Origin of the sequence: Acinetobacter sp. YH12068_T (assembly GCF_024606005.1) — a bacterium.
GTDB classification, from domain to species: Bacteria; Pseudomonadota; Gammaproteobacteria; order Pseudomonadales; family Moraxellaceae; genus Acinetobacter; species Acinetobacter amyesii.
Window position 1 is genome coordinate 1727195 of sequence record NZ_CP094555.1, and the last position, 115343, is coordinate 1842537.

The 115343-nt window shown below is 39.7% G+C and carries 110 protein-coding genes, 1 other RNA gene, 2 pseudogenes and 1 other annotated feature (2 of these 114 running past the window's edge); of the genes and pseudogenes, 47 read left to right on the forward strand and 66 right to left on the reverse strand.

What is annotated here, in order from left to right:
• A protein-coding gene (locus MST18_RS08350; protein ID WP_180134041.1) for an IS3 family transposase occupies positions 1–794 on the reverse strand; the annotation gives its coding sequence in 2 pieces (ribosomal slippage) (positions 1–518 and positions 518–794; 1221 coding nt in all) (it extends 426 nt beyond the left edge of the window).
• Positions 403–519: a sequence feature (AL1L pseudoknot), on the reverse strand. Its footprint overlaps the gene before it by 117 nt.
• A gap of 1485 nt (positions 795–2279) precedes the next feature.
• Entirely contained in the window at positions 2280–2510 is a 231-nt protein-coding gene (locus tag MST18_RS08355) for a hypothetical protein (RefSeq protein WP_078190858.1), read from the reverse strand.
• Positions 2511–2746: 236 nt separating this feature from the next.
• Here MST18_RS08355 and MST18_RS08360 point away from each other — a divergent pair, with 236 nt between their 5' ends.
• Together MST18_RS08360 and MST18_RS08365 are read left to right on the forward strand one after the other, a co-directional pair.
• Complete coding sequence (locus MST18_RS08360) at positions 2747–3223, forward strand: CinA family protein (RefSeq protein WP_180041411.1); 477 nt, start codon at positions 2747–2749, stop codon at positions 3221–3223.
• A 78-nt stretch (positions 3224–3301) separates the two neighbouring features.
• A complete protein-coding gene (locus MST18_RS08365; protein ID WP_180133716.1) occupies positions 3302–3919 on the forward strand; it encodes an aminotransferase in 618 nt (205 codons plus the stop codon).
• A 65-nt stretch (positions 3920–3984) separates the two neighbouring features.
• Here MST18_RS08365 and prpC read toward each other — a convergent pair whose 3' ends face one another.
• Together prpC and prpB are read right to left on the reverse strand one after the other, a co-directional pair.
• A complete protein-coding gene (gene prpC, locus MST18_RS08370; protein ID WP_078193462.1) occupies positions 3985–5121 on the reverse strand; it encodes a 2-methylcitrate synthase in 1137 nt (378 codons plus the stop codon).
• Positions 5122–5124: 3 nt separating this feature from the next.
• On the reverse strand, positions 5125–6009 hold the full coding sequence (prpB, locus tag MST18_RS08375; RefSeq protein ID WP_180133717.1) for a methylisocitrate lyase: 885 nt from the start codon (positions 6007–6009) through the stop codon (positions 5125–5127).
• Positions 6010–6248: 239 nt separating this feature from the next.
• Here prpB and MST18_RS08380 point away from each other — a divergent pair, with 239 nt between their 5' ends.
• The 3 genes from MST18_RS08380 (at position 6249) to MST18_RS08390 (ending at position 8503) form a co-directional block, all read left to right on the forward strand.
• Positions 6249–6902, forward strand: coding sequence for a TetR/AcrR family transcriptional regulator (locus tag MST18_RS08380; protein WP_078188637.1), 654 nt, complete (start codon positions 6249–6251; stop codon positions 6900–6902).
• 112 nt (positions 6903–7014) lie between these two features.
• Positions 7015–7935: an ornithine carbamoyltransferase gene (argF, locus tag MST18_RS08385; protein WP_078193464.1), complete on the forward strand. Its 921-nt coding sequence runs from the start codon at positions 7015–7017 to the stop codon at positions 7933–7935.
• Positions 7936–8026: 91 nt separating this feature from the next.
• The gene (locus tag MST18_RS08390; protein WP_180133718.1) at positions 8027–8503 is read left to right on the forward strand and encodes a hypothetical protein; all 477 of its coding nucleotides are present in this window, start codon (positions 8027–8029) and stop codon (positions 8501–8503) included.
• Positions 8504–8550: 47 nt separating this feature from the next.
• On the opposite strand, the gene MST18_RS08395 is transcribed toward MST18_RS08390, so the two are convergent.
• The 8 genes from MST18_RS08395 to rpiA form a co-directional block, all read right to left on the reverse strand.
• Positions 8551–8904 (reverse strand): YnfA family protein, encoded by a 354-nt coding sequence (locus MST18_RS08395; protein ID WP_180133741.1) that lies wholly within the window; start codon positions 8902–8904, stop codon positions 8551–8553.
• A gap of 76 nt (positions 8905–8980) precedes the next feature.
• On the reverse strand, positions 8981–11257 hold the full coding sequence (clpA, locus tag MST18_RS08400; protein WP_078188640.1) for an ATP-dependent Clp protease ATP-binding subunit ClpA: 2277 nt from the start codon (positions 11255–11257) through the stop codon (positions 8981–8983).
• Positions 11258–11269: 12 nt separating this feature from the next.
• Positions 11270–11683 (reverse strand): ATP-dependent Clp protease adapter ClpS, encoded by a 414-nt coding sequence (gene clpS, locus MST18_RS08405; RefSeq protein WP_078188641.1) that lies wholly within the window; start codon positions 11681–11683, stop codon positions 11270–11272.
• An 18-nt stretch (positions 11684–11701) separates the two neighbouring features.
• On the reverse strand, positions 11702–12451 hold the full coding sequence (locus MST18_RS08410; RefSeq protein ID WP_111883706.1) for a hypothetical protein: 750 nt from the start codon (positions 12449–12451) through the stop codon (positions 11702–11704).
• A gap of 79 nt (positions 12452–12530) precedes the next feature.
• Positions 12531–13577 (reverse strand): N-acetyl-gamma-glutamyl-phosphate reductase, encoded by a 1047-nt coding sequence (gene argC / locus MST18_RS08415; protein ID WP_180133719.1) that lies wholly within the window; start codon positions 13575–13577, stop codon positions 12531–12533.
• Positions 13578–13769: 192 nt separating this feature from the next.
• On the reverse strand, positions 13770–14504 hold the full coding sequence (locus MST18_RS08420; RefSeq protein ID WP_180133720.1) for a PDZ domain-containing protein: 735 nt from the start codon (positions 14502–14504) through the stop codon (positions 13770–13772).
• 40 nt (positions 14505–14544) lie between these two features.
• A complete protein-coding gene (locus MST18_RS08425) occupies positions 14545–15219 on the reverse strand; it encodes a SprT family zinc-dependent metalloprotease (RefSeq protein WP_180133721.1) in 675 nt (224 codons plus the stop codon).
• Positions 15220–15431: 212 nt separating this feature from the next.
• Positions 15432–16103 carry a ribose-5-phosphate isomerase RpiA gene (gene rpiA, locus MST18_RS08430; RefSeq protein ID WP_078188646.1) on the reverse strand — a complete coding sequence of 224 codons (672 nt, stop codon included), beginning with the start codon at positions 16101–16103 and terminating at the stop codon, positions 15432–15434.
• Between the two features lie 107 nt (positions 16104–16210).
• On the opposite strand from rpiA, the gene ilvA reads away from it, so the two are divergent.
• The 3 genes from ilvA to MST18_RS08445 all read left to right on the forward strand — a co-directional run bounded on the left by ilvA (position 16211) and on the right by MST18_RS08445 (position 20560).
• Complete coding sequence (gene ilvA / locus MST18_RS08435; RefSeq protein WP_180023764.1) at positions 16211–17749, forward strand: threonine ammonia-lyase, biosynthetic; 1539 nt, start codon at positions 16211–16213, stop codon at positions 17747–17749.
• 761 nt (positions 17750–18510) lie between these two features.
• Positions 18511–19170, forward strand: a complete 660-nt coding sequence (locus MST18_RS08440; protein ID WP_078188649.1) for a TrkA family potassium uptake protein — start codon at positions 18511–18513, stop codon at positions 19168–19170.
• Positions 19171–19222: 52 nt separating this feature from the next.
• Entirely contained in the window at positions 19223–20560 is a 1338-nt protein-coding gene (locus MST18_RS08445) for a TrkH family potassium uptake protein (protein ID WP_180133722.1), read from the forward strand.
• 64 nt (positions 20561–20624) lie between these two features.
• Here MST18_RS08445 and MST18_RS08450 read toward each other — a convergent pair whose 3' ends face one another.
• The 4 genes from MST18_RS08450 to MST18_RS08465 form a co-directional block, all read right to left on the reverse strand.
• Positions 20625–21782: a phospholipase A gene (locus tag MST18_RS08450; protein WP_180094543.1), complete on the reverse strand. Its 1158-nt coding sequence runs from the start codon at positions 21780–21782 to the stop codon at positions 20625–20627.
• Positions 21783–21800: 18 nt separating this feature from the next.
• Entirely contained in the window at positions 21801–24740 is a 2940-nt protein-coding gene (locus MST18_RS08455) for an insulinase family protein (protein ID WP_180133723.1), read from the reverse strand.
• Between the two features lie 141 nt (positions 24741–24881).
• Positions 24882–25649 (reverse strand): hypothetical protein, encoded by a 768-nt coding sequence (locus MST18_RS08460; RefSeq protein WP_373686680.1) that lies wholly within the window; start codon positions 25647–25649, stop codon positions 24882–24884.
• A gap of 173 nt (positions 25650–25822) precedes the next feature.
• Positions 25823–26272 (reverse strand): GNAT family N-acetyltransferase, encoded by a 450-nt coding sequence (locus tag MST18_RS08465; protein WP_078188654.1) that lies wholly within the window; start codon positions 26270–26272, stop codon positions 25823–25825.
• A 277-nt stretch (positions 26273–26549) separates the two neighbouring features.
• On the opposite strand from MST18_RS08465, the gene MST18_RS08470 reads away from it, so the two are divergent.
• From MST18_RS08470 to MST18_RS08480, 3 genes are read left to right on the forward strand one after another with little or no spacing between them, the layout of a single operon-like run.
• Positions 26550–27554: an adenosine kinase gene (locus MST18_RS08470; RefSeq protein WP_180133725.1), complete on the forward strand. Its 1005-nt coding sequence runs from the start codon at positions 26550–26552 to the stop codon at positions 27552–27554.
• On the forward strand, positions 27554–27880 hold the full coding sequence (locus MST18_RS08475; RefSeq protein ID WP_078188656.1) for a Rieske (2Fe-2S) protein: 327 nt from the start codon (positions 27554–27556) through the stop codon (positions 27878–27880). Before MST18_RS08470 ends, MST18_RS08475 begins: the two co-directional genes overlap by 1 nt.
• A gap of 16 nt (positions 27881–27896) precedes the next feature.
• The gene (locus MST18_RS08480) at positions 27897–28505 is read left to right on the forward strand and encodes an OB-fold-containig protein (RefSeq protein WP_168378601.1); all 609 of its coding nucleotides are present in this window, start codon (positions 27897–27899) and stop codon (positions 28503–28505) included.
• An 86-nt stretch (positions 28506–28591) separates the two neighbouring features.
• On the opposite strand, the gene MST18_RS08485 is transcribed toward MST18_RS08480, so the two are convergent.
• On the reverse strand, positions 28592–29218 hold the full coding sequence (locus MST18_RS08485; RefSeq protein ID WP_180094533.1) for a YidB family protein: 627 nt from the start codon (positions 29216–29218) through the stop codon (positions 28592–28594).
• A 112-nt stretch (positions 29219–29330) separates the two neighbouring features.
• Positions 29331–29801 (reverse strand): DUF6231 family protein, encoded by a 471-nt coding sequence (locus tag MST18_RS08490; RefSeq protein ID WP_168378602.1) that lies wholly within the window; start codon positions 29799–29801, stop codon positions 29331–29333.
• Between the two features lie 34 nt (positions 29802–29835).
• Here MST18_RS08490 and MST18_RS08495 point away from each other — a divergent pair, with 34 nt between their 5' ends.
• Entirely contained in the window at positions 29836–30705 is an 870-nt protein-coding gene (locus MST18_RS08495; RefSeq protein WP_180023994.1) for a DUF2797 domain-containing protein, read from the forward strand.
• A gap of 76 nt (positions 30706–30781) precedes the next feature.
• On the opposite strand, the pseudogene MST18_RS08500 reads toward MST18_RS08495, so the two are convergent.
• The 4 genes and pseudogenes from MST18_RS08500 to MST18_RS08515 all read right to left on the reverse strand — a co-directional run bounded on the left by MST18_RS08500 (position 30782) and on the right by MST18_RS08515 (position 34864).
• A pseudogene (locus MST18_RS08500) lies at positions 30782–31699 on the reverse strand (alpha/beta fold hydrolase).
• A gap of 257 nt (positions 31700–31956) precedes the next feature.
• Entirely contained in the window at positions 31957–33822 is a 1866-nt protein-coding gene (locus tag MST18_RS08505; RefSeq protein ID WP_180133726.1) for a SurA N-terminal domain-containing protein, read from the reverse strand.
• A 132-nt stretch (positions 33823–33954) separates the two neighbouring features.
• On the reverse strand, positions 33955–34227 hold the full coding sequence (locus MST18_RS08510; RefSeq protein ID WP_078188662.1) for an HU family DNA-binding protein: 273 nt from the start codon (positions 34225–34227) through the stop codon (positions 33955–33957).
• Positions 34228–34393: 166 nt separating this feature from the next.
• Positions 34394–34864: a phasin family protein gene (locus tag MST18_RS08515; protein WP_111883718.1), complete on the reverse strand. Its 471-nt coding sequence runs from the start codon at positions 34862–34864 to the stop codon at positions 34394–34396.
• A gap of 206 nt (positions 34865–35070) precedes the next feature.
• On the opposite strand from MST18_RS08515, the gene MST18_RS08520 reads away from it, so the two are divergent.
• From MST18_RS08520 to fdx, 8 genes are all read left to right on the forward strand, one after another.
• On the forward strand, positions 35071–35718 hold the full coding sequence (locus MST18_RS08520; RefSeq protein ID WP_078188664.1) for a hypothetical protein: 648 nt from the start codon (positions 35071–35073) through the stop codon (positions 35716–35718).
• A 112-nt stretch (positions 35719–35830) separates the two neighbouring features.
• Positions 35831–36304 carry an Rrf2 family transcriptional regulator gene (locus MST18_RS08525; protein WP_078188665.1) on the forward strand — a complete coding sequence of 158 codons (474 nt, stop codon included), beginning with the start codon at positions 35831–35833 and terminating at the stop codon, positions 36302–36304.
• 1 nt (position 36305) lies between these two features.
• Positions 36306–37523, forward strand: coding sequence for an IscS subfamily cysteine desulfurase (locus MST18_RS08530; protein WP_078193480.1), 1218 nt, complete (start codon positions 36306–36308; stop codon positions 37521–37523).
• Positions 37524–37627: 104 nt separating this feature from the next.
• On the forward strand, positions 37628–38014 hold the full coding sequence (iscU, locus tag MST18_RS08535; RefSeq protein WP_078188667.1) for a Fe-S cluster assembly scaffold IscU: 387 nt from the start codon (positions 37628–37630) through the stop codon (positions 38012–38014).
• Positions 38015–38051: 37 nt separating this feature from the next.
• On the forward strand, positions 38052–38372 hold the full coding sequence (gene iscA, locus MST18_RS08540; protein ID WP_078188668.1) for an iron-sulfur cluster assembly protein IscA: 321 nt from the start codon (positions 38052–38054) through the stop codon (positions 38370–38372).
• A 104-nt stretch (positions 38373–38476) separates the two neighbouring features.
• A complete protein-coding gene (gene hscB / locus MST18_RS08545; RefSeq protein WP_180034816.1) occupies positions 38477–38992 on the forward strand; it encodes a Fe-S protein assembly co-chaperone HscB in 516 nt (171 codons plus the stop codon).
• A gap of 39 nt (positions 38993–39031) precedes the next feature.
• A complete protein-coding gene (hscA, locus tag MST18_RS08550; protein WP_180133727.1) occupies positions 39032–40891 on the forward strand; it encodes a Fe-S protein assembly chaperone HscA in 1860 nt (619 codons plus the stop codon).
• A 16-nt stretch (positions 40892–40907) separates the two neighbouring features.
• On the forward strand, positions 40908–41246 hold the full coding sequence (gene fdx / locus MST18_RS08555; RefSeq protein ID WP_078193483.1) for an ISC system 2Fe-2S type ferredoxin: 339 nt from the start codon (positions 40908–40910) through the stop codon (positions 41244–41246).
• 176 nt (positions 41247–41422) lie between these two features.
• Here fdx and MST18_RS08560 read toward each other — a convergent pair whose 3' ends face one another.
• From MST18_RS08560 to aspA, 5 genes are all read right to left on the reverse strand, one after another.
• Positions 41423–42889 (reverse strand): adenylate/guanylate cyclase domain-containing protein, encoded by a 1467-nt coding sequence (locus MST18_RS08560; protein ID WP_078193484.1) that lies wholly within the window; start codon positions 42887–42889, stop codon positions 41423–41425.
• Positions 42890–42950: 61 nt separating this feature from the next.
• Entirely contained in the window at positions 42951–43385 is a 435-nt protein-coding gene (locus MST18_RS08565; RefSeq protein ID WP_067762788.1) for an HIT domain-containing protein, read from the reverse strand.
• A gap of 222 nt (positions 43386–43607) precedes the next feature.
• A complete protein-coding gene (mfd, locus tag MST18_RS08570) occupies positions 43608–47075 on the reverse strand; it encodes a transcription-repair coupling factor (RefSeq protein WP_180133742.1) in 3468 nt (1155 codons plus the stop codon).
• Between the two features lie 179 nt (positions 47076–47254).
• Positions 47255–47611, reverse strand: a complete 357-nt coding sequence (locus MST18_RS08575) for a hypothetical protein (RefSeq protein ID WP_078193486.1) — start codon at positions 47609–47611, stop codon at positions 47255–47257.
• 333 nt (positions 47612–47944) lie between these two features.
• Positions 47945–49393, reverse strand: coding sequence for an aspartate ammonia-lyase (aspA, locus tag MST18_RS08580; RefSeq protein WP_257249993.1), 1449 nt, complete (start codon positions 49391–49393; stop codon positions 47945–47947).
• A gap of 423 nt (positions 49394–49816) precedes the next feature.
• Between aspA and putP the strand changes: the two genes are divergently transcribed.
• Positions 49817–51319, forward strand: a complete 1503-nt coding sequence (gene putP, locus MST18_RS08585; RefSeq protein WP_180133728.1) for a sodium/proline symporter PutP — start codon at positions 49817–49819, stop codon at positions 51317–51319.
• A 61-nt stretch (positions 51320–51380) separates the two neighbouring features.
• On the opposite strand, the gene MST18_RS08590 is transcribed toward putP, so the two are convergent.
• Positions 51381–51875: an Lrp/AsnC ligand binding domain-containing protein gene (locus MST18_RS08590; protein ID WP_180133729.1), complete on the reverse strand. Its 495-nt coding sequence runs from the start codon at positions 51873–51875 to the stop codon at positions 51381–51383.
• A gap of 133 nt (positions 51876–52008) precedes the next feature.
• On the opposite strand from MST18_RS08590, the gene putA reads away from it, so the two are divergent.
• The 4 genes from putA to MST18_RS08610 all read left to right on the forward strand — a co-directional run bounded on the left by putA (position 52009) and on the right by MST18_RS08610 (position 58042).
• Positions 52009–55740: a trifunctional transcriptional regulator/proline dehydrogenase/L-glutamate gamma-semialdehyde dehydrogenase gene (putA, locus tag MST18_RS08595; RefSeq protein WP_180133730.1), complete on the forward strand. Its 3732-nt coding sequence runs from the start codon at positions 52009–52011 to the stop codon at positions 55738–55740.
• A 230-nt stretch (positions 55741–55970) separates the two neighbouring features.
• Positions 55971–57053, forward strand: a complete 1083-nt coding sequence (gene trmA, locus MST18_RS08600; protein WP_078193491.1) for a tRNA (uridine(54)-C5)-methyltransferase TrmA — start codon at positions 55971–55973, stop codon at positions 57051–57053.
• Between the two features lie 252 nt (positions 57054–57305).
• Complete coding sequence (locus MST18_RS08605) at positions 57306–57530, forward strand: hypothetical protein (protein ID WP_078188679.1); 225 nt, start codon at positions 57306–57308, stop codon at positions 57528–57530.
• A gap of 263 nt (positions 57531–57793) precedes the next feature.
• Positions 57794–58042 (forward strand): hypothetical protein, encoded by a 249-nt coding sequence (locus tag MST18_RS08610; RefSeq protein ID WP_180133731.1) that lies wholly within the window; start codon positions 57794–57796, stop codon positions 58040–58042.
• Between the two features lie 56 nt (positions 58043–58098).
• Here MST18_RS08610 and MST18_RS08615 read toward each other — a convergent pair whose 3' ends face one another.
• Positions 58099–58875, reverse strand: a complete 777-nt coding sequence (locus MST18_RS08615) for a phosphodiester glycosidase family protein (RefSeq protein ID WP_257227537.1) — start codon at positions 58873–58875, stop codon at positions 58099–58101.
• 135 nt (positions 58876–59010) lie between these two features.
• Here MST18_RS08615 and MST18_RS08620 point away from each other — a divergent pair, with 135 nt between their 5' ends.
• Positions 59011–59547, forward strand: a complete 537-nt coding sequence (locus MST18_RS08620; RefSeq protein WP_111883727.1) for a lecithin retinol acyltransferase family protein — start codon at positions 59011–59013, stop codon at positions 59545–59547.
• A 113-nt stretch (positions 59548–59660) separates the two neighbouring features.
• On the opposite strand, the gene MST18_RS08625 is transcribed toward MST18_RS08620, so the two are convergent.
• Both MST18_RS08625 and MST18_RS08630 read right to left on the reverse strand, forming a co-directional pair.
• Positions 59661–60128 carry an SRPBCC domain-containing protein gene (locus tag MST18_RS08625; RefSeq protein ID WP_373684455.1) on the reverse strand — a complete coding sequence of 156 codons (468 nt, stop codon included), beginning with the start codon at positions 60126–60128 and terminating at the stop codon, positions 59661–59663.
• A gap of 83 nt (positions 60129–60211) precedes the next feature.
• Positions 60212–61273: an aldo/keto reductase gene (locus tag MST18_RS08630; RefSeq protein ID WP_180133733.1), complete on the reverse strand. Its 1062-nt coding sequence runs from the start codon at positions 61271–61273 to the stop codon at positions 60212–60214.
• Between the two features lie 96 nt (positions 61274–61369).
• Here MST18_RS08630 and MST18_RS08635 point away from each other — a divergent pair, with 96 nt between their 5' ends.
• Complete coding sequence (locus tag MST18_RS08635; RefSeq protein ID WP_180133734.1) at positions 61370–62293, forward strand: LysR family transcriptional regulator; 924 nt, start codon at positions 61370–61372, stop codon at positions 62291–62293.
• A 9-nt stretch (positions 62294–62302) separates the two neighbouring features.
• Here MST18_RS08635 and MST18_RS08640 read toward each other — a convergent pair whose 3' ends face one another.
• Positions 62303–63214 (reverse strand): bestrophin family protein, encoded by a 912-nt coding sequence (locus MST18_RS08640; RefSeq protein ID WP_180133735.1) that lies wholly within the window; start codon positions 63212–63214, stop codon positions 62303–62305.
• A gap of 135 nt (positions 63215–63349) precedes the next feature.
• Positions 63350–65077, reverse strand: a complete 1728-nt coding sequence (locus tag MST18_RS08645) for a glutamine--tRNA ligase/YqeY domain fusion protein (protein ID WP_078193499.1) — start codon at positions 65075–65077, stop codon at positions 63350–63352.
• A gap of 168 nt (positions 65078–65245) precedes the next feature.
• On the opposite strand from MST18_RS08645, the gene MST18_RS08650 reads away from it, so the two are divergent.
• Together MST18_RS08650 and MST18_RS08655 are read left to right on the forward strand one after the other, a co-directional pair.
• Positions 65246–65755 (forward strand): peptidylprolyl isomerase, encoded by a 510-nt coding sequence (locus tag MST18_RS08650; RefSeq protein WP_078193500.1) that lies wholly within the window; start codon positions 65246–65248, stop codon positions 65753–65755.
• Between the two features lie 138 nt (positions 65756–65893).
• Positions 65894–66613: a UDP-2,3-diacylglucosamine diphosphatase gene (locus tag MST18_RS08655; protein ID WP_180133736.1), complete on the forward strand. Its 720-nt coding sequence runs from the start codon at positions 65894–65896 to the stop codon at positions 66611–66613.
• A 234-nt stretch (positions 66614–66847) separates the two neighbouring features.
• Here the strand turns inward: MST18_RS08655 and MST18_RS08660 are convergent, their stop codons facing one another.
• Both MST18_RS08660 and MST18_RS08665 read right to left on the reverse strand, forming a co-directional pair.
• Complete coding sequence (locus tag MST18_RS08660) at positions 66848–68107, reverse strand: acyl-CoA dehydrogenase family protein (RefSeq protein WP_180133737.1); 1260 nt, start codon at positions 68105–68107, stop codon at positions 66848–66850.
• A 12-nt stretch (positions 68108–68119) separates the two neighbouring features.
• Positions 68120–69367, reverse strand: coding sequence for an SfnB family sulfur acquisition oxidoreductase (locus MST18_RS08665; RefSeq protein ID WP_180133738.1), 1248 nt, complete (start codon positions 69365–69367; stop codon positions 68120–68122).
• A gap of 305 nt (positions 69368–69672) precedes the next feature.
• On the opposite strand from MST18_RS08665, the gene MST18_RS08670 reads away from it, so the two are divergent.
• Complete coding sequence (locus MST18_RS08670) at positions 69673–71082, forward strand: LLM class flavin-dependent oxidoreductase (RefSeq protein WP_180133739.1); 1410 nt, start codon at positions 69673–69675, stop codon at positions 71080–71082.
• 52 nt (positions 71083–71134) lie between these two features.
• On the opposite strand, the gene MST18_RS08675 is transcribed toward MST18_RS08670, so the two are convergent.
• Both MST18_RS08675 and hpaI read right to left on the reverse strand, forming a co-directional pair.
• Positions 71135–71353 (reverse strand): transposase, encoded by a 219-nt coding sequence (locus MST18_RS08675; protein ID WP_111883736.1) that lies wholly within the window; start codon positions 71351–71353, stop codon positions 71135–71137.
• 327 nt (positions 71354–71680) lie between these two features.
• A complete protein-coding gene (gene hpaI / locus MST18_RS08680; RefSeq protein WP_180133740.1) occupies positions 71681–72475 on the reverse strand; it encodes a 4-hydroxy-2-oxoheptanedioate aldolase in 795 nt (264 codons plus the stop codon).
• Positions 72476–72709: 234 nt separating this feature from the next.
• On the opposite strand from hpaI, the gene MST18_RS08685 reads away from it, so the two are divergent.
• The 4 genes from MST18_RS08685 (at position 72710) to MST18_RS08700 (ending at position 74649) form a co-directional block, all read left to right on the forward strand.
• Positions 72710–73105 (forward strand): transposase family protein, encoded by a 396-nt coding sequence (locus MST18_RS08685; protein WP_067764127.1) that lies wholly within the window; start codon positions 72710–72712, stop codon positions 73103–73105.
• Positions 73053–73523: a transposase family protein gene (locus MST18_RS08690; RefSeq protein ID WP_213066213.1), complete on the forward strand. Its 471-nt coding sequence runs from the start codon at positions 73053–73055 to the stop codon at positions 73521–73523. Before MST18_RS08685 ends, MST18_RS08690 begins: the two co-directional genes overlap by 53 nt.
• A gap of 123 nt (positions 73524–73646) precedes the next feature.
• Entirely contained in the window at positions 73647–74300 is a 654-nt protein-coding gene (gene nfsB, locus MST18_RS08695) for an oxygen-insensitive NAD(P)H nitroreductase (RefSeq protein ID WP_180023792.1), read from the forward strand.
• 115 nt (positions 74301–74415) lie between these two features.
• On the forward strand, positions 74416–74649 hold the full coding sequence (locus MST18_RS08700; protein ID WP_078188692.1) for a hypothetical protein: 234 nt from the start codon (positions 74416–74418) through the stop codon (positions 74647–74649).
• Positions 74650–74987: 338 nt separating this feature from the next.
• On the opposite strand, the gene MST18_RS08705 is transcribed toward MST18_RS08700, so the two are convergent.
• The 4 genes from MST18_RS08705 to MST18_RS08720 all read right to left on the reverse strand — a co-directional run bounded on the left by MST18_RS08705 (position 74988) and on the right by MST18_RS08720 (position 78727).
• Entirely contained in the window at positions 74988–75842 is an 855-nt protein-coding gene (locus tag MST18_RS08705) for an EamA family transporter (protein WP_078193508.1), read from the reverse strand.
• 111 nt (positions 75843–75953) lie between these two features.
• The gene (gene fba, locus MST18_RS08710; protein ID WP_078193509.1) at positions 75954–76991 is read right to left on the reverse strand and encodes a class II fructose-bisphosphate aldolase; all 1038 of its coding nucleotides are present in this window, start codon (positions 76989–76991) and stop codon (positions 75954–75956) included.
• A 122-nt stretch (positions 76992–77113) separates the two neighbouring features.
• Positions 77114–77389, reverse strand: coding sequence for a hypothetical protein (locus MST18_RS08715; protein ID WP_078193510.1), 276 nt, complete (start codon positions 77387–77389; stop codon positions 77114–77116).
• A gap of 150 nt (positions 77390–77539) precedes the next feature.
• Positions 77540–78727 (reverse strand): phosphoglycerate kinase, encoded by a 1188-nt coding sequence (locus MST18_RS08720; RefSeq protein ID WP_180133083.1) that lies wholly within the window; start codon positions 78725–78727, stop codon positions 77540–77542.
• 140 nt (positions 78728–78867) lie between these two features.
• Here MST18_RS08720 and MST18_RS08725 point away from each other — a divergent pair, with 140 nt between their 5' ends.
• From MST18_RS08725 to MST18_RS08740, 4 genes are all read left to right on the forward strand, one after another.
• Positions 78868–79251 (forward strand): DUF2237 family protein, encoded by a 384-nt coding sequence (locus MST18_RS08725; protein ID WP_078188698.1) that lies wholly within the window; start codon positions 78868–78870, stop codon positions 79249–79251.
• Positions 79251–79844 carry a nucleoside triphosphate pyrophosphatase gene (locus MST18_RS08730; protein ID WP_180133082.1) on the forward strand — a complete coding sequence of 198 codons (594 nt, stop codon included), beginning with the start codon at positions 79251–79253 and terminating at the stop codon, positions 79842–79844. The genes MST18_RS08725 and MST18_RS08730 overlap by 1 nt, the downstream gene beginning before the upstream one ends.
• Positions 79845–79950: 106 nt before the next feature.
• Positions 79951–80496, forward strand: a complete 546-nt coding sequence (locus MST18_RS08735; protein ID WP_180133081.1) for a hypothetical protein — start codon at positions 79951–79953, stop codon at positions 80494–80496.
• Between the two features lie 96 nt (positions 80497–80592).
• The gene (locus MST18_RS08740) at positions 80593–81759 is read left to right on the forward strand and encodes a cupin domain-containing protein (protein WP_180027242.1); all 1167 of its coding nucleotides are present in this window, start codon (positions 80593–80595) and stop codon (positions 81757–81759) included.
• A 50-nt stretch (positions 81760–81809) separates the two neighbouring features.
• Here the strand turns inward: MST18_RS08740 and MST18_RS08745 are convergent, their stop codons facing one another.
• The 6 genes from MST18_RS08745 to MST18_RS08770 all read right to left on the reverse strand — a co-directional run bounded on the left by MST18_RS08745 (position 81810) and on the right by MST18_RS08770 (position 87442).
• Positions 81810–82505 carry a hypothetical protein gene (locus MST18_RS08745; protein WP_180133080.1) on the reverse strand — a complete coding sequence of 232 codons (696 nt, stop codon included), beginning with the start codon at positions 82503–82505 and terminating at the stop codon, positions 81810–81812.
• Between the two features lie 20 nt (positions 82506–82525).
• Positions 82526–84418 carry an ATP-binding protein gene (locus MST18_RS08750; protein ID WP_180133079.1) on the reverse strand — a complete coding sequence of 631 codons (1893 nt, stop codon included), beginning with the start codon at positions 84416–84418 and terminating at the stop codon, positions 82526–82528.
• The gene (locus MST18_RS08755) at positions 84418–85101 is read right to left on the reverse strand and encodes a response regulator transcription factor (RefSeq protein WP_078188703.1); all 684 of its coding nucleotides are present in this window, start codon (positions 85099–85101) and stop codon (positions 84418–84420) included. Before MST18_RS08755 ends, MST18_RS08750 begins: the two co-directional genes overlap by 1 nt.
• A 225-nt stretch (positions 85102–85326) precedes the next feature.
• Positions 85327–86106 (reverse strand): glutathione S-transferase N-terminal domain-containing protein, encoded by a 780-nt coding sequence (locus MST18_RS08760; protein WP_180133078.1) that lies wholly within the window; start codon positions 86104–86106, stop codon positions 85327–85329.
• Positions 86107–86253: 147 nt separating this feature from the next.
• Entirely contained in the window at positions 86254–86766 is a 513-nt protein-coding gene (rraA, locus tag MST18_RS08765) for a ribonuclease E activity regulator RraA (protein WP_180133077.1), read from the reverse strand.
• A gap of 10 nt (positions 86767–86776) precedes the next feature.
• The gene (locus tag MST18_RS08770; RefSeq protein WP_180133076.1) at positions 86777–87442 is read right to left on the reverse strand and encodes an NAD(P)H-binding protein; all 666 of its coding nucleotides are present in this window, start codon (positions 87440–87442) and stop codon (positions 86777–86779) included.
• A gap of 215 nt (positions 87443–87657) precedes the next feature.
• Here MST18_RS08770 and rpsT point away from each other — a divergent pair, with 215 nt between their 5' ends.
• A complete protein-coding gene (rpsT, locus tag MST18_RS08775; protein WP_078188707.1) occupies positions 87658–87924 on the forward strand; it encodes a 30S ribosomal protein S20 in 267 nt (88 codons plus the stop codon).
• 104 nt (positions 87925–88028) lie between these two features.
• Here rpsT and MST18_RS08780 read toward each other — a convergent pair whose 3' ends face one another.
• On the reverse strand, positions 88029–90623 hold the full coding sequence (locus tag MST18_RS08780; RefSeq protein ID WP_180133075.1) for a M66 family metalloprotease: 2595 nt from the start codon (positions 90621–90623) through the stop codon (positions 88029–88031).
• A 444-nt stretch (positions 90624–91067) separates the two neighbouring features.
• Between MST18_RS08780 and MST18_RS08785 the strand changes: the two genes are divergently transcribed.
• Positions 91068–91511: a hypothetical protein gene (locus tag MST18_RS08785; protein ID WP_180066534.1), complete on the forward strand. Its 444-nt coding sequence runs from the start codon at positions 91068–91070 to the stop codon at positions 91509–91511.
• An 88-nt stretch (positions 91512–91599) separates the two neighbouring features.
• Here the strand turns inward: MST18_RS08785 and MST18_RS08790 are convergent, their stop codons facing one another.
• Both MST18_RS08790 and MST18_RS08795 read right to left on the reverse strand, forming a co-directional pair.
• The gene (locus MST18_RS08790; RefSeq protein WP_180133074.1) at positions 91600–92343 is read right to left on the reverse strand and encodes a histidine phosphatase family protein; all 744 of its coding nucleotides are present in this window, start codon (positions 92341–92343) and stop codon (positions 91600–91602) included.
• Between the two features lie 69 nt (positions 92344–92412).
• Positions 92413–93264 (reverse strand): 3'(2'),5'-bisphosphate nucleotidase CysQ, encoded by an 852-nt coding sequence (locus tag MST18_RS08795; protein ID WP_180133073.1) that lies wholly within the window; start codon positions 93262–93264, stop codon positions 92413–92415.
• 13 nt (positions 93265–93277) lie between these two features.
• Here MST18_RS08795 and MST18_RS08800 point away from each other — a divergent pair, with 13 nt between their 5' ends.
• From MST18_RS08800 to MST18_RS08815, 4 genes are all read left to right on the forward strand, one after another.
• Positions 93278–93979 carry an HAD-IA family hydrolase gene (locus MST18_RS08800; protein WP_180133072.1) on the forward strand — a complete coding sequence of 234 codons (702 nt, stop codon included), beginning with the start codon at positions 93278–93280 and terminating at the stop codon, positions 93977–93979.
• On the forward strand, positions 93972–94412 hold the full coding sequence (locus MST18_RS08805; protein ID WP_168377604.1) for an RNA-binding S4 domain-containing protein: 441 nt from the start codon (positions 93972–93974) through the stop codon (positions 94410–94412). Before MST18_RS08800 ends, MST18_RS08805 begins: the two co-directional genes overlap by 8 nt.
• 145 nt (positions 94413–94557) lie before the next feature.
• A complete protein-coding gene (gene recA / locus MST18_RS08810; RefSeq protein WP_078193524.1) occupies positions 94558–95601 on the forward strand; it encodes a recombinase RecA in 1044 nt (347 codons plus the stop codon).
• An 80-nt stretch (positions 95602–95681) separates the two neighbouring features.
• Positions 95682–96326, forward strand: coding sequence for a regulatory protein RecX (locus tag MST18_RS08815; protein ID WP_180133071.1), 645 nt, complete (start codon positions 95682–95684; stop codon positions 96324–96326).
• 107 nt (positions 96327–96433) lie between these two features.
• On the opposite strand, the gene ffs is transcribed toward MST18_RS08815, so the two are convergent.
• Positions 96434–96530, reverse strand: an RNA gene (ffs, locus tag MST18_RS08820) — signal recognition particle sRNA small type.
• A 291-nt stretch (positions 96531–96821) separates the two neighbouring features.
• Here ffs and MST18_RS08825 point away from each other — a divergent pair.
• Positions 96822–97683, forward strand: a pseudogene (locus tag MST18_RS08825) (YbgF trimerization domain-containing protein).
• Between the two features lie 59 nt (positions 97684–97742).
• Here the strand turns inward: MST18_RS08825 and lpxA are convergent.
• The 12 genes from lpxA to rimO form a co-directional block, all read right to left on the reverse strand.
• Complete coding sequence (lpxA, locus tag MST18_RS08830) at positions 97743–98531, reverse strand: acyl-ACP--UDP-N-acetylglucosamine O-acyltransferase (RefSeq protein WP_078193526.1); 789 nt, start codon at positions 98529–98531, stop codon at positions 97743–97745.
• On the reverse strand, positions 98528–99013 hold the full coding sequence (gene fabZ / locus MST18_RS08835) for a 3-hydroxyacyl-ACP dehydratase FabZ (protein ID WP_171263789.1): 486 nt from the start codon (positions 99011–99013) through the stop codon (positions 98528–98530). Before fabZ ends, lpxA begins: the two co-directional genes overlap by 4 nt.
• Positions 99014–99018: 5 nt before the next feature.
• Positions 99019–100089 carry a UDP-3-O-(3-hydroxymyristoyl)glucosamine N-acyltransferase gene (gene lpxD / locus MST18_RS08840; protein ID WP_180133070.1) on the reverse strand — a complete coding sequence of 357 codons (1071 nt, stop codon included), beginning with the start codon at positions 100087–100089 and terminating at the stop codon, positions 99019–99021.
• A 3-nt stretch (positions 100090–100092) separates the two neighbouring features.
• Complete coding sequence (locus MST18_RS08845) at positions 100093–100593, reverse strand: OmpH family outer membrane protein (RefSeq protein ID WP_180133069.1); 501 nt, start codon at positions 100591–100593, stop codon at positions 100093–100095.
• Between the two features lie 41 nt (positions 100594–100634).
• Positions 100635–103202, reverse strand: coding sequence for an outer membrane protein assembly factor BamA (gene bamA, locus MST18_RS08850; protein ID WP_373692663.1), 2568 nt, complete (start codon positions 103200–103202; stop codon positions 100635–100637).
• The gene (gene rseP, locus MST18_RS08855; protein ID WP_180133067.1) at positions 103183–104538 is read right to left on the reverse strand and encodes an RIP metalloprotease RseP; all 1356 of its coding nucleotides are present in this window, start codon (positions 104536–104538) and stop codon (positions 103183–103185) included. Before rseP ends, bamA begins: the two co-directional genes overlap by 20 nt.
• Before the next feature lie 3 nt (positions 104539–104541).
• A complete protein-coding gene (gene ispC / locus MST18_RS08860; protein WP_180133066.1) occupies positions 104542–105738 on the reverse strand; it encodes a 1-deoxy-D-xylulose-5-phosphate reductoisomerase in 1197 nt (398 codons plus the stop codon).
• The gene (locus MST18_RS08865) at positions 105739–106563 is read right to left on the reverse strand and encodes a CDP-archaeol synthase (protein WP_078193533.1); all 825 of its coding nucleotides are present in this window, start codon (positions 106561–106563) and stop codon (positions 105739–105741) included.
• The gene (gene uppS, locus MST18_RS08870; protein WP_180133065.1) at positions 106564–107319 is read right to left on the reverse strand and encodes a polyprenyl diphosphate synthase; all 756 of its coding nucleotides are present in this window, start codon (positions 107317–107319) and stop codon (positions 106564–106566) included.
• A 6-nt stretch (positions 107320–107325) separates the two neighbouring features.
• Positions 107326–107880: a ribosome recycling factor gene (frr, locus tag MST18_RS08875; RefSeq protein WP_078188724.1), complete on the reverse strand. Its 555-nt coding sequence runs from the start codon at positions 107878–107880 to the stop codon at positions 107326–107328.
• Between the two features lie 79 nt (positions 107881–107959).
• On the reverse strand, positions 107960–108688 hold the full coding sequence (gene pyrH / locus MST18_RS08880; protein ID WP_078193535.1) for a UMP kinase: 729 nt from the start codon (positions 108686–108688) through the stop codon (positions 107960–107962).
• Positions 108689–108733: 45 nt separating this feature from the next.
• On the reverse strand, positions 108734–110077 hold the full coding sequence (gene rimO, locus MST18_RS08885; protein ID WP_111883759.1) for a 30S ribosomal protein S12 methylthiotransferase RimO: 1344 nt from the start codon (positions 110075–110077) through the stop codon (positions 108734–108736).
• 352 nt (positions 110078–110429) lie between these two features.
• Here rimO and glnL point away from each other — a divergent pair, with 352 nt between their 5' ends.
• A complete protein-coding gene (glnL, locus tag MST18_RS08890; protein WP_180133064.1) occupies positions 110430–111536 on the forward strand; it encodes a nitrogen regulation protein NR(II) in 1107 nt (368 codons plus the stop codon).
• The gene (glnG, locus tag MST18_RS08895) at positions 111526–113001 is read left to right on the forward strand and encodes a nitrogen regulation protein NR(I) (RefSeq protein WP_168377613.1); all 1476 of its coding nucleotides are present in this window, start codon (positions 111526–111528) and stop codon (positions 112999–113001) included. The genes glnL and glnG overlap by 11 nt, the downstream gene beginning before the upstream one ends.
• Positions 113002–113073: 72 nt before the next feature.
• Here glnG and MST18_RS08900 read toward each other — a convergent pair whose 3' ends face one another.
• From MST18_RS08900 to mnmG, 3 genes are all read right to left on the reverse strand, one after another.
• The gene (locus tag MST18_RS08900; RefSeq protein ID WP_078193710.1) at positions 113074–113400 is read right to left on the reverse strand and encodes a hypothetical protein; all 327 of its coding nucleotides are present in this window, start codon (positions 113398–113400) and stop codon (positions 113074–113076) included.
• 114 nt (positions 113401–113514) lie between these two features.
• Positions 113515–114720 (reverse strand): 3-(3-hydroxy-phenyl)propionate transporter MhpT, encoded by a 1206-nt coding sequence (mhpT, locus tag MST18_RS08905; RefSeq protein WP_180133063.1) that lies wholly within the window; start codon positions 114718–114720, stop codon positions 113515–113517.
• 343 nt (positions 114721–115063) lie between these two features.
• On the reverse strand, positions 115064–115343 hold the 3' end of the coding sequence (mnmG, locus tag MST18_RS08910; protein ID WP_180133062.1) for a tRNA uridine-5-carboxymethylaminomethyl(34) synthesis enzyme MnmG. It continues 1601 nt past the right edge of the window; the window shows 280 of its 1881 coding nt (coding positions 1602–1881); its start codon lies beyond the right edge, outside the window; it ends in the stop codon at positions 115064–115066.

The following is a 115343-nucleotide window of genomic DNA, read 5'->3' on the forward strand; positions in this document are numbered from 1 at the left end:
TCGTGAGAATACATCAATAATAAAGGCGGTATAGACCCAGCCTGAATGAGTTTGAATATACGTAAAGTCACTCACCCACAGTTGGTCAGGATGATCAGCATTAAAATTACGTTTCACTAAATCATCTGCTCTTTTTTGATCATCTCGGCTACGGGTGGTTTGTTTATTCTTACCACGCCAAACACCTTGTATAGCTAGCTTCTGCATCAATCGAGCAACTGTACAACGTGCGATAACATAACCTTCACGTTTCAATTGTTGCCAGACCTTACGCACACCATATCGACCTGAACTTTCTTTCCAAATTCGTTGAATTTGTTCAGCATGATGCTCATCATGTAGATCTCGTTTCGCTCGATGTTCTGGATTGTCAGCGAGATCTAAAGTTCGGTAATAGGTTGAAGCTGCGATCGGTAAAATCCTACAAATCGCATCAACACCATATCGATCTTTATTGTTATGGATAAAATCCACCATTATTTGTGTGGGCGGTCGAGCTCCGCCTGGGCGAAAAAAGCGGCTGCTTTACGTAGAATCTCATTGGCGCGTTGCAGTTCTTTATTTTCGCGTTCGAGTTGTTTGATACGTTCTTGGTCTGAAAGCTGCTGTACTTTAACTGGATTTTGTTTATCTAAATATTTTTGATACCAAACACGAAGTGTTTCAGGAGTACAACCAATCTTAGGCGCAATTGCTGTGATCGCAGCCCAATTCGATGGATAATCTTTTTCGGATTCAATCAATAATTGAACCGCTCTATCTCTGATTTCAGGGGTGTATTTTACTTTTTTCATCGGGACATTCTCTCAAGAAAAGTGGTCTCCGACAAACCCGGTACGGTTCATACCTTTAGCAGGAACATGCATTTTCAGTTGTTCAACCATTAAATCAAAGGTTGACCATGATATGCCGGTGTATCGCTTAAATTGTGTTTCAGAAAGCTTCTTTGAACCGATATATTTCATCCGCAGATTATGCATGAATATTTAAAATTCTTCGGTACAAATAATCAGCAAGAGACTGTTCGTTTTTTGATTTATGAAAGAGGCTTATTGAACCATTTCACTATACCGCTGGTATTGTTAGTCATTTTTTATTTCTAATGTTTGAGTTTGTTATTTCATACTCTTTAGTAATACTTAGTAAGTTATTTAGTTAGTTTAGTTGCTCATAAGCCCATTTTAAGAACTTATCCTTTTCTCGAAATAAGGGTACTATCTAAGATTGATTTTAGATATGCTCCCAAATTTTCCATAAAGGATATTTGGCTCCGTTTGTATGACGTCCGATTGATCTCCTTGAGAAAGTTTTTTGAAAAACTCCATAGCTTGGTTATAGGGTGTTAATTTTTCGAATCCTTCCCGTTCGACTATAAAATCATAGATCTGCCTTAAAACATGATGATCATATAGATTGGGCATTTTCATTGCTCGATTTAGAATTTTTGTTCTATAAATCTAACTAAATTGTATAAATTTAAAAAGTGCGCAATAGTTCAAAAAATAAAAATTAATGTAAATTAAACATATTAATTTTATCCATTTTAAATATCTAGCTAAACCATTGTTAAGTTTAATTAAAACACATAACCTGAAAGTCTTAAAAGTTATTTTTGTTACAATTTTAAAAAATTAAAGTTTTTATATCGTTAAAGGCTTTGTTGCACAAACCTACCGGTAAGGTCTTATTCCGCAATATAATTCCTAGATGAACAAACCTACGTCCAAAATCTTTCGTACGTGGCGCTTCTTCTTTCATAACATCTTGCATAGAAAAACTTTGCTATTGTTTTGGCTTTACCCATACACAAATGAATTAAAACTATCAGCTCTATTTTAAATTTATTCAAAAATTTATATCAATATTTTTGATAAAAAAATTAATTATATAGTTTTATTTACTAAGCTTTTTATTTAAAGCCAAAGATGTGGGTAACCAACTTCGATCAGTTTGGATTAATAAAATAGAAATACACAACTAAGCAAACTAGCGAAATCGTTGAAATTAAAAGATAAGTACCCGTTGTATTGAAGCTTTTTAGAAATTTAAATAAGTCCATCATTTCTTCCCCCATGAAAAAACAGATAAATTATACTAAATAATATTTGGGGGATTAAATAGCTGTTGGTCGAATAGCTAAATCGATATGATCAAGTGATCATTAAAAATATATATCTCCTTTAAATCTAGATTAATCTATAGTTTGAGTCTATCAAATACAAAAATACAGCTCCTAACTCAATGAGAACTGTATTTTTAATACTAAAAATTGATCGAAATTAAACGGCAAGTACTTTCACAATAATGGTTTGCATGTCTTCATTTTCTTCCGCCAAATAAACACGCTTTAACTCTTTACTTTTCACTTTGAATTGATGATTTTGATACTGAATTACAGCCGGAATTTGATCAAAATACAGGCTATCTGCGTCTAATTCTTCTTGAAAAAGTGGCGTGCCCAATTGATAGTCTAGGCTTTTTAATACTACATATTTAACAGTCGTTTTCATTGAAATAAACCTACTTTTGTTACGCTCTTTATTTTAAGTTTTAACATCGTTTTCCTTCCGAAGAAACCTTTATTTCATATTTTCGTACAGCTTCTAAACAATCACGCTATTTTTGTGAATTCATCAACATCCACAGTGCCAACTTAGACTTTTAGTGAAATTACAGGCGAGCGGAATCAATGCTAAAATTTTAAGAATACTAATGATCATTCACCATTCTACTTTGGGGTAAGCACATGCTTAAACTGTGTTGCGATGCTTTAGAACAAAAATCCATGACTATCGCGTTTATCGAGAGTGCGAGCTCTGGTTATTTATGTAGCCAATTTTCAATTTATAAGAATAGTGGTGCAGATATCTTGTTAGGTGGTCTTGTCAGCTATGATCCATCGATCAAGCGTGAAATTTTAAAAGTAGATCCTCTACTAATAGAAAAATTTACGGCCGAATCCGCAGAAGTGACTCAAGCGATGGCTGAGCAAGGACAACAACTATTTTTTCATGCGGACTTTGTGGTGGCCTGCACTGGATTACTCAAACCTGGTGGCAGTGCAACCGTAGAAAAACCCGAAGGTACATTTTATATTTCAATCTTACATGACGGTCGTATCTATAATTATCACTATTTTATTTTAGGTACGGCTTTAGAACGCCTAGATCAGTTAACTGAAAATGTTGCTCACAGTGTATTAGACATCTTAAATGCAGAATAAAACATACATAATCTTCATATTTAAATATCATTTTGCATCGCATACTGTATTAAGGAATTTACTTATCAGGACAAGAAAATGCAGCTACGTCATTTCAATGCATTCGCAATTAGCACCCTACTGTCCTGCTCTGCTTTCGCGACGGTAGGCGGCCCTCAAACCATTGAGGTTTTAGGTTTTGATAAAAAAGATCAAAAAATCTATTTAATGCGTCATTTTGAAGATGGTCGTGGTCGTTTACCACAATTATATTATTATCAATTAAATAGCCAAAAGCCGACGCAATTAATTACAGTGAAGTCTTTGTATATTAATCCAAAGACAAAACGGATTGATTACGATCAAGACAGCACCCAGTTTGATAAAGAAATCGCGAAAATAAAAAAACGTTTAGTCAAGTTAACACCTGTAAATAACAATAATGCTCGAATACAGGTATTAACAACCATGAATGGCACTGCAAAATCATGGTATGACCCGAATGAAACCATTGATAAATGGACCTATCAATATCGTGTTAAAAATTCGCAGTATAAAAGCGCTGTACAAAAGGCTGAGACCTATAAAGAAGGTTTAAAAATCTCTAAAACTTATCGTGTAGTGCAAAAGCCTTTTTATTTAGTAACTGTTAAATATCTAGGGATTCCATTTGAAACAGGATATAGCGTTGAAGATCCAGTTTTACTAACCAAATAGATTGTTAAATTAAATAACAAATAATAAAAAAGCCTCTTTTGAGGCTTTTTTATTACACTTCAAAATTATGCCGCTGAACGTTCTGCAATCGGCACAACTTTACGTAGTTCAGGACCTGTATAATCAGCACTTGGGCGAATAATACGGTTGTCTGCACGCTGTTCCATCACATGCGCTGCCCAGCCTGTTACTCGTGACATTACAAAGATTGGCGTGAATAGTTTGGTTGCAATATCCATGAAGTGATATGCAGATGCATGGAAGAAATCTGCATTACAGAATAATTTCTTCTCACGCCACATCACTTCTTCACAGCGCACTGATACAGGATAAAGTACAGTATCACCGACGTCTTTTGCTAGGCGTTCAGACCATTTCTTGATAATGCCATTACGTGGGTCATTGTCTTTATAGATCGCATGACCAAAGCCCATGATTTTTTCTTTACGCTCAAGTTTGCCCAGCATTTCACGCTCAGCTTCTTCTGGAGACGTCCAGTTTTCGATCATTTCCATCGCAGCTTCGTTTGCACCGCCATGTAATGGGCCACGAAGTGAACCAATTGCACCTGTGATGCATGAATGCATATCTGATAATGTTGATGCACATACACGCGCTGTGAATGTAGAGGCGTTAAATTCATGCTCTGCATACAGAATCAGTGATACGTTCATCACTTGCTCATGCAATTCATTTGGTTTTTCGCCACGCAGTAAATGTAGGAATTGAGCGCCGATTGAATCATCATCGGTGTTTTCTTCTACACGTACGCCATCATGACTGAAGCGATACCAGTAGCAGATGATCGCAGGTAGCGTTGCCAAAATACGGTCTGCAACATCTTGTTGTTCATCGAATGATTTTTCAGTTTCAAGGTTACCGAGCATTGAAACGCCTGTACGCATCACGTCCATTGGGTGTGAGTCAGCAGGAATACGTTCTAATACTTCTTTCAATGCTTGCGGCAATTGACGCAATGATTTGAGTTTGGCTTTGTATGCTGCAAGCTGTTCTGTTGTTGGTAATTCACCAAAGAAAATCAGGTACGCGACTTCTTCAAACTGACAGTTTTCTGCCAAGTCTTGAACGTCATAACCACGATAGGTTAAACCCGCACCACTTTTGCCTACAGTTGACAATGCAGTTTTACCAGCTACTTGTCCGCGCAGTCCTGCGCCCGTGAGTACTTTTCCTTCAGCCATTTTTTATTTTCCTTCAGTGAACAATTTATCTAAGGTGTTTTCAAAAGTGTGATAATCGAGGAATTGATAGAGTTCTTTTCGTTGTTGCATTTTATCCAGTACATTGACTTGTGTACCGTCATTGCGGATCGCATGCATTACTTCGAGTGCCGCTTTTTGCATTGCACGTGTTGGTGATAATGGGTAAAGCACCATTGCAATACCCTGTTCGCCTAGTTCTTCTTTGGTGTAGTAAGGGGTATCACCAAACTCTGTAATGTTTGCCAGTACAGGGACACCGACTGCATCGCAGACAGTTTTGTACATGGTAATATCAGTCATTGCTTCAGCAAAGATCGCATCAGCACCGGCTTCTACACATGCACATGCACGGTCAATCACTGCTTGCAGACCTTCTTTCTGCAAAGCATCTGTACGTGCCATCACTACAAAGTTTGAATCAGTTTTTGCATCAACTGCCGCTTTAATACGGTCAACCATTTCTTGTTGTGACACGATTTCTTTGTTCGGACGGTGACCACAACGCTTTTGTGCCACTTGATCTTCAATATGAACCGCCGCTGCACCTGCTGCAATCATTTGCTTCACAGTGCGGGCAATATTAAATGCACCGCCCCAACCTGTATCGATATCGACGAGTAATGGCGTATCTACACGTTCAGTAATACGACGAACATCTTCCAAAACATTGTCTAAACTGGTCATGCCTAAGTCAGGTAAACCATATGAATAGTTCGCCACACCTGCACCAGATAAATATATGGCTTTATAGCCAACTTCTTTTGCCATCATTGCTGCATAGGCATTTACTGTGCCAATGATTTGTAATGGTTTTTCGATTTCCAATGCTTGTCTAAATCTTAAGCCTGCAGACGTTTGTTGTGTCATATTCCTTTCCACGGCATTTACTTTAATTTTCGAAGTTTGAGTATATCCATATTTTTTTCCAACTCTATGGCTTTGTAGAATATTAACACTAAAACTTTAGTCAAATATTTCACTTGTCACCTATCTGTTGTTATTCTTTAGTCAAAGATCCCTTATTTATGAGCAAAGCAGAAAAGTACTGAATTTTTTGCTATAATTATCGTCAAATCAGCTCTTTTTTTGTTAAATATTATCACTTTATGCAAGATCTAATACACATTGAACCTTTAACGCATGACCAGCCACAAACGCGGCGCGGACATGAACGATGTGTTGCGCTTTTAGAAAGTGCTACGGAGCTTTTTTTAAAACGTGGTTTTGATGCAGTTTCATTAGATGACATCGTGAATCATGCAGGTGGTTCAAAAGCGTCAATCTATAAATATTTTGGTAATAAAGACGGATTATTTAAGGCCATTTGTGACTATCGTCGCTGCTTATTTTTCAAAGATATTTGCCTACCATTTACGGTGAGCCCTGACACCGATATTCGTGCTTATCTCATCAATACTTTAAGTGACTTTCATCAGCATATCGTGATGCCTGAAAATGCGGCATTTATGCGGTTAGTCTTAGAACAAACAGGACGTAATCCTGAAATAGCACGTTATATTCATGAGCAAGGTCCGAAACAAATTCAGAACACCGTTGCAGAAATTTTAAATCAAGCGCATCAACACGGTTTGCTGTATTGTGAAAACCCGTTGTTTTCGGCTCAATTTTATTTTGGAATTTTGCGTAATTTAGAATGGCGCGTTCTCATGGGCATCACCATTGATGAAAATGATCAAGAAACCATCAATTACATCAGTTATTGCGTCGATCGTTTCCTAGACGGTCACCAAAAGCGCTAGATTTTTTGCAATTTACCTCTCTTATAGTATATTAATCGATTCCTTTTTCTCTAACCAACCAACAACTAATTGTTGTTTTGTTTTTTGATTCAGCAATTATTGTGGAGTAACAATGGCTCTACGTCACTTTCTAACTTTACGCGATTTATCGACTTTAGAACTTAATCAAATTGTACAGCGCGGTATCGAACTCAAGCGCAAACAGCATAACAATGAAGTTTTCCAACCTTTCGTTGGTAAAGTCATGGGCATGATTTTTGAGAAATCGAGCACCCGTACACGTGTATCGTTTGAAGCAGGAATGAGCCAATTTGGTGGTAGTGCAATTTTCCTTTCATCTCGCGACTCTCAATTAGGGCGTGGCGAGCCAGTAGAAGATTCTGCACGTGTGATTTCAAGCATGCTTGATATTGTAATGATTCGTACTTTTGGTCATGACATTGTTGAACGCTTTGCTTCTTATTCAAAAGTTCCTGTCATCAATGCATTAACAGATGATCACCACCCTTGCCAATTACTTGCCGATGTTCAAACATTTGTTGAACACCGTGGTTCTATTGAAGGTAAAACGGTTGCTTGGATTGGTGATGGCAACAATATGTGTAACTCATATATTGAAGCTGCTCATATGTGGGGCTTTAAATTAAAAATCGCTGCACCTAAGGGCTATGAACCTAAAGCAGAATTTCTATCTGAATTTGCACACTGTGTGGAACTTGTTGATTCTGCCGAAGATGCTGCAGTTAATGCAGATTTAATCGTTACAGATGTTTGGGCAAGTATGGGCCAAGAAGAAGAGCAAAAAATTCGTGAAAAAGCGTTTGCTGATTATCAAGTGAATGAACGCCTGATGGATCTTGCTCACGCTGACTGCCTATTTATGCACTGCTTACCTGCGCATCGTGGCGAAGAAATTTCTGAAAATATGCTTGACCACAAAAATGCTGTGGTTTGGGATGAAGCTGAAAATCGCTTACATGCACAAAAAGCACTTGTTGAATTCTTAATTAACGAAAATCTTAAAAAAGACTAAGGTTTTACTTAGATAAATGAAGCACCTTCGGGTGCTTTTTTTGTTTTTGCATGCTTTAATAAAACCATAACTTTTATAAGTGATTAAGATTATGCGTTTAAGAAATATTTGCTTATTGGCTCTTGGATTGAGCTTATCTACTTTTAGCTTTGCTAGTGAACCAAGTGAATTAGATCAATACTTGGTGAAAAATCAGATTTTAGATAGCAATTTTAAAATTAAAAATAAAACAGGTTTAAACGAAATACTGGCTGCCATTAGTGATGAAGATTCACGCACTCTTCCCTATCAAGTTGATCAGAATATGTTGATGGAAAAAATGGAAATGGAAGCGGATAAGATTGAAATTGATGGTATTATCACCACCCCTGATTTTGCGCAATTTGAACAATCAGTCGGTGAACATAAGGTGAAGCAACTCATCAAGCATAATTCACTCCAAAACTGTGAATTACTATTCGAGCATCAATTTCAACGTGTTAATCCATATAAAATTGAAATGGATCTAAGCTCGGGTAGCAAACAATACGAAATTATCATTAAAAATACAGAGTGCAAATTTAAATAAATATCTAATTTCTTACAGCTCTTGGTTTAACTTTTGCATTGTTTAACTTAACGAATTAAACCTTGAGGCTGTAATACAATCACAGCTGCGCCCACCAACACAATGACGCCACCTAGCATATCCCAACGTGTTAGAACTACGTGATCGACAAAACGCAACCACAGCAATGCAGAGAAAATGTAGATTCCGCCATAGGCTGCATAGATACGACCCGAAGCTGCTGGATGCAACGTCAATAACCAAACAAATGCAGCCAATGCAAGCGCTGTTGGAGTCCATAACCACTGCGATTTTTGCTGATTTAAAATCAAATATGGGAAGTAACAGCCTAAAATTTCCATCAGTGCTGTCAGTGCAAATAAACCAAATGTGGTCAGCACTTTTGTTAATGGTATGTCCATCATTGAGAAACCCAAATCTAGCGTCGAATAAATATAAAAAACCCGTGCAAGCACGGGTTTTTGTTAAATAAATTGCTTAAGCAGGTTCAGCGGTTTGGTCTTCAAACACTTCGAGTTTTAAGCCCACAGCTTTGCCATTTTCTTTCTTCACTGAAACAGCAACATTTCCGCCATGTTCCGCAAGTTCACCAAACAAAATCATTTCAGCAAGCGGTTTTTTCAAATGCTCTTGGATTAAACGCTGCATTGGACGCGCGCCCATCAAGCGATCATATCCTTGCTCGGCCATCCATTCGCGTGCATCTTGATCAACTTCAAGAACCACTTTTTTGTCATCTAACTGTGCCTGAAGCTCTGTTAAGAACTTATCAACCACACTTTCAATAACGGTTGTTGGCAATGCTTTAAATTGAATGACACCATCTAAACGGTTACGGAACTCTGGAGAGAAGGCTTTTTTCATCGCGTCTTGGTTATCATTACTGTTATCTTGATCCATGAAACCAATGCTCACACGTGAAATTGATTCTGCACCAATATTGGTAGTCAGCACTAACACGACGTTACGGAAGTCAGACTTACGACCATTGTTGTCCGTTAATGAACCATGATCCATAATTTGAAGTAACAAATTAAAGACATCTGGATGTGCTTTCTCAATTTCGTCTAGTAAAAGTACGCAATGCGGATTTTTATGAATCGCGTCGGTCAACAAACCACCTTGATCAAAACCTACATAACCCGGAGGCGCACCAATTAAACGAGATACGGCATGACGTTCCATGTATTCCGACATATCGAAACGTACAAGTTCAACGCCTAACAATTTCGCCAATTGCTTAGTGACTTCAGTTTTACCCACACCTGTAGGACCAGCAAATACAAAATTACCCACTGGCTTATCTGGTGCTTTTAGACCTGCACGAGATAATTTAATCGCAGATGCAAGCGCTTCAATCGCTTCATCTTGACCAAACACCACACGTTTCAGATCACGTTCAAGATTTTCAAGAACGCTCTTGTCATCTTTAGAGACAGTTTTCGGTGGAATACGCGCAATTTTCGAAACGATATCTTCAATGTTTTCAACTGAAATGACTGTATCATCTTGCTCAGCTTTTAAACGACGCTGCGCACCAGCTTCATCAATCACATCAATGGCTTTATCAGGTAAGAAACGATCATTGATAAATTTCGCTGATAGTTCAACCGCAGAAACCAACGCTTGATCTTCGTATTTCACATGATGGAATTCTTCAAATTTGCCTTTTAAGCCACGCAGAATATCAATCGTTTCTGAAATAGATGGTTCATTGACATCAATTTTTTGGAAACGACGAGATAATGCATGATCTTTTTCAAAAACTTGACGGTATTCTTGGAAAGTCGTTGAACCGATACAACGTAAAGTACCATTCGCCAAAGCTGGTTTGATGAGGTTCGATGCATCCATCGTGCTACCCATACTTGAGCCTGCACCGATGATCATGTGAATTTCATCAATAAATAAAATAGCTTCGGGCTTTTTCTTCAAGGCATTTAGCAGTTGTTTTAAACGCTTTTCAAAATCACCACGGTATTTAGTTCCAGCGACTAAAGCACCAATGTCTAAACTAAACACTTCTGCATTTTCAAGCGGTTTAGGTGCTTTACCATTTACAATGAGCCAAGCCAATCCTTCAGCAATCGAAGTTTTACCTACACCCGGATCACCCACCAAAAGTGGGTTGTTTTTACGGCGACGGCATAGAATTTGAGCTGTACGTTCAATCTCTTTTTCACGACCAATCAGTGGATCTGTTTTGCCTTTTTGAGCTTCAACATTGAGATTGGTCGTATAAAGCTCTAATGGGCCAGAATTTGAAGACGTGGTGCTTTCACCATCGAGCTCTTCGATTTCTTCTTCGGCTTGGACTTCATCTTTACGTGTGCCATGTGACAAATACTGCGTTAATGTCAAACGGTTGATTTGATGGCGTTTAAGTAAATACACCGCAAATGAATCACGCTCTGAATACATCGCAACTAAAATGTCTGCACCTTCTACAGTGCGGTCATTACCACTCGATTGCACATGGAAAATTGCACGTTGCAAAATGCGATCAAAACTTTCTGTAGGATGTGGTGCTTGATCGCTATTTTCGCCAAGCTTAGGGGTATGTTGTTCTACGTATTCTTCAAGTTCTTTGCGAAGCACAATAATGTCTGCGCCACATGCTTTCAATGCATTAACAGCGGAATCATTATCCAGTAAAGCCAATAATAAATGTTCTACCGTCAAAAATTCATGTCTCTTTTGACGAGCCATGCTGACAGCCAAACGTAGTGATACTTCTAATTGACGACTGAGCATGTAATCCCCTTATTAATCTTTTGGCTCAATCTGACAAAGTAATGGATGACTTTGCGACCGAGCGTAATTATTGACCTGATTTGCTTTAGTCTCTGCGATGTCTCGCGGATAAACCCCTGCAACACCCTTTCCTTCATAATGTACAGTTAGCATTACTTGAGTGGCTTGGTCAAGATTCAAAGCAAAGTATTGTTGTAAAATTTCAATTACAAAGTCCATTGGGGTGTAATCATCGTTCATTAAAACGACAGCATACATAGGAGGACGCTTTAACTCAGGTGGCGCAGTCAATACTTGAATGTCTGAATCACCATCATCCTGCGTACCTTGGCTGAGAGTCGGGTTTAGATGCCAGTCCACTAAACCAGATTGGTAAAATGAATTTTTAATGTCAGATAAACACGTTTGACGCTTATTGGTTCGCATAGGATTTAGGTTTCACACTTAGTTTGCACTTGCTTCAGTTTGAGGAATTTCTGAAAGGAAGGCAGATTGATTTTCAACAGGCTGACCTTTCGACCAGCTAAAACGGCGAATAACGGGTTTAGAACCGCTTAAACGCACTTCAATAAAGTCTGGACTAAAGCCTTTTGGCATGGTCCAACGTCCAGTGAGTCGCTCACTTTCGCTAAAGTTAAAGTTTTTGTCTTCTAAAGGCACTACAAGTACTTCTGTACCCTTAATTAGACGCAGCTCAACACTTCCAGAAACATTACTTTTTGACGGACTTACTTGAACGAGATCAAGTTGGTATTCATACGCATTTTCAGGTAACGGTTTAATCGCTAAATGTTGTACTGCAAGCGGCATACCACCACGTTGGCGCAATACTTCACGATACAAAACACCCAAATTACCTGTTAACTCTTGATCATCACGTGCTTTTTTAACAGCCAAATATAAATCATTTGAATTACTTACAGCGACATCACGCTCTTGGATTGCCGCATTCAAACTTTTATTCAGGCCTGCTAATTCAGTTTTTTGCTTTTGCACTACATCAACAAGTTGCTCTGCATCTGCATCATATCCGACCACAGTTAAGCCCTGACGATGACCGATACTATATCCGAGAAAACCGCTGCTCAATGCAAGTACAACTGCACCAATCGCCAGTGGCATATTCGTCTTCATAAAAGGCGTTTTTTCACTGTTTTCAGGTTCTGACTTGAAATTAGATTCTGTATTCGACATCGTCATCTCTTATTTTTAGTTCACTCAAGGCACACATTTAAATCCAGTTTTAAATGTGTGTGAAGTTTTAAATCGTTTCTTATGGTAATAAACCAATGCCTTGAAGTCCTGCATTTTCAGCAAAACTAAACATCAAGTTCATATTTTGTACGGCTTGACCTGCTGCACCTTTCACCAAGTTGTCTTGAGCCACCAAAATCACTAATTTTTTCGGCTGAGGTTTGCAAATCGCAATACGTAATTGGTTCGCACCACGCACAGTACGTGTTTCAGGTGAGCTACCTGCAGGCATAACATCTACAAACTGCTCATTGGCATAGAACTGTTCATATATGCTTTGTAAATCCGCAGAAGCACCTGCGTCTGTCAAATCAATATAGATAGTGCTGAGCATGCCACGAATCATCGGTACTAAATGCGGTACGAATAAAATTTCGTTAAACACACCTTTTTGACCTGAAATATTTTCTAAGGCTTCTACTATTTCGGGATGATGACGGTGACCCGCTACACCATATGCTTTAAAGTTATCTGCATTTTCAGAATAGATCATACCCAGGCTGGCTTTACGACCTGCACCAGACACACCTGATTTTGCATCAATAATAATGCTTTCAGGTTTCACTAATCCTTCGGCTTTTAATACTGGCGCTAAACCGAGCTGAACAGTTGTTGGGTAACAACCTGGGTTACCAATCACTGAAGCCTTTTGAATTTTTTCACGGTTTAATTCAGACAAACCATAAACTGACTCTTTTAATAGCTCTGGACATGCATGGTCTAGGCCATACCATTTCTCAAATTGAGCTAAGTCTTGCAAGCGGAAGTCAGCAGCAAGGTCAATCACTTTAGTATTTGCAGCAACTAACTCTTCTGTGTGTTTCATTGCTACACCGTGAGGCGTAGCAAAGAATACAACGTCACATTGTTTTAGTTCTTCAATATTTAGATCTGAATAGCAAAGGTCTGTATGTCCACGCAAACTTGGGAACATATCATCCACACGGCGGCCATTTTCAGTACGCGAAGTTAAAACTTTCACTTCCGCATTTGGGTGTCGCAGTAAAATACGCAGTAATTCAACACCTGTGTAACCTGTACCGCCGACAATACCTACTGAAATCACGCTCTTTACCTCTATTCAAAGTATCCATTTGATGACTGCGTAGTATGACAGGAAGTTGAGGATTTCTGAACTGTTTTGCTTGGGTTTATTGCAATTCGGATCTTTTTATCAATTCAAGAAAAAACATACTTTCAGAATGCACCAAACTTAAATTGGATCAAAAGTGCAATTGTCCCACCTTCCAGCCAAATATTATTGTTTCAAACTAATTTCTAAAGGTATTTTCTGTCCATTTCTCAGAATTTCAAACTTTACAACGTTTCCTCTTAAATAGTTTGAACTTTCAACAAATGCACTGACATCATTAATATTATCATCATTCATTTTTATAATAATATCCTGCGGCAAAATAACGCCTTGGGCTGGAGAGCCAGCTTGAACTTTTTGTACAATCACTCCACCCTGAAGGCCATTATTAATTTTATCCTTAGAGGACAATATGGTGGGATAAATTCCTGTTACAGAATTATATTTATAAAAATATCGTGAGGAGTATTCTGTCCTATTCGCAAGACGATGAGGAACTGCCTCAATAGTTCCTACAGGATATCTATTTAAATCACTTTTTTGATTATCACCAACTAAAAACGGATATGTATCTGGCTTTGAATTTCTATACCTATAATAATTTCCACTCTCTACAGGCGTATTAGTGAAAATAACGATTTGTGCCCCCAATTGATTTCCTTTATTTTTCAGGTCCCACATGCTATCGCTGTAGCCCCTATTTGTAGATACACTTTTAAATGTTTCACTCATCACAGGGACATAGCCCTGCTCAATCAGCTCATCTGTTTTAAGATCAATATCATCAACCATTATTACTTCGGTTTTTTTTCGCCAGCTATCCCGATCTTGAAAACTATCTGCAAAAATTGGTGCTGAATATGCAAGTAAAATTAATCCCAGAATTTTTCTATTTTTCATAACTATACACCCAATCAGTTTAGGTTTTATGAAAAATATACTAGCACCACCACCACGGCATCACACCACTTTTTAAAGTTTTCCGATGATCTTTATAGTTTGAATCATGCTTCTCCACCTCCTCCCAAAAATTTAGACTATGATCAAAGTGCTTAGTATGCGCTAACTCATGTACAGCCACATAACGCGTGATTTCCAACGGAAAAAGTACCAGCCCACTATTCAACATAATGTCATGCTTTGCAGAACAGCTGCCCCAACGGGTTTTGGGCTGACGAATTGAGCAATCACCATATTTCAAGCCTGTTTCACTGCTCACTTGCTTTAAATAAATTGGTAAATACTCTTTGGCATAAGCAATCACAAAGCTTTTTAAATATTGCTCAGGCTGCCGAACACTGATGAAAAGCTGATGCTTTTCTTCATCTAAGATGAATGAGTTTTTTTGTACTTTATAAACAATGCTTAGAGGCTGCTCTAGATTGAATAGTTTTAATTCGGCTGGAAGCGTTTTATCAATCTGCCCTGTTTTTTCCTGCTGCTTCTGCCATGTCTCAATCATCCATTGTTCCGATTGTTTAAGAAAATCTTGAACTTGGCGCTGTGTACAAAACTGGGGAACCGTTAATTTAATTTGAGTTGGTTCTACACGCAATCTTAAGCGTGTGGCACGTAATTTTCGGGTGATTTGAATTTCAGGAAGGTTTGGTGTCATTTATTCTTTTTAAAAGCTTATTAATAATGCATAAAATTGAATTTTAAATATTTTCAAAAATATATTAGGAGTCCCTTCTCCCTTAGGGAGAAGGTTAGGATGAGGGGACTTTTAAATTGACCTCTCCCTAACCCTCTCCTCAAAGGAGAGGGAACTTCCATTAGAAATTTAATATAAATCGAAACTCAATTTACAATTAAATTTTCTATAGATTAAACCGCAGTACGCTCTTCAATACCGTTATCGGTCGCAACAACAGCAATATCCGCTTTGTTTAATGCAAAGATACCGTTACACACTACACCTGGAATGTCATTCAAAGTCTTTTCAAGTTCCAATGCATTTAGGATATTTAAGTTGTGTACGTCTAAAATTACATTACCGTTATCTGTTACTACGCCTTCACGGTATACAGGGTCACCGCCCAAAGAAACAATTTTACGCGCAACAGCAGAACGTGCCATTGGAATCACTTCTACAGGAAGCGGAAATTCACGTGCCAACTGATCAACCCATTTAGAATCATCTACGATACAAACGAATTTTTTTGCAATTGAAGCAACGATTTTTTCTCGAGTCAACGCAGCACCGCCGCCTTTAATCATGTGCATATGACGGTCGATTTCATCCGCGCCATCTACATAGGCATCTAAACCGCCAACGTGGTTCATATCAACCACTTCAATGCCTAATTTTTTCAAACGTTGTGCAGTTGCTTCAGAACTCGCAACAGCAGCTTCGAGTTGAAGCTCTGGCAATAATTCGATGAGGAAGTTCACAGTACTTCCTGTACCAACACCCAAAATACCGCCCTTTGGCAAATGCTTTAACGCAGCTTTTGCGGCAGCTTGTTTCTTTTCATCTTGGGTAGCATACAGACTCATAACTTGGCTCAACTATTTTTTGACATTAGACGCTGATTTTTCAGCCCAAATGTACAGGGGTTTGTTACAATAAACCCCTATTTTAAACTGTTAGATGGAAAATTAACATGCTGTCTCGTTTGGTTCGACAAATATTACAGGCAACAGTCTATGACGTTGCAATCGAAACCCCACTCGAAGCAGCGCCACGAATTAGTGAAAAACTAAACAATAACATTCGCTTTAAGCGCGAAGATTTACAACCTGTCTTTTCTTTCAAGCTACGCGGTGCCTACAACCGTATTAGTCAATTACCGAAATCTCAGTTGGAACGTGGCGTTATTACTGCTTCTGCAGGTAACCATGCTCAAGGCGTGGCTTTATCTGGTAAAAAGTTAGGTATCCGCGCCATTATTGTTATGCCTAAAACCACACCAGACATTAAAGTACAAGCGGTTAAACGCTTAGGCGGTGAAGTAGTTCTGCATGGTGATTCTTTTGACGTAGCCAATAAATATGCAATCCAATGTGCAAAAGATGAAGGTATGACCTTTATTCCACCTTATGACGACGAACTCGTTATGGCCGGTCAAGGAACCATTGCCAACGAAATTTTGCGTCAATGGCGTGATGTAGACTATGTCTTCGTTGCTGTGGGCGGTGGCGGTCTCATTGCCGGTGTAGCCGCTTACTTAGGTGATGTGGCACCTCACGTTAAAGTCATTCCTGTTGAATATGATGAATCAGCATGTTTAAAAGCAGCCTTTGAAGCTAATGAACGTGTCATTCTTCCATCTGTCGGTCTTTTTGCCGATGGTACAGCCGTTGCTCAAATTGGTGAAAAACCATTTGAAGTGATTCAGCTACAAAAATCAGATAACTCAGGCCCAATTGTTGAGCGTGAAGTTGTACTAGTAAATACAGATGAAATCTGTGCAGCGATTAAAGATACCTTTGATGAATGCCGCAGCATTGTAGAACCGTCAGGTGCAATGGCGCTTGCAGGTATCAAGAAGTATGTTGCAGAGCATGGTCTAGAAGGCAAAAATATGGTGTCGATTGTATGCGGCGCCAATATGAACTTTGACCGTCTGCGCTACATTGCGGAACGTACTGAACTGGGTGAACGCAAAGAAGCGATCTTTGCTGTGACCATTCCAGAAGAAAAAGGTTCATTCCTCCAATTCTGCCGCGCACTACAAGGCCGTAACATCACTGAATTTAACTACCGCGCTAGTAATTCTTCTGCTGCTCAAGTCTTTGTGGGAATCAGTCTCAAAAATGGCGAGAAAGAACGTCAGGAAATTTTTGAAACTTTAAAATTCCAATACGATGTAGATGATCTTTCTGATGATGAAGTCGCTAAGCTTCATATCCGTTATTTAATTGGCGGACATGCAGACATTGAAAATGAACGCCTATTCCGCGTGGAATTCCCAGAACGTCCGGGCGCACTACTGACTTTCTTAGAACGTCTTGGTCCGACCCATAACATCACCCTATTCCACTACCGTAACCACGGTGCTGCGGAAGGTCGTGTATTGGTGGGTATGGAAGCAACGGATGCGAAACAAAACCCTGATGGTTTGATTGAAACATTGGAAAATATTACCTACCCATATGTTGAGATTACCAATAACCTTGGTTATCAACGTTTCTTGAAATAAATAAAACTTCTATAAAAAAGCTGGGATCTAGATTCCAGCTTTTTTATTTGCATCAACTATTTTCTACATCAAAATGAATATATTCATCAATTTAATTCATCAACGCCGTCATTGTTGTTAAATTCACCACACCCTATAATCCATTGAAAATAAAATAGATATTTAAAATTGAATTTTTATGCCTTATTTATGATCGCTATTGTGGGTTTAGGTGGACATTTTTATGTATATCCGGCTTATCAACTTAAGCAAGAGGAAGATAAGATTCGTTAAAGTATGAAACAAATTCCAAATCAGTCACGCACACAAAATCTAGAAAATATTTAGGGCTATACCAAGCAGGCTGAAATGCTGAATCAATATCCAAATTACATTGTATAAATTCGCTTTGATGAGCTAAGTGATCAAACCACTCCCAAACCTGTTCAAGCCATCATCCGTGAATTTTCATGCGATGGCTTAAACCGTTTAAAGAACAATTCTGAGCTTGTTCGTAAAGCCACTCTAAATGTCATTAAAGAAGATCAACATCAATTTCAATATATTCTAAAAAACAAACTAGGCTATGAAATTTTTAAATATCAACAAGTTATGAATAATTTCCCCAATATTACTGAACTTTATGCCTATCAAAACACTGAAGAAATTAAAAATTAGAGCTTTTCGGTTTAGATGGATTATGTAAATTTTCATAGCCGCTCTAGGCTGAACAAGCTAACATCAACATATTCAATAACTTTAGAATAATTTAGGAATACGGCATGGCTCAATTCGCTGTGATTGGCTTAGGAAGTTTTGGCGCAACTGTAGCCACAGAACTCATGGGTTTAAAACACGATGTCATTGGAATCGATAGCAACAAAAAGTTTGTTGAAAGTATTTCGGACCAACTGACCCATGCAGTGATTGCTGATGCAACAGATGAGCACGTTTTACAAGAACTCAATATTCAAAATTGTGAAGCCGTCGTTGTCGCAATTGGTGAAGATATTGAAGCCAGCATCTTATGTGTGCTCCATCTTAAAAACATGGGGATCAACAAAATTTGGGCCAAAGCCAAGTCCAAAGCGCATCACATGATTTTAACCCATTTAGGCATCAGCAAAATCATCCATCCTGAAGAAGATATGGGTGTCCGTGTTGCTCAGTCACTAAGTTATCCAATGGTGAGCCGCTACATGGTGCTCGAAGATGACCATTATTTGGTGAAAGTTGAAATTAAAGAGTCACAACAAGGCACGCGTTTAAATCAAATAATGGATCATGTCCCTGAAGTGAAGACGATTTTGCATAAACGTGGCACCGAGCTTCAATATAGTTTAGATCCAAACCTGATTTTACAAACAGGCGATATTTTAGTGGTTGAAGGTTTACTCGAACATTTACGTCGACTGGCTAAACACTTTAAAGCAACTTTGTAATCAGCGTCGTGCTCTATTTGCACACAAGCGCGCAAGATGACAGTAGAAAAACATGAAACTGCACAATAAACAGCGTAATACCATTAATCTCAGCCCGCCCAGTATTTTGGCATTGGGTTTCCTTGGGCTCATTATCATTGGCACCTTGCTGTTAAAACTCCCTTATTCACATCACGGTGATTTAAGTTGGATTAATGCCCTCTTTACAGCGACCTCTGCCGTAACCATTACAGGACTTTCGGTTGTAAATGTCGGCGAAGCCTATACTGTGTTTGGTAAAGTCGTGATTATGGGTTTACTACAATGCGGCGGTCTCGGCTTTATGACCTTTGCGATATTGGCCGCTATGAGTTTGTCCCCTAAAATTGGGCTCAAACAACAAATTATGGCTCAAGAAACCATTGGACAAACCAGCCTTGCCAAAGTGACCATGACCATCAAAGGCGTACTGCTTTATTCGCTATTTTTTGAAATGGTGGGAACGGTTATTTTGACCATCGCTTGGATGCAAGAATACAATTTTAACCAGGCCGTGTTTTATGCTGCCTTTTATAGTGTTTCAGCATTTAATAATGGTGGATTTTCATTATTTCCCAATAGTTTAATGAGCTTTGCTGACCGTTATTTCATTACATTTACCATCAGTATGCTTTACATCATTGGGGGTATTGGCTTTTTGGTACTGATGGACATTAAGCGCAATAAAAGTTGGAAAAAACTCAGTACCAATAGCAAGCTGATTTTATCTACCATTGCAGGACTAAATGTCTTCGCCTTCATCACCATATGGTTATTAGAAGCCAATAATGCTGCGACCTTAGCCACGATGTCACTTGGTGACCAAGCCCTCAACGCGTGGTTCCATGCAACGGTTCCACGCTCTTCGGGTTTTAACAGCTTACCTATGGAAAGCATGAGCGATGCATCATCACTCGTAACGATGTTACTGATGTTTATTGGTGGTGGTTCTCTCAGTACAGCTGGTGGCATCAAAGTCGGGACGTTTATCATTGTTGTGCTCAGTGTAGTCAGTTTTTTAAGACGTGAAGATGAACTGCGTGTGTTTAACCACTCTGTTTCAGAAAAAACCACCTTTAAAGCATTAGCGGTGATTTTCATTACAGTAACGTTGATTTTCATTGGTTTTTTCAGTCTATTGCTACTCGAACCTGACAAACGCTTTTTAGACTTACTCTTTGAAGCAGTGTCCGCTGCCTGTACAGTAGGCCTATCTCGTGGCATTACCAGTGACTTACAACCCGCCAGTTTAGTCGCCCTGATGTTGTTGATGTTCGCAGGCCGTCTTGGCCCCTTAACACTGGCTTATCTGATTGCTACACCAAAGAAGAGTCGTTTAAAACACCCGCCTTCTGAGATCCAAATCGGTTGATTTATACATTTTCTCTCAGTCATAAAAAACCACGCCGTAGCGTGGTTTTTTTATTTGCGAATCTTTAGAACCAATTCATTAATGACACACCGACACCGACATAGGTTGCCCGATGGTTATAGTCAATCAGGCTTTCACCATAGCCATCAAACAATTGAACTGTGCCGCGCAATTTACCATTGATTGGGAAAGTCCAATCGAACTGCACAGCACCATGTGAATCATCACCACCTTTCAATGAATGACGTAACATCAAACTAAAGTCATGATCTTTATGACGATAAAATGCTGTTAAATCCCCACGTCCCACATAATCGGTAATATCTGGGTTGTTATCATCTTTGGTATCTTCTTCGAAACGATACCAAGGACGTAACATCAGTGCAAAATTGTCACGTTCAAATCCTAGATTTAACATGACACGGTTCCAACTCCGCGATAAGGGATCAGAACGCCCATTAGACTGATGGTTAAAAGTTAAGCCCAGCATACGCCAGTTCAAACCCAAGAGTTCATAGTTGGTACGAAAAACCAGACTGGCTTCAGGTTCATAGTTAGTTTCACGGAATGGTCGAGATTCATCTTCGTTGTAGACTTGCCAACGAGAAGACTGGGTATAGCCCAACCAGATATCACCATTATCACCAAATAAGTTTTCAACAGCTTTGGTTTTTAATGACAATTGGAACTTGGCTTCCATCGATTTCAGGTTTTGTTCCTGATCGGCTTGTACCGTGTTGTTTTCATTCGGGCTTGATGGACGTTCATTTTTATCTGAAGTCCAATATCCCGGCATTAAATACACAGGTTGATAGCCGCGAATATTCCACGTCCCTAATTTACTCTCTGGAGAAAGTTCCCAACGACTATCCAATAATGAAAGATTTGGATTGAGGTTCGGTGCTTCTACAGCAAATAAACGGTCCGTAAACGCATGACTGACTTTTTCTTTGAAAGTTAGCTTCTCTGTCGGTTCAGGCTTAATTTCTTGTGCGGCTTGACGCTCAGAAACCAACATTTCTTTTTCAGCAGGTTGCACTTTAAACAAAGCGTCATAACACGATAATCGCTCTGCATTTGACTCAAGTGCCACACATGCTTCAGCGGTAGCTGGTTTAACAGCCACATCCGCATTTTGTGCATTTACAGTACTGACATACATTGAACTGAGCGCAATGAGGCTCAGTTGCAATGTCGTACGCTCAAGAGATTTGAACGCCATAAAAACCCCTTTTTTGTTTTAATTCACTTGTTTTATTTCGAAACCAAGCTCAACCAAAGCATCTCGCTTAGCCACCGGTGCAACCACAGCTTTTGTCGGTTGTTGTTCAACCAAATACGCCACAGCAACACGTTTTAGATCTTCCAAAGTCACATTCAACAGACGTTCACGTAACATTTGACGGAAAGCTGGCGTGCGTTTATGCAATAAAGCATAACAAGCTGTAATGGCTTCACCCGCTGGTGACCCCGGTTTATCCATGCTGGCAATTAGACCCAAAATCGCTTCTTCTAGCTGATGAGGTTGTTGTTCAGCATTCAGTAGCCACTGCACACTTGCGTCAAAATCTTTAAACGTTTCAGCTAAACGTGGGTCACGGTAGCTATAGAAACGGAATGAACATGCATTGCCGTCATAGCTTGCACCACCACCATAAGCACCACCTTTTTCACGAATCGCGCTATGCAAGAAGCCATTACGCAAATAAGCCGCCAAAATCATTAAAGGTGCTGCATCAGGATGCGACACTTCCACCGCAGGATATGCTGAAGCGCAGAACTGAACATTGGCTTGAATGAGCCAAGCTTCGTCATTGTTGTTATCTGCAAAATTCACTTGAGTTAAAGCATGTGGGTTATCATCAATCGCCACTTTATCCCAAATGGTTTGAACTTCCTCAACCAATCGGTCTGAATGATGTTCTTCACACACCACCAAGAATTGTTTTGGTGCTTTAAGCAAACGGTTATGAATTAACTTAAGCTCATCAATCAAGGCATTATAAGCCGTGTCGTCTTGCTCAATTTTGCTGACAAGTTCTGACAACCAGTTCAGCGCGCCTAGGCCTGTATTATGATAATCACGTAGCGCCAATGCACTATGTTGACGACCTGCAATTTGCATTGCATAGCTATGACCAGAGCCAGAAACACGCGAATGCCAACGTGCTTTACGTTGTTGCAATAACTCTACGATACGGTTTTTCTCATCAAAACGTAGCTGTTCAAAAGCCAATTTCAATAAGCGAATGGCTTCAAGATTATTCACCAATGATTTAGTGGTCAACGTTAGCCAAGCACTAATTTGACCTTTATCGTCCACTTTTGAACGCAGCGATGCACCCATACCTAAACCGCCACTCACAGCTGTTTGCAACTGTTGTAGCTCTAAGTAGTCGTATTCACCTGCACCAACTTCACCCATCAAAATCGACAAGAGGTTGAAATACGGCGATTGCACCACTTCATCAGGAATCTGAATCAAAACTTGTTGGTAGTAAAGACCATTGGTGCCTGCGTGGTAAAGATTTAACGGCGTATCTAATCCATTACTGATAATTTCGCGTAATTGACCTTGTACAATCTGTAATTGTGCAGGAACGTCTTCTAAACCTACTTTAGGCAATAGGTTCAAATCATCTGGGGTATCTTGACGAATGTTCAGTGCTTCAGTCTGCGCAATAATCTCTGCTTTTTGCGCTTCAGTTAAGTTCGCAACAATTTCTTTTAAACGTGCTTTTTCTGCTGCCGCTTCCAACGCATTTTTTTCAGCATCTGGAACCAAAGTTAATTGCACACGATGTTGATTATCAAGCAAGTAAGTTTTGATTAAGTTAGATAACCACATTGGGTCTTTCAACTCTTCCTTCACTTGTTCAATGGCCGTATCCACATCCCAGACATCCACAGGGTCTGAATGGTGAATCGCACTGCTTAAACCATTCAGAATTAAGCTTAGACCATATGGTGTACCATCACCATTGATTTCACGCTGATGCAATTCAATCTGATGTAAAATCGCTTCAACTAAAGCCGGATCAACAGGCTTAGCTGCAACGTCTTCTAATACTTTAAACACGCCATTTTTAAATTGTTCTGCATGCTCAGGGTTTGAACCTTGAATTGCACAGTAGAACGTCATTTCATAGTTTGAGTCATCTACGCCCATAAATGGACCAGTCGACTGTGCATAACCACAGGTTTCTAAGTAATGACGTAATGGTGAAGCAGAATCTTCAAGCAATACCCCCTCAACCAAACGCATACCTAAACGTAATTTAATATTACTTGCTTCAGGCAATAACCAAGAAAGCACATGATATGTTTTGTCTTTGAGGTCTTCAGCATCAACTGCATACGTTTCAGTTACAGTTACAGGCGCAGTTAAGCGGCGCTCAGGTTTTGAATATAGCGTTTGACCTTTTTCAAATTTTGACAAAGCAAGCGTTTCAAACTGTTCTTGTAAATTATATGCAGGCTCATTACCAAAGGTCATGAACACGGCATTACTTGGGTGATAATGTGATTTGTAGAAACTTACCAACTCTTCATAGCTTAAGTCAGGAATGTCTTTAGGATCACCGCCTGAGTTGTAATGATAAGTTGTTTCTGGGAATAAATGATGGGCAAGTTGGTGATACAACTGATCTGAAGGTGAACTCATTGCACCTTTCATTTCATTAAATACCACGCCTTTATATACAGCTTCGCCATTTTCTAGCTCAATACGAATCCCTTCTTGCGCAAAATCAAGCGGGTTTAAATTCGCAGCAAAAGCAGCATCCATATAAACTTCTAACAAGTTTTGGAAATCTTTTTTGTTTTGCGTTGCAAATGGATAAGCCGTCCAATCCGCTGCGGTAAACGCATTCATAAACGTATTGAGTGAACGACGAATCATTAAAAAGAATGGGTCACGTACAGGGAACTTTTCTGAACCACAGAGTGCCGTATGCTCAAGAATATGCGCCTCACCTTTTGAATCCATCGGCTGCGTACGGAAGGCAACTAAAAATACGTTTTCGTCATGGTTTGTGGCTAAGTGATAATGCACTGCGCCAGTCACTTTGTGTTTATATTCAGACACTAAAATGTCTAAAGCTTCAACATGATGTTGACGAATCAACTGAAACGCGGGATGTACAGTTTGAGAAATGGTTTCAGTGACATCTACAGTCATGTGTGCTCCTAATCTATTCATTTAAATTAGGCAAAGTATACCTTAAAAAATCACAACTAGATTCACCGAAACAACATTTCCAACTGTTTTAATCAACTTGAACTTTAATTTTAAAAATCACTTGTTTTCGCACTAAAACATTTAGACTGGTTTTATGGATTGCCTATCATTTCGTGTTGACCAATAGACACAAATCACAATCGCCAACAACAATACAAAGGAAGCCATAAAGCGACTTAAATCCAATCCACCTGAACTGTTTGGCTTGTCTAAAAAATCACCGACAACAGCGCCCAATGGACGTGTCAAAACAAAAGTGGCCCAAAATATAAACGTCTTTGAGACCCGACTAAAAAAGTACAACAACGCCATCAATAGAATTAAACCACCAAATAGCCAAATGCCACCGCTATAGCCTAATCCTGCACTATCGGAAGTCCAGTCCCCCAAAGCCGTACCTAATGTTTGAGAAAATGTAATCGTCAACCAATAAAAGATCTGTGTTCGCGGAAAATTCACCACGCTTGGATTGATCGATCCTTCGACTCGATACCAACTAAATAGCGATATGAGCACCAAACTCAGCAACAGCAAACTACCACCCAAGTAGCCCATCCCTAAAGAACGATCTACAAAATCCGCTAAAGTCGTACCTACCGTTGTACTGGCAATAATCGTGGCCCAATATAAATAAGGTTTATAGGCTTTGGACTTTATTTGAAAATACAGCAAACTGATAAATATGCCTGCGAAAATAAAGGTACTGAGTAGATAGCCCAAATTTAAGGACATGGACAATGCATCACCACTGGTTTCACCAAAGGTGGTCGCAAAAATTTTGGTCAACCAAAACAGTGCGGTAATCTCAGGGACTTTTTTAACGTAGTCTTGTAGCTCATACACTTGCATATGCATCACTCTATGCAGTTATTTTGATGCTTATATCTTCGATAACTAAAATGAATTTTTGCTTAAAAATTTGCTTAAAATAAGGCGCTCTTTTTTAGAATTATCACAAGAAAAAAGCACCCGATATCGGATGCTTGATTTATAGTGTTTACTGTCTATTTTTGGATTTAAAACTAAACCAGATATTTGAAATAATTATAATTTGGATGGCTTTCAACATAGACATAATTCTGTTTTTGATAGAATTTTGCAGCATTTTTAAGTTCTGTATTTAAGCATAGTGCAGAAAAGTGTTTTTTTGCACCCTTTTCCAATTCCACCAGTAGCTGCTTACCCACGCCATGCTGACGGTACTGCGGATGCACATAGAAACGGCGAACTCGACCAATCCGTTCTTCTACACCAGTATCACCCCATTGCTGATTTAAACCGCCACAAGCAATCAATTTATCGCCATCATAAGCAAGCAATAATTGCTCACCCGTTTGGTCAAAACGATTTTTACCACTTTGATATTCTTCAATTAAACGGTGTATAAATGTATAGCCTTCATGCTGCGCCAAAGCAGCAATATTTTCGATTTGAGCAGGAAGTTGCTCTGCTGGACGAATCGTAATTTCCATATATTCACACTTTTAATCTGTTATCTATTTATGATGACCAAATCATCTTGATTCAGTCTGAACACCCTATAGCTCTATAAAAGTAAAAATTTTCGATTTGCACAATAGCAAAGCTGATTAAAACGGCAACTAATTCAAAAAAAATGTAAAAATATAATGGATTTGCCCGATTTTTATACACACCTGTCCTTTAATTGAATTTTCTTCAACAAACTACAGCATTCCTGAGCATTCGTGTAAACTTAGCACTTTCATTTTTTTGATGTGATTATACAACATGGCAACTGTTGACCTTTTTGCAATTGGTAATGCACTTATTGACCAAGAATTTAAAGTCTCTGACGAATTCCTAATTCAACACAATCTGCAAAAAGGTACGATGCAACTGACTGATGGTGATACTCAAGCAGCCCTTTATAACAATCTAAAAGCGACTCAAGAATATAAAGGTCAAGCTTCTGGTGGTTCTGCAGCAAATACTACGGTTGCTTTTAGTGCTTTAGGCGGAACTGCATTTTATGGTTGTCGTGTCGGCAATGATGACTTAGGTCAAATTTACCTAAATGGTTTAAACGACGCAGGTATCCAAACTGCAACTCAATCAATCAGTGAAGGTGTAACCGGCACATGTATGGTATTGGTCAGCCCTGATTCTGAACGTACGATGCATACTTACCTCGGTATTACTGCGGAATTGACTGATAGCCAAATTGATTTTGGCAACTTAAATACTGCGAAATGGTTATATATCGAAGGTTATCTTTCTACATCAGACAGCGCACGCCTAGCGATAAAACAAGCACGTCAAATCGCCAAAGCCAATGGTGTACAAATTGCATTGACCTTATCTGATCCAGCAATGGTGCAATATGCACGTCAAGGTCTAGATGAGTTACTCGATGATGGCGTGGACTTATTGTTCTGTAATGAACAAGAAGCGCTGATGTACACAGAAACAGATCATTTAGATGCTGCACTTGCTAAATTGCAATCACTAAGCAAACACATTGTCATTACATTAAGTGCCAAAGGCGCCTTAATCCATAATGAAGCAGCAACATTTACCGTGCCAGGTCGTAAAGTTACCGCAGTAGATACCAATGGTGCAGGTGATGCATTTGCTGGTGCTTTCCTATATGCACTGAATGCAGGTCATGACTATCAAACGGCTGCTGAACTGGCCATCTTGATTTCAAGTGAAGTTGTGGCTCAGTTTGGTCCACGCCTAGCAGTTGAAGAATATGCTCAGCTTTTACAATCATTTCAAAAGGAATGTGCTTAATGTTTAAAATTTGCATGACGGATGATGTGCCTGAACGTGAAGCACGATCATTCGAAACGCCTGAAGGTGAAACGATTTTTATCACCCAACGTGATGGCATGTTTTACGCTTATCAAAATAACTGCCCACACTTGCACGTGGAACTTGAGTTTCTAGAAAATCAATTTCTAGATCGTGACCAAGAATTTATTGAGTGCTCAACACATGGCGCACTGTTTATGGTCGAATCTGGGGAATGTATTTCTGGCCCATGCCAAGGTCAAGCCCTTGAAAAAGTGAACATTAACGTGCATTCTGATGGTGGAATCTACCTCACAGAAGAATAAACACTGGAATACAACCATGTCCGCATTTTTAACAGACTATAACTTAATACCCTTTCATTTAAGTTTATTGGCCGTACTGTTATTGGGCATGGTTGAAACCATTGGCTACTATATCAATATTAGTCCTAGCCAAGTTTTAAAAAGAATCGCTCCTCAGCGCATACAAGAGTTGGCATTATTGAATGTCAAATTTTCCAAGACTCTGATTTTGTTCTTCTTACTGATGAATTTTAGCTTTGCAGGCTATGTACTTCAGTTTTGCATCCATGCCAAAGAAGGTCAATTCGTTCCAGCTTATTATTTAATTTTACCTGCGTTGATCATTGCCATATTCTTTACGGTATTTATGATTCATTGTTTGGATCAGGTTGTCCCACCCAAATATAAAAAACAAACGGTTAATTTACTCGGTCGTCTAGCCACCATTTCAAGTGGAAATGCCCGTCCCGGCTTTTCGGCTCAAGCGCGTGTACGTGATGAGTTTGGTCAACTACATTATGTGCAAGTTGAGCCAGAGTTTGGTGAGTTAGAGTTTCAGTCGAAAATCATTTTGATTCGTCAAAAAAAATCACACTATATTGGCAAAAAAATCAGTGTGTCGAACCGTTTATTTAATCCATCTTAGCGTCACATTGTTATCATTTTTCAAATCATAAAAAAGCCAGTGTTCACTGGCTTGTATTTAATCAAATACCTAAATCGATATTTTGATTAACGCTTAAGGAAACCTGAGACCAAATTCATCACTTGTTGAATATCAGCATTCGCTTCTTGCTGATTGGTTTGTCCAGCTTGTGGCGTCAATGAGTCAATAATTTGCGGCAATACGCTTGAAATTGCGCTATATACATCTTGTTTCTGAGTTTGTGTTTCTTGTGCAACTTGCTCCACTTCGGCATCATCAAATAAATTTTGTACTTGTTGATTAGTCACAGCAGCATTATCACCAGGGCCTGTAGATACCCAATCATCAACCTGACTGCTCAAGCCCTGTCCACGTAATTTATCCAAAGCACCTTGTAGGCCACCTTGTTTTTGAATCCAAGCCAGCACCAGAGGTAACACTGCTACTAAAATGGTTGATGCATTACCACCGCTACTACGTTGCTGCGGCTGCGCTGCACCACCCAGTTGGCCCAACACAGAGCCTAAAATTCCACCCAAACCACCCGCTTGGTTTTGAGCATTGGTTTGGGTATTTTGAGTGCCTGCATTTGCGCCCAATTGACCCAGCACCGAACCTAAAATACCACCCAAACCACCTTGTTGATTTTGATTGTTTGCACCACCAAGGGCCTGCTTTGCTAAAATCTCAACAATATTATTTAAATTTGTCATTTTATTTTTCCCAGTGAAACCTAGATAAACTTAATTACAGCATACGTGGGAAAACACAGATTTATCATAAATGTTTGTTAATTTTTGCAATTTCTCGCAGGCTAAGTATTTGTTACCAACGGAATTTATCCCAGTTTTCAGGATTTGCCCAAAATTTAGAGTTAAACCAATCTGGAATATGTTTATAAGTCAAAATATTAAACTGCCATAAAGCAAAATCACTTTCATGCGTGGTTTTATCAATGAGCTGAGTAAAACCTAAAGCACGTAATAATTGTTCATCGTGTAACTTACTCACCACCACGATGCGTTTGGCAAATAGGTCACGCAATTTTACCAACATCTGAGTTTTCTGCTGCTGATCCAAACTCAACATCATTTCAGTATCAAGAATCACAAATCCAAGGTCAAAACGCTGGGTAAAAGGCAGATTTAAAAACTCAGTTACGTTAAAATGTTGCCATTGAATTGGATGAAATTGATTGTATTGCTCAAGATCCTGACCAATACAGATTGCGGTTGAAATGGGCTGCTCTTTTGACAAATCGTCTAGCATAGAAGTGATGACATTTTGTTCAGCCATTGACCGCATCCTTAATAATGAAGTGAGTATTCGTATGGAACTACAAGGCATTTGCCATAAAATGCATGCAGGTCTTAAAGATCTTAGTGTAACTGATCAACATACACACAAGGCAAATGTTGAGTATAAATTTATTCTAGATCGCTCAGAAGTTGATCTTCCGTTTAGCCTTGGCCAAGAAATTGAAATCGAAGCCACGGGAAATATCTACTGCATTTCTTGCGGTGCAAAAACACCTAAATCTTATTCACAAGGTCATTGCTTCAAATGCATGAAGACTAAGGCTTCTTGTGATATGTGCATTATGAAGCCTGAAACCTGTCATTATCATCTCGGGACTTGCCGTGAAGATGATTTTGCCCATGAAGTTTGCTTTCAACCGCATATTGTCTATTTAGCCAATTCGAGTGCCTTAAAAGTTGGGATTACTCGACTTGGTCAAATGCCTACACGTTGGCTAGACCAAGGTGCGACGCAAGCTTTGCCTATTATGAAAGTTGGTTCACGTCGTTTATCTGGTCAGCTTGAAGTCATGTTTGGTACGCAAGTGGCCGATAAAACCGATTGGCGTAAATTGCTCAAAGGCGAAGCAGAACCGATCAACCTGATCGAAATTCGAGACCAATTGGTTGAAGAATTTGCACCTAAAATTCAGACTATTCGCGAAGAATTTAGCCAAAATTTAGAGTTTAATGAAACTGTCGAACTGTTAGAAGATGAGTTACCACGCCAATTTATCTACCCGGTAGAAGAATATCCTGAAAAAATCAAATCACATAATTTGGACAAAACACCGATTATTCGAGGAAAATTACAAGGGATTAAAGGTCAGTATCTGATTTTGGATACCGGTGTGATCAATATTCGTAAATACACGGGCTATGAAATTAAAGTACGTACTTAAATCGACTCAAAATATCTAATTAAGTTTAAAAAGCGAGATATTTCTCGCTTTTTTTCACCCAATTTGCTGATCTGATTCATTGAACAGTTGAAAGAAATTTTAAATATGGCAACGCCATTAACTGCTCCGCTTCTAAGATAGGCATATGACCAACATGGTCTAAAATCAGAGGCTTTTCGGCTTTTTTAAATAAGCTTCTCAGTTCTTCTGCTACTTCAACATTGATAATCTGATCTTGCTTCCCCCAGATAATGAACACAGGTGCATCAATGCCTCGTGCAGCCAAAGCAAAGGACTCTGGCGTATACAAGGTGGCCATTTTTTGCAGTTACTCCACCATTTTATTGGTTTGCTTAGACTGAACTATCATCAGCCTTTCTTGCCCAGTTTTTAATTCTTGTGGAATAAAAGGCGGGGATTGCATCACGATCTTCATCACGCGATCAAAATCACCAGTTTTTCTGACCACTAGCTCTGCAAGCTTTGCAGTATCTTTTAAATACGCTGTATTGCTTGACTTAAAGACACCTGCCGAATCCACCAACAATAAAGATTTCACTTCTAAGGGATACTGAGCGCTATAGAGCATGGCAATTGCACCACCCATCGAATGCCCTGCGATATGTAAATTTGGATCTAACTTTGTAGCATCAATAAAACGTCGTAATTTTTCAGTTAAATTTGGAATCGATAGATCAAATTGATCTGCGACAATAGTTTCTCCATGTGCTGGCAGATCTGGAATAATGACATGATAATTGGGCGTTAAATAACGGGCAACGCGGTTCCAGTTATCACGCGTGCCTGACAAACCATGCAGCAACAACAGCGTCGGTTTTCGTGGATCTCCTCCTTCACTGTATGTCCATTCGATTTCATTATTTTTGACTTTTTTACTGGTCAAGCCCGCCCAAGCTCTTTCCTGCTCTAGAACATTTTGAAAGTTTCGTTCTGCAGCTTGAATACTACTGGCAACGCAAATCGTTAGTAGCATCTGTATCATGTGTTTAAAAAATGATCCATCGCGATAACGGATTCTTTAAAGGTTTACATTGAGGCATATACAGAGATATCATCCGCTTAATCCTTTGTCGTGATGAGTTATTTCGTCTTCATATTATTTTTTTGAAAACACCAATCTACGATGCTAGAGTCGATATTTCATTTGCCAAATCTTTTAAATAAAAATTATATCTGTCAATTTAAGCCAAAAAAACCAGCTCGGAAGCTGGTATTTTAAAGCTGCCTTAATTATTTAATTTTGGCATGATCTTTTAGATAACGTGTGTAGTCATCAAATTCTTGCTGACCACGAAGCTGTTGATAAAGTTTTTTTAACTCATCTAACTGCTCACCCGTTAATGCCTCATCAGATTGTTTGTTCACTGCAGTCACAGCAACCACAACCAACTCATTTGGTAGATTTGTGGTCGTAACAGACCAATGACCTGCTTTCGGCGCTTTTACACTAAATGCAGCACGTTGAATTTCGCGTTTCAACAAACCATCAGCACGAGTGAAGGTACCCGCATTTTCAAAGTTTAAATTGCCTTTCGCGACTGAAGCAGCAGGTTTTGCAGCAAACTCTTTCAATGTCGCTTGAATCTGGGCTTTTGCAGCATCAGACGCTTTCTTTTCAATCAGCTGAGTTTTCACATGCGCTTTCGCCTCAGCTAAAGTTTGAACACCTGCAGCGTGATAGTTACGCACTTTTACCCAAACTACATCACCGTTTTTCAACTGAATGCTCGATGAAACATTACGTTCACCATTTTTAACATCATCGTTAAACAATTTAACTTTGACGTTTGCATCACTTAAAACTGGATGTTGCGATGCTAATGTTAAGCCATTCAATGATTGTACTTTTACGCCTTTCACTTCTTGACCCACGACATCAAGGGCATCACTGCTCACAACCATATCATTGAGGCTGTTTACAGTGTCAGAAAAAACATTGGCTTTTTTCGAAGCAGCGACTTCTGCTTGCAGACGTGCTTTTTCTTGTTCAAATGAAGCCACTTTTACAGCTGGCGCCACTTTTTCGATCAAGTGATAACCACTGTCTGTTTTCACTGGAGCAGTCACTTGACCAGCTTGAGCACCTTCAACTGCTGCATCAAATGCATCACCAAATACTCCTTTTTCATAAGCAACCAGTTCACCACCTTTCGCTTTAGATTCAGAATCTTCAGAGAATTGCGCAGCAGCTTGGTTAAAGCTTAAACCCGCTTTAATTTTAGCTTGAACACTTTCAGCCAGTTTTTTAGCTTCGGCATCTGAACGATTGTCCGCAATGATCATGATGTGCTTAACGATAGGTTTAACTGACTTCTGTGCATTCTCAACAAAGCTGTTATACGCTTCTTTCAGTTCAGCATCAGTTGCAGCTTCTACAGGTGCAGTAATATTGGCAGGTGTTAATACGACAAAATCTGCATCAACACTAGTTGCTTGCTTAAATTTGTTTTTATGCTGCTCATAGTAAGCGGCAATTTCTGCATCAGATACTTTTACATTTTTCTTGTAATTTTCAAGATTAATGCTCGCCAACTGAATACTACGTTGTTCCGTTTGTAAGTTCGCAATTTGCAAGATATCAAGCTTACTCACCAATGCATATTCCATAAATGTTGTAGACAACATTTTTAAAGCATGGTCTTTACGTAAATTATCAATGAATGTGCGGTTCGTCATACCAATCGATTCGAGGTATCGCGCAAACGCTTCATCAGAAAATTGACCATTGACTTGAAAGCTTGGCTGTTGATGAATCATTTGCACAATTTGTGCATCACTCAAGCTAATGCCTAATTTATCAGCTTGTTGCAATAGCAATTGGCGTGAAACCAAAGTATCCATCGCTTTATTGCTAATGAAATTTTGATTCAATAATGTTTCATCACCCTGAGCATATGCCAGATATTGTTCTTTTAATGAGTTCGTCAGTGCTTCGAGTTCTTTTTGAGAAATTTCAGTACCGTTTACAGTCTTTGCTGCATCTTTAGATCCACCACTAAAATATCCTTCAATACCTACAAGTGCTAAAGGGGTCAAAAACAAAACGAGCAAGACCTTGCCCAGCCAACCCTTAATGACTTTACGAAACGATTCCATAAGTATTCCAATATTTTATTTGCGGTGAATTTTAACCGAAAACCCGAGATGAATGAATGCGATATATCAATTAATCACATTTACCAATAAAAAACGCGCCAATTTATGGCGCGTCTCATGTGCTTAATAAGATTAAGCTACAGAATCTTTCAAGCCTTTACCCGCTTTGAAGCTAGGAACTTTGCTTGCTTTGATTTCTAAAGTCGCACCAGTTTGTGGGTTACGACCAGTACGTGCAGCGCGTTCTTTTACGCTGAAAGTACCGAAACCAACTAAAGTAACTGTATCACCAGCTTTTAATGCATTGGTAACTGCAGCAATTGTAGCATCTAAAGCTTTACCGGCATCGGCCTTAGATAATCCCCCATTTTCGGCAATTGCATCAATTAATTCTGATTTATTCATGAAAATTACGTCCTCTTAATATCGTTTATTTAAGGTTCAAGAATTTGTATAAAACGCCATAACGCCTTTATAGCAATGCTTTAGGGTTAAACGCAATACTCCTCAACCTCTTTTTATAGAATTTTTTGACGAAAAAAACCTTGAAAATTCGATAATATTAAAAAAGTTAGTGTTTTTTTAATATTTCGGCCCTCAGTTGGGCATTCTCTTCGGCCAATTGGTCAACTTTAGTATGTAATTGAAGTATAAGCCTTTCTAAGTGCTGTAAATCCTTTACAGTCACCAATCCTAAACGGTTTAATGAATGATTAACACCATTATCTAAAATTTTTTCTACCTTATCTTTCGTATCGGTTACAGATTCCTTGGCTTTTTCTGAAACTTTTTCGACAGTTTGATCTGCAATATCAATCGTTTTGGACTCAAGCTCCTCTCCAACTTTGACTAAAGAGTCAAAAAGCTTATTTCCCTCTCCCTCAGCACGTGAAAAAGCACCTAATCCAGCCAACCAAATCTGTTTGGTATATTTACGAAAATCCATTTTAGAGCGACGATCAGAATGACTACGTACCCGAGGTTTAGCCAGCTTTTCTGATGTTTCCTGTGCATCGTCAATTATGCTTTCTGTATTTTCCATAATCCGCACTTCTCCTGATTATTTTATGTGCACATCAACATGTGATTCTTCATTTTAACAACATAATAGCAAACATATAACTTGATAGATTGATTAAACTGTTCTACAAAGCTAGTGAATTACCAAATTTTTGGTATATTCTAAGTTCCTCTAGAGCAGGACGCTCAGTTTCCAGTGCTTTCAGATTTTAACAAGGACATTTTTTTATGAGCGATACGCAACAAACACAAGCTCAACCACATTTGTTGCTTACTATGACCCTGATTGTTTTAGAAACTATTTTTACCTTCATTTTAAAACATGACCGCGTTGTAGCATTACAAGCTAAAAAATTTGTTGATCAAAAAGTCGCACTAAAAATAAATAGCTACATCCCTTATTTTGACTTTTATGTTCAGTTTACTGAGCACGGCATTCTGTTCGACACTAAATCTCCAGATAAAGCCATCGACCTTGATGTCCGCACGACACTAATGGATTTGGTGAAAATTTTTGTATTTGGTAATCGTAAGAGCATCAAAACCATGCGTATCGATGGCGATGTAGTTTTAAAAGATGAATTTCGTGATTTGGTTTCTTTATTTAGCGTGCCGAAAATTTTATCTGACTGGAAACACTGGTTGTCTGAACCTGTCGAAGAAAACGATATCGTTGCATCTAAAAAACGTATTGCCCCACTTTTAGAAAAAATTGAACAGCAACGCTCTAAAATAAACACGCTACAAGTTGAAGTTAAACAATACAAAAACCGTATTAAGCGTATCGAACGTCGTCAAAAGCGGATTAATATCGCTTTTAGTCTAATATCTGTTCTTTTAATAACGTTATTAGTGTATAATGTGTGGTTCAAATAAATACATAATTTTTCAGACAAAATAAAACAAATAAACAATCTCAAAAAAACTTGACTATTTTAGTCAGGATTCATAAAATCTGCACATCTAGACTTAACATGTGTATCGAATCATGCGCTTAACAACTCGCGGTCGCTACGCAGTGACTGCTCTACTTGATCTAGCTTTGCAGCCAACTGAACAAACGATCACTCTTGCAGAAATTGCAGCTCGTCAAACCATTTCAGTGGCCTATCTTGAGCAGTTATTTGCAAAATTAAAGCGTCACGGCTTAGTTTCCAGCATCCGTGGAGCAAACGGTGGTTACCACCTTGCTCGTAGTGCTGAAGACATCACTGTTTTGGAAATTATTGAAGCTGTAAATGAAACAGTTGATGCAACCCGTTGTGACCACAAAGGCAACTGCCAAAATGGTGCAATGTGCTTGACTCACGATTTATGGCAGGAACTCTCCCACCACATTGCCGATTATCTTGCAAAAATCACCCTTGCTGACCTTGTAGCACGCGATAACGTTCAAACCGTATCAATTCGTCAAAATTCAGCAAACTTTGATTCAGCCCTTTTATCGGTTACAGGTATTTGACATGAAGCGTCCTATTTATCTTGACTATGCAGCAACTACACCTGTAGACCCTCAAGTCGCAGAACGTATGATGGAATGTCTAACGTTTGACGGTACTTTTGGTAATGCAGCTTCTCGTTCTCATGCTTACGGCTGGCAGGCAGAAGAAAAAGTAGAATATGCACGTGAACAAGTTGCTAATCTAGTAAAAGCTGATCCACGCGAAATCGTTTGGACATCTGGTGCAACTGAATCTGACAACCTTGCGCTTAAAGGTATTGCTCAGTTCTATGCATCTAAAGGCAAGCACATTATTACAAGTAAAATTGAACATAAAGCAATTCTTGATACTTGCCGCGAGCTTGAAGAAGAAGGCTTCGAAATTACTTATCTTGAGCCAGAAGCAAAAACTGGTTTAATTACACCTGAAATGGTTCAAGCTGCCCTTCGTCCAGATACAATTCTTGTATCTTTGATGATGGTGAACAATGAAATCGGTACAACTACAGATGTAGCTGCAATCGGTGAATTGACTCGTGCAAACAAAACTTATTTCCATGTAGATGCTGCGCAAGCTGCTGGTAAAGTAGAAATTGATCTTTCAACAATGAAAGTTGATTTGATGAGTTTCTCTGGCCACAAAATCTATGGTCCTAAAGGTATTGGTGCTCTTTATGTACGTCGTCAACCACGTGTACGTATTAAAGCGCAAATGCACGGTGGCGGTCATGAACGTGGCATGCGTTCAGGTACGTTAGCGACTCACCAAATCGTGGGTATGGGCGAAGCGTTCGAACTTGCCGGCAAAAACCTGCATGCTGAACAAACTCGTATTCGTGTACTTCGTGACAAACTTTGGAATGGCTTGCAAGATCTTGAACAAGTCTTCCTCAACGGTCACCCAGAATACAACGTTGCAAACTATCTAAACGTCAGCTTTAACTTTGTTGAAGGTGAATCGTTAATGATGGCACTTAAAGATTGCGCAGTATCTTCTGGTTCTGCATGTACATCAGCAACTTTAGAACCATCTTATGTACTTCGTGCATTGGGTCTTTCAGACGAATTGGCTCACAGCTCGATTCGTTTCAGCTTTGGTAAATACACCACTGAAGCCGATATTGACCACGTACTTGAAATTACCAAAGCAGCAGTTGAAAAACTACGTGATCTTTCACCGCTTTGGGACATGTACAAAGAAGGTATCGACCTTAATTCTGTAGAATGGGCTGAACACTAATTCATCCCGGTGAGATAGCTTTTATTTTAAGGCTATCTCATTGATTAACGTAATTTCACCCCCATATTAATTTTAAGGCTGACCCCGAGGTTTGGAGAAGCATCATGGCTTATAGCGAAAAAGTAATTGATCATTACGAAAACCCTCGTAATGTTGGTGTTTTAGACAAAAATGCAGAAAACGTTGGTACAGGTATGGTCGGTGCACCAGCTTGTGGCGATGTTATGCGTCTACAGATCCAAGTTGATGACAACGGCGTAATTGAAGAAGCTCGCTTCAAAACTTACGGTTGTGGTTCAGCAATTGCATCTAGCTCATTAGTAACAGAGTGGCTAAAAGGCAAAACTCTTGATGAAGCTCAAGCAATTAAGAACATTGATATTGCAACTGAACTTGCACTTCCACCAGTAAAAGTACACTGCTCTGTACTTGCTGAAGATGCAATCAAAGCTGCTGTAGAAGACTACCGTAGCAAGAAAGTAAAAGCTTAATTGTTTACGTGTTTTAAAAAAGATTACCGGAGTTTTCATGATTCATTTAACTGAAAATGCTGCAACTCATATCAGCAATTACATCAAGAATCGCGGTAAGGGTGAAGGTATTCGCGTTGGCGTGAAAACTTCTGGCTGTTCTGGTTTAGCTTATGTACTTGAGTTTGTCGATGATATTGACACGCATGACCAAGTATTCGATCAGTTTGGCGTAAAAGTATTCGTTGATCCAAAAAGCTTAGTTTATCTTGAAGGTATGGAGATGGACTATGTGAAAAATGGTTTAAACGAAGGTTTTGAATTTAATAACCCAAATAAAAAAGGCGAATGTGGCTGCGGCGAATCGTTTACGGTTTAAGCCATTTCCACGCTCCTTTTTCGCATTAAAACAGTGTAAAATTCACTGTTTTAATTGCATTTAAAGCAACACTTTTTGCACCTCTATTGCGGACACCATCTCCCATGAATCATTTTGAGTTGTTTAACTTACCTGTAGCACTCGATATTGATTTAGCAGTTTTAAAAGCTGAATTTTTAAAGTTGCAGCAACAATATCATCCAGATAAAGCCGAAGACAAAGATCTAGCCCTGATAAAATCTAGTGAGATTAATCAAGCATTTAAAGCTTTATCCAATGTTGATAGCCGCGCTGCATATCTTTTAAGTCTCAAAAAACAAGATTATCACCTTGATCAATCGATTAGTGATTTTGAGTTCCTACAAGATGCCTTAGAAATTCGTGAACAGTTAGATGAGGCAGGCTCTGCTGATGACCTCACTTCACTTAAAACTGAAGTTCAGCAATGGATTGACGGTTTGGTTCGTGAATTTAAAATTGATTATGACGACGAAGACTGGGCTGAAGCACGTGATACCGTACGTAAATTACGCTTCTTCCAAAAAGTAATGGCTGACATCGATAAAGCTGAAGATCGCTTCTTAGACGACGATAGCTTTGATTTAGACGATGATTTTTAATTTATTTTTTATATTTGACGTTCAAAGGATGTAACACACATGGCTCTCTTGCAAATTGCAGAACCTGGTCAATCAAGTGCGCCGCATGAACACCGCATCGCAATTGGTATCGATCTTGGGACTACACACTCTTTAGTAGCCACGGTACTTTCTGGTAAAGCGAAAGTGCTTAACGATGAACATGGTCGTGTGTTACTCCCTTCTATTGCACACTATGGCGAATCCACTACGCAATATGGTGACGACGCAAAGGCATTCTTAACGACTGATCCTAAAAACACCATCGTTTCTGTAAAACGCTTTATGGGTCGCTCTAAAGCAGATATTAAATTCCAACACCCGTACAACTTAGTCGGTGAAGGGAATGAAATGCCTGCTTTTGAAACTGCACAAGGTCGCAAAACACCCGTTGAAATTTCTGCTGAAATTTTAAAACAACTCAAAGACCGTGCAGAAAGCAGCTTAAATAATCCAATAAATGGTGCTGTCATTACTGTACCTGCCTATTTTGATGAAGCACAGCGTCAAGCAACGCGTGATGCAGCTCAGCTTGCAGGCTTAAATGTACTACGTCTATTAAATGAACCGACTGCTGCTGCAGTGGCTTATGGCTTAGACCAAGACACCAATCTTGCACATGATCAAAACTATGTGATCTATGATTTAGGTGGCGGTACTTTTGACGTTTCAATTTTACGTTTCTCTCAAGGTGTTTTTGAAGTTCTAGCAACGGGTGGCCACACGGCGCTTGGTGGTGATGATTTAGACCGTCTGATTGTAAAATGGGCAAAAAAACAACTAAATATTGAAACTTTAGATGATGCGGAATATGCACATTTCATCGTTTCTGCTCGTAAAGCAAAAGAAGCTTTAACCGAGGCTGAATCTGTAGAGCTTAAAGTTCTTGATCAATCATTGACTTTAGACCGCCCTACTTTTGAATCAATCATTAAAGTTGCTTTGGATAAAACCATCAGCGTTTGTAAACGTGTCATGCGTGATGCCAAGCTTGAGCTTAGCGATATTCAAAATGTGGTATTGGTCGGTGGTTCTACTCGCTCGTATGCTGTACAAAAAGCTGTTCAAGATGTCTTCAATCAAGAACCGCTCTGCACTATTAACCCTGATGAAGTTGTGGCCATTGGCGCGTCGATTACAGCGAACCAGCTTATTGGTAACTCTAAAGATGGTTCATTGCTTTTAGACGTCACGCCGCTTTCTTTAGGTTTAGAAACCATGGGCGGTTTGGTTGAGCGCCTTATTTCGCGTAATACAGCCATTCCAGTGGCGCGTCGCCAAGAATTCACAACCTATCAAGATGGTCAAACAGCGATGTTGATTCATGTTGTACAAGGTGAACGTGATCTAGTTGAACATTGCCGTAGTCTAGGTCGTTTTGTGCTTCGTGGTATTCCACCGATGACTGCGGGTCAAGCGCGTATTGAAGTGACTTTCCAGGTCGACGCTGATGGTTTACTAACTGTGTCAGCCAAAGAAACCACTTCTGGTGTGCATGCTCAAATTGACATCAAACCATCTTATGGTTTATCTGATGCCGATACTGAACGCTTACTGATTGATGGTTATAAGTTTGCTGAAGAAGATAAAAACTTACGTCATCTTCAAGAAACCAAGGTTGAAGCAAAACGTGAACTTGAAGCACTTGATCAAGCACTTAAAGTGGATGCTCAACTTCTCAGCCAAGAGCAACACAGTTCCCTCACTGCAGCACGCACTGTTTTAGATGCTGCACTTGAAACGACAGATATTAAAGCTATTGAACATGCTGTAGAACAGCTTAAAATACATAGCGATGCATTTGCTGCAGCTCGTATGAATCAGCACATTGATGCCGCACTGAAAGGCACAAAACTCGATGACTGGTCAAACTCAAATTAATTTATAGGTCAAGATTATGCCACGTATTAAAGTACTGCCTCACGCAACAATCTGCCCAAACGGCGCTGAGTTTGAAGTCGAATCAAATGCTAACCTTTGCGAAAGCATGTTAAAAAACGGCATCAAAATTGAGCATGCATGTGATATGTCTAAAGCGTGCACCACTTGCCATGTGGTTGTACGTAAAGGTTTTGATGGTCTAGATGAAATGGATGATGTCGAAGCAGATCTTCTCGATCGTGCTTGGGGATTAGAACCAGACTCTCGCCTGTCATGCCAAGTAAAAATTGAAGATGAAGATTTGGAAATTGAAATTCCTAAATATACCATCAACCATGCTTCAGAAAATCATTAATTTATAGATAATTTTCTATAATCAAAAAGCCAGTTCATCGTAACTGGCTTTTTGATGCATAAATTTATTCAACATTTCAAAAAAGATGACGTTTTGATAAAAGAATGAATTGAGTTCTTTTTAAAATTTTACGCAATACGATTAGATCTAATTTTAATAATGCAGGTGTTAAATCATTAAGAGTGAGATTCAGTTTTTTTGACTTCTTCGATCACTTCGTCTTCTAAATTCAGTTTAACAATACCAGCAGAGTTGGTCATTTTTTGCTGTGTTTGTAGGCGCTGAATCATGCGTTCTAAAACATGTATTAGTTCAGGATATTCAAAGTTTTGTACTTCATCTAAGTTCAACAATAGATTAAAGCCTTTATATTCGTAGTCGAACCAACGCTGATAATCTGTTTTCTGTGAGGTATATTTTTCCATCACTTGCCAAGTACGTACTGGGCCTTTGATACCTTTTAAGAAGATCGGTGCTTTGGGCGCACATAAATAGTCATTTTTCACTAAATGATGCGTGTCATCTGAAATCAAAATTTCGTCGACTTCAGCAGCACTTTGCAATCGTGCAGCCAAATTCGCATCACGACCCACGATGGTATATGCCATACGGTGAGCTGCACCATAGTTCCCAACGTGGCAATACCCTGTAGAAATACCCATACGAATGTGTAGCGGCGGATAACCCATTTTAATCCAGCGTTCACGCAGCAACTTCATTTGCTGACGCATGACCATTGCCATCTCTAAACAGGTTTTTGCATCCTGCTCTACGCCTTGGCTATGTGGATCACCAAAGAAGATTAGAATTGCATCCCCCATAAATTTATCGACAGTCGCTTCATACTGTTTGGCAATCTCAGTCATATGACTCAAATAGTCATTGAGTAGAAATGCTAAATCGTCTGGGATTAATGTTTCAGAAAGTTCTGTGAACCCTTGGATATCTGAAAAGAAAATCGTGAGTTTTTTACGTTTATATTCGATTTTAGCTTCAGACTCACCTTTCATAATCGATTGCCAAAGCTGCATTGGCGCATAACGACTCAATTGATTAGCGAATTCCATATAACGATTCATCTGATCATAATAGTGGTTCTTTTTATTGCTCAAAGACTGAACTTGGGTGTGTTGATAAAATGTCCCCACACTGAAATATGTAATAAGGCACAAAAAACCTAGAACAGTTAACTCACTGCTGGTTGACTCAAAATATTCTTGAAAACCAAATACATAAATATTACATAAATAAAATACAGTGACACCAACAATCCCAGCCAAGGACATCATTAAGAAATTAATTTTGTTATAAATGGTTGTATATAGCAGCGCAAAGACCGCAAGAAAGGTTAAAACAAGGCTTAAATGTACTGCAGACATCAGTACAGCAATTACTATGATATCGATCAGAAAAAGCACATTACGCTTAACTTGATTGCTATATCGATAAATTAACCAATGAGAAAACTTAGGAACGACTAAAATCAGAAAAAATAAAAATGCAGGAATATAGATTTGATATTGCGTATCTGGCTGAGTGTAATGATAGACAACAATCACCAAAGACAGCATGATATATCCCATCAAACGATGAAAATATTCAAACTGTTTAGGCTCTTTGCTGATTAAATTGTCTAACGGCACTCGATCGCCCCCATACGGACACTCATTCTTCTACTATCCTGATATTGTCCGTAAATCGGGATTAGTCCATACGCCAATCAAAAGGCATATCACCTTGACCACGTAGTGCAAGCATTAGTGTTTGGCGCATGTGTGCCAAGACATCATTGTTATAAGGAACTGCTGGCGTACCCCAAACTGGTTTCGGCCAAGCCACATCATTTTGATAACGAACAACATGATGAAAATGTAATTGTGGAACCATATTACCCAATGCAGCTACATTCATTTTGTCTGCACGGAATACACGTGACAATTGGCTTGATAACCAGCTTGATTCACGTAAAAACTGCTCTTGGTCTGCCTGACTTAATTCATAAAGCTCTGTAATTCCCGGAACACGTGGAATCAAAATAAGCCACGGGAATTGCATATCATTCATCAAACGACATGTTGACAGAGGAAAGTCGCCTACATAAAACGTATCTTGAGCAAGTTGTGGATGTAAACTAAACATATCTTTATAAATGATGCAAAATTAGAATGATGGCTAATACTATCACATCCTTATGGGTGTGAATATTCTGTACAGAATGTTTCATTACAAATAAACCGCATTTGAATAAAACGTTGCTTGCTTATGACTCTAATAAATTTTTCAAAAAAATCAAGCGTTTCTTCTATATAAAAAACACGCATAAAATCTACTCATTCTAAACAAGCAATTTATACGCCAAATCTAGTGATTTGGCGCTAATTCCTTCAGTAAATTGTCTAATAAGTCATTAATAAATTGAATGCGTTTGTCATATTCTTCGAGCATGACCATCACTTTTAGACGCTGTCCACCTTCCATTCGGAAGAAAGTCGGATGCTTTTGCATCATTTGGATGATGGATATGGCTTGAACAGGTGTATCTGGTGAGAACTCAATACTGCCGCCATGTGAGCTGATATCAATTTTAGTAATACCCAATTGTTCTGCTTTTAAACGCAACTGATGGACAGAGAATAACTGCTTAACTGCTTGTGGTGGTAAGCCAAAACGATCGATCAACTCCATACGAATGTTATCGAGTTTCTCTTGAGTATCCGTATTACTAATGCGTTTATAGAACAATAACCGTTGATGTACATCACCCAAATAATCATCTGGAATTAAGGCTGGCATATGCATGCTAATTTCAGCCGTTAATGACAATGGTGAGTCAAAATTAGGTGTTTTGCCTTTTTGAATGGCTTTGGTGGCTTTTTCAAGCATTTCCATATATAGACTATAACCGATGGTTTGCATTGAGCCACTTTGCTGTTCACCCAGCAACTCACCTGCACCACGAATTTCTAAGTCTTCTGTAGCCAACATGAAACCCGCGCCCAAAGTTGATGCACGCGAAATGGCATCTAGGCGTTTTTCAGCATCACCCTTTAAGCCTTTGAGCGAAGGTACAAGTAAATAGGCGTATGCTTGATGGTGCGATCGGCCGACACGACCACGTAATTGGTGCAACTGCGCCAGCCCCAGTTTATCTGCACGTTCAATCAAAATGGTATTGGCGTTTGGCACATCAATCCCAGTTTCAATAATGGTTGAACACACCAGCACGTTATATTCTTTATGATAGAACTGTTGCATGATTTGCTCTAGTTCACGCTCACGCATTTGACCATGAGCTACCGCAACACGTGCTTCAGGGACCAATTCCCGTAAGGTTTCTGCCGTACGTTCAATGGTCTCGACTTCGTTGTGTAAGAAATACACTTGTCCACCACGTAGCAATTCACGCAAGATGGCTTCTTTGATCGAATCTCCAGTATGCTCTTGTACAAAGGTTTTCACAGCAAGTCGACGTGCAGGCGGCGTTGCAATAATAGATAGATCACGCATGCCACTAAAAGCCATATTCAGCGTACGTGGAATAGGCGTTGCAGTTAGCGTTAGCATATCAACATCGGCACGTAAGGCTTTAATTCGCTCTTTATCACGTACACCAAAACGGTGCTCTTCATCCACGATCATGAGGCCGAGATTTTTAAATTGCACACTTTCCTGCAAGATTTTATGTGTGCCAATCACAATATCCACTTTGCCTTCTGCGAGGTCTTCAATGGTTTTGGTATGTGATTTTGATGAACCAAAGCGTGATAGGACTTCAATACGTACAGGCCAGTCCGCAAAACGGTCTTTGAAAGACTCGTAGTGCTGCTGTGCCAACAGCGTCGTTGGAACAAGTACAGCCACTTGTTTGTTATTTTGTACTGCCACAAATGCAGCACGCATGGCCACTTCTGTTTTACCAAAACCGACATCACCACAAACCAAGCGATCCATCGGCTTCGCTTGTTGCATGTCATACAGTGTCGCTTCAATAGCATTGGCTTGGTCTAAAGTTTCTTCATAGGCGAAGCCACTTGCAAACTGCATATAGAGGCTCTGATCCAGTTCAAAACCATAACCCGGTTTCGAATGACGACGTGCTTGAATATGCAAAAGTTCTGCCGCCACATCATGGATCTGCTCTAAAGCTTTGCGTTTGGCTTTAGACCATGCATCTGTGCCTAATTTATGTAATGGTGCTAGATCAGGGTCACCACCGCTATATCGGCTAATTAAATGCAGGTTTGTTACAGGGACATACACCTTAGCTGCATCGGCATAGTCTAACTGCAAAAACTCATGGTCTTGGTCATCGATACTCAAGGTAATTAAACCTGCATATCGCCCCACACCATAATCAATATGAACCACAGGTGCGCCAATACTTAGCTCGGTTAAACTACGAACAAGAAACTCTTCTGATACTTCCTGTTGGCGTTTACGACGACGTTGAACCACACGGTGTTCATACAGCTGATTTTCAGAAATTACACTGAGTTTGTCAGTTAGCAATAAACCACGATCTAAGGGCGCATTGGTGATCGCAATCGCGTGCATAGAATGCATAAAATCATCAAAACTTTCGACCGTCGGGATATCACCCAAACTTGGACGCAATGCATCTTTTAAGGTTTCACGTCTACCTGCGCTTTCAGCCACCAATAGCACTGGATAATTTGCCGCATCTATATATTGCTTAACCGCAGAAAATGGCTTTTCACGTTTTGGATCGACAGGTAAACGGGGTGGAATCTCAGCTGCAAGATTGATCACGCCAGTGCGTTCATCAAAAGCCTCAGGTGAAGCCACTATACGACGGCAAAGATTTAATTGTTCTAACACTTGATTTGGTTGTAGGAAAATCTGCTCTGGCGGCAAAATCGGTTGGTCGACATTATGACGACGGTCTTCATAACGACGCACAATGTCTGACCAAAACTGAATCAATGTGTCATCAATAGCTTTATCTGTAATGACAATGCCATTCTCTGGTAAGTACGAAAATAGCGTACTTTGCTCTCTCATGGCTTGTTCAGAGAAGAACAACGGAAAATAAAACTCAATACCCGGTGAAGCTATGCCATCTTGTACATCCTGATAAATTGGATTTTTCTTTGGATTTGCCGTCGGAAAATTTTCCGCATATCGATCACGAAACAGTGAGCGCGCTTCTTTTAATGGAAATTCTTTTGCAGGTAAAACCGTAAAATGATCTAAGTTTTGGGTGGTTCGCTGAGTTTCAGGATCAAAGAATTTGAGGGTATCGATTTCATCATCAAATAAGTCAATACGAATCGGTGAACTTTGCCCCGAAGCGTAAATATCCATGATGCTGCCGCGTACTGCAAATTCACCATGATCATAAACGGTATCCACCAAGTGATAGCCCGCTTGTACTAATCTTAATTTTTGTTGTTCTATATCAAATTTTTGACCTACTTTAATATCAAAGTGTTCACCTAATACCCAAGATGCAGGCGCAACTCGCTGCGCTAAAGTTGTTGCTGAAACCAACAACACACCTTGCTGTGGCATATTGGACAAAATCGCCAAGCGCTCAGAAACGATGTCTTGATGTGGCGACAGCCGGTCATAAGGTAAAATTTCCCAATCTGGGAAAATAGTCGGCTTAATTCCGTAAAATTCCAGCTCACTTTCTAACTGCCCGAGATGCTGATTATTACGTGCTACAATCACAAACAACTGTTTCGATTGTTTGCTAATTTCTTTAAATAATAATGCAGCAGATGAGCCTTGTAAGTTTCCGACCCACCGCTTTTCGCCAGCTTTGAGCTGTTTAAGATTGAGTTGTGAAATTTCTTGCTGGAACATGATGTAAATAGCTTTTAATGTTTTAATCACTTAGTGATCATATTAACACGATGCTTTTTACATTCCGAGATTTAAGCAACTATATACAGTGTTTTAACCAATATAGATTTGCGATTGAATTTTCTATTGATGAGTACCATTAACGCACCCATCAAACTCAAACACTGCAGTCCATTCACTTACTTACGATCACGGATGAATTGACGATAATAATCATTCAATAGTTTGACATAGAGTTTAAACTGCAACAGATTTTCTTCAGTATTGCCTAATCGTGCAACAAAGCGTTGACTTGCAATTTCCAAGTCTATTTTTTCATTGATAATCATTGCAGTGGCATAGAGCTGTTTTAAATCATCGAAATTTGTCATTTTTCTATTCGACAGATATTCCATACGTTCAGACAATGTATTTAAAACTACGCCTTCAATGATATAGCCCTGTGTTTCATCATATTGAATGTGGTGTTGTTCTAAGTAAAGTTGCTCAGGCGACTCTTTAGCGCCTTTGAATAAATCGACTAACTTATTAAACATCTGACTATCTACAACATGATAAAAAACCTATTGTACTTCGATTACATCCTTTTTTGGGCAAGTTAAAGTATTTCTGACTTTATCTATGCGCTAAATTTTTCATCCAAACCTTCATGACTATATATAGAACTATAATTACGATCTTAAGCAAATATAGTGTCCTATTCTCAACCAATACTTACTTTTAGAATTTAAGTATCTAATAGATACTTAATACATCACTGCCATCAGATTAGTCTTCAAGATTTACCACTGATCATTTTCAAATAAAAAACGAAGGATTAACCTTCGTCATTTACTCATCATTGGGCTATTTAAAAGTCTAAAAAGAACTTAACTCACTTGAGCCAGTGGCATACTAAATGGTGTCACTTCAGAAACTAAATTTTCAATAGAGAAAATTTCATCTAATTGACTTTCAGTTAACAGCTCTTGCTCTAAAACCACTTGGCGAATGGTTTTATTTTCGGCAATACATTGCTTACCGATTTCATCACATTTTGCATGACCTAAATATGGATCGAGTAAGGTCACGATTCCTACACTACGCATCACAGCATCTAAACATGCTTGCTCATTTGCCTGAATGCCTTGAATACATTTACTATCTAATGTTTTCACTGCATTCACCAAAAGCTCAATCGATTCGTTCATGGACAATGCAATCACCGGCTCCATGACATTTAATTGTAATTGCCCTGCTTCCGCAGCCAAAGTAATGGTTAAATCATTACCCATCACTCGAAATGCAATTTGGTTGACCACTTCAGGGATCACAGGATTAACCTTTGCAGGCATGATCGACGAACCAGCTTGTAACTCAGGTAATCGAATTTCTGCTAGACCTGTACGTGGCCCCGAACTTAAAAGACGTAAGTCATTACAAATTTTAGAAAGTTTGACAGCTAAACGTTTTAAGCAGCTGGATAATAAAATGAACACGCCACAATCGCTGGTTGCTTCGACATAGTCTTCTGCACCTTGCAATTTTAAACCAGTCAAATGAGCCAGATTTTCTACAGCCTTGGCCGCATAACCTGCAGGAGAATTCACGCCAGTGCCAATTGCCGTCGCACCTAAATTAATTTCCAATAGAAGCTGTCGATTTTGCTCAATCAACTTCAAATCTTCTTTTAATAATGTTGCAAATGCTCGGAACTCTTGCCCCAAAGTCATCGGAACAGCATCTTGTAACTGTGTACGCCCCATTTTGATGACATGTTTAAACTCATCGGCTTTAATATGTAAGCTTCCAATTAGCTGATTTAAAACCACAAATAAAGCATCAAAAGCGCTAAATGTTGCTAGACGCAGCGCTGTTGGATAGACATCATTGGTGGATTGTGACTTATTAACATGATCGTTTGGATGAATCCGTTGATAACTGCCTTTAGCATCTCCGAGCAACTCAAGGGCAATATTGGCAATGACTTCATTGGCATTCATGTTAATAGAAGTGCCTGCTCCACCTTGATAAATATCAATTGGAAATGAATCTGCCCATTGTTCAGGATGATCAATCAATGCATCACACGCCTGCTGAATCGCTTGGCGAATATCATCTTGTATTAAGTTAAATTGGTAATTGGTTTCTGCTGACGCTTTTTTTACCTGAGCAATAGCGCGCAAAAAGTTTAAATTTTGTCCGACATGCTGCTTTGATATTTGAAAGTTTTCGATGGCACGCAATGTATGTATGCCGTAATAACATGATTGCGGGACTGATTTATGCCCCAATAAATCATGCTCTATTCTCGTTTTTTCCATTTGAACCGTTGTCACTGCGCATTCCCTCTAATTACGCACCAAGACTGTGCATACCTCATATTCGACCTGTTCAAATCATCTCACTACAGATGATGTGATGCACATTTGCAACCAAATATTTCAAATGCACATTTCTTGTTCAATATGTAACATTGTGTAATTTTTACCTATTTTCATTAGTTCTCTTTTTGTGATGAGAAGTCTTAGGTAGAGTTGCTTACCAAAATTTAAATTCCCGTCTGGACAACATTTCAGCAGTACAATAAAAAATTCGATTTGTAATAAGAAAAAATGGTATTTACACAAAATATACATAAAATATGCTTAAAGGTTACAGAGTGTAATTTTTAAATCGTGCTTGAATCTGCGACTTACGACAGAAGTACAAATTTTCATCTAGGACAGAGATGATTTGCTTTCATTAAGGATGAACCGCCTATGAGCCATTTAAACCCGACATTAGTCACCTTTATTTTTTATATTCTTGCAATGCTTGCCATTGGTTTGTATGCCTACAGAGCTACGCATAACTTTGACGAATACATTTTAGGTGGACGAAGTTTAGGAAGTGTTGTGACTGCACTTTCAGCAGGTGCATCCGACATGAGTGGTTGGCTACTCATGGGTCTCCCTGGTGCAATTTATCTATCTGGTCTTTCCGAAGCTTGGATTGCAATCGGCTTAATTATCGGTGCTTGGTTGAACTGGCTGATCGTTGCTGGTCGCTTGCGTGTTCATACCGAATATCAAAATAATGCGCTGACCCTGCCCGATTATTTCACAAGCCGTTTTGCAGACCGTAAAAAGATTTTACGTATCATTTCAGCTGTAGTGATTTTAGTTTTCTTTGCGATTTACTGTGCTTCTGGCATGGTGGCTGGCGCACGACTTTTCGAAAGTTTATTCGGTTGGAACTACACAACCGCACTGTGGATTGGTGCCATTGCAACCATCAGCTATGACTGTATAGGTGGATTCTTAGCGATCAGTTGGACCGATACTTTCCAAGCCGGTCTAATGATCTTTGCACTGCTGATCACACCGATCATCGCCTACCTTGCTTTAGGTGATAACAGTCAAAATCTTGCTGCTATTTTGGAAACAGCTCGCCCGCAAGCTTCCAATTTATTTGAAGGCTTAAGTACAGTTGCGATTTTATCCAGCATGGCGTGGGGCTTAGGCTATTTTGGTCAGCCGCATATTTTGGTTCGCTTTATGGCAGCCGATTCTGTTAAATCCATTCCGAATGCACGACGCATTGGTATGACATGGATGATCCTGTGTCTAGGCGGTGCTGTAGCAGTGGGTTATATCGGTATTGCTTACTTCCAAGTCCACCCAGAACTAGCAAGCGTCGTTAATGCTAACCCTGAAACGGTATTTATGGAATTGACTAAAATTCTATTCAATCCGTGGATTGCAGGGATTATTTTAGCCGCAATTTTAGCTGCGGTGATGAGCACACTTAGCTGTCAGTTATTGGTGTGTTCAACAACCTTGACGGAAGATTTGTACAAAGGATTTATTCGTAAAAACGCATCGCAAAAAGAATTGGTTTGGATTGGACGTGCGATGGTTTTGGCAATTGCCGTATTTGCAATCACCTTTGCAATGAACCCTGCAAGTAAAGTTTTAGGCTTAGTGGCTTATGCATGGGCAGGTTTCGGTGCTGCATTTGGCCCACTGATTATTCTTTCATTGCTGTGGAAACGTATGACGCTTAACGGAGCAATCATTGGCATGATCGTGGGTGCTGTGACTGTCATCGTGTGGAAAAACTACTTAGGCCACCTTGGTTTATACGAAATCATTCCAGGCTTTATTTTCTCTGCGATCAGTATCGTTGTGGTGAGCTTATTGGGCAAAGCACCAGAGGCGGATGTGGTTGAACGCTTTGAAAAAGCCGAAGCGCAATATCAAAAAGAAATGTCTGAAATCTAAAATTTTTGACACTAAAAAGGGGCTAAATGCCCCTTTTTAGTACTCAATTATTGATGATTAGCTACTTCGGCCGAGCCGCAGGTTTCAGTTTAATTTGCATACTTTCTTTAATTACTTCCATTACAGGATAACTACGCGTTTCCTTGATACCAGGTAATTGCCAAAGCACCTGCCCTGAAATTTTTCTAAATTCTTCCATATTTGCACAGCGTATTTTCACTACAAAATCAAAACCGCCGCTGATCATATGACATTCTACAATTTCTGGAATTTGACGCACTGCATCCGAAAAATCTTCCAATACATTGGGCGTAGTTTTATCTAGTAAAATCTCCACAAAAACCACAAATTCATTATTTAGTAAGACCGGATTTAAACGTGCTTCATAGCCTAAAATAAAGCCTTCTTTCGATAATTTTTGCACACGTGCCAACGCCGCAGTGGGTGATAAATTCACCATTTCTGCAAGCTTAATATTGGACAATTTTCCATCTTCTTGCAGCAGCTCTAAAATTCGAATATCTATACGGTCTAAGCTCAAATATGGGCTACTCATCTGAATTTTTCTCTAAATATTATTAAAACTATAGTGAGTTATTTGCTAAATATTCTGTGATGATAAATTAAATAAAGGATCAAGCTCAAGATTTATTTGCTCGTCATAGAACTTTGACACGGAAAATTGAAACATGAATGGAAAAGTATTTGAAGTCACGGGAAGCGATGACTACATCACTGAATTTAAAGACAAGAATAGCTTTGAACAATCGATTAATACAGCATGGCGTCGTGCTGAAACTGAGTGCATTGAAAACTTATTAGCACACAGTGAAATCCCTTCCCCGATCAGCGATCAAATTCAACAATTGGCTTTTGACTTAGCCCATTCATTACGTGAACGTAAAAGCGGTACAGGTAAAGCAGGCATTGTGCAAGGCTTGCTACAAGAGTTTTCATTGTCTTCTCAGGAAGGCATCGCGCTCATGTGTTTAGCTGAAGCGCTACTCCGTATTCCAGACAAAGCAACACGTGATTTACTGATCAAAGATAAAATCAACCAAGGTAACTGGAAAGATCATGTTGGCCAAAGTAGCCTCATGTTCGTAAATGCTGCTGCTTGGGGCTTAATGCTGACGGGCAAACTGATGGAAACCCCTCAACAAAAAAGTCTGTCTAGCCTACTGACCGGTATTTTAGCACGCAGTGGACGTGGCATTATCCGTAAAGCTGTAGACGTGGCTATGCGTATGATGGGCGAACAGTTTGTTACAGGTGAAACCATCAATGAAGCGCTTAAACATGCAGAAATTTTAGAAGACAAAGGCTTCCGTTATTCATATGACATGTTGGGTGAAGCAGCATTAACTGAACCTGATGCAGAACGTTATTATCAAGACTATACCGATGCGATCCACGCGATTGGTCAAGCCTCTGAAGGTAAGGATGTTTATAACGGCGCAGGTATTTCGATCAAATTGTCTGCCCTACACCCGCGCTATCAACGTTCACAGATCGACCGTGTGCATAACGAACTTTATGGCAAAGTGCTTGAACTTGCAGTATTAGCCAAGCATTACAATATTGGTCTAAACATTGATGCTGAAGAAACTGACCGCCTTGAAATTTCTTTGGAACTACTTGAGCGCCTATGTTTTGAGCCTAAATTAGCGGATTGGAAAGGCATTGGATTTGTGATTCAAGCCTACCAAAAACGCTGTTTCTATGTAGTCGACCATATTATTGACCTCGCTAAGCGTAGCCAAAAACGTTTAATGATCCGCTTAGTGAAAGGTGCATACTGGGACAGCGAAATTAAGAAAGCGCAAATTGAAGGTATGAGTGACTATCCTGTATTTACGCGCAAAGTTCATACCGACCTGTCTTATATTGCATGTGCTAAAAAGCTCTTGGCAGCGCCTGAGCAAATTTATCCTCAGTTTGCAACACACAATGCGCAAACTGTTGCTACGATCTACCAATTAGCACAGCCAGAGATTTACTATCCAGGCCAGTATGAATTCCAGTGCCTTCACGGCATGGGTGAACCCCTCTATGAACAAGTGGTGGGTTCAAAGTCTGACAACAAACTGGGTGTGCCATGTCGTATTTATGCACCAGTGGGTAACCATGAAACCTTATTGGCCTATTTGGTTCGACGTTTACTGGAAAATGGTGCGAATACCTCTTTCGTCAACCGTATTGCAGATAAAAACTTAAAAATTGAAGATTTAATTGAAAATCCAAGACAGACGATATTAGCGACGGCTGAAAAAGAAGGTATCACTGGCGCTAAGCATCCATCCATCCCATTTCCGCAAGATTTGTATGGCTCAGAACGTCGTAACTCAAAAGGACTCGATTTAGCCAATGATCGCGACTTATCTCAGCTCAATACCACGGCAGTACAGCATGCACACACCCAATGGCATGCTAGTGCAATGGGTGCTAATTTAGAAGAAATTCATACTGCAAGTATCAACATTACAAACCCTGCAAACCGTAATGATGTGGTCGGCAGTGTCAGTGAAGCTAGTCTAGAGCAAGCGGAAATCGCTCTCAATAATGCGGTAAATGCCCAAGCTTCATGGAAAACTTTAGACAAAGATCAGCGTGCAGCATGCTTAAATCGTGCGGCAGATTTGATGGAAGCACAATTGCAATCTCTCATGGTGTTGTTGTCACGTGAAAGTGGTAAAACTTATGCCAATGCTATTGCTGAAGTCCGTGAAGCTGTAGATTTCCTACGTTATTATGCAGCTCAAATGATTGATCTAGCAGAAAATACGCAAATTGAACCCCTAGGTACTGTGCTGTGCATTAGCCCATGGAACTTCCCGCTTGCTATTTTCACAGGTCAAATTGCTGCAGCCTTGGTTGCAGGTAATACCGTGATTGCCAAGCCTGCTGAACAAACGCCACTGATTGCTGCTCAAGCTGTACATATTTTATGGGAAGCAGGTGTTCCCTTCGATGTATTGCAACTCCTTCCTGGCCGTGGCGAAACCATTGGTGCCAAACTCAGCGCGGACTCACGTGTCCAAGGCATCATGTTTACTGGCTCAACGGAAGTCGCACGTATCTTGCAAAAAACCGTGGCACAGCGCTTAAACCAATTTGGCGAAAGCGTGGTATTGATTGCTGAAACTGGCGGTCAAAATGCCATGATTGTTGACTCATCAGCATTGACAGAACAAGTGGTATTGGATGTCGTTAACTCTGCCTATGACAGTGCAGGTCAACGCTGTTCTGCCCTACGTATTCTCTGTGTACAAGAAGATAATGTGGACGTTGTCCGTACCATGTTACAAGGTGCGATGAAGCAACTTCGTGTCGGAAATCCTGCACTTTTAGCAACTGACATTGGCCCAGTGATCGACCTTGAAGCACAGCAAAATATTGAAAAACATATTGAGAAGATGCGTAGCAAAGGCTATCCAGTACATCAAATCATGTTTAATGCTGATGGCAATGCCTTAAGTACGGGAACTTTCGTTGCACCAACTTTGATTGAACTGCCAAATTTAAATGATTTAGAACGCGAAGTTTTTGGGCCAGTATTGCATTTAATTACCTACAAATATGGTGAGATTGAAAACCTATTAACACAAATTAATGCCAAAGGTTATGGTTTAACCATGGGCTTGCATACACGTATTGATGACACGATTCAAAAAGTTATCGGTCATGCAGAAGTCGGCAACCTGTACATTAACCGTAATATTGTAGGTGCTGTGGTTGGTGTACAACCTTTTGGCGGCGAAGGCTTATCAGGTACAGGTCCAAAAGCTGGCGGTCCTTTATATCTTTACCGTTTAATGCATCAAATTTCTGAGAAAAAATTGGCTACACCTTATGCTGCTCAGGCAGAAACACAAGCTGCACACTTCCCTGCATATGAAGCTTTTAACGCTTGGGCGAAGCAACATTTTGCAGGCATTGCCATTCAAGCACCGCAGGCCATAGCCGTAGGACAAAGTTTTGAACTGCAAGGCCCTACTGGTGAAAACAACCAATATGCCATTTTGGCACGTAAAGGTGTACTTTCACTAGCCAATAATGATGCAGATCAACTGAATCAAATTGCTGCGATTTTATCGGTGGGTAGTCAACCCGTGGTACTTGCAGACAATACTTTTGTGTTAAAACACTTAAATAGCATGCCGAAAATCCTCGTGGACCAATTTAAAGTGATCACGGATATTTATCATGGCAATTTTGATGCGGTTTTACACCATGGTGAACAAACTGAGTTATTAAAGATTCAACAGGTTATCGCTTCTCGTGAAGGTGCAATTATTGGCATTACGCATTTAGCTTCAGGCCAATATGACATCCCTGTAGAACGTTTCGTGATTGAGCGGGCAATCAGTGTCAATACTGCGGCAGCCGGTGGTAATGCCAGCTTAATGACGATGAATTAAACATTCGAATGAACTCCAACTAATCAGTTCCTCACTTAGCTCAATCTTTATGAATGTTCCATAAAGATTGAGCGTTTTTTTTAACTACCCCTAGATAAATATTCTGTTTAACGCATTCAGACTCATTTTCTCGACAGATAAATACAGCCAAAAGTGGAATTAATTTAGTCTTATAAGGTGAATTTTGCTAACATGACTTTTTTTAATATGTTTGCGATTTTTTACTGCATATGACTTCAACTTATCAGCAACAACTTGATGCCAAAGTTGCCCGCATTACGGCTCAATTTTCAGAATACAACCCTCCCTCTTTAGAAGTTTTTCCTTCTGCTGAACAAAACTTTCGTATGCGAGCGGAATTCCGAATTTGGCATACTGAAAATGATATGTTCTATGCAATGTTTGAACGCAATGCAGACAATGAAAAACAAGTTGTCGAAATTAAAGATTTCCCGATTGCAGATAAAAGCATTAATGATTTAATGCCCGTATTATTAAATGAACTCAAAGCACAAGAGATCTTATCTAGCCGATTATTTGAAGTTCATTTCTTAGCAACGCTGAAAGGTGAAATGCTGGTTTCATTGGTTTACCGCTGCCCGCTCAATGCTGAATGGGAAGTTGCTGCCAAAGCGCTGTCTGAAAAGCTCAATATCAAGATTTATGGTCGTAGTCGTGGTCAGCGCGTGATTTTAACTGATGACTATGTGGTTGAAGAACTCCAAGTATTTGACCGTAAATATCAGTATAAACAAATTGAAAGTAGCTTCACACAGCCAAATGCCGGCGTATGTCAAAAAATGCTGGAATGGGCGTGTCAGGTTGCGGATCATTCAGACAAAGACTTACTTGAGCTCTACTGTGGTAATGGTAATTTCACGCTGCCTCTTTCAACACGCTTTAATCGCGTTTTGGCAACAGAATTAGCCAAGTCTTCAGTCTATGCAGCACAGTGGAATATTGAGCAAAATGGTATTGATAATATCCAAGTGGCTCGTCTTTCAGCTGAAGAGTTTACCCAAGCCTACAATGCTGAACGTACATTCCGCCGCCTTGAAGAAGCTGAGATTGAAATTTCAAGCTATAACTTCGATACGGTATTTGTCGATCCACCGCGTGCAGGTATCGATGATGAAACATTAAAACTGTTACAACGTTTTGAACGCATTATCTATATTTCATGCAACCCAGATACTTTACATGACAATCTTAAACTGCTTTCACAAACGCATAAAATCAGTAAATTTGCCTTGTTTGATCAATTCCCTTATACACACCATGTAGAGTCTGGTGTGTTTCTTGAGAAGATTTAAACAAATTATTTCAAGTCATGTTGCTGTCATAAAAGGAGCTTTCTAAAAGCTCCTTTTTTATATGCTAAAAAAGCTTTATTTTCTCGCCACATGCAGTGCAATGGATGCCTTTTTATATCAATTAGGCAAAGATTCTAAAAGTCCAATCGAAAAAATGATCATTCAACTGGCTAAAATATCACTTTAGTAGTCTTGCTTTATTTATTGGATTGGTTATATTTCGTCCTATGTTAGGTCGCAAATGAAGGCTCTATGAGTTTTTGGCATAAGTTGTTCGCTAAAGAACAGCAAAACGGGCATAAGAATCAAATTGCCTGTGTTGAAAATGATTGCTCTTGTAAAACCAATGAACAGCTTATTGCTGCTCTTACAAAGGCAACGGATGAAGATGTTATCCTCGGTATCAAAAAAGTACTCGCTTCGCGCGGTTATAGCCGTAAGGAATTAAATGAAATCCAGCATCTACCTCTACAGTAGAGTCTGAACATTCAATGTTCAAACAAGGCATTCTGTTTTACAGAGTGCCTTTTTCATTTTTTAGTCTAATCAAAAGTATGCCGCTTATTTACAGATCAGGTTTTGTGGATTGGCCACATCGCTATTTACAGCTTTTATGCTATGCTCTAAGGCAACTCAGTGATGTCTAATTTTTAAACACACGACAATAAAACCTAATATTGCATCAAATAAAAAGCAGATAACCACTAAACTGGATTGATATAAAAACTAAAGGAATGAACATGAATAAATTAACAATTTGCCTAATCGCCTGCTGTATACTTAGTCTAAGTGCTTGTAGCCAAATCCCCAAAGAATGCGAAGAATCCAGGGATAAACTCGAAGCCTTGTCGAAACAAATGGGCTTAAACGAAGAACAAATCAAAGAACAGAAAAAACAGTTTGAAGAAAGTATTAAAAAACAATCTAAAGAACAAGCCATTCAAATGTGCCAAACCCAAAGTACCTTTTTAGGTTTAGTCGGCAAATAAACAGTAGTTTCTATCAATCTAAACACTGTACAGATGAAACCCGATTATTCGGGCTTTTATTGTTTGCATTGAGATGCTGTTGTATACGCTACAATTGGCCCTAAAGGTTTCAAACTTGAATCATGTCTATTCAATGCTTGAATATCTGCACTAGACACAGATCCATCTAAATACAAGGCATTGTTAATCGATAATTGCTTCTTAAAATATTGTGCAAATGCATAAAACGACACGCCTTCACGACTGATCACAAAATACAACTTCCCGTTCTTGATCCCCACGCCATTGCGGATTTTCAATGAATCTGACTGTGGGATAAAGTTTGGATTGATTTTTCCATCTACCACCAGCATTGGACCTGACTGCGTTGCATAACGTGCCTTAAAATCTGTGGAAGCATATTTTTGTGTAGTTAATATCACCGCTTGCTTGTCATTCCATGCCAGAACACCATTCGGCTGAATTAAAAAATTACCAAAGCCTCGTGTTGCACGATTCAAGGCTTTTTTCTGCAGCCCATTTTCAACGTAAAGACCAACAGGCGCTAAGTCTGCATGATACATCCCTGCATTCATTGCGAAGTTCATCGTATTACACTTACGCGCTAATGCCTGCTTTAAACGCTGTAAGTCTCGATATGGCTGCTGCTCTGCATCATATAAATAGAGCTTGAGTTGACTCAGATCCAAAATTTCAACCATATCCACGGCAATGGGCTGACTGACACGTTTCGCTTGAATATTGGCATAGGAAATACTCGGTGAGAAAATCAGACCGAGCAGCATCATAAAGCGCATTTTTTTAAACATTGAGGTTGATTGAAGACCAAGCATGACCCTATCCATAGTGCACGTTAAAAATCGAACAAATTTTAGCTAAATCATCGCTAAAATAGTCGATTAATTCACAGATTAAAAGTAGACTAATCTTTAAAAATAATTCGGATTTAAAGTAGGACTGGTAAATTCATGCACGTGCAGAAAGATGGTTTTCCTCTTGGAACACATCTGATTGTTAAACACTTCGGTTATAGCCATCATGGCATATATGCCGGCCGCGGTAGAGTCATTCACTACTCTGGTTTTGCACACCTTTTCAAAAAACATCCAATTGAAATGACTTCTATCGAAAATTTCAGCCACGGCAAAAAAATTATCGTTCAGTCATATAGCAATCCAAAATTTAAAGGTCGTAAAGTGGTGCGTCGCATGCGCTCACGTATGCATGAAAACAACTATCATCTGATTATTAATAACTGTGAACACTTATGCACCTGGGCCATTACTGGTGTTGAAAGTAGTCCACAAGTATTCCGTATGATGAACCGACTCACCACGATTGGCTATGTCAGTTCTCTGATGAGCTTTATGAGCAGTATGATGCTGACCGTGACCACTACTTGCTTTGCACTGGTGTTCTATATTAAAAAGAAACTGCGCGAAAAAGCCAAAATGCAGATGCCGGTTTATACCTATTTAAAGCGTGAAGAACATAAAAATCGTTAATCCACTACAGCATCGTTGAACTGTGGCTTTATCAAATTTCAATACATCAAACTTTACTTAGAGATCCTGTGCCAATACACAAGATTTTGCTTACCACGTATCAGATGTCATGCTTAATCTTGGTCACTCTTCACATTGCTAAAAGGTGGAAATTTATCTTCTACCAAATTACTTTGCAGGCCATGTTCTAAATAAATTTTGGCTGCATCCAAAACCGTTGTAAAACCACCTGTACTATCAATAATAAAATCAATCAATGCCTGACCTTGCAGAGGAATCTGAGAGTTTTTGATGCGAACATAGGTTTCCATCGGGCTAATTTGCTCAAAAATAAAATCGACCTGAGTTTTTGGTGCCCCCCACTGTATTTGAATTAATTGGTTTTCTTTAAGATTCAACACGTCTACATTGGCTACTGCATTATATTTTTGCCAAGTCCATTGCACGGTTTTACCTTCTTCTAGATAGCCACTTGATGCACTAAACCAAAAATGCTGTGTAATTAAAGGATCAACAAATGCATTAAATACGATATTGATGGACTTACGAATTAACATCTGGGTTTCAATCACGACACTCATCAGCATTCCTACAGTATTTTAATTTTATTCAGTGATAGCACAGAGCACTGATCATTGCCTACCACTGAATTGTTATTGCCCTATTATGCTGTATGTTCTGTAATAAATGCTGATGTCACTAGCGTGGGATTCTTCTCTGTAAATTGCCCATTCCAATAGGGATAGTATGGATAAGGTGGATACACTGCACTGACTGCGTCTAATCGGGCTAACTGCTCTACGCTTAACGACCAATCTTTCGCCGCAAGGTTATCCAACAGTTGCTGTTCATTACGTGCGCCTATCAAAATACTAGACACAGTCGGTCTGGTTTTCAGCCAATTCAATGCAATCTGCGGGATAGAGTGCCCTGTTTCCATGGCAATTTCTTGCATTACATCTAAGACTGCAAATAACTTTTCATGTCGAACTTGCGGTGCGAATTGTGCCGTTTCATGCAGCCGACTTTGCTTTGGAATCGCATGCTCACGATCAAATTTTCCTGTTAATCTCCCCCAACCCAACGGACTCCAAACTACTGCACCAATGTGTTGATCATGCTGCGCAGGCATCAACTCCCATTCATAGTCACGTCCAATCAAAGAATAATAGACTTGATGCACACTTAGCTTTTCATAGCCATGCTGTTGGGCAATCGACTGTGCTTTCATAAGCTGCCAGCCTGAAAAATTCGATGCACCGATATAGCGAACTTTTCCACTACGTACCAAGTCATCTAAACTGCGCATCAGCTGCTCAAGTGGCGTCGTGCTATCAAACTGATGTAGTTGCAGCACATCAATATAATCTGTGCCTAACCGCTTTAAACTCGCCTCCACGGCTTGAATTAAATAGCTTCTAGAATATCCACCTTGATTGATTTCATCATTCAATCGGATACCCACTTTGCTGGAAATAATCACCTCTTGGCGTTTTGATTGAAGTAATGCACCGAGCATCTGCTCAGAGGCACCATTTGAATAAGCATCTGCGGTATCGAAATAATTCACGCCTTGATCAATACAGAGATCAATCATGCGCTGAGCATCATTTAAGCTCGCTAGCCCCCATGCAGAGAAAATAGGGCCTTGCCCGCCAAATGTACCTGCACCAAAGCCGAACTCTGAAACTTGTAAGCCAGATTGCCCTAGGTTGAGATAGTTCATGGTGAATTCCTGTGTTTTATTTATACACAGAATAGGCACAGATATTTATCAGAAAAACCCTGAATATCGAGAAAGACTTTCTTGATTATATTGATAATGCTGACTGAAGATTTCGACTTATTCACACGAATGGCGGCACTGGGTTCAATCAGTCAAGCTGCCAAAGAAGCCAATCTCTCTGTTTCTGTCGCTAGTAGCCGTCTACACAGACTTGAACATAGTTTAGGGCTGCGCTTATTTCATCGCACTACACGGCAGCTACATTTAACACAGGAAGGTGCTGTTTTATTGCAGCAAGGATTTCCCTTACTCGAACAATTTAATTCGCTACTGAGCCAATTTCAGCCTGAACCACAACAACTCAGTGGCACATTAAAAATCACCTGTTCAGAAGTTTTTGGAAATCGTATCATGGGGCCAGTATTTGCAGCCTTTGCCAATCTACACCCAACATTGACTTTGGATATTGAACAGACCGATCAAAATTTAGATTTGGTCTCCGCAGGTATCGACGTTGCGATACGTATTGGACAGTTAGAAGACTCATCACTGATTGCTAAACCGCTCAGCTTAAACCGTCGTATTTTGTGTGCCTCGCCTAGCTATATCGAACAACATGGCGAACCTCACTCCCTAGAAGAGCTCTCTATACACCAATGCATTTTACAGAAATACTCTAAGGGTGTTTCGCAGCTTTGGACATTCGTCCAAGATCAACACAACATAAATATACCTGTTTCAGGACAAGTTCATATCAACTCAGGTGAAGGCGTACGCCAAGCAGCACTTGCAGGTTTAGGCATCTCAAACCACTCCATCTGGCATGTGGATGAAGATTTACAATCTGGCCAGCTCATCCAAGTTCTACCCAAGATCCCTGTTCAAAGTACTGCAATCTATGTGGTAATTCCGCATCGACATTTTGTTCCGCCTAAAGTACAGGCTTTTATGCGACACTTGGACGATTATTTTCAGCATCAATATGCTTGGTACGTATCGCCGAATTTATCTGAAAATTAGGCCAAGAATTTATCTTAAATTACTTTTAAAAGTCTTAATCAGCGGCGGAAGTTCAACTTCTAAGCTGCTATACATTTCACGCTCAATGTTTCGTACAATCGAGTCCAGCGGCAAATCATTTTCCTGCAAGCCAAAAGGCTCTTCCAGTTCTGCACTTAACGCATCCAAACCTAAAAATAAATACGCAATCAAAGCCACAATAACAGGTGTCCAAATCCCTAAACTGGCCTCTAGGCTAAACGGCAAAATCAGACAAAATGAATATACCGCGCGATGTAAAAGCACCGAATAGGAAAATGGTAATGGCGTGGTCATGATACGGTCACAGCCTGCATGGATATCACCCATCGCTACAGTATGACGTGTGAGCGTGCTGTAAATAATGTCTGTAATCTGACCTTGTTTATAGGTTTTGACTAAATCTTTTTGAATAATTTCAAGTAAATACTGTGGTGCATTGATATTGTCTCGGCATTGCTGCCATTGCTGATCCGTCAAAGCTACGCCGTCTTTAAAATGTGCAATATCTTGTGATTCATGGCGTAAGCGATCACGTAACAAATTGCAAAACAGCATGATGCGGTACATCAACACGGTTCTTTGCTCATCTTCAAGGACATGGCTATCACGAATCATGTGGCGTGTATTGGCAATCAATGAGCCCCAAAGCTTGCGCCCTTCCCACCAACGGTCATAACAGGCAGTATTTCGAAAGCTCAAAAAAATCGACAGAATTACCCCAAAGATGGTAAATCCGATGGCTGGAACTTCAGGCGTATTCAGGTAGTGTGCAGCGCTTAGATACACCAAAATCGCCGACAAACTCACGACGACAGCCAACGCAGGCATGACTTTTGGGAGTATCGTGCCATGCCATGCAAATAAAAGTTTAAAGCTATTATTTTTATTTCGAATGATCACTTATTTCCCCTCTGTACTGCCTTAATGAACCATCTCAAGCATGAAAAAAGCCCAACCGAAGTTGAGCTTAATCTTAACCTACTTGATCTTAACCTATTGGGGATTCAAAGATGAATCCCTTTAAAAACTAAGATTTTATTTACCCGGTTTAAAACTGTCTTTCAAATCTAAGATGCGGTTAAACACTGGTTTTTCAGCTGTATGATCAAACTGATCTGCAACAAAGTAACCTTCACGTTCAAATTGGAAACGATCTTCAGGTTTTGCTTCTGCCAATGCAGGCTCAATGACCGCTTGAACCACTTTAAGTGATTCTGGATTTAAGTTTGCAAGGAAGTCATCACCCACTTCAGGGTCTGATTCAGTGAATAAACGGTCGTAGATACGAACTTCCGCAGCAATACCCTTGCTTGCAGAAACCCAATGTACAACACCTTTCACTTTACGGCCTTCAGGGTTTTTACCTAAAGTTTCAGGGTCGATTGAACATTTCAATTCAACCACTTCACCGTTCTCGTCTTTAATCACTTCATCACACTTAATGACATACGCATGACGTAAACGTACTTCACCGCCCGGAATCAAACGTTTAAAGCCTTTAGGCGCAACTTCTTCAAAGTCTTTACGATCAATGTAAATGTCTTGAGTCAACGGAATGATACGGTCACCCATGTCTACATTTGGATGACGTGCATGCACCAAATCCATTGCTTCAGGCAAGTTAGTTAAAGTCACTTTGAGTGGATTCAACACTGCCATACCACGCGAAGCAGTATTTTCTAGAGACTGGCGGATGCAGTATTCAAGCATTGCAACATCTACGATACTGCCATCAACTTTCGTTACACCTACACGTTTACAGAAGTCACGTAGACCTTCTGGAGTAAAGCCACGACGGCGCATACCCACAACGGTAGGCATACGCGGGTCATCCCAACCATTCACAAATCCACCTTCAACCAATTTACGTAATTTACGTTTAGAGGTAATGGTGTAATCTACATTTAGGCGGCTTGATTCATACTGATGTGGTACAGATGGTGATTTAACTTTCTCGACAACCCAGTCATAGAATGGACGGTGATCAACAAACTCTAGTGTACACAGTGAATGCGTAACCCCTTCAATGGCATCTGATAATGGATGCGCATAGTCGTACATTGGGTACATTTTCCATTTATCACCAGTTTGGTGATGTTCAGAATGCAAAATACGATACAAAATAGGATCACGCATATGGATGTTAGGTGAAGTCATATCAATTTTGGCACGTAGTACTGCCTGACCTTCTCCCAACTCACCATTACGCATTTGTTCAAAACGCGCTAAGTTTTCTTCTACGCTAGCATCACGTTGCGGCGAATTTTTACCCGGCTCCACAAAATTACCGCGGTTTAGTTTGATTTCTTCAGGGCTCTGCAAATCTACATAAGCATCACCTTGTTCAATCAATTGCACTGCCCAAGTGTAAAGCTGATCAAAATAGCTAGATGCATAACGTGGCTCGCCGTTCCACTCAAAACCTAGCCATTTCACGTCATTGGCAATACCGTCTACATACTCTTGTTCTTCAGCATCTGGATTTGTATCGTCGAAACGGAGGTTACATAGACCTGCGAATTCTTGAGCAATACCAAAGTTCAAACAAATGGCTTTTACATGACCAATATGTAGGTAGCCATTTGGCTCTGGTGGAAAACGTGTTACAACTTGTTCGGTACGACCTGCAGATAAATCATCTGTAATGACTTGACGTACAAAATCTAAGCCTGGCTGTTGTTCCTGCTGCGCAGCTTCGACAGGGGCATTGTTCTTGGTTGTCGGATTGTTTGGCAGGGATGAAACAACATCGTTTGGCTTCATGGTAATAAAATCACTTCTATAAAGATAAAATTAGGATAATTAAAACGCTTTTCTTTATTTTTAACAAAGAAAGTAACGTTTTTACTTGCCTTGTAGTTTACAGTTTGCTTATGCTTCTCACAACCAAAAAACCCATGGCTTTCATGTCCATGTACAGGAGATTACACAATGAGTTTTCCTCAAGTCGAATTAAACACCAATAAAGGTCGTATTGTTCTTGAGCTTAACACTGAAAAAGCACCTAAAACTGCTGAAAACTTCTTACAGTATGTTCGCGATGGTTTCTATGACGGCGTGATTTTCCACCGTGTTATTGATGGTTTCATGATCCAAGGCGGCGGCATGGATGAAAACTTCAAAGAAAAAACAACTCGTGATTCTATTGAAAACGAAGCTGACAACGGTTTAAGCAATGATGTTGGTACGATCGCTATGGCACGTACTCAAGCACCTCATTCTGCTTCAGCTCAATTCTTCATTAACGTTAAAAACAACTCCTTCCTTAACCACACTGGTAAAACAGCGCAAGGTTGGGGCTATGCAGTATTTGGTAAAGTAGTTGAAGGTCTTGACGTTGTTGACGCAATCAAAAGCGTTCGCACTGGTAACCGTGGCTACCACGCAGACGTTCCTCTAGAGAACGTTGTAATCGAATCAGCTAAAATCATTTCTGAATAATTTTTAAATCCTCCCTGAGTAGCATTGCTGCGCAAGTCCCTTTAATAAAGGAGGGAGTTTCAATATGAAATAAATGTCGGAACTCCTCCCTTTTCTAAAGGGAGGCTGGGAGGGATTTTTAGAATAAGGAAAAGATTCGTGACCTATCTGTTTATCGCTGATTTACATTTGTCACCTGAACACCCTCGACTCGTTCGGGGGTTTTTAGCTTTGTTAGAACAATACAAAACTCAAAATACCCAGCTGTATATTTTAGGTGATTGGTTTAATGCTTGGATTGGTGATGACTTTACTGCCCCATGGTTAGACGAAATCATTGCAGCGCTTAAAGATTTTACTGCGTTGGGAAATCAAATTTATTTCCAAGTGGGTAATCGTGACTTTGCATTGGGTCAAAAGTTTTTAGATAAATTTCACGGTCAATTATTACAAGACGTGGATTATCTCCACATTGGCAACTATAAAATTCGCCTCGAACATGGCGATTTACTTTGCACCGATGATGTGTCTTACCAAAAGTTTCGTAAAGTGATTCGTAATCCTTTCCTTTTAGGTTTCTTAAAAAGCTTACCGCTTAGCATTCGACAAAAAATCGCCAATGGCTTCCGCAAAAAAAGTACAGAAACCAAGCAAGTTAAATCTTATGAAATCATGGATGTAAATGCCGAAGCTGTAGAAAAAGCTTTAGAGCATGCCGATCTACTGATTCATGGACATACCCACCGGCCCCAAATACATGATGTGCATGGAAAACTACGTATCGTTTTAGGGGACTGGCGCGCAGAACAAGCTCAAATATTAGAGGTTGGTGAAAACCCATCTGTGAGTGATTTAAAATTAAAAAAATGGTCTTACTAACCCTTAGACTTTAGTTAAACCTGCCGTCATATTTGGTTAAAACAATACATCCAGATATCAAGACATAGCCTTTTACCAGACTATCTCAACAGATTATCAATTGAACTGCATCCTACATATAGCAGATTAACGTCATTTAAAATCTTAAAAAAACAAAGTTTAAACTTAAAAATAATTTCACGTAGAATTCACTATGGACTACTTTCATCCACAGTGAACATCTTCAGATATTAATTAAGCAGCAATGACAGGTTGCTTAACTGCTGGGCTATTACCAATTTGCCATACATATGGTAGCGGCGTTTGATTAATCTCCCAATTTCCAATGACTTTCTGTTTATAAATAAGTGGATTATGCGATGATACTACACGAGCATTACGCCAAAAGCGGTCTAACTGTTTAGTTGTCGAGCTTGCTGAAGCGCCCAAGGCATTAAACAACTCACTACTCAAATTTAGTACCAACTCTGATATGACCACTTGCCCTTTAGAGGATTCAAGCTCCGCACGGTCATTCGCTTGCTGATCCAACTGGGTATCAGACTGAAAATGACTTAAATATGCGACATCCAAAGCTTCTGCTGCACGAAGTGTAATTGCTTCAGCTGCATAAGACTGTGCCGACGCCTTACCAATCACTTGTAAAATTTGTGCATCATCTCGAACTAAATCAGCATTACCATGGCTGTAAATACGTGTGCGTTCACGGACTTCATTACTGAAAACGTCCACAGCATTTTGTGCTATACCTGCCAGCGTTGCCAAATGCACGACCTGATAGAACGCCGTTTGATATTTAAAGCGCTGATCGAACGGCAAAATATGATCACGATCAATGCTGACATCTTGAATATTCAGTGTGCCGCTGCCTGTGGTTTTTTGGCCAAAGCCATCCCAGTCATCGTATACTTGTATGCCAGCGTCATGTGTTGAAACTGCGGCTATAACATGTTGATTCGTTGTTTCATCTAAAGCGAATAGATCGATCCAATCTGCAAAGATTGTTCCGGTAGAATAGTATTTTTGACCATTGACCCTTAGCTGACCTTGCGCATTTTCAGTAACTCGGGTAACAACATCTCCAATTTCAACTTTTCCGATTTCTGTCCAAGCATTACCGACCAAATCGCCTTGCAGAAAGCGTTTAAACCAAACCGTTTGATCTTGTGTTTTTTGCGCATTTAAACGGTCTTCTACAAAAGCAAAATGACCTCTTAATGCCTGTACAACATTAGAATCGGCCTTAGCCAATTCAATTAACAACTGAAACAACTGTTTTTGTGAAACCCCTTCACCGCCAAACGCCACGGGTACACGGACCGCACCAAATCCAGCTTGTTTTAACCATGAAATTGCATCATACGGCAGTTTCCTATTTTGTTCCCGCGCCAAAGCGCCTTCTGCAATTCTCTGAAAAATCGGACGGAACTTGGCGGCCACTTGATCATAGTCAGCACCTAAAGATATGTGCTGTTTATTATTTTGAATCGTCATAATCTTCTCCTCTTAACTCCAAGCATGGCGCGGCGGTGGTACATCATTTAAATAGTAGTTGCCTACAATATTCAGCTTCCAACGTACGGGATCGTGCAAAGTATGCGTGCGCGCATTACGCCAATGACGGTCTAAATTCAGCTCAGACAATGTTGATCGTGTGCCTGAGAGTTCAAATAGTTTATTCGCCGCAAGTAATGCAATTTCAGTCGTCAGGACCTTAGATTCTGCTGTTAGTAGTGTTGCCTCTGATACCGTTTCTTCTGTTGGGTTCTCTACGGCTCGGTCTATCGCTTCACCCGCCAAAGCCAACACTGCCTCTGCAGCTCGGAGTTTAATTTTCAACTCGCCGATGTTGGCAATCGTATACGGATCTTGCACCGCCTTTTCTAAGCCTGAATCAATCCAAGGACGTGCATGCTGGCGCACATATTGAATCGTTTCATTAATCGCACCGCGCGCAATACCAGCATCGACAGCAGATTGAATGAATTGAGAAATAGCGCCCGCAGCCGTTGGACGTTCAAAAGCTTGATGAATGGGTACAATGTGATTTAAATCCACTTTGACATTGTCCAACAGTACAGAACCGCTGACTGTCGTTCTTTGTCCAAAACCACTCCAGTCATTAATAATTGTTAAACCCGGCGTATGCTGGGGTACTAAGGCTGCATAAGGCTTTCCATCATTCACTGCAACCACAGGTATCCAATGTGCAAGCAAAGCGCCTGTTGCAAAGAATTTTTGACCATTAATGAGCGCATGATCATCTTTAAACTCAATGGCTGTTGTTAAATCTGCAACTGTTTTGGAACCTTTTTCTGAAAATGCATTGCCAAAGCGTTTACCTTGTAAGACTTGATCAAAGAAAAACTCTTGCTGTGATGGATTTGCATCCAAACGAATATGCTCGACAAAGGCCCAATGGTTTTGGGCAATTTGTCCTAGGGATGAGTCTGCACTAGAAATAATTTTGACCACTTCTGCAAGGGTTTTATAACCCACTCCTGCACCACCAAATTGACGCGGTACAGTAATGCCCCACAAACCTGATGCTGAATATTGCTGTACTTCCTGCAAAGGTAAGCGGCGTTCATGATCGCGTTTAGCTGATTCTTTTGTAAATTCCACAGCTAACTGTTCAGCAACCTCGATAGCTTCTTGATCAGATCGAATAATATGCGCTAAACCGTTAGATTGATAGAAATCGCGCGGAATGTTTTGCGCCTCTTTTAGTTTAATTTCAATTTTTGAAGTCATTCTTAAAATGCTCAGTTTAGATATTATTCAAATAAGCTAGCACTTTTTATTTTGATTATTTATAGAATTATCATCAAAACAAATCAGTTTTCATGACATGGAATTTACATTTTTTAATTGTCAAACAAAATCTTTATAAGCCGTACCAAACAAAAAAAATATCTGCTTATCCATATGAATATATGAAGTATTCAAAAATTATGATTAGCATTTATTCAGATTTGTTTTTGACTTTTTATTAATAAATGCAGCTGTATTTTTATATACCCTCTTATGCAAGAGATTAAATAACCTAGTAAAAAATCATGTCTAAAAATATTCGCTTCAATGCCTTTGAAATGAACTGTATTGCACATCAGTCACCCGGTCTATGGCGTCATCCATTAGACCGTTCTACAGAATACAAAGACCTAGAATATTGGACCGACTTAGCTAAAATTTTAGAACGCGGAAATTTTGATGGTGTCTTTATAGCAGATGTTTTGGGTATCTATGATGTCTATCATGGTTCTGCTGAACATGCGCTGACTGGCGCAGTGCAAGTGCCAGTGAATGATCCTTTGCAAATTGTTCCCGCAATGGCAGCCGTCACCAAACATTTAGGCTTTGGTGTCACGACTTCAATTTCATTTGAGCACCCCTATCCTTTCGCAAGGCGTATGAGTACTTTAGATCACCTGACGAAAGGCCGTGCAGGTTGGAACATTGTGACTTCCTATCTAGAAAGTGGCTCTAAAAATCTAGGTCTGAAAACCCAAGTCAGCCATGATAACCGCTATGATATCGCAGATGAATATTTAGAGGTCCTCTATAAACTCTGGGAAGGTTCTTGGGAAGATGATGCTGTGCTACGCGATAAGCAAAAAGGGATTTTTGCCGATTACCGTAAAGTGCATCCAATTCAACATGAAGGAAAATACTTTACAGTTCCTGGCATTCATATTTGCGAACCTTCACCCCAGCGTACACCGGTTTTATATCAAGCTGGCGCTTCAGCACGCGGACAACAGTGTGCTAGTCAAAATGCGGAATGTGTTTTCATCTCTGCACCAACTCAAATTGCTGTAAAAAAGCTGGCAGATGGTATTCGTCATAATTTAGTGAAAGAAGGCAAAGATCCGAATTCTGTTCTGATCTATACCATGCTGGCCATAGTGGTTGATGAGACCGATGATAAAGCCCAAGCTAAGTTCCGTGAATATCAGCAATATGGCAGCTATGACGGCGGCTTGACCCTGGCTTCTGGCTGGTCAGGTGTCGACTTTTCTCAGTTTAAACCAACAGATCAAGTGGAATACATTCAAACCGATGCAATTCAATCTATGCTGCAATCTTATGTAGAGGCAGATCCTGATAAAATTTGGACGATTGAGGAAATTGCAAAATGGACCAGTGTCGGCGGTAACGGACCTGTTATTGTCGGCTCTCCAGCAACCGTGGCAGACCGTTTACAGGAGTGGATTGAGTACACTGGTATCGATGGCTTTAACTTAGCCTACATATTGGCGCATAAGAGTTTTGAAGATATTGTGGAATACGTGGTACCAGAATTACAACGTCGTGGTGTATATCAAACAGAATATGCTGACGGAACCTTGCGTGAAAAACTCTTCGGCCAAGGCGCGAAATTGCCCGACAACCACCGTGCGGCGCAATACCGATATAAAAACCACGCTCAAGTTGCGAACATCAATCAACACGTAGAAATGGTTTAAGCCGCTTTATTTAGGCAAAAAAAAACAGCAGATGATCTGCTGTTTTTTGCTTTCAGGCTAAGCGATATAGCTGGTTTGGGCCAGTATAGAAGCTTTTACCATCTAGATTCAGGTTAAATGTCTCGCCTGTTTCTAATTCAATCATTTGTCCAACATCAACCCAAATTAAACCAGCATTGGTATTTTGTTGACGTTTCAAAGGCACCAATTTCACATTAATTTCATCGCCATTTACAGCTTTGGCAGTTTGCCAAGTATTTAAAATATTCAAAAGATTTACTCAACATGTGAGCTTTTTGTGACAGAACAAAGAGATTAATCAATCGGGTTTGGAATAATAATTCTGTAGTTACAAAGATAAGATTCAAGTCAGAAGCTTGAATACAGATAAATCACAATCAGCTAAATAAAAAAGATAAGCAGGAACATTACCCGCTTCGAGTTAAGCAGAAGTATACAATATTGCGCTTTGATTAGCAAAAGTAGAGTTTACATATACTCTAAGCCACTACTTTTGCTAAAATTATTGAATTAAAATTTTAACCATCGAGTAAATTAATTATCCATACAGTGAATAATATAACGAAGGCTGTATCGCTTAGTAACCACCTTCTGTTTTCGTAACTGGGGTATCATTTTTGTATTTCGATAAAAGTTCACGTAACGAATTCATGAGCACACTGGTATCGACACCCACGGCAACAAATTCTGTGCCTAACTCGATATACTTTTGAGTCGCATCATGCTGTGTCGACAAAATACCTGCAGCTTTACCCGCCTTACGTATGCGCTGAATCGCATCAATCACGGTTTTTTGTACTTCAGGATGATTCGGATTCCCTTGATAACCCATCGTCGCCGACAAATCCACGGCACCAATAAACACCCCATCGATGCCATCAATTTTCAGTATTTCATCTAAGTTTTTAATCCCTTCAACCGACTCAATCTGAATCAGTAAACAGATATTTTCATGTGCATTTGCATAATAGTCAGGAATACTGTTCCAACGTGTTGCACGTGCTAATGCTGCACCAACGCCTCTAATACCCTCGGGTGGATAACGTACTGCCTTAACCATAAGTTGAGCTTGTTCAACAGTTTCGACCATAGGGATGAGCAAGGTTTGCGCACCGATATCCAACAATTGTTTGATTAATTGCACACTACCAATTGGAGGTCGAACCACAGCCTGCGAAGGATATGCTGCAATACTTTGCAGTTGCGACAATGTCGTCCGCAAGTCACTTGGCGCATGCTCACCATCAATGAGCAACCAGTCATAACCTGCATTTGCAGCTATTTCAGTACCATAAGCATCGGCTAAACCGACCCACAAACCAATCTGCTGTTCGGTTTTTAATTTTTTCTTGAAATGATTGGTGTAATCCATCGCTGCTGTCTCATGCTTAAACTATGATTAACTACAATTGATTAAACGCCTTTTGGCAAAAACTACCAATAGCATTTATCTATCTTATGATTTTATATAACTCTAATTCGCACTTCATACAGCTTAAATCTGTTAATTTTTAGCCAATAAGCCTCTTTCATAAATCAAAAAACGAACAGTCTCTTGCTGATTATTTGTACCGAAGAATTTTAAATATTCATGCATAATCTGCGGATGAAATATATCGATTCAAAGAAGCTTTCTGAAACACAATTTAAGCGATACACCGGCATATCATGGTCAACCTTTGATTTAATGGTTGAACAACTGAAAATGCATGTTCCTGCTAAAGGTAGACCAACTAAATTGAGCATAGAAGATCAAATCCTTCTGTGCTTAAGTTATTGGCGTGAATACCGAACCTTGTTCCATGTTGCAACAAGTTATGGTGTGTCAGAGCCGACTGCTTCAAGAATTGTCCGTCATGTAGAGGACTGCCTGATCAAGTCCAATTTATTTAATTTACCGAAGCATTTGCCTGAGGGCGAAGGCATCGACTGGAACGTGGTGATTGTTGATGCCACAGAAATTCCAATACAAAGACCTAAAAAAACAGAAGAAAAGCTATAGTGGCAAAAAGAAGGCACATACTTTCAAAGTTCAGGCCATCATTCATTATAGAACTCAGCAAATTATGAGTTTATGCACTGATCGTGGTGCTGTACATGATTTCGAACTCTTCAAACGAAACTTACATCAGATTCCGGCAGGTGCCTTTATCCTTGCAGATAAAGGCTATCAAGGGATTTACGCAGTGTATCCAAATAGCTTGTTGCCATTAAAAGCAAAAAAGCGCTGTAAATTGGATCCTGAACTAAAAATCTATAATCAAGAAATCAACAAAAGAAGAATTGGGGTTGAGCATGTATTTGGTAGTTTAAAAACTTTCAAAATCCTTGCCGAGCGATATCGTAATCGAGGAAAAAGACTGGGCTTAAGATTCAATTTAATTGCGGGAATCTATAATTTAGAGCTGAGCAAAAAATGAATTATGAAAGAAGTCTAATGAGTACAGCATATACGACTAAGATCTATCCTTGGAAAATTTTCTCCTTAGACCATTTGTCCATTTATCCGCTAAACTACAGCAAACTATATCTGGAGATATTCGATGGATCTGTTAAACGTATCAAAACAACGCTATACCACGAAAGCATATAATCCTGCTAAAAAAATTCCACAGGAACAATTTGAGCGTTTATTACAAATACTCCGTTTAACACCATCTTCCATCAATATTCAGCCTTGGCATTTTTTTATTGCAGATCATGATGCAGCCAAACAACGCATTGCCAAAGCCTTAGTAGGAAAATATGCCTACAATGCCCCAAAAGTTTTAGATTCATCACATACGATTTTATTCTGTACTAAAGCAGACATTACTGCAGAGCATTTAGATAATCTTTTAAATCAGGATGATCGTAGTGGTCGCTTTAAAGATGACAAAGCCAAACAAGGTCAAAAAGACAGCCGTACAGGTTATGTCGATTATTATCGTAATGAAAAAGGTGATATTCAACGTTGGGCTGAAAACCAAACATTTATTGCTTTAGGTCAAATGCTTTTGGCAGCAGGCATTGAAGGTGTCGATGCAACTCCGATTGGTGGATTTGACGAAGCGATCATCTCTGAAGAATTGGGCTTAGTTGAACAAAACTTGATTCCTTCTGTACTGATGACTTTAGGCTATCGCAGTGAAAATGATTTCAATGCGAAATTACCTAAATCACGTCTAAATGCTGAAGAAATTTTTACACACCTCTAAGCTTTCCATAAAACCGACGAAAGGGGCAATTTTGCCTCTTTTTTGTCATTTCGGGACTTATTATTTAAACAATTATCGAGTATATTCTGCTCAAAATACACTCAGGTTTCTCCCTATGCCTACAGCTATAAAATTACCTATGAAATTTCATTGCGAAGCGTGCAATACGGTTTATTTACAAAAATATGCGGGCGATATGCTCCATAGCTATCCAAACTGCCCAAACTGTAAACAACCGGGTCAGTTACAAGGCACCATTGAAACTCAAGATTTTCTGAAGCACCCTGTTGCTGTGGGTAAATGTTATTTTGAAAATACCTTACAACGTTTTCAACAACTCACACGTTAACTAAGCATCTAAAACTAAAAGCCCTCAATACGAGGGCTTTTTTAATAACGACATATTTAGTAACAATGTGAAAATAGAAATTTTATAAATTGGTCTGAACTTTGCTGAATAATTTGAATCAAAACAACAATTCAAGCAGAGGTGGGACATGTCATATTCACTACAAATGCCGATGAAGTTTGAATGCGGTCATTGCCATCAAATGTATCTGCATACTTATCAATATACTGATCATCACTGCCCTGAGTGTCCAACGTGTCGAGATCAAGGACTGCTCATGGGCGTGGCTGAATGGGATGATGTACTACAGCACCCGATCGTTTTTACTAAAAATTATCTTAGACAGACATGGCATATGCTAAGCAAACCACACTCATGATCCCTGCAATCAAACCAAATACGGTTGCGACTCTCAATTTTTCTTTAAAGATGATAAGGCCCGCAACCACACCTAAAACCACGACCAAAATATTCATTCCAGCAAACACGATTGCAGGTGTGTCTTTAAGCAACATATGGGCTTTCACATACAGTGCAATATTAGCAAAGTTTAAGAGACCTAAGCCCAATCCTGCAAGGATGTTTTTGGTCTGCCCCAAACTGCCGTGCTGTACGATGTTATAAATGCTCGAAAGTAAAAATGCACAAATAAACACCAAATTTAAAGTCACCGCAAACTGCATGCCCAAACCTGAAGCAAATTTTAATAGCACATCAATCAGTGCATAGCCTGCCCAAACGCTCAATAAAAATAAAATCCCCTGCTTTCCATCAATGCTTCCCTTGCGCTGTGAAAATAAAATCAGCAATACCGCAAGTACACCAAGTGCGATACCAATGAGCTTAATGGCATTAAAATATTCACTGAAAATAAAATAGGCTGCGCTAAGAGAAAGCACAACAGATAAGCGCTGAGCCAATTCGGTTTTTAAAATACCCGCTGTTTGCAGTGAGCGTGCTAAGCAATAAAAAATCGTCGGCAGTAATACACCCAAAGCCGCAATTAAAACCCACGGCGTTTTATTAATCGAAATATGAGCTAGATCCGGCTTAAACCATAGAAAACATAAAATACTCGCAGATGCATAATTCCATGTGATCATTTGTGCAGGGTTAAACCCCCGATCACGACATAGTTTTAGAATTACTGAAACGAGAACACTGCAAATCGCGGCAGCAAAGATCAATTCCATGACACGCTCTTATTCTTGAGTTGTATTTAAAGCAATTTTTCTAAGTTCAAATCAAAGAAAAGCCCACTTAATTGTGGGCTTTTCTTCAAAAATAATCTATCTCAAGACAAATTATTTATAGTGACTCACCATTTTCTCTAAAGAAATTGGACGAATCTTGTCAGCATTCCCCGCTGTACCAAATGCTTCATAACGATCGATACAAATTTGTTTCATTGCATCAACAGTTGCAGAGAAGAATTTACGTGGGTCAAATTCAGCTGGTTTTTCAGCCATCATACGACGCATAGCACCTGTAGATGCAAGACGTAAGTCAGTATCGATGTTAATTTTACGAACACCGTGTTTGATTGCGTCTACAAGTTGGTCTACTGGAACACCATAAGTTTCGCCGATGTTACCACCGAATTCATTAATTACAGCCAACCATTCTTGTGGCACAGAGCTTGAACCGTGCATTACAAGATGCGTATTTGGTAACGCAGCGTGAATTTCTTTAATACGGTCAATCGCTAAGATGTCACCTGTAGGCGGGCGAGTAAATTTGTACGCACCGTGTGAAGTACCCACTGCAATTGCAAGTGCGTCAACATTGGTATCAGCTACAAATGAACGCGCTTCTTCAACTGAAGTTAAAAGCTGAGAATGATCAAGTACGCCTTCAGCGCCTACACCATCTTCTTCACCAGCCATACCAGTTTCAAGGCTACCTAAACAACCGATTTCGCCTTCTACTGAAACGCCACACGCATGTGCCATTTGAACAGTACGACGAGTCACGTCTACGTTGTATTCGTATGAAGTTGGTGTTTTACCGTCTTCACCTAAAGAACCATCCATCATCACTGATGAGAAGCCAAGTTGAATAGAACGTTGACATACATCAGGGCTAGTACCATGGTCTTGGTGCATAACCACAGGAATATGTGGCCATTCTTCGATTGCTGCCAAAATCAAATGACGCAAGAACGGAGCGCCTGCATACTTACGTGCACCCGCAGATGCTTGTACAATTACAGGTGAATTTGTTGCATCTGCTGCAAGCATAATTGCACGCATTTGTTCTAAGTTGTTTACGTTGAATGCTGGTACGCCGTAAGCATGTTCGCCGGCGTGATCCAAGAGCTGGCGCAATGAAATAAGAGCCATAATATCCTCCCAGGTAATGCCGCATATTCTACATGCTCAATCATTTCAATTCAGCAACAAATAACACTATTTAAAAAAAAATCCCTGCATTTGCAGGGACTTTTTAAATAAAGACAACAATCTTAGTGAGCTGCTGCTGCTGAAGCGGCTGTTTCAGCGTCAGCTGTTGCTTCGTCTGCAGGTGCATTTGCAATTTCAGCAGGAACATCTTGGTTCTTTTCATCCAATACTGGCTTATCAAGTTCATCAATGGCTTTTTGTTGTTCTGGCGTTGTTTGAGCATTGTCTACGGCAACAGCAGATGCTTCTGATTCCGTTGGTGCAGACTCTTTTTTAGCACAAGCTGTCAAAGTTAATGGTGCGATTAAAAGTACAGCAAGTGCAAGTTTTAAGTTCATCGTTGTTTCCTACTACTGCGAATTAGGTGTTGCGATGAATTTTATTGCAGAAATATTGCACTTTGATGACGGCAAAATGAATGGGCGATAAAAAAAGGCTGACCGAAGCCAACCTTTTTAATACTGTATTATCTTATTGATAATACTAAATTAAGCACGGTCAAGAAGCGCTGCTACAGCAGGAAGTGTTTTACCTTCGACGAATTCAAGGAAGGCACCACCACCAGTCGAGATGTAACCAATTTTGTCTGCAACTTCATATTTATCAATTGCAGCAAGCGTGTCACCACCACCCGCGATCGAGAAGCCTTCAGATTCTGCAATCGCTAAAGACAATGCTTTGGTGCCTTCGCCGAATTGATCAACTTCAAACACACCTACTGGACCATTCCATAGAATAGTTTTTGAAGTTTTCAAGATTTCTGCAAATGCTTTTGCAGTTTCAGGGCCCACATCCAAAATCATGTCGTTGTCTGTTACATCTTCAACTTTTTTCACGACAGCTTTAGCAGCAGCTAATGATCCGAGGAAGTCTGCAAAATCAATTTCAGCAGCATCAGCAACAACAACATCTGTTGGAAGTGGTACTGATACTTTTGCAGCAATGGCTTTTGCTGTGTCGATCAGGTCATTTTCACAAAGTGATTTACCAACATTGAAGCCTGCAGCAGCTAAGAATGTATTGGCAATACCACCACCCACGATCAATTGATCACAGATGTCAGATAGTGAAGTTAATACATCTAATTTAGTAGAAACTTTTGAGCCTGCAACAATCGCAACCATTGGTTTTGCAGGAGTTTTAAGTGCACGGCCTAGTGCATCAAGCTCAGCAGCAAGTAAAGGACCTGCAGCAGCCACTTTTGCACAACGTGCTACGCCTTCAGTCGATGCTTCTGCGCGGTGAGCCGTACCAAATGCATCCATAACGTAAACATCACAAAGTGCTGCATATTTAGCAGATAATTCAGGATTGTTTTTCTTTTCACCTACATTGAAACGGCAGTTTTCAAGTAAAACCACCTGACCTGGCACAACGTCAACACCATCCAAATAGTCAGTGATCAATTGAACATCTTGACCCAAAGCTTCTGTTAAATAAGCGGCTACAGGTGCTAGAGACTGTTCTGCTTTAGGCTCACCTTCAACAGGACGACCTAAGTGTGAATACACCATTACAGCAGCACCTTTTTCTAAAGCTGCTTTAATTGTTGGCAACGCCGCACGTAAACGTGCATCGCTTGTAATCACGCCATTTTTAACTGGTACGTTAAGATCTTCACGGATCAGAACACGTTTACCCGCCAAATCTAGGTCAGTCATACGCTGAAAGTTCATGCATTACTCTCTTTTATTGATATCAAAACGCGACGATTTTAAATGATTATGCAGAAAAACGTTAGCTTCTTTTGCAGAAAAGCTATGTCGAGCCAAAGTTTTGTTATGATAGCGAAAAGCCTTATAAAGATTCAGCGCTTATGTCGATTCATCCAGACCCAAATATTAATCGTTTAAATGTTTTAGGCGAACCCTTGGCAAGCTGTTGTTTTGATCCGATTACCGGATATTTTAGAAATGGCTTTTGCCATACAGCAACAACAGACCTTGGTCAGCATACGATGTGTGCACAAATGACATCTGAATTTTTAAACTTTTCCCAAAAAGTTGGCAATGACCTAATCACACCCTTACCCGAAGTTGGTTTTCCAGGACTACAACCTGGTGACTTCTGGTGTATCTGTGTGACTCGCTGGGTGGAGGCGTATCAAGAAGGATTTGCCCCACCTATTAAAATACAAGCGTGTCACCAAGCGGCGCTGTCTTATGTGCCGCTTGATGTACTTATGGAATATGCAGTGTAATGAGTACTCCCAAAATCATTTTGGCTTCGAGCAGCCAAACCCGTAAAGACCTGATGGACCGTTTACGGATTGATTACCTCTCAATCGTACCAGATATAGACGAAACACCTCGTGGTGAGAACCACGCTGATGAGTTAGCAAAGCGACTGGCATTTGAAAAAGCTTCAGCAATTGCAAACCAACACCCAGACGCGATTGTGATTGGTTCTGACCAAGTCGCATGGCGCGAAGGCGCACCAGATATTTTTATCGGTAAACCGCTTTGCGATGAAAAAGCCATTAAGCAGCTTCAAGCCAATTCTGACAAAATCGTTTATTTCAGTACGGCACTCAGTGTCCAACAAAAATCGACAGGTTTTGAACAAACCCTTGTCGAGCACTATAAAGTGAAGTTTCGCAAACTTAGCTTGCCTGAAATTGAACGTTATGTTCAGGTTGAACAACCGTTACACTGCGCTGGCAGTTTTAAATGTGAAAGTTTAGGGATTAGCTTATTTGAAGAAATGATCGGGCAAGACCAAACTACACTCATGGGTATGCCGATGATTAAACTCTGCAATATTTTGCGTGAGCTTAAGATCTTAGTCCCATAATTTTAAAATCTTTATCTGTTACAGCATAATAAACACATCATTAGCTCTTTATGGGCTAATGATTAAAAAGTCACTTACTTATTTATTACAACCAAGAACTGAAAACATGAAAACGTTTAATTTAATTTCATCTAGCCTCATTAGCATTAGCCTTCTATTTTGTTCGACAAACGGTCATACCAATACAGTGAATCAAACTGTGACCAACTCTCAGAAATACAACAAAAACTTAGTCAATGAGTGGGTTCAATATAAATTTATCTATGCTGAATTAGAACAACAAGGCGCTGCAATGCAGGAGCAAATCATTCAACAGCTAGGCACTAAGACCAAAACCGGTGGTAGTAACACGCCAGAACAACAAATCAATAAACTGGTTGCTCTAGGCAAACAAAAATTTGAAAGCATTCAGCCACAAACAGTTGAAGTAAAAAAACTTCTAAAACTACAAACCGAAAATGTTGAAATGATGGCAAAAGTCATGCCGAATCATTTCAAATTAATGTCTGATAAAGAAAATACTAAAATTGACACCAATGCACATTTTGAGCAATTCATGAAATTTTCAGCGACCACGGCTGCTGCCAATAGCTATGATTTGGAAGTTGAAAAATTAGTCATGCAATATCTCAAAGACAATCCTTTAAAATAGTCTCAAGCTAATCGAAATAATTTAATGAAATAGAGCCTTGCTAAAAACAGGAATCTCAAGGGACAATATATCCATTGAAATTGTATGTATTTAGCTATGGCTCATTCTCTTGACATCCTCGGCGGCATCAGCGCTGAACAATTCCTTGCCGAATATTGGCAAAAAAAACCATTATTGGTTCGAAATGCACTCCCTGAAATTGCCCAAATACTTGAACCGAAAGACGTTCTAGAATTGGCTTTAGAAGATAACGTCACTGCACGTCTCATCAAACAAAAAGATCGTGATCCTAACCAATGGACAGTAAAATCTTCTCCGCTACTTAAAGCTGATTTTCAAAAAATGCCGAAACTGTGGACTTTATTGGTTCAAGCTGTCGATCATTATTCTTTTGACCTAGCCGAGCTATGGAAGCAGTTTTCATTTATTCCGCAATGGCGTCGTGATGACATCATGGTGTCGTATGCACAAAAAGGTGGCTCTGTCGGGCAACATTTTGATTTTTACGATGTATTCCTCGTACAAGGCTATGGTCACCGCCGTTGGCAATTAGGTCAGATGTGTGATGCAGATACTTCATTTGTCGAAGGTCAACCGCTTCGCTTACTGCCAGAAATGGACGTTCATTTTGATGAAGTGCTTGCTCCCGGCGACTTACTTTATGTGCCACCAGGCCTATCACACTATGGCGTAGCTGAAGATGAATGTCTGACCTATTCATTTGGCTTCCGCATGCCAAATGTCACTGAAATGATGGATCGAGTGACAGACAAATTCACAGACAATCCTCTACTTAAAAATCCATTAACTGACATTTTACGTGACCAAATCAGTGCGATTGGCCAAGTGACTGAAAATGAACTTGAGTATTTAAAAGAAAAGTTATTTGAACAATTGCAAAATTCAACCGTACTTGAAGATGCAATCATGAGCTTAATGTCAGAACCTAAATATCCTGACAATATTCCTGAAGCCGAAGAAATCGGCACTGGTGATCTTGAAGAGGCCTTAGATCAAGGCTATCAACTCATGTTAGAACCGGCTTCACGCTTACTATATACAGAGCAAGACGGTGATATTTTGTTTTGGGCAAATGGCGAAGGAATCTGTATCTCAGACGAATTTGCAGTGCATTTAAAAACCATTGCCGATGGCCAAAGTCTAGCGCTAGACGAATCTTTATATGATGCTGATATCTTAGAAGATATTGCCATGCTATTAAATGAATCTGTGCTGATGCTCGTCCCAACGGAAGCTGAATAAACTCAATAAAAAGGGAGCGTCATGCTCCCTTTTTATACTGCTGAATAGCATTATTTTCGCTTTCTCCGATTTAAAAAATCTTCGACTTGATCGGCTTTTTTTTCCACGATGACGTGATAAACCCATACTATCAACAACACAAATCCAATAAACCACAGATAGCGCATTACACCGTATTCACTACCTTTGCCTTGCCAAATTTGTAATTCAATACTTTGAAACTCTACATTCCTCGACTCTAACAAACTTATTTGACTGGTCATACTATTTGGATCATTGGCAGCATTGACTGAAAAAGGCGCACCGTCCATAACAAAAATAAATTCTTGTCCTGCATCCAATGTTTCTAATCGTTCAACCTGATCAATACCTGCACCCATTTGCATAAGATTGCTTGAGGTTTGTTGAATAGCGGCATTGTAGTTATCAATTTGAAATTTTACAGATACCTCACCACTGATCATTGCCCTACCTTTGACCAACAAGACTGCACGATATGGGTTTTGGCTCGATGTCGCCGTGTAATCCACTGCAAAATTTTTAGTGTTTAATGCATTTGTATCGCTTTGACTTTCTGTGAGTAATTGCTGAATTTCTTCGGTACTTAACACCGCATGCTGGAACAAAATTTGCCCATACTCACCCGGTTTAGGCGCTTGATCCTGCGAACCACAAGCTGCTATAAAAGTGACACAGCAGAAGAATGCAATGCGCTTTAGATGACTTAATATCGAATTGATCATCATTATTATTTCAACTTATTATTTTATGCAGCTGATTTTAAATTAATTTCTGTTTGAATAATGGTACAGCCTTGCTGAGAATGAATTTTGAAATTTCCGCCTATACGCTCCACACGCATTTTCATACTTCTCATACCGATACTCATGCCATGATTTGAAACACTCTCAACATCAAAACCGATGCCATCATCTTCAATAGTTAATAACAATGCGCCATTTTCGAACTGTGACAGCGTGACATTGACATGATTTGCTTGGCTATGTTTCACAATATTGGTCAGGCTTTCTTCAATCACTCGTATTAAAGTCAGACACTGAATTGCCGTTGGTTTGATCGCCCACTGCGAAGGAATACACCATTTGGCATTCATTTCCACTTCATCCATCAATTGACTAAAGCGATGTCGAACAGGTGCGATCCAGAGCAAAGGTGAATCTGGCACTTTACTGTCTAAAGATGATCCACTATCAATAATTTGCCTTAAATCATCGCGCAATAATTTCAACATCGACAAGAACTGTCTGTTTGGAATATTACTTTCGCACTGATCAACCAAGATCATCGAGCGCACAATGGATGCGCCCAGACCATCATGCAGATCATGCGATAATTTAATCCGTTCCTGCAGGCGTACATTACTCAGTTCAAGCTGATGTTTATCATTCAAGCTACTACATAGTTCATCACTGACTTTCTGAACTTCAAATGCCAAATCATCATTATATTTTTCAATTTTCTGTATATTTCGATTGAGTCTCGCCCCCAAGATCACCACTATAAATAAGGTTATAATCGGTGAAGTAAAGGGTGATAAAGGTGTAAAATTTTCTTTTGGAAAGAGTACCAAGACCATGATGTCAGCTATGACTATCACAATTATCGCAGTCAAACAGATTGCTAATAAAATATAGTCCTTTCTTCGTTCTTTGAAACAAATTTTACACAGATAGAGGTAAGTGATAAAAAAGAATGCACAATATAAAAAGAAAATAAGGCTCGAAATATCTGCATTTTGTTCAAATGGCCAGATACACACTACACCAATCAGTGCAGCAGTCAACATAGTAAATGACAGTTCTATTCGTGGAAACTTACGCCCAAGAAAGCGCAAGATATAGATACTAAAGCACTGAAAGTACAGCATTACAAATATCAGATTAGCTTTGGCAGAAAAAACCGAATCTGGGTATGGAAAGGTTTCAGTAGTCAGAGCATTACTGAGAAATAAAATCCACAGCACTGTTGAAAGCGCAAACCAGCCAAAACTGGTATCACGAGGACGCATCAACCAAATAATAAAGCAAATTAGACCCAAGACCCCAGAAAGAAAAATATTTAACTGTAATATGGTCCGACGTGTAAATGTTGTTTTTTCGGCTTGCTCTACCGTTGCCATTACATTGTTAAATACTACTGGGCCCAAGCCAGCATTTAAACTCGAGTAACCATACACATAGATCAAAGTTTCATTATGATCATGTTTGATTCCACTTATCGGTAAAATCCAATAGCGCGCAACATTCCAACTTTTAGAAATCGGTTCTTGAAGATTTTTATTGGTCCACAGCAAGTCGCCATTCAGAAAGACTGAACCCGTATTAATGATATAATCAATATATAGTACGATGGGTTCTGCCAAACGGGCATTATTTTTACAGTACCAAGACCAGTCTAGTTTATACCAAGCACCACCTTGATAACCTTCCCAGTCTTTATCTTCTTTCCAACGATCAGGTAATTGTGTGGTTTTCCATCCCGTTCTGGGTAATTCTTGATTGGATGGTGTTTTCACCCGTGAAATGCTATTTACAGTCACATTACATTGATCATTTACAGGGAAAACTTGCTCTGCATGACTCAAGGTCCCCCATACTAAACAGAGGATAAATAATAAAAAATATCCTCCTTTACGCATTATAAAATACCCATAGATCTTGCTGTACTCACGGCTTTTGTTCGTTTCGTTACGGCTAATTTTCGGTAAATATGTTTAATATGGCTTTCTACGGTATAGCGTGATACAAAAAGCTGTTCAGCAATCTCACGATTACTCAAACCTTGAGCAACCAAACATAAAATTTCTTTTTCACGACTGGTCAGCAGGTTTAAGTCTGCTTCATCGGCGACTGTTTGTTCTGGACTTGGTGCTTCAGCTTCAGATATTTGTTTGAGGATTTCTCGTGCAATAAATGGGTCAATCGGCGCCCCACCACGTAAAATACTCCGAATAGATAAAAGTACTTCAGCATCATCACGTTCTTTTAATACATAGCCTGTTGCGCCTGCTTTAATCGCAGCAAATAAGCTTTCTTGTGTACTCCATGCAGAGACAACCAAGATCATAGTATTACTTTCGAGGGAACGTATTTTTTCAATAATTTCGATACCACTACCATCAGGCAAACCTAAGTCAACTAAGGCTAAGGATATCGGTTGGGTCTCTACGGCTTGAATAGATTCTTTGACATTTTTGGTGAAGATAAGCTCTTCCCGCTTATAACCCAGCTCCGTCAAAATTTGACGTAAACGTAATTGAATAATTTCCTCATCTTCAACGACGAGCACCGGTACGGGTAGTATGACTTCTTGTGGTGACATGATTTACTTCCCCCGAAAAAATGAAATGTCTTTTACATTAATGAGTTTAATCCTTTTAGGATATCCCTATAATTAAGTAAATTTCTTATTTTTAATAATTTATTCTAATTCAATTGATGCAGTTATGATGCATTTTTCTTCTAATTTTAGACCCATTTATCATTACAACATGTGTATAGCCATCTGTCTGACTATACACTGCACTTAGCTTAAACTTGAGTAAGATTAGCTCAAATATTGCTTTTTCAGATATTTTACAATTTTTTCAGATTCAAAAAGTTCTACACCAGTATTAGGATCTTTCAAATATGGTACTTGAATATTGTTCCCCATGATTTTTAACACTTGTTCACGCTTACCACCTTTCAGGGGTACATATTTACCAGGTTTTAAGCGCATCACCGCTAATCCCTGATCTTGCCAACGCTCCTTAGCCACATTATGAAAGGTATATGCCAATTCCATTTCAGACAATGCGCTACGTACAATGCGTGTATACGGACTCGCTTCAAAACCCCATAGTTCTAAGAGTTGACTTGGTGCATCACGATGAATAACTTTACGCTGCACCCACACCCCTTGAGCCCCATTAATTAAAGTTCCAACATAGGCAACATACGGAATTTTAGGATAACTGGCATATTTCTTAGGAGTCTGACCTGTTTTGCCATAATGTTTAAATAAATGATGAATAATTTGCTGAGATTCGTACAAACGATCCCCAGTGTTGTCATCCACCAAGAAAGGGAATTGCTGTTTTCCACCTAATTTCTGTACCTCTAAACGGTACTTTTTAGCCCCTTTGGGACATGGGTAAACCTCATAATCCAAATTGAGTGTGGTTAGTACTTCACGTACACGACGACAATAGGGAGACCCTTCAAATTCGTACAGTTTAAGGGCTTTTTCAGGTTGTTTCGGATAAGGCGTCCCATTTGTACCACGTCCGCCCTCTGCTACGCCTGAGAGCAACGCTTGCGCCACTTTTAATTGATGCAACAACATACTTTTTTTCCTTTCTTTTTTTATTTCGTATTTTTATACATCAGCCGAGAGTCCTCAGCTGATGTTTGTATTTTCTTTTTCACATTTATATCGTCGTGTATGAGCAAGAATTACGCTTTCATTCCACGACTAAAAATTCAAGTACGCTTATAAAGCAACCAATTGCTCTTTTGAAACAACGATGCCGTTATTATCAGCATAGATAAAATCACCAGACTGAATGTTTACACCACCAAAACTTAATGGAATATCTGTTTCACCCACGCCTTTGCGGTTACTTTTTTGTGGAATTGCGGCCAAAGCATGCACACCTAAATCAAGTTCGGCTATTGCATCGACATCACGCACGCAGCCGTAAATAATGACACCATTCCAATGATTCTTGACTGCAGATTCAGCAATCATATCGCCCATCAAGGCACAGCGCATCGAAGCGCCACCATCCACAACCAATACTTTACCCGTACCATCGGTTGCCAATAATTCTTTAACACGAGAGTTATCTTCAAAACATTTAACCGTCACCACCTGACCGCCAAAACTTTTTCGTGCACCATAACTTTGAAAGAATTTACCATCCATTGATGGGATCACCACTTGTAATTCTTTGTCTGGATGATCATCAAGTAAATCACAAGTGACGAATGGAACTGTAGACACGATATTTCCCTCATTTAATTGTTAGTATGCGTAAATTATCATAAATCTCGAACTTTTCAGTCTGAGTTTGTGCCGCCTCGACCATAGTATGAGCCACTTGCTGTGCTGTCACTGGCTTAAATTTGAAACGATCAGGTACAAAATGCGAAAAGCGCATATAAAGTTTCTGTGTCGCATCTTCTAAACGTCGAGATTCATGACGCTCACCAAGTAACAGCGAAGGCTTTAATATCGAAAGTTGATTTAACTTTAAGGTTTTTAAATAATATTCCAATTCCCCTTTGACTCGATTATAAAAAAATGCGGAATTGGCGTCAGCGCCCATAGCACTGACAATGATCAATTGTGTATCTGTATATTCTAATAATTCAGCAAAATGCGCATTGATGCTAAAATCAATTTGATAAAAATTATCTTTAGACCCTGCTTTTTTAATGGTCGAGCCTAAACAACTAAAGGCATGACTATAATCTCTCACATCATCCTGAGTCAGAGAAAGAAAGTCACTGATCACCATTTGTTGAACTTTTGCCAGTCCATTCAGTTCATGGTCACGCTGACGTACCACAGCCGTAATATTCTTACATCTTGCATTTTGACTGAGCTGACGAACCAATTCCCGCCCGACCAATCCTGTTGCTCCGATGACAATCGCATTCTCTATACTTTTAGTCATTTTTCATACAATCTCAATCACTTTAGACTAATCTAACGTTTTCTTTAAAATTTTTCTGCATCTAAAATGTTGTCAAAGCATGTCAAGACTTGACTTAAGCGCTTAGTTTAATCACAATATGGCACTTGTTTACGGGCTGGTGATAGTTCTTCTGATGTTGGTTTTCAGATGTAATTTCAGCCCGCCCAGACCAATCTATTTCAAGGAGTGCACGAGTGGCAAACTCTGCTCAAGCAAAAAAACGTGCTCGTCAAAACGTTAAAGCACGTCAACACAACGCAAGCTTACGTTCTATGGTTCGTACTTATCTTAAACGCACAGTAGCTGCTATTGCTGCTGGTGATTATGCTGTCGCTACAGAAGCTTACAAAAAAGCTGTTCCTGTAATTGACCGTATGGCTGATAAAGGCATCATCCATAAAAACAAAGCTGCTCGTCATAAGAGCCGTTTAAATGCACAAGTTAAAGCTTTAGCTAACTAATTTGTTGCGATAAAAAAAGCCCTTTTTAGGGCTTTTTTTGTACCTATAGGTTTTTAAAAGCAAAAAAATAAGGTCCTCGATGGACCTTATTTTCTATTTACAGATTATTTATTAATCAGTTTCATATTCGTCGCTGATAAATATGTCCATAATAAGTTTTGGCTTGCTGTCAAATTTGTCCAACGTTGATTGCCACCATTGGTACAGCTATATCGAATTAAATCCGCACGGTTATTTTGCAAACGTCCCGTATTTAAATCCATACATTGACCACTTTGACGAATCGTTGTAGTCGCAGAGTCCATGGTCCAAATTTGGTTGGTTTGGTTTAACATGCAGCGTTCTAGCGTCACTTTAGCTGAACCACCGTTGCCTGTTATGCATTGATCTGGATTTGACTTACTGTGTATACGGCCAATGGCATCATATACCCACTGTTCCGATTCGTCCGCAGTACATCCGCTTGGACCACTGATGTATAAATTTAATGCTCCATCAGTTAAGGTTTCAAACTTCAAACAGTTATTACCATTTTTGATCAATGTTGCCTGCTCGAACAAACCTTCTTGAGTGACTGAAAGCTTTTTCATAAATGCTTCGAGCGCGCTTTGCGCCTCAGGTACTTGATTTGTTAGGTCTTGTGCATACACATTCATCCAACGATTTAGTCGGTATGCTGTGTTTTGTTGCGACTCATAACGGGTTAATTGCTGACGCGCCACACTATTCATCAATGACTTGTCACTTTTATATGATTCATACAGCATTTTTTCAGTTGGATTAAGAGCAACAACAGCATTTGCAGCTTGCGCTTCCAAAGCACTTTCTAATTGAGGAAGTTCGATAGCACGCAATGCACTATAACCATGCTGACGCCCAATTTTGACAGCCGGCTTGATCGCTGTGCTGTAGACTGGAATATCAATATTTGCTAATAACTTGGCTTCTTCACCCGCTTTTTTACAATACAAATCAACTTTCTGTGGTTGATCTGCCAAAGCTAAATTGACATGCAGTTTATTGGCATTACTACCTAGTCGTACAGGTGCTAAAGCAATATTGTTGACTTTATTCGTGTATTGCACATTCAACCAACATGCAGCTTGGTCTAAGGCCGTATTGGCCGCCGTTAAATCATAAACATTACCCCAGTTTGAACGTGCCGCAGGATATAACAAACCGACTTGATTGACAGGATCATAACCACCTAAAATGGTAATGACAGGCTGACCAAATACTCGTGGTCGTGGATAATTTTGATCTGCGTTATACCAAACCGGAGCCGTCGAATTTGGCATCTTCGGTTGTGCGACTTCCATCTCACGAGTGGTTTTGTTCCACTTTTTGTAGCCGGTAGGTGATGTTTCATCCCAGACATAACGGTCAAAGTGTGGTTGAATTTTCAGGAATGTGCTGTAACCCGTATAGTGTGTGTAACGTGATACATTACTATCAGGATACCCGCCGGACATGGCATCTTTTCCGTACGGGAACAAATTTTTAAAATTTGGGATACCATTCGCTCCATCCCACTTCCATGTCGCCGTCCATGATAGATTTCCGCGCATCATATTGCGATTGGCAATATAACCCCATCCACTGTCCGCATGATGTGCAGCCCAAAATAGATTGTCACCTACCTGACCAGGGTAATGTCCTAAACCATAGTGATGGCCAATTTCATGGCTAAATTCATTCCCTACAGAATCATAAAGTGTGAGCATGCCATTACCACCACTCAGTCCATGAGTATGCACACCATTGACATAGTTCCCCTTCGTATGATGGACAACTACTGTTTGGGTTAATTGTGGCTGACTTTGGTTGGCCATAGATGCACTGGTAATACCCCAGTTAGCAAGGTTTATACCAACACTAAAGGTTGATTTACCGACATCCTCACGCATGTCTCCTGCATAAACACCTCCTTCTCCGGCACTTTTACTGTCATAAATAACACCTGAAGATACCATTGCACGTGTTAACTGCATATCATCATATTGTGCAACCGTCATTTCTGCTGCAGGAATGGTTTGGAAATAATCTGTGCCCGCTTTTTCAGGCTCTAGTAGCATATAGTGGCCGGTAGAATTTGGCTTATCTGCCAACATACCAACACGGATATTATTTAAAACCAATTCCCCTGGTGCAGCAAAATCGATTTTATCCTCAGCCAATTCACCGCTGACTTTATTTGCGTCAATAAATTTTAATCTTAGACCGGGTTTAACTTCATCCCAATTGAGTTTCGTGGTCCACGCGCGTTTACTGTACCAAACATCTGGACGACCTCTTTGCCCACTCTGGTCTGAAACAGGCATTTGCGTCGGATCATCCAATGTCGCGGTACGAACTAAGCGGCTGTTTTGATAGATTTCTACTTTGAGTTGCTTGATGTTTTGCATATCAAGTGTTGGCGTCACGATAAGCAGCGCTTCTTTTTCACTGGTTAACCGTGGCATTTTCTTAGCTTCGTTCGCATTCGGATCGACGACATGACTTTGACCAAATTGAACTTGCGCTGAAAAGTTCCCGACTAAATCATTTCGTATTTCACGAACAGCATCATTTGTATCGTAGTCATAAAAGCCAATACTGGTATCATCGACAATATCTTGGGTTGGTTCTGGATAACTGGCAGTTGATGCAGAGCCACCTGAACTATTACCACCGCCTCCACCACCACAAGCAACTAACATTAATGACACAATACAAATTGATAATTTGTTATATGAAAAATCTATCACACTTTTCACCACTATTCCCCAATTAGCCACAAAAGAATCCAATAAAGAGACTTACATAAAATATATAAATCAATAATTTACAACAAAGTTAATGCTATTTTCTTTTTTTTAATCATTCAATTGCCGTGTTTTGTCACTTATTAACAATTCAAATAAAATCTAAATATTTTCTATTGGTAGAATCATTATTAATGTGACAGGTACTTCACTTTTCAACTAAAATTAAGATGTAGACCTGTTAATACAATCGTATATTCCCGACAGAAATTGTCTGGATATTTTTAGAAAGTTTGTAAATAAAAAATTTAAGAAATGGTTTAATCCCATATATTTTTTATGGTATTTTAATTTTCATCCTAGGCAGCCATTGCTGTACAAATGAAAAGAGGGATAAAAATGTCGATTAACCAATTTTTGCCATCATTAGAAAAATTTGCAGAAGCAGAAAATCAATATATTGAATATTTTACATCGAAAGGTGAAAAAGACATTTTAGGTAAAGTCATTTCAAATATGAAATCGACCGCTGAGATTCAAGCCTCTCAAGGCGTAGATTCATGGTTAGCATATGGCGTGTACTTACCAGCTGTAGAACGTATTTTTGCACTGCATCAAGGGGAAACAGAAGCTGAATTTTTTGAACGCACACAATATCCAGTTGAAATCGTACAAGCGTATAGCATTAAGGATCATGACATTGCGACATTGATTGCTGCAGACAAATACAGTCGAATCCACCAACAGCACCTCCCAGTTAATACTAGCCGCTGGCCTTATAGTGACGATGGTTCAAGTATTGATTTAAATCAGTACCCTGCACGAATTAAAGCCAATATTTAATCTTTTATTTAATGAAATACTGAAACAGATAAAAAAGGCATCCGCACATGGATGCCTTTTATAAATTTTTTATTATTAGCAAAATTTCTTAAAGTTGCTGTTCAGCTTGCTGAAATTCACGAATATTTAATTCATTTAGTTCACCACGCCAAATCCATTTCAGTTTTGACTCAAGGAATACATCTCCTTCAAACCAAACAAATAAACCTTCCATCATTTTAGGCCAATCTTCGCGTGTCACGATATTTTTACCTGAAATAATGGCAAGAATTGCAGCCAAAATCGTATCATGACTCACCGCTAGACTCAGACCATAATCATTGGTTGGATGAGTGTTGTAAATCAACTCCAAAACATCTACCACCCCATGAATGGGCTGTTTCATACCCGGCAAAGCATTATTCACAAAACTATTGATAAAGCCTAAAGCACCTTGCTTTTGAAAGTATGGTCCTGCTTTTTTAATATCGAGCACAAAACTTCCCGGCTCGACCAATAATCCTTGTTCAATGATCTCGATATGGTGGGTATTTGGCTCAATCGTGACGTTATCTGCACCTTGAATCATCAATGCTGCCGTATCCACACAGCGCTGAATTGGACTCGAAATACAGTGCTGAATAACACGATCGGTATTTTCAACCAAATAGCTGCCCCACGCTTCGGCTAAATCTCGTCCTTGATGGGTCAGTTGCAAGTCATAACCGGCCAAGCCTTGTCCTTGTACAACTTCACGAATGGAATGACGTGTAAACAATGTTACAGGCGTCTTTTCATACGGCAATAAGTCTATTGCTTTCAGCATACTCGGTGGGAGCAAATCTAGGGCCATAATTGACAGTTCTTAAATGCAGGAGATTTAACGGAGTGTGCAGACACTATAGCATGAACCCGATTTAGCTCAAGTTTTGTCAGGCATGTTTGCCAAAGCATTTAAGGCCAATTCTTTCATTTCGGCATTTTTAAATGCAATAAATCCACCATTTAATAAAGTCGTGCGTTGGTTATATAGAAATGCGCGACCTTTAAAATCAATCAATCCACCACCAATACGCTCGATTAAACATTGTCCAGCACTAGTATCCCATTCACAGGTAGGATGAAAACGCGGGTAAATATCCACTCGATCTTCTAACATCATACAAAACTTATATGCACTACCAGCATGGTATGCCTGATAAGGACTAAGTTTTTCTAAAGCGTCTAGATAGTGCTTATAAATCGGCTTATTTTTAGCACTTTGACTCAAGCCAACGTGTACGACATTCTCTACAGAGGTTTGAACATATTCATACCATGTGGTTGACTGGCTATCATATTTCAGCGGCAGTCCCTCAAAGGGACAAATATATACGCTGTATTCCCCGGGGATCGCCAATATGGCAAAGGTAGTATTAGCACCCTCAACCAGACTCAGATTAATGGTAAATTCAGGTCTTTTATGTAAAAACTCTTTGGTACCATCTAAAGGATCAAGCAGCCAAAATTTTTGCCATTGCATACGTTCAGACTTGTCACCTTCTTCTGACAATACAGGCAAGTTAGAAACTTTGGATAATGCTTGAGTAATATAGCTATTTGCACGATAGTCAGCTTGCGTTACAGGTGAATCATCACTTTTACGTTCCACATCAAAATCCGCACCTGAGCAATAACGCTGATATTCTTCTCGCAAAATTTCGCAAGCTTGTGTCACAATGGGAACCAACTGCAAAATCAGTGGGTCTTGCGGTGCTGTTGTTGTTTTAAACATAGAATACCTTTATATGCCAAATTACTCAGAAAAGCCGACGATCATTTTCGATATGGACGGTACTTTACTCGATCTTGCTTATGATGATTTTATCTGGAATGAGCTGCTGCCAATTCGCTATGCTGAACAGCATCAGTGCTCACTCGAACAAAGCAAGCAAACGCTATTTAGTTTTTATCAACAACATAATCATACCCTAAAATGGTACTCCTCTCGCTTTTGGACGTCACAAGTTGGCGTTGATGTTTTGGCAATGCAAATAGAACAAAAAGCCAAAGTAGCTAAACGCAAAGGCTGCATTGAGCTGCTCACCTATCTTAAAGAAAATGGCTATCCTATTTGGCTTGCGACCAATGCCGACTTTGCAGGCTTACAATTCAAACTCGAAGAAACCGGTCTTCGTGATTATTTTGATGTTATCGTCAGTTCAGAAACTCTCGGTCATGCCAAAGAGTTTATTGAGTTTTGGCAAATATTAGCAAGCAAACATCCCTTCGATGCAAAAAACTGTTACTTCATTGATGACACAGAAAAAGTGCTCAATGGTGCAAAACTTTTTGGAATTGAACAGCTCTATTCGATTCAGCAGCCTTCATCTGCCAAAGCGCCTCGCGAGACTTGTAATTATCCAATGCTGTCCGCATTAACAGATTTAATCCCTATTTTAGAAGCTCAAACGACTGAGCAAGTCGAGGAACAGAAAAAATATGCGTAAATCTAATCTAGCCGAAGATGCGGTTGGTATGCGTATAGACAAATGGTTGTGGGCTGCGCGTTTTTTTAAAACACGCTCTATTGCCAAAAATGCTATTGAAGGCGGTAAAGTTCATCATAATGGCGAACGCGTTAAAGTCTCTCGTGAAGTTCGTGTAGGCATGGAATTAACCATTGCCCAAGGCCTTGAGAAAAAAACCGTGGTGGTGAAAGCACTGTCGGATGTTCGTGGGCCTGCCCCAACCGCTCAGCTGCTTTATGATGAAACTGAGGTCAGTATTGCAAAACGGGAATTGCTCGCATCCCAAAGAAAGTTGCATAATCTAGCTCGGCCAGATCATCGACCAAGTAAAAAAGATCGTCGAGATATTGGTAAATTTAAAAGAGAAAATGATCAACAGTTTGACCAGCAATGGTCTTATAATGATGATTAAGTTAAAGCGTCACAACATGTCGCACCTGTTGTGATTTTCATAGAACAAAAGGATGATTTCTGTCACTATACCCTCGTGGAACAGATTTAAACTGAATACATCCACTTGAGTATATTGTTTCGTGACATCGTATTGAGGTTGTAAGATGGATGATAATAAAAGCAAGGCGTTAAATGCGGCCTTAAGCCAAATTGAAAAGCAGTTTGGTAAAAACACCGTTATGCGTCTTGGTGATAATACTGTACAGGCAGTTGAAGCTGTCTCTACGGGTTCTTTAACACTAGATATCGCACTAGGTATTGGTGGTTTACCTAAAGGTCGTATCGTAGAAATCTACGGTCCTGAATCTTCTGGTAAAACGACTATGACATTACAAGCCATTGCGCAATGTCAGAAAGCTGGCGGTACTTGTGCATTCATCGATGCTGAACATGCATTAGACCCTCAATACGCACGTAAACTTGGCGTAGATATTGATAACTTACTTGTTTCACAGCCAGACAATGGTGAACAAGCACTTGAAATTGCAGACATGCTGGTACGTTCAGGTGCCATTGACCTGATCGTTGTCGACTCTGTAGCTGCACTTACCCCTCGCGCCGAAATTGAAGGCGAAATGGGTGACTCACATATGGGCTTACAAGCTCGTCTAATGAGCCAAGCACTGCGTAAAATTACCGGTAATGCGAAACGCTCTAACTGTATGGTGATCTTCATTAACCAAATCCGTATGAAGATTGGTGTAATGTTTGGTAGCCCAGAAACCACAACTGGTGGTAATGCACTTAAATTCTATGCATCTGTACGTTTAGATATCCGCCGTATTGGTCAAGTGAAAGAAGGCGACGAAATCATTGGTTCAGAAACTAAAGTGAAAGTTGTGAAAAACAAAATGGCTCCTCCATTCCGTGAAGCGATTTTCCAAATTCTTTATGGTAAAGGCGTGAACCATTTAGGTGAGCTTGTTGACCTCGCAGTACAACAAGAAATTGTTCAAAAAGCAGGTGCTTGGTATTCATACCAAGGTGACAAGATTGGGCAAGGTAAAAACAATACCATTCGCCACTTAGAAGAACACCCTGAACTTGTGCAAACTATCGAAAAACTGATTCGTGAACAACTTCTGACTACGGGTACAGCACCTGTAGAAGACAAAGACGAAGAAGAACCAGACTTTTTAGATGCTTAATTACAGCATACTTTAATAGCAGACGAAACGCCCTACGGGGCGTTTTGTTTTGCACTCAAAATTTGTATTAAAATGACCCCATGACTAAAAACCATTTTCCACTCTTGCTTGATTATGAAGCACTGAAACAACAGTTTGCAGAAGCTGAAGAAACTACCTGCGTAAATCATGCTGCACAAACTGACATTTCACATGACAATACTTCGGTGATCGATCACACTGCGTTGCATTTTGACACCAATGGTAAAGATGTTCATGCTGAAAAAAAACCAGGACTGTGCGGCTCTCGTCTACGCTCGTACGCTTTTGCAGTACTCACACGTAAAGAATACTCAAAAGCGGATTTAATCGAAAAATTAGCACTGTATGCGGATAGTCGTGAAGAAGTCATACACTTGGTGGAAGAACTCGCACGTGAGAACTATCAAAGCGATCAGCGTGTAGCAGAGATGGTGCTATCGAGTCAAAAACGTAAAGGTAAAGGCCCTAATCATATAAAGCTCGCGTTAAAAAATAAAAAAGTAGACAGTAAATTAATTCAGGATGAATTAAAAGAAACAGATTGGGTCGCTGAAGCCTACCAGCTCAAGATAAAAAAATTTGGCAAAGCTGTTGAACGTAATCCAAAACAAAAAGCCAAACAAATACGTTTTTTGCAATATCGAGGCTTTGATCTCGATACGATTTTTAAAGTGATTGCACGTAAAGAATTTGATGACGAATAAAAAAAATATAGATCTAAATGAAGAATTAATAAAACTAAAATAAAGAATAATATAGGGTTGAAAAAATGAGAGGACGTTTAATTTATTATTGTTGAAACTGGTGGCAACCCTACCAGCAAGACTTCGGCACATCATATTTCTACTACCGTTGCTACCTTCCGGTCCTGGCGGGGTTTATAGAGTACAATTGCGAAGTAACCGGCAGGGCTACCATTGCAAGAACAGAGTATAGAGATTTTTAATAAACATGCAAGCCTAAAACCAAGAATTCCTGAATAGAAAAAACTGTTTGATTATTTATAAATCAATATGATGGTCGATGATGTAGAAAACGTGAAACTTCATCACTATATTTTTACTTTAATACACAGCAAGATTGTAAAAGCTTATTGCAATTCAGATCTTTGGCGTTTTTAATGTGCTTATCGTTTTATCTAAAGCTGTCTGTAATAAAACTATTCTATACGGACATGCTTGTAACTACATGGAATTTTTATGATGTTTAAACAGCATGTATTGTGTGCCCTTACATTGACTTGCTCAGGTGCATTATTTGCCAATATTCCAATTGAATCTCGTGGTTTGAGTGGCGCTAATAATGGTACTGTGTATACAGCAAATAATACGGCCATTCAAACAGGTGCTGGCTCTACCCCTATTCCAACCAATTTGAATTGGCAGCTTATGCAGAAGAACCAACAGCTTGAAAATGAATTGCGTAGCTTACGCGGTAAAATGGAAGAGCAAGACAATATTATCGAACAATTAAAAAGTGAACTTACAAACCGCTATGCAGATTTAGATCAACGTTTAGAACTACTCCAACAAAAAGTAGATCCAAGTGAAGACACAGAGGCCGCGGAGGATAACCAACAAGGTACTGTACCCAGTAACAGCTAATACAGCGCCTACACCTGTTAAACAACCTACGACCCAATCAACATTAAGCTCATCTGCAAACCAACCTGTAAATGCAGGTGGTGACTCACTTGAGCTTGAGAAAGCAGCGTATACCGTTGCTTTAGACGCATACAAACAAGGTGGTGCAAAGAAAGCCATTGCACCAATGAAAAACTTTATTAAGAATAATCCTAACAGTGTCTATATTAGCAACGCATATTTTTGGCTAGCTGAGTTCAACCTTGCTGTTGAACCGACCAACTATGCGGAAGCGAAAAAGAACTATAGTATCGTGGTAGATCAATACCCTGAATCGACCCGCGCGCCTAGAGCGTTATATCAACTGTATAGCATTGCAAAAGACGTCGATCGAAATAGTAGTTTAGCAACGCAGCTCAAAAGCAAGCTTATCCAAAAGTATCCAAAATCTGAAGAAGCAGGCTTTGTTAAAAAATAGTCCTATTTTTAACGCAAAAAAAAGACACCTTATAAGGTGTCTATTTTTATTCGCAGTATTTAACGAACGATACCGCGCTTAGACTGCTCAAGTGAGTCAATCAACAATTGCGCTTCTGCCACATCAGGCAAAATTTCAGTACGAATACGCTCAATCGCTTCATTCGTCGTTAAACCATCTTTATAGATCAATTTAAAAGATTCACGTAAACCTTGAATCACATTTTTAGACCAACCTTTACGACGCATTCCTTCAATGTTCATTGCAAAAGCATGGGCTGGATTACCAGATACCATGACATAAGCAGGTACATCTTTCAAAATAAGCGATGCACCACCAATCATACTGAATGAATCGATTTTACAGAATTGGTGAATACCAGAGTTACCACCTACGATGACATAATCACCGATATGGACATGGCCGGCAACGCCGACATTATTGGCAAAGATATTGTGATCACCTACCACACAGTCATGTGCAATATGTGTATTCACCATCAATAAATTGTGACTACCAACTTTAGTTAGACCCTGATCTTGAACAGTACCACGGTGTAAACTACAGTGTTCACGAATCGAGTTATAATCACCGATTTCTAACCAGGTTTCTTCACCAGCATATTTTAAGTCTTGGCAGACTTCACCAACACTGGCAAATTGAAAAATTTCGTTATGTTGACCAATACGGGTATAACCACCCACCACAACATGTGAATGCAGTTTAGTGCCCGCTCCAATTGTGACTTTAGGACCAATAATACAATATGGTCCAATTTGCACATCCGGAGCAATTACTGCTGATGAGTCAATAATGGCGGTAGGATGAATTAATTCGTTATTGCTCATGCTGTCTCTGTTTTCTGATGCGAAACCATAATTTCCGCGGTTGCTGCGACTACGCCATCTACAGTGGCAACACAATTATATTTGTAAATGCCACGCTTTTGCATCACTAATTCCGATTTTAATACAAGTTGATCGCCTGCAACGACTTGTTTTTTAAATCGAACCTTCTCTGCACCAGCAAATAAGAACAGCGAACCCGCTGAAGGTTTCTCATTATTCATAATGAAACCTAAAATACCCGATACTTGCGCCAATGCTTCAACAATCAGCACACCCGGCATAATTGGGTATTCAGGGAAATGGCCTTGTAAAAATTCTTCATTAATCGTTACATTTTTATAGCCTACAATCCCGTTGTCAGTCACTTCAACAACACGATCAACCAATAAAAACGGATAACGATGTGGCAAATATTCACGAATAGTCTGAATAGTCATTGGTAATTCAGGTTTTGTGAAAGCTGGGGTATTCGACTCTGTCATCATAATTATTTACGCAATTTAAATGTTGATTCAAGGGACTCAATTTGAGACTGCATATGATCAAGTCGTTTGACCAATTGGGTCAATGGCACATCTGCTAATTGTTTAAAGCGGATTGCTGCCTTTTTCCAAGAACCACTTTCAAGCATTGGCGTACCTGAAGAATAACTCCCAGCAACGGAAATACTTTTTGTGACCATTGACATACCGGTAATTGTCACATTATCTGCAATATTAATGTGACCTACGATACCAACAGCCCCTGCAAGCACACAATTTTTGCCAATAGTTGTACTACCCGCAATGCCACATTTCGCAGCCATTGCCGTATTTGCACCTACTTTGACGTTATGCGCGATTTGCACAAGGTTATCAATAATGACACCATCTTCCAAAATTGTGTCATCTAAAGCACCACGGTCGATACTACAATTTGAACCAATACGCACATCATTCCCGATGCGTACAGAACCTAATTGAGCAATACGATGCCATTTCCCTTGATAAGGCGCAAAACCAAACCCTTCACCACCGATCACCGTATTCGCATGGATACGTACACGATCACCTAACTTGGCTTCACCAGTAATCGTCACATGCGAATCGATAAAACAATCTTTACCAATTTCTACACCATGATCAATTTTCACTTGGGATTCAATGCGCGTCCCTTCACCCACCACGCTATTCGCACCAATCACCACATAATGCCCAATATAAGCAGTATCAGAAATGATTGCGGAAGGATGAATTTGAGCAGTACTTTCAATTCCTGTTTCTACAGATTTTTTTTCAAAAACATGCGTCAGAATAGCAAAAGCCAGATACGGATTGGGTACAACAATGAAGTTTTGCTGTGAAGGGATTTGTGACTGCATGTCTGCAGTCACAATCAGCGCACCAGCCTGAGACTTTTGAGCTTCATTCAGATATTTATCTGCGTTTAAAAATGCAAGCTGATGTGGTTGAGCACTCTCCAAACTTGCCATTCCGCTGAATTGCAAGTCTAGCTGACCAATACATTGACCTTGAACAAGTTGAGCAAGCTTTTCTAAACTGAATTTTTGAGAATTCATTGATTATTTAATTGCATTAACCTTTTGAATCATTTTATCAGTTAAATCAAACTTAGGGTCATACGCAAGTGCTGAATTTTTATTCAAAACAACATCTAACTTATTTTCTGTGCGCAATTGTTCTGCAACTTGCTTGATTCGAGTATCCATCGTGCGATTTAAGGACTGTATATTCCCTTGAACCGAAGCTTGAACTTTTTGCTGTAATTCAGTCAGCTCTTTAAGTTTAGCTTGATACTGTTGACCCATTTGCTGCTTTTGCGCAGCAGTCAACTTATCACCACCTTGCTGAGCTTTTTGTTGCATTGCTTCCAGCTCTTTAGCAAGTGATTCAATTTTAGTGGTTTGTGGTTTCAATTGCTGTTGAATTTGAGCATTTTGTTGTTTTAGATAAGTGCTTTGATCCACCACCTTTTCTAAATCAACCACACCGTAACCTGCTGCATGTACCACTGCAGAACATGACATACCCAATACTGCCAAACCAGCAAATAATTTATTCATCTTATCAACCTGTAATTTTGTTATTCCCAGAAGGGTCGTACTTAGAATGTACGACCAATCTCGAATTGGATTTCTTTTGTTTCATCGCCAGCTTTGTCATTCAGTGGGAATGCATAACTCAGTGAAATTGGACCAATCATCGTGATCCAAGTAAAACCTGCACCAACGCTATAACGCATGTTATTCATATCAAAGCCGTAGTTATCTTTACAGTATTGACGGTCATCACTAGATTTAGGAACGTCACATTGGGTGTCAAATACTTGTGCGCCTTCAGCAAACAATACTGGACGAACTTGACGCGCCCAATCGCCTTTAAATGGCACAGGTAAAGCCAATTCAGTACCAAATTGAATTAAAGCATTACCACCGACTTCTTCTGGATCGTAGTCAACCTGATTTTGCGCATCATAATACACACCAGGATATTTCGGCCCTAGAGTACTGTTGTCATAGCCACGTACCGAACCAAAACCACCTGCATAGAAATTTTTGTAGAACGGTAAATCATTACCATAGCCTAACTTACCGTAACCACGTAACACAAAGTCTTTACCTAGTGGGAAATAAGCTTGTGCATCATAAGTGATTTTTTGATATTCAACATCACTGCCCGGTAATGCAATTTCGGCATTTACGCGGTGTGACATACCCGATGTAGGGAATACCGGGCGATTCAAGGTGTTGTACGACCAACCTAAGTTAAGGTTATAAGTTAAGAAATCACCTTTAAATTCATTGTCATAAGTAATTTCTTCAACAGCACATTTATAACCAATTATTTCGTTTTTATCATTATATACAGGTACAGTATTTTGAGACTCACCATTAGCATCTTTTGGGCAGTAAGAACCTTTCCCTGTAGCTTTACCACCGTTAGCAAGTAAGTAGTCACGGACATACGTAGATACATATGGGCCTGTAGTTACATCAGTTTGATCAATATTCAAACCCATACTGATACTTTGGTTTTCATCGATCGGATAACCAAAGTTGATACCACCACCAAAACTATCAGTGACGTAGTTGTTAACGTTATAGTCGTTATCTAACTTGGTTTTACGGTAGTACAAGTTATAACCACGGCGTACACCATCAATAGTGAAGTATGGGTCAGTTACACTGAGGTTGTAATAATCTTGAGTCTCTGAACGAGACAAATCGATAGAAACTGCATTACCTGTACCCAAGAAGTTGGTTTGACTCAAACCTGCTTGGAAAGTTACACCGCCACTTTGTGAGAAACCAACAGCTAAAGTACTTGTCCCCGAATGCTGCTCTTCAACATTTACATTTAAATCAATTTGATCTGGCGTGCCCGGAATACGTGCAGGCTTAACATCAACGGTTTTAAAGAAACCAGTACGTTCTAAACGCACTTTAGACAAATCAATTTTTTCGTTACTTGCTAATGCGCCTTCCATTTGACGCATTTCACGACGTAGAACTTCATCAGCTGTTTTCGAGTTACCTGTGAAATTAATACGGCGAACAGTGACTTGCTGACCCGGATTCACATAGTAATTTAAATCAACCAATTTGGTGTCTTTATTGATTTCAGGAACAATGTTTACTTCTGCAAAGTAGTAACCTGCGTTACCGTATTTACGAAGCAAAAGTTGTTTCACACCATTCACTTTTTCTTGTGAATATAAATCGCCATCTTTATAGAGCTTTAATGCGTTTAAATCAGTTTGCGTATAAAGCGTATCACCTAAGAAATGGGTTTCACCAAACTTAAATTGTTCGCCTTCATCCACCGAAACTTCGATAAAGACATGTTTTTTATCTTCACTCAAATTCAGACTTGAATTGGTAATGTTGAAGTTGATGTAACCTTTGTTGAGATACATCGCACGTAAAGCTTCTAAACTCGCAGCCATTTTTTCACGTGCATAGCGGTCATTACGAGAAATGATCGAGTTCCAACCACTTTCTTTTAATGCAAAAATTTGTTTAATTTCGCTTTCTTTAAAAACCGTATTACCAATGATATTAATATCAAATACTTTGGCAGATTGACCTTCTTCAAACTCGATTAAGACATTTACACGGTTATTCGGTTGAGCGGTTGTAATAACTTTTACATCAGCATCGTAGCGACCTTGCTGCATGTACTGTTGTTCTAATTCAGTTTCAACCGTTTGCAAAGATGATTTCTTTAAAACTTCACCTTCGGACAGACCCATTTTCTTTAAGCCTTCTTCCAAGGCTTCTTTAGGAATAAGTTTATTGCCTTTTAGCTCAACTTTAGAAATTACTGGGCGTTCAACCACTGTATATACAAGGGTATTACCGACTTGTGAAGACTTCACATCATCAAACAAACCCGACGCAAACATGCTACGAATTGAGTTTGAAATGATTTGATCATTGACACGATCACCAGCGGAGAATGGGATCATTCCGGCTACATTGTCAGGAGTTAAACGCACTAAGCCATCAACACGAATATCTTGTACTACAAAATCATCTGCTGCATATACTTGTTGTGCTACGGCCATAGCACTAACCAGTGCCAATGGCATAAATAAATGTTTGTGCTGCATGCCAGTCTTTTCCGCTGTTAATTTATTTCGTATAACGTTCTTATAAACGCATAATGTCATTGAATAGAGCCAGTAGCATCATGCTACCCAGCAATACCATACCAATTTTTAATCCAACCAATTGTATTTGTTCAGAAACAGGTTTACCACGAATTAATTCAATAAAATAGTAAATTAAATGACCGCCATCGAGCATAGGAATCGGTAGTAAATTTAAAATACCCAAACTTACACTCATCAGTGCCATAAATGAAATGAAGGTTTGCCACCCCATCTCAGCACTTTGTCCAGCCACTTTCGCAATAGTAATCGGACCAGATAAATTATCTAAACCAACCAAACCACGCACCATTTTTACAATAGAATTCAGGATCATACTAGATATCTGACCTGTTTTTTCTACCGCTTTGCCCATCGCCTCTACAGGCGTGTATTGAATGGTTTGTTTGTATTCGGCTGGAATATTGACTTTACCCGGATCACTTTGTACACCTAAAAACCCTGTGAATTTACCCATTTGGTCACGCTTACCTTGCGGCATCACGCTTAAATGCACAATTTTATTTTGTCGTAAAACATCAATTTTAAGTAACTTTTCTGGAGAAGCTTGTACAACTTGTACAACATCAAACCAGTCTTTCATTTTTACGCCATCGATCGAAACAATTCGATCACCCACTTGCATCCCTTGGCGAATCGCTGCGCCATCTTCACTGAGTTTTGAAACTACTGCAGGAATTTCAGGACGATACGGTGTAAAACCTAGAACATCGAGTGGTGACTGAGTTTGATCACGTAAGAAACTTTGAATCGGTAAACTGAAGTTTTGAATTTGCCCTGCTCGTTCAGCTTGAATTTGAATATTGCCAGTTTCACCTACACGATCAACCAAGGCATAATTCAAGCGCTCCCAAGTGGATACTTGAGTGCCATCTACGGCAGTAATTTTATCACCAGACTGCATTTGCGCAGCCGCTGCTGGCGTATTCGGTAAAATTTTACCTACGCGCGTATTGAGCTGTTCCTGAGCTGGTAAAAATAAAATCCAAAACAACACTACTGCAAAAGCCAAGTTAATGAGTGGCCCTGCCGCAACAATTGCAATACGTTTCCAAGGGTGTTGTCGGTTAAATGCTTTTGGTAAGTCTTCTGCTGCGACATCACCTTCGCGTTCATCCAACATTTTGACATAACCACCGAGTGGCAATGCAGACAGTTGATATTGAATACCTGATTTCTTCGACGTCCACTTGAGCAGTGTTGGGCCAAAACCAATCGAATACACCAAAACCTTTACGCCCAGTTTACGTGCAACGAAATAATGCCCAAATTCATGAATCGCTATCAGCGGTCCAAGTAGCAATATTGCTGCAATAATCATAAACAAGGCATTCATGTCTTAACTTCCTGAATTCAATACTGCTTTTTCAGCAACCATACGTGCCGATTTATCTGCATGCAAAATAACATCAATATTATTTGCAGCTGAGTTTTCAACTTGCCCCAACACATGTTCCACAATTTGAGGGATTTGAGTAAAGCCAATTTTCTCATGCAAAAATGCTGCCACGGCGATTTCATTGGCTGCATTTAAAATCGTTGGAGCTAAGCCACCTGCCTTCATGGCTTGGCGTGCTAATTTTAGCGCTGGGAATCGCTGTATATCAGGCTGTTCAAAGTTTAACTGTGAATGAACAAATAAATCTAATGGAGGCACATGTGTTTGAATACGCTTCGGCCATGCTAATGCATGAGCAATAGGCGTACACATATCAGGATTACCCATTTGTGCCAAAGTCGAACCATCTACATATTGAACCATTGAATGAATGATACTCTGTGGATGGACAACAACTGTTACAAATTGTTCTTCAACTGCAAAAAGATGACAGGCTTCTATTAATTCCAAGCCTTTATTCATTAGTGTTGCAGAATCAACAGAAATTTTTTGCCCCATCGACCAATTTGGATGCTTACAGGCTTGGGCCGGCGTTACACTTTGCAATTGTTCTAAACTATGATGTAAAAATGGACCACCAGACGCGGTAAGTAAAATTTGTTTGACACCTAGCTTTGGCTGACCATGACGCTCACCTTGTAGATAAGTTTCAGGTAAGCATTGGAAGATTGCATTGTGTTCAGAATCGACTGGCAGTAACAAAGCATTATTTTCACGTGCGGTCTGAATCATGATGTCACCCGACATCACCAGCGCTTCTTTATTTGCAAGTAAGACACGTTTACCCGCTTTCGCAGCAGCCAATGTCGGTAGCAACCCTGCTGCACCCACAATAGCGGCCATGACCACATCAACCTGTGGATGTTCTGCTACTGCGATTAATCCTTCTTCATCATGCAGGATTTCAATATCAGTTAATTTTTCAGCTACGAGTAATTGGCGCAGTTCATCCACTTTATTGAATGGAACAACTGCGATTTTCGGTCGATATTGTTTGCATATTTTGACAAGTTCTACAATTCGGCTATGTGCAGTGACTGCAAAAACTGAATACTCTTCGGGGTGCTGTTGCAGAATCTTTAAAGTACTTTGACCAATGGATCCTGTTACACCCAATATACAAACAGATTGTGACATCTATAAATCTACGCCAATTAATTTTAAAACATACATACCTGCCGCAAAGATAGGTGCTGCAGCAAGCAACGAGTCAATACGATCCAGCACACCACCATGTCCGGGAAGAATACGACCAGAATCTTTGATCCCTGCACGACGCTTGATCATCGATTCAAATAAATCACCAAGTACTGAACTAAATACTGTTATTACTGAAAGTATTAAAAATAAAATATGTTCAGCGATGCTTAAATCAAGATAAATAATTTCAACAACAATAACAATTAGCATTGCAGTGAATAGACCGCCATATAAACCTTCGATCGATTTATTTGGGCTCACATCTGGTGCAAGTTTTTTCTTACCAAATTTACGTCCCACGAAGTATGCACCACTGTCTGCACCCCATACCAACAGGAACAGATACATGAGCCACCAAGGTGAGTTCATCCACACAGAAAAAATAGCAGTTACCGCAGCAGGAACTAAGACTAAACCAATACCACTCAGACTCGGGTTATACCAGTTATCGTAATCAGGATAAGACTTCACCCAATAGACACTTAAGATCCAAGTAAAGATCGAAGCCGCCCAAAGCAGTAATGCAACATCTGTAAAATGCAATGCTAGTGCTGAAAGAATAGCAGTGACTAGACCATAGCCCCAAGCGAAAGGTTTAATCACATTTTGTGTATTCCGCGGCATGAGTTTAAACCACTCATAACCCGCGACAGCTGATGCAATAATCATCAGCACAAGCATTGGGTATTTAGACTCGGTTGCAAACATGCAACTCAGTACAACTGAAACCAGTACCAATGCGGTTATTATCCGCTCTAACATTTATTTATTCTCAAACTGCTCTTGTTGAATCTGCTCTGAAGTCTTACCAAAACGACGTTCACGACCACCAAATACCGCTAGTGCGTCATCAAATTCTTCAATGGTAAATTCAGGCCATAATGTCTGGGTAAAATAAAGTTCTGCATAAGCAGCTTGCCAAAGCAAGAAGTTCGAAAGACGGAAATCACCACCTGTACGAATTAACAAATCTACCGGAGGTAGATCACTTAAACTGACATATTGACCAAAGACTTCAGCATCCACTGCTTCAAGATTTATTTTGTTAGTTAAAACATCTGCTGCGATTTGTTTTGCAGCCTGTGCGATATCCCACATACCACCGTAACTAATTGCAATAGTTAAAGTCATGCTGTCGAAATTAGCAGTCCTTTGTTCGGCTTGCAACATTAAGTCACGTAAGTTAGCAGATAAACGAGAACGATCACCAATAAAACGTAGGGAAATGTCAAATTTTTCCATACGCGGCAACTGCTCATGAATGGTTTCTTCGAGAAGAGCCATCAACAGATCAACCTCAAACTGAGGACGATTCCAATTTTCACTCGAAAAAGCAAAAACGGTCAGTGCTTGGATATTTCTTTTACGACAATGTTCAACGATGGGATCTAGGATGTCCTTTCCAGAACGATGCCCTTCACCTTTTTGCATTTGATTCTTTTTGGCAAAACGATTGTTGCCATCCATAATGATGGCAACATGTTTTGGAAGACGGGAAGTTTCTTCAGATGAGGTCATTAAAACTTAGACCTTCATCAATTCAGCTTCTTTTGCAGCCAGACGTTTTTCAACTTCAGCAACGAATTTGTCTGTAATTTTTTGAATGTCATCACCCGCACGACGCTCATCATCTTCAGAAATTTCTTTTTCTTTCAACAATGCTTTGATATCACCTAAAACATCACGACGGATGTTACGGATCGCAACTTTTGCATTTTCAGCTTCGTTACGTGCAACTTTCTGCATGTCTTTACGTGTTTCTTCTGTTAATGCAGCCATAGGAACACGGATCGCATCAGCAGTAATCGGGTTTAAGCCCAAGTCAGATTCACGGATTGCTTTATCAATTGCAGCAACCATTGAACGTTCAAAAGGCTGAACAAGTAAAGTACGAGAGTCTTCTACACCCACGTTCGCTACTTGGTTTAATGGCACATCAGAGCCATAGTAAGGAACCATAACACCATTTAAAATTGATGGGTGCGCGCGCCCTGTACGAACTTTAGCAAAACCATGCTCTAGAGAATCTAGAGATTTGTTCATACGGTCTTCTGCGTCTTTTTTAAGATCGTTAATCATGTGATCTTCCTTACTTAATTCGAAAAGATGTAAATTCTAAAATAGCTTGTAGTATAAAGAGCTTTAAGGCCCACGTACATTAGTTAGTAACGTGAGTACCCTCTTTTTCACCCATTACCACTGAAAGTAATGAACCTGATTTGTTCATATCAAATACTTGAAGTGGAACGTTGTGGTCACGGCATAAGCAGATCGCAGTTAAATCCATCACACCCAGTTTTTCATCTAAAACTTGGTCAAATGTTAATGCATCGTATTTCACTGCATCTTCATATTTGCTTGGATCTTTGTTGTATACGCCATCAACTTTCGTCGCTTTAAGAATAAGATTGGCTTCAATCTCGATACCGCGTAAGCATGCCGCTGTATCTGTCGTAAAGAATGGGTTACCCGTACCTGCGACAAATACACACACTTCGCCACGAGTTAAATGACGAATAGCATCACGGCTAGAGTATGATTCAACTACTGCACCAATGGGTAAAGCCGACATTAGACGAGTTTTGATATTACGTCGTACCAAAGCATCACGAAGCGCCAAACCGTTCATCACCGTGGCCAACATACCCATTTGGTCACCTGTTACACGGCCAACCAAACCATCTTTTTGTAATTGGCTGCCACGGTAAAGGTTACCACCGCCGACAACGATACCCACTTGAACACCCAAACCAACAAGGTGCGCAATTGCGAGTGACATTTGATCGAGCACTTGTGCATCGATACCCATCTCTTTATTGCCCGCTAAAGCTTCACCTGAAAGCTTAAGCAGGATGCGACCAAAACGTGGTTTTTTAGAATCAAGCATCATCAACTCCGAATTATTTAATTTCAATTATTTTTAATGAATCGTTTAAGCAGACTTAACCGAGATTAGTTTTGCAAATAAGTCATATTCATCTGCATCTGTGATTTCTACTTCAAGTAAATCACCTGCTTTAATCACTGACTTATCGATATCTTCAACAAAAACATTACCATCAATTTCAGGTGCATCTGCATAAGAACGCGCAACAGCAACTGGGAACTCTTCTTCAAGATCATCCACAAGTACTGTCATTTTCTGACCGATACGACTTTGCAATTTCGCAGCAGAGATTTCTTGCTGAACTTGCATGAAACGTTCATAACGCTCTTGTTTGATTTCTTCAGGCACATGATCTGGCAAATCATTTGCAGTCGCGCCTTCAACTGGTGAGTAAGTAAAACAACCCACACGATCAAGCTGCGCTTCTTTTAACCAATCAAGCAACATTTGGAAGTCTTCTTCAGTTTCACCCGGGAAGCCCACAACAAATGTAGAACGAATCACAAGATCAGGACATTTCTCACGCCAAACTTTTAAACGCTCTAGTGTATTTTCACTGTGCGCAGGACGTTTCATGAGTTTTAAAATCTTAGGACTCGCATGTTGGAATGGAATATCCAAATACGGCAGGATTTTGCCTTGTGCCATTAAGTCAATCACAGCATCCACATGTGGATATGGATATACATAGTGCAGACGCACCCAGATACCCAATTGACCCAATGCTTCACACATGTCATAGAATTTGGTTTTAACGGGCTGACCGTTCCAGAAGTCCAATTTGTATTTGGTGTCTACGCCATAAGCCGATGTATCTTGAGAAATCACAAGGACTTCTTTTACGCCTGCTTTTTTCAGCGCTTGAGCTTCAGTCAATACTGAACCTACTGGACGAGAAACCAAATCACCACGCATGCTCGGAATAATGCAGAATGTGCAACGATGGTTACAACCTTCTGAAATCTTCAAATAAGCATAATGTTTTGGTGTTAATCGAATACCTTGTTCAGGTACTAGATCAATAAACGGATTGTGTTTCGGTGGCTCAGGCACGTATTCGTGCACAGCTTCCATCACTTCTTGATATGCCGCAGCACCTGTCACTTTTAAGACATTTGGGTGCATTTGGCGAATTTTGTCTTCGTCTTTACCTAAACAACCAGTCACAATTACGCGACCGTTTGAACTCATCGCTTCGCCAATGGCATCTAGCGACTCTTGTACTGCAGATTCAATAAAACCACAGGTATTTACAACTACTAAATCGGCACCATCATAATCTGATGCTACATCATAACCTTCAGTCTTTAACTGAGTTAAAATTCGTTCGGAATCTACCAATGCCTTAGGACAACCTAAAGAAACAAAACCGACTTTGGGGGATTTCATGAATCTGCGCTCCACTATAATCCGCGTATTGTATGTCTTTTCAAAACATAAAAACAGGTGAAAAGGCCACTCTTTATATCACGCACCAAAATAATGCTATAAATTCATCCATATAATTTCATTTGCACCATTTTAATGCATTTTAGATTTACAGCCTGTTTTTAATCAGCTATACACTTTATTTAAAGTCTTAAATAAGCGCATTTATTCAAATAAGCATCAAAACTTAGCGTATTTCTCAAATAGTTGGCTTATATCTTGCATAACTTGCATCAATTCGAACCTTATTAGATTGAACGATTTGCTTTATGAAGATGCCATTGCGCCATTTTAAGACAGGAACCTCTCGCTAATGGATCAGATTATGACGATTGATTACCGGCTTTTAGTGGATAATTTAACCACTGCCATTTTATTGGTCGATAGCAACCTGAATATTTTTTATTTAAATTCATCTTGTGAAGCGCTTTTTGACATCAGCTTACTTCGTGCATCAGGTCAGCCTGTATTAAATTTACTCCATATGCCCGATGATGAATTCAATACGCATGATGCATTAATGAATACATTAACTTCTGGTCAACACTATACGCGCCGAGAAGCAACGATTAATGTCAACTTTAAAGACATTCATGTCGATTACACTGTGTCACAGCTCAACTCTGGCAAACCCTACCACCCGTTGCTATTGATTGAATTGAATCAAATCGACCGGATGTTGAAAATCTCTAAAGAAGAAAACCTGATTCAACAGCATCAAGTCGCACGACAACTGATTCGTGGTGTTGCCCATGAAATTAAAAATCCACTCGGTGGTATCCGTGGGGCGACACAACTTTTAGCGCGTAGCTTAAATGATCCGAAGTACAGCGAATTCACCGACATTATTATCAGTGAGGTGGATCGATTACGTAATCTTGCTGACACTATGCTTGGCTCTAGACAATTGCCAAGTTACGAGCCAGTCAATGTGCACGAACCACTTGAACGCGTCCGTTCACTGATCGTCAACCAAACCAAGAAGAAAATTAAGATCACCCGTGATTACGACCTTTCTTTACCGGATGTTTTCGCAGATCGTGATCAATTGATTCAGGTCATGCTGAATATCAGTGTTAATGCCGTTCAGGCAATGACGGAAAACAAAGAGTTCTTTGTTGAGCACCAACCAGAACTCACTTTGCGCACACGTATTCAACGTTTAGTCACCATCAACGGTGTATTAAAACGCTCTGCGGTACGCGTTGACATCGAGGACAATGGACCGGGTGTCCCACAAGAAATATTAGAATCCGTATTTTACCCTTTAGTGACAGGACGAGCGAAAGGCACAGGTCTCGGTCTAAGCATTGCACAAAATATTATGCATCAACATAACGGAATGATTGAATGCCAATCAGTTCCTGGAAAAACAGTATTTAGCCTATATTTACCTTGGGAGTCAGATCATGTCGCGTAATAAGATTTGGGTCATCGATGATGATCGCGCCATGCGTTGGGTGCTGGAAAAAACATTCAAAGAAGAAGGTTTTGATGTTACCAGTTTTGAAGAAGCACAATCCGCTTTAGATCAGTTAAGTGTCGATGCGCCAGATGTTATTTTGACAGACATCCGTATGCCGGGTATTGATGGACTGACCTTTTTAGGTAAAGTCAAAGGCAACTACCCTGACTTACCTGTAATTATCATGACCGCACATTCAGATTTAGAATCTGCTGTGTCGAGCTATCAAACGGGTGCTTTTGAATATCTACCAAAACCTTTTGATATTGATGAAGCTTTAGCACTTGTAAACCGTGCAATTTTGCATATTGCCAAATTACAACAACAAGAATCTGCTAAAACCGTTCAACCGATTCAATCTACAGAGATTATTGGTGAATCACCTGCTATGCAGGAAGTCTTCCGTGCCATTGGTCGTCTTTCTCAATCACACATTACCGTATTAATTAATGGTGAATCAGGCACGGGGAAAGAATTAGTTGCGCATGCATTGCATAAGCATTCACCACGTGGCAACAAACCTTTTATTGCCCTCAATATGGCGGCAATTCCAAAAGATTTGATCGAAACTGAATTATTTGGTCATGAAAAAGGCGCGTTCACCGGTGCCAACACACAGCGTCAAGGTCGTTTCGAACAAGCCAATGGCGGGACTCTTTTCCTTGATGAAATTGGCGACATGCCATTTGAAACCCAAACCCGCTTATTGCGTGTTTTAGCGGATGGCGAATTCTACCGCGTTGGTGGTCACATCCCAGTCAAGGTGGATGTCCGTATCGTTGCGGCAACGCACCAAGACTTAGAAAAGTTAGTCCATGAAGGTCGTTTCCGTGAAGACTTGTACCACCGTCTAAACGTCATTCGTATTCATATTCCAAAACTTGCACATCGTAGTGAAGATATTCCGATGCTTGCACAGCACTTCCTTGCAAGTGCAGGTAAAGAACTTGGGGTAAGTCCGAAGATTCTGCGTCCTGAAACGCAAGAATACATGCAAAAACTACCGTGGCAAGGTAATGTCCGTCAGCTCGAAAATACCTGTCGCTGGCTAACAGTCATGATCACAGGCCGTGAAGTTTATCCAGAAGATTTACCTTCTGAATTAAAACAGATTCCAATTCAAGGCACAGATGGTAACCCTGCTGCTCAAGGGATTGATCGCATCGGTGTGCATCATTGGGATGAGCTACTTGGTCAATGGGCAGTACAAAAACTTAAAAATGGTGAGATGAAAATTCTCGACATTGCCACACCAATGTTTGAACGCACCCTCATCAATGCTGCACTACAGCAAACACGTGGGCGTAAGCGCCATGCAGCAGAACTTTTAGGTTGGGGCCGTAACACCCTCACACGTAAACTCAAAGAACTCGGTATGGACAGTGCCGAAGATGATGTCGAAGAAGAATTAGAAAGTTAATTTTTTTGATTAACATTAAAAAAGCCAGTCACTTGACTGGCTTTTTTTATTTAGAGATTTTTTAGCAATATTTTATGCCGTAAAGCCGACATAACGTGAATAACCTTCCACCCCTAAATCAGACTTATATATCAGAAACTCAGGGAAACTTGAGGCGGTAATTTCAGTAAACATATGATATTGATCATCATTGGCATGCAAGTCATCGACTGTATGCTGCATGGTTTGCTCAAATTCATCGGTAATAAACTCAAAACCAATATCCATTGCAATAAACAGCACATGCTCACATGGCTGCACATACTGCTCTTCTGACCAATCAATCACTTGCTGCTGGCAATGTGGACACTGAATGTTATCTGAGGGAGAAATATCAAGTTCGATCAATTGATAAGACATAAAAGTAAATTTATTCATAAATATTAGATTTATTCTAACAAAACTTAGTTTCAGCTAAAGATATTTATTCAATAAAAAAGGAGCCGTAGCTCCTTTAAATATGACTGGTTTTGACTATTTCTTAAGGGATGACTTATAGGCTGACAATGCAGCCACTGCGATAGCTGACAAAGCAATACCCGGCGCACTTGCAATTAAAATACCTGTCGTTCCTAGACCTAGCGCCAAAATCTTACCTGTGAGTAATGGACCTGTCATTGCACCCAAACGACCCCATGAAATCGCACTCCCCACACCTGTTACTTTCCCAGCTGGTGTATAGAAAATTGGAGAGATCCCATACAAAATCGATTGACCACCTGTAGAGAAAATCCCGCCCATGATGCCTGCTGCGATAAGTACAGGAATTGAATTTGTTGTGAACAGTACAAACAATGCTACAAACAAACCTGTATAGATAATCACTGCCATTTGCCATAATTTTAGGCGATCAAGTAAGTAGCCTAAACCCAGCGTACCAATCACTGCGCCCACTTGGAACATCAACATGATCATGAAAGCTTGTTGCTTTTCCAACCCTTGTTCCATAAGCAAGTTAGGCAACCAACTGATCAGAATATAGTTTACCATTAAGGTAAAGAAGAAACTCAACCAAAGCGGCAATGTATATTTATAACGCTGTTCAGCAAACAGGATTTGCCCCATCGCTGGAACAGCTTCTTTGGTTTCTGCCTGAACTTTTTCTGTACGCTTATCTTTTAAGATAATCGCCATGAATGGAATCAAGATTAAAGGCGTTAAACCACCAATTAAAAATAGTGTATGCCAAGAGATATCTTTAAAAATAATACCCAAGCCAGCAACAAAGATTGCACCTACGGGTAAGCCACAGTACATCAAACTATTTAAGCGTCCACGGTTAGCATCCGTCGCTTCATCACCCACCACCGAGATCATCGTTGGCATCGCAGCGCCCAAACCTAAACCTGTAAAGAATCGTGCGATATATAAAATTTCAATACTTGGTGCAACTGCCGTTATAGACATAAATACACCGAAGATAAAAATCGACAACATTAGGACTTTCTTCTGCCCCAAATAGTCAGCGACACGCCCCCCAAAGAACGCGCCAAATAACATACCAAATACACCCAAGCTAAACACATAGCCCATTTGCACCTGATCTAAGGAAAATGTCGCTGCGATTCCTTTTGCTGCGATACCGGGTGCTTGTAGGTCAAAACCTTCAAAAAATGCCACCCAGAAACACAAAAATACTGTTAGAATTTTTTGCATTTTTCCCGATTGTTGATTTGCCATAATCGAACTCCATTCATGTAGCGTAAACCCACTTGTACGCCATACCCTGAAGTTTCGGCTTTATTGGGTAGAATAAATACCACTACAAAGGTCGGAATTCACACGACCAAAAGCCCACCATTAAGACTTAAAACTTTGTATATCAATAGTTTTTAGATCTTATTTTTTGTATTTATAATTAATTATCAATCACTTAGGTTTATGAAAGATTTTAATAATCAAACCATAGCTAAAACTAATGATGATCAAAATATTCATTTAATCCGATCAAATACCAACAGCCAATAATTTTTAAGCAATAAAAAACCCGCAACTGAGCGGGTTTTTTATTTAACTCAAAACCTTATGCAGATTTTTTCGCTTGGTTATTCTTACGGATGGTAATCATCACCAATTGAACAGCCGCAGGTGTAACACCCGGAATACGACTTGCTTGTGCCAATGTTTCAGGCAATACATTTTTCAGCTTCATGGTGATTTCACGTGAAAGACCAGAAACGACATCATAATCAAAATCAGCTGGAATACGCGTATCTTCCAAACGCTTCATTTGCGCAACATCTTCTTGCTGACGGTTAATATAACCCGCATATTTCACAGCAATTTCAATTTGCTCTCCAACA

Bases quoted from the DNA above. Each gene is read 5' to 3' on its own strand.
- mhpT (WP_180133063.1), bottom strand. From the start codon at position 114,720: ATGGCAAATCAACAATCGGGAAAAATGCAAAAAATTCTAACAGTATTT.
- rpiA (WP_078188646.1), bottom strand. From the start codon at position 16,103: ATGAGTCTGTATGCTACCCAAGATGAAAAGAAACAAGCTGCCGCAAAA.
- prpC (WP_078193462.1), bottom strand. From the start codon at position 5,121: ATGGCTGAAGGAAAAGTACTCACGGGCGCAGGACTGCGCGGACAAGTA.
- MST18_RS08590 (WP_180133729.1), bottom strand. From the start codon at position 51,875: ATGAGTAGCCCATATTTGAGCTTAGACCGTATAGATATTCGAATTTTA.
- trmA (WP_078193491.1), top strand. From the start codon at position 55,971: ATGACTTCAACTTATCAGCAACAACTTGATGCCAAAGTTGCCCGCATT.
- hscA (WP_180133727.1), top strand. From the start codon at position 39,032: ATGGCTCTCTTGCAAATTGCAGAACCTGGTCAATCAAGTGCGCCGCAT.
- MST18_RS08770 (WP_180133076.1), bottom strand. From the start codon at position 87,442: ATGACTAAAAGTATAGAGAATGCGATTGTCATCGGAGCAACAGGATTG.
- clpS (WP_078188641.1), bottom strand. From the start codon at position 11,683: ATGCGAACCAATAAGCGTCAAACGTGTTTATCTGACATTAAAAATTCA.
- MST18_RS08685 (WP_067764127.1), top strand. From the start codon at position 72,710: ATGAAATATATCGATTCAAAGAAGCTTTCTGAAACACAATTTAAGCGA.
- MST18_RS08510 (WP_078188662.1), bottom strand. From the start codon at position 34,227: ATGAATAAATCAGAATTAATTGATGCAATTGCCGAAAATGGGGGATTA.
- lpxA (WP_078193526.1), bottom strand. From the start codon at position 98,531: ATGAGCAATAACGAATTAATTCATCCTACCGCCATTATTGACTCATCA.
- MST18_RS08605 (WP_078188679.1), top strand. From the start codon at position 57,306: ATGAGTTTTTGGCATAAGTTGTTCGCTAAAGAACAGCAAAACGGGCAT.
- MST18_RS08420 (WP_180133720.1), bottom strand. From the start codon at position 14,504: ATGAAAAATAGAAAAATTCTGGGATTAATTTTACTTGCATATTCAGCA.
- MST18_RS08360 (WP_180041411.1), top strand. From the start codon at position 2,747: ATGCTTAAACTGTGTTGCGATGCTTTAGAACAAAAATCCATGACTATC.
- MST18_RS08470 (WP_180133725.1), top strand. From the start codon at position 26,550: ATGGCAACTGTTGACCTTTTTGCAATTGGTAATGCACTTATTGACCAA.
- MST18_RS08365 (WP_180133716.1), top strand. From the start codon at position 3,302: ATGCAGCTACGTCATTTCAATGCATTCGCAATTAGCACCCTACTGTCC.
- MST18_RS08785 (WP_180066534.1), top strand. From the start codon at position 91,068: ATGTCGATTAACCAATTTTTGCCATCATTAGAAAAATTTGCAGAAGCA.
- MST18_RS08735 (WP_180133081.1), top strand. From the start codon at position 79,951: ATGAAAACGTTTAATTTAATTTCATCTAGCCTCATTAGCATTAGCCTT.
- MST18_RS08725 (WP_078188698.1), top strand. From the start codon at position 78,868: ATGTCGATTCATCCAGACCCAAATATTAATCGTTTAAATGTTTTAGGC.
- clpA (WP_078188640.1), bottom strand. From the start codon at position 11,257: ATGCTCAGTCGTCAATTAGAAGTATCACTACGTTTGGCTGTCAGCATG.
- MST18_RS08635 (WP_180133734.1), top strand. From the start codon at position 61,370: ATGCTGACTGAAGATTTCGACTTATTCACACGAATGGCGGCACTGGGT.
- prpB (WP_180133717.1), bottom strand. From the start codon at position 6,009: ATGACACAACAAACGTCTGCAGGCTTAAGATTTAGACAAGCATTGGAA.
- putP (WP_180133728.1), top strand. From the start codon at position 49,817: ATGAGCCATTTAAACCCGACATTAGTCACCTTTATTTTTTATATTCTT.
- glnG (WP_168377613.1), top strand. From the start codon at position 111,526: ATGTCGCGTAATAAGATTTGGGTCATCGATGATGATCGCGCCATGCGT.
- MST18_RS08720 (WP_180133083.1), bottom strand. From the start codon at position 78,727: ATGAACTTTCAGCGTATGACTGACCTAGATTTGGCGGGTAAACGTGTT.
- MST18_RS08515 (WP_111883718.1), bottom strand. From the start codon at position 34,864: ATGGAAAATACAGAAAGCATAATTGACGATGCACAGGAAACATCAGAA.
- lpxD (WP_180133070.1), bottom strand. From the start codon at position 100,089: ATGAATTCTCAAAAATTCAGTTTAGAAAAGCTTGCTCAACTTGTTCAA.
- MST18_RS08690 (WP_213066213.1), top strand. From the start codon at position 73,053: ATGCCACAGAAATTCCAATACAAAGACCTAAAAAAACAGAAGAAAAGC.
- recA (WP_078193524.1), top strand. From the start codon at position 94,558: ATGGATGATAATAAAAGCAAGGCGTTAAATGCGGCCTTAAGCCAAATT.
- MST18_RS08445 (WP_180133722.1), top strand. From the start codon at position 19,223: ATGAAACTGCACAATAAACAGCGTAATACCATTAATCTCAGCCCGCCC.
- MST18_RS08525 (WP_078188665.1), top strand. From the start codon at position 35,831: ATGCGCTTAACAACTCGCGGTCGCTACGCAGTGACTGCTCTACTTGAT.
- rseP (WP_180133067.1), bottom strand. From the start codon at position 104,538: ATGAATGCCTTGTTTATGATTATTGCAGCAATATTGCTACTTGGACCG.
- MST18_RS08490 (WP_168378602.1), bottom strand. From the start codon at position 29,801: ATGGCTGAACAAAATGTCATCACTTCTATGCTAGACGATTTGTCAAAA.
- MST18_RS08760 (WP_180133078.1), bottom strand. From the start codon at position 86,106: ATGTTGTTGCATCAATTAAAAGTGGCGCAAGCGTTGCTCTCAGGCGTA.
- MST18_RS08625 (WP_373684455.1), bottom strand. From the start codon at position 60,128: ATGAGTGTCGTGATTGAAACCCAGATGTTAATTCGTAAGTCCATCAAT.
- MST18_RS08450 (WP_180094543.1), bottom strand. From the start codon at position 21,782: ATGGCGTTCAAATCTCTTGAGCGTACGACATTGCAACTGAGCCTCATT.
- glnL (WP_180133064.1), top strand. From the start codon at position 110,430: ATGGATCAGATTATGACGATTGATTACCGGCTTTTAGTGGATAATTTA.
- ilvA (WP_180023764.1), top strand. From the start codon at position 16,211: ATGCTGTCTCGTTTGGTTCGACAAATATTACAGGCAACAGTCTATGAC.
- bamA (WP_373692663.1), bottom strand. From the start codon at position 103,202: ATGACATTATGCGTTTATAAGAACGTTATACGAAATAAATTAACAGCG.
- MST18_RS08670 (WP_180133739.1), top strand. From the start codon at position 69,673: ATGTCTAAAAATATTCGCTTCAATGCCTTTGAAATGAACTGTATTGCA.
- MST18_RS08660 (WP_180133737.1), bottom strand. From the start codon at position 68,107: ATGACGATTCAAAATAATAAACAGCACATATCTTTAGGTGCTGACTAT.
- MST18_RS08745 (WP_180133080.1), bottom strand. From the start codon at position 82,505: ATGATGATCAATTCGATATTAAGTCATCTAAAGCGCATTGCATTCTTC.
- MST18_RS08390 (WP_180133718.1), top strand. From the start codon at position 8,027: ATGCGTTTAAGAAATATTTGCTTATTGGCTCTTGGATTGAGCTTATCT.
- MST18_RS08455 (WP_180133723.1), bottom strand. From the start codon at position 24,740: ATGACTGTAGATGTCACTGAAACCATTTCTCAAACTGTACATCCCGCG.
- MST18_RS08800 (WP_180133072.1), top strand. From the start codon at position 93,278: ATGCCAAATTACTCAGAAAAGCCGACGATCATTTTCGATATGGACGGT.
- MST18_RS08395 (WP_180133741.1), bottom strand. From the start codon at position 8,904: ATGGACATACCATTAACAAAAGTGCTGACCACATTTGGTTTATTTGCA.
- MST18_RS08620 (WP_111883727.1), top strand. From the start codon at position 59,011: ATGCACGTGCAGAAAGATGGTTTTCCTCTTGGAACACATCTGATTGTT.
- MST18_RS08630 (WP_180133733.1), bottom strand. From the start codon at position 61,273: ATGAACTATCTCAACCTAGGGCAATCTGGCTTACAAGTTTCAGAGTTC.
- fabZ (WP_171263789.1), bottom strand. From the start codon at position 99,013: ATGACAGAGTCGAATACCCCAGCTTTCACAAAACCTGAATTACCAATG.
- MST18_RS08865 (WP_078193533.1), bottom strand. From the start codon at position 106,563: ATGTTAGAGCGGATAATAACCGCATTGGTACTGGTTTCAGTTGTACTG.
- MST18_RS08530 (WP_078193480.1), top strand. From the start codon at position 36,306: ATGAAGCGTCCTATTTATCTTGACTATGCAGCAACTACACCTGTAGAC.
- MST18_RS08900 (WP_078193710.1), bottom strand. From the start codon at position 113,400: ATGTCTTATCAATTGATCGAACTTGATATTTCTCCCTCAGATAACATT.
- MST18_RS08475 (WP_078188656.1), top strand. From the start codon at position 27,554: ATGTTTAAAATTTGCATGACGGATGATGTGCCTGAACGTGAAGCACGA.
- mfd (WP_180133742.1), bottom strand. From the start codon at position 47,075: ATGTTCCAGCAAGAAATTTCACAACTCAATCTTAAACAGCTCAAAGCT.
- MST18_RS08790 (WP_180133074.1), bottom strand. From the start codon at position 92,343: ATGGCCCTAGATTTGCTCCCACCGAGTATGCTGAAAGCAATAGACTTA.
- MST18_RS08845 (WP_180133069.1), bottom strand. From the start codon at position 100,593: ATGAATAAATTATTTGCTGGTTTGGCAGTATTGGGTATGTCATGTTCT.
- MST18_RS08505 (WP_180133726.1), bottom strand. From the start codon at position 33,822: ATGGAATCGTTTCGTAAAGTCATTAAGGGTTGGCTGGGCAAGGTCTTG.
- hscB (WP_180034816.1), top strand. From the start codon at position 38,477: ATGAATCATTTTGAGTTGTTTAACTTACCTGTAGCACTCGATATTGAT.
- MST18_RS08740 (WP_180027242.1), top strand. From the start codon at position 80,593: ATGGCTCATTCTCTTGACATCCTCGGCGGCATCAGCGCTGAACAATTC.
- MST18_RS08715 (WP_078193510.1), bottom strand. From the start codon at position 77,389: ATGAACTTAAAACTTGCACTTGCTGTACTTTTAATCGCACCATTAACT.
- MST18_RS08355 (WP_078190858.1), bottom strand. From the start codon at position 2,510: ATGAAAACGACTGTTAAATATGTAGTATTAAAAAGCCTAGACTATCAA.
- pyrH (WP_078193535.1), bottom strand. From the start codon at position 108,688: ATGCTTGATTCTAAAAAACCACGTTTTGGTCGCATCCTGCTTAAGCTT.
- MST18_RS08460 (WP_373686680.1), bottom strand. From the start codon at position 25,649: ATGCAAGTGTATGAGCTACAAGACTACGTTAAAAAAGTCCCTGAGATT.
- MST18_RS08520 (WP_078188664.1), top strand. From the start codon at position 35,071: ATGAGCGATACGCAACAAACACAAGCTCAACCACATTTGTTGCTTACT.
- MST18_RS08795 (WP_180133073.1), bottom strand. From the start codon at position 93,264: ATGTTTAAAACAACAACAGCACCGCAAGACCCACTGATTTTGCAGTTG.
- iscU (WP_078188667.1), top strand. From the start codon at position 37,628: ATGGCTTATAGCGAAAAAGTAATTGATCATTACGAAAACCCTCGTAAT.
- MST18_RS08705 (WP_078193508.1), bottom strand. From the start codon at position 75,842: ATGGAATTGATCTTTGCTGCCGCGATTTGCAGTGTTCTCGTTTCAGTA.
- uppS (WP_180133065.1), bottom strand. From the start codon at position 107,319: ATGACCTCATCTGAAGAAACTTCCCGTCTTCCAAAACATGTTGCCATC.
- MST18_RS08480 (WP_168378601.1), top strand. From the start codon at position 27,897: ATGTCCGCATTTTTAACAGACTATAACTTAATACCCTTTCATTTAAGT.
- MST18_RS08805 (WP_168377604.1), top strand. From the start codon at position 93,972: ATGCGTAAATCTAATCTAGCCGAAGATGCGGTTGGTATGCGTATAGAC.
- MST18_RS08665 (WP_180133738.1), bottom strand. From the start codon at position 69,367: ATGACTTCAAAAATTGAAATTAAACTAAAAGAGGCGCAAAACATTCCG.
- MST18_RS08610 (WP_180133731.1), top strand. From the start codon at position 57,794: ATGAATAAATTAACAATTTGCCTAATCGCCTGCTGTATACTTAGTCTA.
- MST18_RS08645 (WP_078193499.1), bottom strand. From the start codon at position 65,077: ATGAAGCCAAACGATGTTGTTTCATCCCTGCCAAACAATCCGACAACC.
- MST18_RS08440 (WP_078188649.1), top strand. From the start codon at position 18,511: ATGGCTCAATTCGCTGTGATTGGCTTAGGAAGTTTTGGCGCAACTGTA.
- MST18_RS08730 (WP_180133082.1), top strand. From the start codon at position 79,251: ATGAGTACTCCCAAAATCATTTTGGCTTCGAGCAGCCAAACCCGTAAA.
- fba (WP_078193509.1), bottom strand. From the start codon at position 76,991: ATGGCTCTTATTTCATTGCGCCAGCTCTTGGATCACGCCGGCGAACAT.
- MST18_RS08700 (WP_078188692.1), top strand. From the start codon at position 74,416: ATGCCTACAGCTATAAAATTACCTATGAAATTTCATTGCGAAGCGTGC.
- iscA (WP_078188668.1), top strand. From the start codon at position 38,052: ATGATTCATTTAACTGAAAATGCTGCAACTCATATCAGCAATTACATC.
- MST18_RS08465 (WP_078188654.1), bottom strand. From the start codon at position 26,272: ATGGAAATTACGATTCGTCCAGCAGAGCAACTTCCTGCTCAAATCGAA.
- MST18_RS08650 (WP_078193500.1), top strand. From the start codon at position 65,246: ATGAGTTTTCCTCAAGTCGAATTAAACACCAATAAAGGTCGTATTGTT.
- argF (WP_078193464.1), top strand. From the start codon at position 7,015: ATGGCTCTACGTCACTTTCTAACTTTACGCGATTTATCGACTTTAGAA.
- fdx (WP_078193483.1), top strand. From the start codon at position 40,908: ATGCCACGTATTAAAGTACTGCCTCACGCAACAATCTGCCCAAACGGC.
- ispC (WP_180133066.1), bottom strand. From the start codon at position 105,738: ATGTCACAATCTGTTTGTATATTGGGTGTAACAGGATCCATTGGTCAA.
- MST18_RS08495 (WP_180023994.1), top strand. From the start codon at position 29,836: ATGGAACTACAAGGCATTTGCCATAAAATGCATGCAGGTCTTAAAGAT.
- MST18_RS08485 (WP_180094533.1), bottom strand. From the start codon at position 29,218: ATGACAAATTTAAATAATATTGTTGAGATTTTAGCAAAGCAGGCCCTT.
- MST18_RS08380 (WP_078188637.1), top strand. From the start codon at position 6,249: ATGCAAGATCTAATACACATTGAACCTTTAACGCATGACCAGCCACAA.
- MST18_RS08425 (WP_180133721.1), bottom strand. From the start codon at position 15,219: ATGACACCAAACCTTCCTGAAATTCAAATCACCCGAAAATTACGTGCC.
- MST18_RS08755 (WP_078188703.1), bottom strand. From the start codon at position 85,101: ATGTCACCACAAGAAGTCATACTACCCGTACCGGTGCTCGTCGTTGAA.
- MST18_RS08565 (WP_067762788.1), bottom strand. From the start codon at position 43,385: ATGTTTAGTTTACATCCACAACTTGCTCAAGATACGTTTTATGTAGGC.
- MST18_RS08410 (WP_111883706.1), bottom strand. From the start codon at position 12,451: ATGTCGAATACAGAATCTAATTTCAAGTCAGAACCTGAAAACAGTGAA.
- hpaI (WP_180133740.1), bottom strand. From the start codon at position 72,475: ATGGATTACACCAATCATTTCAAGAAAAAATTAAAAACCGAACAGCAG.
- MST18_RS08780 (WP_180133075.1), bottom strand. From the start codon at position 90,623: ATGTTAGTTGCTTGTGGTGGTGGAGGCGGTGGTAATAGTTCAGGTGGC.
- putA (WP_180133730.1), top strand. From the start codon at position 52,009: ATGAATGGAAAAGTATTTGAAGTCACGGGAAGCGATGACTACATCACT.
- MST18_RS08575 (WP_078193486.1), bottom strand. From the start codon at position 47,611: ATGTTTAATAAGTTAGTCGATTTATTCAAAGGCGCTAAAGAGTCGCCT.
- MST18_RS08815 (WP_180133071.1), top strand. From the start codon at position 95,682: ATGACTAAAAACCATTTTCCACTCTTGCTTGATTATGAAGCACTGAAA.
- rimO (WP_111883759.1), bottom strand. From the start codon at position 110,077: ATGAAATCCCCCAAAGTCGGTTTTGTTTCTTTAGGTTGTCCTAAGGCA.
- frr (WP_078188724.1), bottom strand. From the start codon at position 107,880: ATGATTAACGATCTTAAAAAAGACGCAGAAGACCGTATGAACAAATCT.
- MST18_RS08750 (WP_180133079.1), bottom strand. From the start codon at position 84,418: ATGCGTAAAGGAGGATATTTTTTATTATTTATCCTCTGTTTAGTATGG.
- nfsB (WP_180023792.1), top strand. From the start codon at position 73,647: ATGGATCTGTTAAACGTATCAAAACAACGCTATACCACGAAAGCATAT.
- MST18_RS08615 (WP_257227537.1), bottom strand. From the start codon at position 58,875: ATGCTTGGTCTTCAATCAACCTCAATGTTTAAAAAAATGCGCTTTATG.